Origin of the sequence: Haladaptatus sp. DYF46 (assembly GCF_021083305.1) — an archaeon.
Classification (GTDB): domain Archaea; phylum Halobacteriota; class Halobacteria; order Halobacteriales; family Haladaptataceae; genus Haladaptatus.
Map to the genome: position 1 here is coordinate 773,948 of NZ_JAJFAY010000002.1, position 110,297 is coordinate 884,244.

General features: G+C 61.6%; 121 protein-coding genes and 2 tRNA genes (2 of these 123 running past the window's edge). 63 read left to right on the forward strand and 60 right to left on the reverse strand.

The window, feature by feature from the left end:
- Positions 1-1,023: the 5' portion of an AAA family ATPase gene (locus LJF34_RS15215; protein ID WP_231186084.1), read on the reverse strand. Its footprint begins 516 nt before the window's first position; the window shows 1,023 of its 1,539 coding nt (coding positions 1-1,023); the start codon lies at positions 1,021-1,023; its stop codon lies beyond the left edge, outside the window.
- Positions 1,024-1,265: 242 nt separating this feature from the next.
- On the opposite strand from LJF34_RS15215, the gene LJF34_RS15220 reads away from it, so the two are divergent.
- From LJF34_RS15220 to prf1, 3 genes are all read left to right on the forward strand, one after another.
- Positions 1,266-2,060, forward strand: a complete 795-nt coding sequence (locus tag LJF34_RS15220) for a YqcI/YcgG family protein (protein WP_231186086.1) — start codon at positions 1,266-1,268, stop codon at positions 2,058-2,060.
- A complete protein-coding gene (locus LJF34_RS15225) occupies positions 2,057-2,629 on the forward strand; it encodes a cysteine hydrolase family protein (RefSeq protein ID WP_231186088.1) in 573 nt (190 codons plus the stop codon). The genes LJF34_RS15220 and LJF34_RS15225 overlap by 4 nt, the downstream gene beginning before the upstream one ends.
- 80 nt (positions 2,630-2,709) lie before the next feature.
- On the forward strand, positions 2,710-3,951 hold the full coding sequence (gene prf1 / locus LJF34_RS15230) for a peptide chain release factor aRF-1 (RefSeq protein ID WP_231186090.1): 1,242 nt from the start codon (positions 2,710-2,712) through the stop codon (positions 3,949-3,951).
- A gap of 67 nt (positions 3,952-4,018) precedes the next feature.
- On the opposite strand, the gene LJF34_RS15235 is transcribed toward prf1, so the two are convergent.
- The 3 genes from LJF34_RS15235 to LJF34_RS15245 form a co-directional block, all read right to left on the reverse strand.
- Entirely contained in the window at positions 4,019-4,819 is an 801-nt protein-coding gene (locus LJF34_RS15235; protein ID WP_231186092.1) for a hypothetical protein, read from the reverse strand.
- 125 nt (positions 4,820-4,944) lie between these two features.
- On the reverse strand, positions 4,945-5,340 hold the full coding sequence (locus LJF34_RS15240; RefSeq protein WP_231186094.1) for a hypothetical protein: 396 nt from the start codon (positions 5,338-5,340) through the stop codon (positions 4,945-4,947).
- The gene (locus tag LJF34_RS15245) at positions 5,337-5,744 is read right to left on the reverse strand and encodes a hypothetical protein (RefSeq protein ID WP_231186096.1); all 408 of its coding nucleotides are present in this window, start codon (positions 5,742-5,744) and stop codon (positions 5,337-5,339) included. The genes LJF34_RS15240 and LJF34_RS15245 overlap by 4 nt, the downstream gene beginning before the upstream one ends.
- 158 nt (positions 5,745-5,902) lie before the next feature.
- Between LJF34_RS15245 and ileS the strand changes: the two genes are divergently transcribed.
- A complete protein-coding gene (gene ileS / locus LJF34_RS15250) occupies positions 5,903-9,130 on the forward strand; it encodes an isoleucine--tRNA ligase (protein ID WP_231186098.1) in 3,228 nt (1,075 codons plus the stop codon).
- Between the two features lie 165 nt (positions 9,131-9,295).
- Here ileS and LJF34_RS15255 read toward each other — a convergent pair whose 3' ends face one another.
- Positions 9,296-10,057, reverse strand: coding sequence for an aldolase/citrate lyase family protein (locus tag LJF34_RS15255; RefSeq protein WP_231186100.1), 762 nt, complete (start codon positions 10,055-10,057; stop codon positions 9,296-9,298).
- Between the two features lie 106 nt (positions 10,058-10,163).
- Entirely contained in the window at positions 10,164-11,012 is an 849-nt protein-coding gene (locus LJF34_RS15260) for a ribose-phosphate diphosphokinase (protein ID WP_231186102.1), read from the reverse strand.
- A gap of 242 nt (positions 11,013-11,254) precedes the next feature.
- On the opposite strand from LJF34_RS15260, the gene LJF34_RS15265 reads away from it, so the two are divergent.
- On the forward strand, positions 11,255-11,776 hold the full coding sequence (locus LJF34_RS15265; protein WP_231186104.1) for a hypothetical protein: 522 nt from the start codon (positions 11,255-11,257) through the stop codon (positions 11,774-11,776).
- A gap of 1 nt (position 11,777) precedes the next feature.
- Here LJF34_RS15265 and LJF34_RS15270 read toward each other — a convergent pair whose 3' ends face one another.
- The 3 genes from LJF34_RS15270 to LJF34_RS15280 form a co-directional block, all read right to left on the reverse strand.
- Positions 11,778-12,563 (reverse strand): hypothetical protein, encoded by a 786-nt coding sequence (locus LJF34_RS15270; protein ID WP_231186106.1) that lies wholly within the window; start codon positions 12,561-12,563, stop codon positions 11,778-11,780.
- Between the two features lie 46 nt (positions 12,564-12,609).
- Positions 12,610-13,290, reverse strand: coding sequence for an SOS response-associated peptidase (locus LJF34_RS15275; RefSeq protein ID WP_231186108.1), 681 nt, complete (start codon positions 13,288-13,290; stop codon positions 12,610-12,612).
- Positions 13,291-13,379: 89 nt separating this feature from the next.
- Positions 13,380-14,546, reverse strand: coding sequence for a M50 family metallopeptidase (locus LJF34_RS15280; protein WP_231186110.1), 1,167 nt, complete (start codon positions 14,544-14,546; stop codon positions 13,380-13,382).
- 90 nt (positions 14,547-14,636) lie between these two features.
- Here LJF34_RS15280 and LJF34_RS15285 point away from each other — a divergent pair, with 90 nt between their 5' ends.
- Both LJF34_RS15285 and LJF34_RS15290 read left to right on the forward strand, forming a co-directional pair.
- Positions 14,637-15,848: a transposase gene (locus LJF34_RS15285; RefSeq protein WP_231186112.1), complete on the forward strand. Its 1,212-nt coding sequence runs from the start codon at positions 14,637-14,639 to the stop codon at positions 15,846-15,848.
- A gap of 24 nt (positions 15,849-15,872) precedes the next feature.
- Positions 15,873-16,235 (forward strand): cupin domain-containing protein, encoded by a 363-nt coding sequence (locus LJF34_RS15290; protein ID WP_231186114.1) that lies wholly within the window; start codon positions 15,873-15,875, stop codon positions 16,233-16,235.
- Here the strand turns inward: LJF34_RS15290 and LJF34_RS15295 are convergent.
- Complete coding sequence (locus LJF34_RS15295) at positions 16,232-16,408, reverse strand: hypothetical protein (RefSeq protein WP_231186116.1); 177 nt, start codon at positions 16,406-16,408, stop codon at positions 16,232-16,234. The two genes, LJF34_RS15290 and LJF34_RS15295, sit on opposite strands and share 4 nt — an antisense overlap.
- A gap of 241 nt (positions 16,409-16,649) precedes the next feature.
- Here LJF34_RS15295 and LJF34_RS15300 point away from each other — a divergent pair, with 241 nt between their 5' ends.
- A complete protein-coding gene (locus LJF34_RS15300) occupies positions 16,650-18,704 on the forward strand; it encodes a DEAD/DEAH box helicase (protein WP_231186117.1) in 2,055 nt (684 codons plus the stop codon).
- Positions 18,705-18,760: 56 nt separating this feature from the next.
- Positions 18,761-18,833, forward strand: a tRNA-Pro gene (locus LJF34_RS15305).
- A gap of 501 nt (positions 18,834-19,334) precedes the next feature.
- On the opposite strand, the gene LJF34_RS15310 is transcribed toward LJF34_RS15305, so the two are convergent.
- The 3 genes from LJF34_RS15310 to LJF34_RS15320 form a co-directional block, all read right to left on the reverse strand.
- Complete coding sequence (locus tag LJF34_RS15310) at positions 19,335-19,502, reverse strand: hypothetical protein (protein WP_231186119.1); 168 nt, start codon at positions 19,500-19,502, stop codon at positions 19,335-19,337.
- Between the two features lie 12 nt (positions 19,503-19,514).
- Positions 19,515-19,919: a hypothetical protein gene (locus tag LJF34_RS15315; RefSeq protein ID WP_231186121.1), complete on the reverse strand. Its 405-nt coding sequence runs from the start codon at positions 19,917-19,919 to the stop codon at positions 19,515-19,517.
- A 449-nt stretch (positions 19,920-20,368) separates the two neighbouring features.
- The gene (locus LJF34_RS15320; protein ID WP_231186122.1) at positions 20,369-20,581 is read right to left on the reverse strand and encodes a hypothetical protein; all 213 of its coding nucleotides are present in this window, start codon (positions 20,579-20,581) and stop codon (positions 20,369-20,371) included.
- A gap of 222 nt (positions 20,582-20,803) precedes the next feature.
- On the opposite strand from LJF34_RS15320, the gene LJF34_RS15325 reads away from it, so the two are divergent.
- From LJF34_RS15325 to LJF34_RS15355, 7 genes are all read left to right on the forward strand, one after another.
- On the forward strand, positions 20,804-22,900 hold the full coding sequence (locus LJF34_RS15325) for a minichromosome maintenance protein MCM (protein ID WP_231186124.1): 2,097 nt from the start codon (positions 20,804-20,806) through the stop codon (positions 22,898-22,900).
- Between the two features lie 9 nt (positions 22,901-22,909).
- The gene (locus LJF34_RS15330; RefSeq protein WP_231186126.1) at positions 22,910-23,194 is read left to right on the forward strand and encodes a hypothetical protein; all 285 of its coding nucleotides are present in this window, start codon (positions 22,910-22,912) and stop codon (positions 23,192-23,194) included.
- A 303-nt stretch (positions 23,195-23,497) separates the two neighbouring features.
- On the forward strand, positions 23,498-24,010 hold the full coding sequence (locus LJF34_RS15335; RefSeq protein WP_231186128.1) for a hypothetical protein: 513 nt from the start codon (positions 23,498-23,500) through the stop codon (positions 24,008-24,010).
- A 36-nt stretch (positions 24,011-24,046) separates the two neighbouring features.
- Positions 24,047-24,385, forward strand: coding sequence for a hypothetical protein (locus LJF34_RS15340; RefSeq protein ID WP_231186130.1), 339 nt, complete (start codon positions 24,047-24,049; stop codon positions 24,383-24,385).
- On the forward strand, positions 24,382-25,224 hold the full coding sequence (locus tag LJF34_RS15345) for a hypothetical protein (RefSeq protein ID WP_231186132.1): 843 nt from the start codon (positions 24,382-24,384) through the stop codon (positions 25,222-25,224). The genes LJF34_RS15340 and LJF34_RS15345 overlap by 4 nt, the downstream gene beginning before the upstream one ends.
- A gap of 26 nt (positions 25,225-25,250) precedes the next feature.
- Positions 25,251-25,910, forward strand: coding sequence for a hypothetical protein (locus tag LJF34_RS15350; protein WP_231186134.1), 660 nt, complete (start codon positions 25,251-25,253; stop codon positions 25,908-25,910).
- Positions 25,907-26,569: a P-loop NTPase gene (locus LJF34_RS15355; RefSeq protein ID WP_231186136.1), complete on the forward strand. Its 663-nt coding sequence runs from the start codon at positions 25,907-25,909 to the stop codon at positions 26,567-26,569. Before LJF34_RS15350 ends, LJF34_RS15355 begins: the two co-directional genes overlap by 4 nt.
- Here the strand turns inward: LJF34_RS15355 and LJF34_RS15360 are convergent.
- Positions 26,551-27,429 (reverse strand): transcription initiation factor IIB family protein, encoded by an 879-nt coding sequence (locus LJF34_RS15360; RefSeq protein WP_231186138.1) that lies wholly within the window; start codon positions 27,427-27,429, stop codon positions 26,551-26,553. The two genes, LJF34_RS15355 and LJF34_RS15360, sit on opposite strands and share 19 nt — an antisense overlap.
- Positions 27,430-27,597: 168 nt before the next feature.
- On the opposite strand from LJF34_RS15360, the gene LJF34_RS15365 reads away from it, so the two are divergent.
- Positions 27,598-28,113 carry a hypothetical protein gene (locus tag LJF34_RS15365; protein WP_231186140.1) on the forward strand — a complete coding sequence of 172 codons (516 nt, stop codon included), beginning with the start codon at positions 27,598-27,600 and terminating at the stop codon, positions 28,111-28,113.
- Between the two features lie 26 nt (positions 28,114-28,139).
- Here the strand turns inward: LJF34_RS15365 and LJF34_RS15370 are convergent, their stop codons facing one another.
- From LJF34_RS15370 to LJF34_RS15390, 5 genes are all read right to left on the reverse strand, one after another.
- Positions 28,140-28,916 carry an AAA family ATPase gene (locus tag LJF34_RS15370; protein ID WP_231186142.1) on the reverse strand — a complete coding sequence of 259 codons (777 nt, stop codon included), beginning with the start codon at positions 28,914-28,916 and terminating at the stop codon, positions 28,140-28,142.
- Between the two features lie 44 nt (positions 28,917-28,960).
- Entirely contained in the window at positions 28,961-29,386 is a 426-nt protein-coding gene (locus LJF34_RS15375; protein ID WP_231186144.1) for an HIT family protein, read from the reverse strand.
- Between the two features lie 96 nt (positions 29,387-29,482).
- On the reverse strand, positions 29,483-29,878 hold the full coding sequence (locus LJF34_RS15380; RefSeq protein WP_231186146.1) for a DUF6276 family protein: 396 nt from the start codon (positions 29,876-29,878) through the stop codon (positions 29,483-29,485).
- A gap of 62 nt (positions 29,879-29,940) precedes the next feature.
- Positions 29,941-30,594: a DUF502 domain-containing protein gene (locus LJF34_RS15385; protein ID WP_231186148.1), complete on the reverse strand. Its 654-nt coding sequence runs from the start codon at positions 30,592-30,594 to the stop codon at positions 29,941-29,943.
- Positions 30,595-30,645: 51 nt separating this feature from the next.
- Positions 30,646-31,476 (reverse strand): proline dehydrogenase family protein, encoded by an 831-nt coding sequence (locus LJF34_RS15390; protein ID WP_231186150.1) that lies wholly within the window; start codon positions 31,474-31,476, stop codon positions 30,646-30,648.
- A gap of 116 nt (positions 31,477-31,592) precedes the next feature.
- On the opposite strand from LJF34_RS15390, the gene LJF34_RS15395 reads away from it, so the two are divergent.
- From LJF34_RS15395 to LJF34_RS15405, 3 genes are all read left to right on the forward strand, one after another.
- Positions 31,593-32,156: a CDP-2,3-bis-(O-geranylgeranyl)-sn-glycerol synthase gene (locus LJF34_RS15395; protein ID WP_231186152.1), complete on the forward strand. Its 564-nt coding sequence runs from the start codon at positions 31,593-31,595 to the stop codon at positions 32,154-32,156.
- Positions 32,157-32,219: 63 nt separating this feature from the next.
- Positions 32,220-32,753, forward strand: a complete 534-nt coding sequence (gene pyrE / locus LJF34_RS15400; protein ID WP_231186154.1) for an orotate phosphoribosyltransferase — start codon at positions 32,220-32,222, stop codon at positions 32,751-32,753.
- 86 nt (positions 32,754-32,839) lie between these two features.
- Positions 32,840-32,989, forward strand: a complete 150-nt coding sequence (locus LJF34_RS15405) for a hypothetical protein (RefSeq protein ID WP_231186157.1) — start codon at positions 32,840-32,842, stop codon at positions 32,987-32,989.
- Positions 32,990-32,998: 9 nt separating this feature from the next.
- Here LJF34_RS15405 and upp read toward each other — a convergent pair whose 3' ends face one another.
- Both upp and LJF34_RS15415 read right to left on the reverse strand, forming a co-directional pair.
- Positions 32,999-33,676, reverse strand: a complete 678-nt coding sequence (gene upp, locus LJF34_RS15410; RefSeq protein ID WP_231186159.1) for a uracil phosphoribosyltransferase — start codon at positions 33,674-33,676, stop codon at positions 32,999-33,001.
- Positions 33,677-33,768: 92 nt separating this feature from the next.
- The gene (locus tag LJF34_RS15415; RefSeq protein WP_231186161.1) at positions 33,769-34,980 is read right to left on the reverse strand and encodes a GTP-binding protein; all 1,212 of its coding nucleotides are present in this window, start codon (positions 34,978-34,980) and stop codon (positions 33,769-33,771) included.
- A gap of 98 nt (positions 34,981-35,078) precedes the next feature.
- Between LJF34_RS15415 and LJF34_RS15420 the strand changes: the two genes are divergently transcribed.
- The 3 genes from LJF34_RS15420 (at position 35,079) to LJF34_RS15430 (ending at position 38,223) form a co-directional block, all read left to right on the forward strand.
- Positions 35,079-35,375: a hypothetical protein gene (locus LJF34_RS15420; RefSeq protein WP_231186163.1), complete on the forward strand. Its 297-nt coding sequence runs from the start codon at positions 35,079-35,081 to the stop codon at positions 35,373-35,375.
- 1 nt (position 35,376) lies between these two features.
- A complete protein-coding gene (locus LJF34_RS15425) occupies positions 35,377-36,345 on the forward strand; it encodes a TRC40/GET3/ArsA family transport-energizing ATPase (RefSeq protein ID WP_231186165.1) in 969 nt (322 codons plus the stop codon).
- 129 nt (positions 36,346-36,474) lie between these two features.
- A complete protein-coding gene (locus tag LJF34_RS15430) occupies positions 36,475-38,223 on the forward strand; it encodes a carbon starvation protein A (protein WP_231186167.1) in 1,749 nt (582 codons plus the stop codon).
- Here the strand turns inward: LJF34_RS15430 and LJF34_RS15435 are convergent.
- A complete protein-coding gene (locus tag LJF34_RS15435) occupies positions 38,220-38,825 on the reverse strand; it encodes a hypothetical protein (RefSeq protein ID WP_231186169.1) in 606 nt (201 codons plus the stop codon). The genes LJF34_RS15430 and LJF34_RS15435 overlap by 4 nt on opposite strands.
- A gap of 105 nt (positions 38,826-38,930) precedes the next feature.
- Between LJF34_RS15435 and LJF34_RS15440 the strand changes: the two genes are divergently transcribed.
- From LJF34_RS15440 to LJF34_RS15455, 4 genes are all read left to right on the forward strand, one after another.
- Positions 38,931-39,650, forward strand: coding sequence for a class I SAM-dependent methyltransferase (locus LJF34_RS15440; RefSeq protein WP_231186171.1), 720 nt, complete (start codon positions 38,931-38,933; stop codon positions 39,648-39,650).
- Positions 39,651-39,758: 108 nt separating this feature from the next.
- The gene (locus LJF34_RS15445) at positions 39,759-39,983 is read left to right on the forward strand and encodes a hypothetical protein (protein WP_231186173.1); all 225 of its coding nucleotides are present in this window, start codon (positions 39,759-39,761) and stop codon (positions 39,981-39,983) included.
- 107 nt (positions 39,984-40,090) lie between these two features.
- Positions 40,091-40,780: a DUF5828 family protein gene (locus LJF34_RS15450; protein WP_231186175.1), complete on the forward strand. Its 690-nt coding sequence runs from the start codon at positions 40,091-40,093 to the stop codon at positions 40,778-40,780.
- A gap of 59 nt (positions 40,781-40,839) precedes the next feature.
- Entirely contained in the window at positions 40,840-42,027 is a 1,188-nt protein-coding gene (locus LJF34_RS15455; RefSeq protein ID WP_231186177.1) for an inorganic phosphate transporter, read from the forward strand.
- Positions 42,028-42,045: 18 nt separating this feature from the next.
- Here LJF34_RS15455 and LJF34_RS15460 read toward each other — a convergent pair whose 3' ends face one another.
- Positions 42,046-42,693 (reverse strand): YigZ family protein, encoded by a 648-nt coding sequence (locus LJF34_RS15460; RefSeq protein ID WP_231186179.1) that lies wholly within the window; start codon positions 42,691-42,693, stop codon positions 42,046-42,048.
- A gap of 66 nt (positions 42,694-42,759) precedes the next feature.
- Entirely contained in the window at positions 42,760-43,263 is a 504-nt protein-coding gene (locus LJF34_RS15465; protein ID WP_231186181.1) for an ACT domain-containing protein, read from the reverse strand.
- Positions 43,264-43,513: 250 nt separating this feature from the next.
- Between LJF34_RS15465 and LJF34_RS15470 the strand changes: the two genes are divergently transcribed.
- The gene (locus LJF34_RS15470; protein WP_231186182.1) at positions 43,514-44,269 is read left to right on the forward strand and encodes a class I SAM-dependent methyltransferase; all 756 of its coding nucleotides are present in this window, start codon (positions 43,514-43,516) and stop codon (positions 44,267-44,269) included.
- A gap of 89 nt (positions 44,270-44,358) precedes the next feature.
- On the opposite strand, the gene hisB is transcribed toward LJF34_RS15470, so the two are convergent.
- Positions 44,359-44,946, reverse strand: a complete 588-nt coding sequence (gene hisB, locus LJF34_RS15475) for an imidazoleglycerol-phosphate dehydratase HisB (RefSeq protein WP_231186183.1) — start codon at positions 44,944-44,946, stop codon at positions 44,359-44,361.
- 112 nt (positions 44,947-45,058) lie between these two features.
- On the opposite strand from hisB, the gene LJF34_RS15480 reads away from it, so the two are divergent.
- Complete coding sequence (locus LJF34_RS15480) at positions 45,059-45,238, forward strand: hypothetical protein (protein WP_231186184.1); 180 nt, start codon at positions 45,059-45,061, stop codon at positions 45,236-45,238.
- Here the strand turns inward: LJF34_RS15480 and hisA are convergent.
- Positions 45,235-45,957 (reverse strand): 1-(5-phosphoribosyl)-5-[(5-phosphoribosylamino)methylideneamino]imidazole-4-carboxamide isomerase, encoded by a 723-nt coding sequence (gene hisA, locus LJF34_RS15485; protein WP_231186185.1) that lies wholly within the window; start codon positions 45,955-45,957, stop codon positions 45,235-45,237. The genes LJF34_RS15480 and hisA overlap by 4 nt on opposite strands.
- A 75-nt stretch (positions 45,958-46,032) precedes the next feature.
- Here hisA and LJF34_RS15490 point away from each other — a divergent pair, with 75 nt between their 5' ends.
- Together LJF34_RS15490 and fer are read left to right on the forward strand one after the other, a co-directional pair.
- Complete coding sequence (locus LJF34_RS15490; protein ID WP_231186186.1) at positions 46,033-47,220, forward strand: inorganic phosphate transporter; 1,188 nt, start codon at positions 46,033-46,035, stop codon at positions 47,218-47,220.
- Positions 47,221-47,320: 100 nt separating this feature from the next.
- Entirely contained in the window at positions 47,321-47,710 is a 390-nt protein-coding gene (gene fer / locus LJF34_RS15495) for a ferredoxin Fer (RefSeq protein ID WP_231186187.1), read from the forward strand.
- A gap of 79 nt (positions 47,711-47,789) precedes the next feature.
- Here the strand turns inward: fer and LJF34_RS15500 are convergent, their stop codons facing one another.
- Positions 47,790-48,380 carry a DUF3238 domain-containing protein gene (locus tag LJF34_RS15500; RefSeq protein WP_231186188.1) on the reverse strand — a complete coding sequence of 197 codons (591 nt, stop codon included), beginning with the start codon at positions 48,378-48,380 and terminating at the stop codon, positions 47,790-47,792.
- A gap of 104 nt (positions 48,381-48,484) precedes the next feature.
- Between LJF34_RS15500 and LJF34_RS15505 the strand changes: the two genes are divergently transcribed.
- Positions 48,485-49,468, forward strand: coding sequence for an A24 family peptidase (locus LJF34_RS15505; protein WP_231186189.1), 984 nt, complete (start codon positions 48,485-48,487; stop codon positions 49,466-49,468).
- A gap of 13 nt (positions 49,469-49,481) precedes the next feature.
- On the opposite strand, the gene LJF34_RS15510 is transcribed toward LJF34_RS15505, so the two are convergent.
- The 3 genes from LJF34_RS15510 to LJF34_RS15520 form a co-directional block, all read right to left on the reverse strand.
- Positions 49,482-50,336 carry a universal stress protein gene (locus tag LJF34_RS15510; RefSeq protein ID WP_231186190.1) on the reverse strand — a complete coding sequence of 285 codons (855 nt, stop codon included), beginning with the start codon at positions 50,334-50,336 and terminating at the stop codon, positions 49,482-49,484.
- Positions 50,337-50,501: 165 nt separating this feature from the next.
- Complete coding sequence (locus LJF34_RS15515; RefSeq protein ID WP_231186191.1) at positions 50,502-51,092, reverse strand: hypothetical protein; 591 nt, start codon at positions 51,090-51,092, stop codon at positions 50,502-50,504.
- A gap of 48 nt (positions 51,093-51,140) precedes the next feature.
- A complete protein-coding gene (locus LJF34_RS15520) occupies positions 51,141-51,581 on the reverse strand; it encodes a DUF2391 family protein (protein WP_231186192.1) in 441 nt (146 codons plus the stop codon).
- 78 nt (positions 51,582-51,659) lie between these two features.
- Here LJF34_RS15520 and LJF34_RS15525 point away from each other — a divergent pair, with 78 nt between their 5' ends.
- Together LJF34_RS15525 and mdh are read left to right on the forward strand one after the other, a co-directional pair.
- Positions 51,660-52,340 carry a class I SAM-dependent methyltransferase gene (locus tag LJF34_RS15525; RefSeq protein WP_231186193.1) on the forward strand — a complete coding sequence of 227 codons (681 nt, stop codon included), beginning with the start codon at positions 51,660-51,662 and terminating at the stop codon, positions 52,338-52,340.
- Positions 52,341-52,469: 129 nt separating this feature from the next.
- Positions 52,470-53,387, forward strand: coding sequence for a malate dehydrogenase (gene mdh / locus LJF34_RS15530; RefSeq protein WP_231186194.1), 918 nt, complete (start codon positions 52,470-52,472; stop codon positions 53,385-53,387).
- A gap of 105 nt (positions 53,388-53,492) precedes the next feature.
- On the opposite strand, the gene LJF34_RS15535 is transcribed toward mdh, so the two are convergent.
- Entirely contained in the window at positions 53,493-54,152 is a 660-nt protein-coding gene (locus LJF34_RS15535) for a metallophosphoesterase family protein (protein WP_231186195.1), read from the reverse strand.
- A gap of 25 nt (positions 54,153-54,177) precedes the next feature.
- Positions 54,178-54,756, reverse strand: coding sequence for an IMP cyclohydrolase (locus LJF34_RS15540; protein ID WP_231186196.1), 579 nt, complete (start codon positions 54,754-54,756; stop codon positions 54,178-54,180).
- Between the two features lie 132 nt (positions 54,757-54,888).
- Between LJF34_RS15540 and LJF34_RS15545 the strand changes: the two genes are divergently transcribed.
- The 3 genes from LJF34_RS15545 to LJF34_RS15550 all read left to right on the forward strand — a co-directional run bounded on the left by LJF34_RS15545 (position 54,889) and on the right by LJF34_RS15550 (position 55,937).
- A tRNA-Gln gene (locus LJF34_RS15545) sits at positions 54,889-54,961 on the forward strand.
- Positions 54,962-55,022: 61 nt separating this feature from the next.
- Positions 55,023-55,151 (forward strand): hypothetical protein, encoded by a 129-nt coding sequence (locus LJF34_RS28980; protein WP_255666093.1) that lies wholly within the window; start codon positions 55,023-55,025, stop codon positions 55,149-55,151.
- 99 nt (positions 55,152-55,250) lie between these two features.
- The gene (locus tag LJF34_RS15550) at positions 55,251-55,937 is read left to right on the forward strand and encodes a hypothetical protein (protein ID WP_231186197.1); all 687 of its coding nucleotides are present in this window, start codon (positions 55,251-55,253) and stop codon (positions 55,935-55,937) included.
- 218 nt (positions 55,938-56,155) lie between these two features.
- On the opposite strand, the gene LJF34_RS15555 is transcribed toward LJF34_RS15550, so the two are convergent.
- The 6 genes from LJF34_RS15555 to LJF34_RS15580 all read right to left on the reverse strand — a co-directional run bounded on the left by LJF34_RS15555 (position 56,156) and on the right by LJF34_RS15580 (position 61,031).
- Positions 56,156-56,500, reverse strand: coding sequence for a PIN domain-containing protein (locus LJF34_RS15555; RefSeq protein WP_231186330.1), 345 nt, complete (start codon positions 56,498-56,500; stop codon positions 56,156-56,158).
- A gap of 77 nt (positions 56,501-56,577) precedes the next feature.
- Positions 56,578-56,826 (reverse strand): AbrB/MazE/SpoVT family DNA-binding domain-containing protein, encoded by a 249-nt coding sequence (locus LJF34_RS15560; RefSeq protein ID WP_007982571.1) that lies wholly within the window; start codon positions 56,824-56,826, stop codon positions 56,578-56,580.
- A 49-nt stretch (positions 56,827-56,875) separates the two neighbouring features.
- The gene (locus tag LJF34_RS15565; protein WP_231186198.1) at positions 56,876-57,124 is read right to left on the reverse strand and encodes a hypothetical protein; all 249 of its coding nucleotides are present in this window, start codon (positions 57,122-57,124) and stop codon (positions 56,876-56,878) included.
- A 695-nt stretch (positions 57,125-57,819) separates the two neighbouring features.
- Complete coding sequence (locus tag LJF34_RS15570; protein WP_231186199.1) at positions 57,820-58,200, reverse strand: hypothetical protein; 381 nt, start codon at positions 58,198-58,200, stop codon at positions 57,820-57,822.
- Between the two features lie 87 nt (positions 58,201-58,287).
- The gene (gene cgi121 / locus LJF34_RS15575; RefSeq protein WP_231186200.1) at positions 58,288-58,776 is read right to left on the reverse strand and encodes a KEOPS complex subunit Cgi121; all 489 of its coding nucleotides are present in this window, start codon (positions 58,774-58,776) and stop codon (positions 58,288-58,290) included.
- Complete coding sequence (locus tag LJF34_RS15580) at positions 58,773-61,031, reverse strand: ATP-dependent DNA helicase (protein WP_231186201.1); 2,259 nt, start codon at positions 61,029-61,031, stop codon at positions 58,773-58,775. Before LJF34_RS15580 ends, cgi121 begins: the two co-directional genes overlap by 4 nt.
- Before the next feature lie 123 nt (positions 61,032-61,154).
- Here LJF34_RS15580 and LJF34_RS15585 point away from each other — a divergent pair, with 123 nt between their 5' ends.
- Both LJF34_RS15585 and LJF34_RS15590 read left to right on the forward strand, forming a co-directional pair.
- Entirely contained in the window at positions 61,155-61,907 is a 753-nt protein-coding gene (locus LJF34_RS15585) for a hypothetical protein (RefSeq protein WP_231186202.1), read from the forward strand.
- Between the two features lie 99 nt (positions 61,908-62,006).
- Positions 62,007-62,249, forward strand: coding sequence for a ferredoxin (locus tag LJF34_RS15590; protein ID WP_231186203.1), 243 nt, complete (start codon positions 62,007-62,009; stop codon positions 62,247-62,249).
- Positions 62,250-62,379: 130 nt separating this feature from the next.
- On the opposite strand, the gene LJF34_RS15595 is transcribed toward LJF34_RS15590, so the two are convergent.
- Positions 62,380-63,876, reverse strand: coding sequence for an ORC1-type DNA replication protein (locus tag LJF34_RS15595; protein WP_231186205.1), 1,497 nt, complete (start codon positions 63,874-63,876; stop codon positions 62,380-62,382).
- A 1,477-nt stretch (positions 63,877-65,353) separates the two neighbouring features.
- On the opposite strand from LJF34_RS15595, the gene LJF34_RS15600 reads away from it, so the two are divergent.
- The 5 genes from LJF34_RS15600 to LJF34_RS15620 all read left to right on the forward strand — a co-directional run bounded on the left by LJF34_RS15600 (position 65,354) and on the right by LJF34_RS15620 (position 68,762).
- Entirely contained in the window at positions 65,354-65,995 is a 642-nt protein-coding gene (locus LJF34_RS15600; RefSeq protein ID WP_231186207.1) for an Era-like GTP-binding protein, read from the forward strand.
- 5 nt (positions 65,996-66,000) lie between these two features.
- Positions 66,001-66,387, forward strand: coding sequence for a DUF2073 domain-containing protein (locus LJF34_RS15605; RefSeq protein ID WP_231186209.1), 387 nt, complete (start codon positions 66,001-66,003; stop codon positions 66,385-66,387).
- Positions 66,387-67,202, forward strand: coding sequence for a Zn-ribbon containing protein (locus LJF34_RS15610; RefSeq protein WP_231186211.1), 816 nt, complete (start codon positions 66,387-66,389; stop codon positions 67,200-67,202). Before LJF34_RS15605 ends, LJF34_RS15610 begins: the two co-directional genes overlap by 1 nt.
- A 127-nt stretch (positions 67,203-67,329) precedes the next feature.
- Positions 67,330-67,665 carry a hypothetical protein gene (locus LJF34_RS15615; RefSeq protein WP_231186213.1) on the forward strand — a complete coding sequence of 112 codons (336 nt, stop codon included), beginning with the start codon at positions 67,330-67,332 and terminating at the stop codon, positions 67,663-67,665.
- A 221-nt stretch (positions 67,666-67,886) separates the two neighbouring features.
- Positions 67,887-68,762 (forward strand): hypothetical protein, encoded by an 876-nt coding sequence (locus tag LJF34_RS15620; RefSeq protein WP_231186215.1) that lies wholly within the window; start codon positions 67,887-67,889, stop codon positions 68,760-68,762.
- 499 nt (positions 68,763-69,261) lie between these two features.
- Here LJF34_RS15620 and LJF34_RS15630 read toward each other — a convergent pair whose 3' ends face one another.
- Both LJF34_RS15630 and hemB read right to left on the reverse strand, forming a co-directional pair.
- Positions 69,262-70,941 (reverse strand): ammonium transporter, encoded by a 1,680-nt coding sequence (locus tag LJF34_RS15630; RefSeq protein ID WP_255666094.1) that lies wholly within the window; start codon positions 70,939-70,941, stop codon positions 69,262-69,264.
- Positions 70,942-71,320: 379 nt separating this feature from the next.
- Positions 71,321-72,304 carry a porphobilinogen synthase gene (gene hemB, locus LJF34_RS15635; RefSeq protein WP_231186217.1) on the reverse strand — a complete coding sequence of 328 codons (984 nt, stop codon included), beginning with the start codon at positions 72,302-72,304 and terminating at the stop codon, positions 71,321-71,323.
- Positions 72,305-72,393: 89 nt separating this feature from the next.
- Between hemB and LJF34_RS15640 the strand changes: the two genes are divergently transcribed.
- Both LJF34_RS15640 and LJF34_RS15645 read left to right on the forward strand, forming a co-directional pair.
- On the forward strand, positions 72,394-73,113 hold the full coding sequence (locus tag LJF34_RS15640) for a VTT domain-containing protein (RefSeq protein WP_342765877.1): 720 nt from the start codon (positions 72,394-72,396) through the stop codon (positions 73,111-73,113).
- A 309-nt stretch (positions 73,114-73,422) separates the two neighbouring features.
- On the forward strand, positions 73,423-75,462 hold the full coding sequence (locus LJF34_RS15645) for a S9 family peptidase (RefSeq protein ID WP_231186218.1): 2,040 nt from the start codon (positions 73,423-73,425) through the stop codon (positions 75,460-75,462).
- A 327-nt stretch (positions 75,463-75,789) separates the two neighbouring features.
- On the opposite strand, the gene LJF34_RS15650 is transcribed toward LJF34_RS15645, so the two are convergent.
- Both LJF34_RS15650 and LJF34_RS15655 read right to left on the reverse strand, forming a co-directional pair.
- Positions 75,790-76,005: a hypothetical protein gene (locus LJF34_RS15650; protein WP_231186219.1), complete on the reverse strand. Its 216-nt coding sequence runs from the start codon at positions 76,003-76,005 to the stop codon at positions 75,790-75,792.
- Positions 76,006-76,047: 42 nt separating this feature from the next.
- A complete protein-coding gene (locus LJF34_RS15655; protein WP_231186220.1) occupies positions 76,048-76,833 on the reverse strand; it encodes a S26 family signal peptidase in 786 nt (261 codons plus the stop codon).
- An 83-nt stretch (positions 76,834-76,916) separates the two neighbouring features.
- On the opposite strand from LJF34_RS15655, the gene LJF34_RS15660 reads away from it, so the two are divergent.
- On the forward strand, positions 76,917-78,428 hold the full coding sequence (locus LJF34_RS15660; RefSeq protein WP_231186221.1) for a DNA-directed DNA polymerase II small subunit: 1,512 nt from the start codon (positions 76,917-76,919) through the stop codon (positions 78,426-78,428).
- A gap of 155 nt (positions 78,429-78,583) precedes the next feature.
- Here the strand turns inward: LJF34_RS15660 and lpdA are convergent, their stop codons facing one another.
- Positions 78,584-80,008: a dihydrolipoyl dehydrogenase gene (lpdA, locus tag LJF34_RS15665; RefSeq protein ID WP_231186222.1), complete on the reverse strand. Its 1,425-nt coding sequence runs from the start codon at positions 80,006-80,008 to the stop codon at positions 78,584-78,586.
- Positions 80,009-80,150: 142 nt separating this feature from the next.
- On the opposite strand from lpdA, the gene LJF34_RS15670 reads away from it, so the two are divergent.
- Together LJF34_RS15670 and LJF34_RS15675 are read left to right on the forward strand one after the other, a co-directional pair.
- Positions 80,151-80,513, forward strand: coding sequence for a hypothetical protein (locus tag LJF34_RS15670; protein ID WP_231186223.1), 363 nt, complete (start codon positions 80,151-80,153; stop codon positions 80,511-80,513).
- Positions 80,514-80,615: 102 nt separating this feature from the next.
- On the forward strand, positions 80,616-80,846 hold the full coding sequence (locus tag LJF34_RS15675) for a hypothetical protein (protein WP_231186224.1): 231 nt from the start codon (positions 80,616-80,618) through the stop codon (positions 80,844-80,846).
- A gap of 59 nt (positions 80,847-80,905) precedes the next feature.
- On the opposite strand, the gene LJF34_RS15680 is transcribed toward LJF34_RS15675, so the two are convergent.
- The 4 genes from LJF34_RS15680 to lipA form a co-directional block, all read right to left on the reverse strand.
- Entirely contained in the window at positions 80,906-82,432 is a 1,527-nt protein-coding gene (locus tag LJF34_RS15680; RefSeq protein WP_231186225.1) for a 2-oxo acid dehydrogenase subunit E2, read from the reverse strand.
- A gap of 1 nt (position 82,433) precedes the next feature.
- Positions 82,434-83,429, reverse strand: a complete 996-nt coding sequence (locus LJF34_RS15685) for an alpha-ketoacid dehydrogenase subunit beta (protein ID WP_231186226.1) — start codon at positions 83,427-83,429, stop codon at positions 82,434-82,436.
- A 3-nt stretch (positions 83,430-83,432) separates the two neighbouring features.
- Positions 83,433-84,542, reverse strand: coding sequence for a pyruvate dehydrogenase (acetyl-transferring) E1 component subunit alpha (gene pdhA, locus LJF34_RS15690; protein WP_231186227.1), 1,110 nt, complete (start codon positions 84,540-84,542; stop codon positions 83,433-83,435).
- A 415-nt stretch (positions 84,543-84,957) separates the two neighbouring features.
- Positions 84,958-85,896 (reverse strand): lipoyl synthase, encoded by a 939-nt coding sequence (gene lipA / locus LJF34_RS15695; protein ID WP_231186228.1) that lies wholly within the window; start codon positions 85,894-85,896, stop codon positions 84,958-84,960.
- Positions 85,897-86,072: 176 nt separating this feature from the next.
- On the opposite strand from lipA, the gene LJF34_RS15700 reads away from it, so the two are divergent.
- Entirely contained in the window at positions 86,073-86,399 is a 327-nt protein-coding gene (locus LJF34_RS15700) for a DUF378 domain-containing protein (protein ID WP_231186229.1), read from the forward strand.
- Between the two features lie 87 nt (positions 86,400-86,486).
- Complete coding sequence (locus LJF34_RS15705; RefSeq protein WP_231186230.1) at positions 86,487-87,893, forward strand: MATE family efflux transporter; 1,407 nt, start codon at positions 86,487-86,489, stop codon at positions 87,891-87,893.
- Between the two features lie 222 nt (positions 87,894-88,115).
- Here LJF34_RS15705 and LJF34_RS15710 read toward each other — a convergent pair whose 3' ends face one another.
- Positions 88,116-88,523: a gamma-glutamylcyclotransferase family protein gene (locus LJF34_RS15710; RefSeq protein ID WP_231186231.1), complete on the reverse strand. Its 408-nt coding sequence runs from the start codon at positions 88,521-88,523 to the stop codon at positions 88,116-88,118.
- A 100-nt stretch (positions 88,524-88,623) separates the two neighbouring features.
- Here LJF34_RS15710 and LJF34_RS15715 point away from each other — a divergent pair, with 100 nt between their 5' ends.
- Together LJF34_RS15715 and LJF34_RS15720 are read left to right on the forward strand one after the other, a co-directional pair.
- Entirely contained in the window at positions 88,624-89,091 is a 468-nt protein-coding gene (locus LJF34_RS15715; protein ID WP_231186232.1) for a hypothetical protein, read from the forward strand.
- 92 nt (positions 89,092-89,183) lie between these two features.
- Positions 89,184-89,855: an alpha/beta hydrolase gene (locus LJF34_RS15720; RefSeq protein ID WP_231186233.1), complete on the forward strand. Its 672-nt coding sequence runs from the start codon at positions 89,184-89,186 to the stop codon at positions 89,853-89,855.
- Between the two features lie 60 nt (positions 89,856-89,915).
- Here the strand turns inward: LJF34_RS15720 and citZ are convergent, their stop codons facing one another.
- Positions 89,916-91,052 (reverse strand): citrate synthase, encoded by a 1,137-nt coding sequence (citZ, locus tag LJF34_RS15725; RefSeq protein ID WP_231186234.1) that lies wholly within the window; start codon positions 91,050-91,052, stop codon positions 89,916-89,918.
- 100 nt (positions 91,053-91,152) lie between these two features.
- On the opposite strand from citZ, the gene LJF34_RS15730 reads away from it, so the two are divergent.
- Complete coding sequence (locus tag LJF34_RS15730) at positions 91,153-92,358, forward strand: potassium channel family protein (protein ID WP_231186235.1); 1,206 nt, start codon at positions 91,153-91,155, stop codon at positions 92,356-92,358.
- A 22-nt stretch (positions 92,359-92,380) separates the two neighbouring features.
- Here LJF34_RS15730 and LJF34_RS15735 read toward each other — a convergent pair whose 3' ends face one another.
- Together LJF34_RS15735 and LJF34_RS15740 are read right to left on the reverse strand one after the other, a co-directional pair.
- A complete protein-coding gene (locus LJF34_RS15735; RefSeq protein WP_231186236.1) occupies positions 92,381-92,698 on the reverse strand; it encodes a hypothetical protein in 318 nt (105 codons plus the stop codon).
- Positions 92,695-93,084, reverse strand: coding sequence for a RidA family protein (locus LJF34_RS15740; RefSeq protein WP_231186237.1), 390 nt, complete (start codon positions 93,082-93,084; stop codon positions 92,695-92,697). The genes LJF34_RS15735 and LJF34_RS15740 overlap by 4 nt, the downstream gene beginning before the upstream one ends.
- A gap of 138 nt (positions 93,085-93,222) precedes the next feature.
- Between LJF34_RS15740 and LJF34_RS15745 the strand changes: the two genes are divergently transcribed.
- Together LJF34_RS15745 and LJF34_RS15750 are read left to right on the forward strand one after the other, a co-directional pair.
- Positions 93,223-94,179, forward strand: a complete 957-nt coding sequence (locus LJF34_RS15745; protein WP_231186238.1) for a succinylglutamate desuccinylase/aspartoacylase family protein — start codon at positions 93,223-93,225, stop codon at positions 94,177-94,179.
- A gap of 3 nt (positions 94,180-94,182) precedes the next feature.
- The gene (locus LJF34_RS15750; RefSeq protein WP_231186239.1) at positions 94,183-95,316 is read left to right on the forward strand and encodes a pyridoxal-phosphate dependent enzyme; all 1,134 of its coding nucleotides are present in this window, start codon (positions 94,183-94,185) and stop codon (positions 95,314-95,316) included.
- 758 nt (positions 95,317-96,074) lie between these two features.
- On the opposite strand, the gene LJF34_RS15755 is transcribed toward LJF34_RS15750, so the two are convergent.
- Together LJF34_RS15755 and LJF34_RS15760 are read right to left on the reverse strand one after the other, a co-directional pair.
- Positions 96,075-96,263, reverse strand: a complete 189-nt coding sequence (locus LJF34_RS15755) for a hypothetical protein (protein ID WP_231186240.1) — start codon at positions 96,261-96,263, stop codon at positions 96,075-96,077.
- A 197-nt stretch (positions 96,264-96,460) separates the two neighbouring features.
- On the reverse strand, positions 96,461-97,729 hold the full coding sequence (locus LJF34_RS15760; RefSeq protein ID WP_231186241.1) for a tRNA(Ile)(2)-agmatinylcytidine synthase: 1,269 nt from the start codon (positions 97,727-97,729) through the stop codon (positions 96,461-96,463).
- A gap of 145 nt (positions 97,730-97,874) precedes the next feature.
- On the opposite strand from LJF34_RS15760, the gene LJF34_RS15765 reads away from it, so the two are divergent.
- Positions 97,875-98,822: a transcriptional regulator gene (locus LJF34_RS15765; protein ID WP_231186242.1), complete on the forward strand. Its 948-nt coding sequence runs from the start codon at positions 97,875-97,877 to the stop codon at positions 98,820-98,822.
- Between the two features lie 199 nt (positions 98,823-99,021).
- Here the strand turns inward: LJF34_RS15765 and LJF34_RS15770 are convergent, their stop codons facing one another.
- From LJF34_RS15770 to thrS, 4 genes are all read right to left on the reverse strand, one after another.
- Positions 99,022-99,270 (reverse strand): glutathione S-transferase N-terminal domain-containing protein, encoded by a 249-nt coding sequence (locus tag LJF34_RS15770; RefSeq protein WP_231186243.1) that lies wholly within the window; start codon positions 99,268-99,270, stop codon positions 99,022-99,024.
- A gap of 87 nt (positions 99,271-99,357) precedes the next feature.
- The gene (locus LJF34_RS15775) at positions 99,358-100,779 is read right to left on the reverse strand and encodes an NCS2 family permease (protein WP_231186244.1); all 1,422 of its coding nucleotides are present in this window, start codon (positions 100,777-100,779) and stop codon (positions 99,358-99,360) included.
- Positions 100,780-100,931: 152 nt separating this feature from the next.
- On the reverse strand, positions 100,932-101,645 hold the full coding sequence (locus tag LJF34_RS15780; protein WP_231186245.1) for a phosphoribosyltransferase family protein: 714 nt from the start codon (positions 101,643-101,645) through the stop codon (positions 100,932-100,934).
- 93 nt (positions 101,646-101,738) lie between these two features.
- Positions 101,739-103,676 carry a threonine--tRNA ligase gene (gene thrS / locus LJF34_RS15785; RefSeq protein WP_231186246.1) on the reverse strand — a complete coding sequence of 646 codons (1,938 nt, stop codon included), beginning with the start codon at positions 103,674-103,676 and terminating at the stop codon, positions 101,739-101,741.
- Positions 103,677-103,687: 11 nt separating this feature from the next.
- Between thrS and LJF34_RS15790 the strand changes: the two genes are divergently transcribed.
- From LJF34_RS15790 to LJF34_RS15810, 5 genes are all read left to right on the forward strand, one after another.
- Complete coding sequence (locus tag LJF34_RS15790) at positions 103,688-103,930, forward strand: hypothetical protein (protein WP_231186247.1); 243 nt, start codon at positions 103,688-103,690, stop codon at positions 103,928-103,930.
- Positions 103,931-104,123: 193 nt separating this feature from the next.
- A complete protein-coding gene (locus LJF34_RS15795) occupies positions 104,124-104,987 on the forward strand; it encodes a polysaccharide deacetylase (protein WP_231186248.1) in 864 nt (287 codons plus the stop codon).
- Positions 104,988-105,082: 95 nt separating this feature from the next.
- Positions 105,083-105,364, forward strand: coding sequence for a GYD domain-containing protein (locus LJF34_RS15800; RefSeq protein ID WP_231186249.1), 282 nt, complete (start codon positions 105,083-105,085; stop codon positions 105,362-105,364).
- 76 nt (positions 105,365-105,440) lie between these two features.
- Positions 105,441-105,863 (forward strand): phosphoribosyl-AMP cyclohydrolase, encoded by a 423-nt coding sequence (hisI, locus tag LJF34_RS15805; RefSeq protein WP_231186250.1) that lies wholly within the window; start codon positions 105,441-105,443, stop codon positions 105,861-105,863.
- On the forward strand, positions 105,856-106,971 hold the full coding sequence (locus LJF34_RS15810) for a hypothetical protein (RefSeq protein WP_231186251.1): 1,116 nt from the start codon (positions 105,856-105,858) through the stop codon (positions 106,969-106,971). The genes hisI and LJF34_RS15810 overlap by 8 nt, the downstream gene beginning before the upstream one ends.
- A gap of 53 nt (positions 106,972-107,024) precedes the next feature.
- On the opposite strand, the gene glmM is transcribed toward LJF34_RS15810, so the two are convergent.
- Together glmM and LJF34_RS15820 are read right to left on the reverse strand one after the other, a co-directional pair.
- Positions 107,025-108,389 (reverse strand): phosphoglucosamine mutase, encoded by a 1,365-nt coding sequence (gene glmM / locus LJF34_RS15815; protein ID WP_231186252.1) that lies wholly within the window; start codon positions 108,387-108,389, stop codon positions 107,025-107,027.
- A 57-nt stretch (positions 108,390-108,446) separates the two neighbouring features.
- The gene (locus tag LJF34_RS15820; protein ID WP_231186253.1) at positions 108,447-109,658 is read right to left on the reverse strand and encodes an MFS transporter; all 1,212 of its coding nucleotides are present in this window, start codon (positions 109,656-109,658) and stop codon (positions 108,447-108,449) included.
- A 108-nt stretch (positions 109,659-109,766) separates the two neighbouring features.
- Between LJF34_RS15820 and LJF34_RS15825 the strand changes: the two genes are divergently transcribed.
- Positions 109,767-110,297, forward strand: the 5' portion of a protein-coding gene (locus LJF34_RS15825) for a hypothetical protein (protein WP_231186254.1). The gene runs 342 nt beyond the window's last position; only the first 531 of its 873 coding nucleotides appear in the window; the start codon lies at positions 109,767-109,769; the stop codon falls past the right edge of the window.

Here is a 110,297-nt window from a genome sequence, read left to right on the forward strand (position 1 = left end):
CGAGATTTCGGACGATGAAGTCTCCGATTCGGGTTCCGTTTCCGACTCCGATTCGGGTTCCTGTTCGACTTCCGGCGCTGATTCGGAGTCGAGCGGGGAATCGAACGGGGAAGATTCGGTTTCCGAATCCGAAGCGGTCGCCGCCGAGTGAGACGCCGTCGGGTCGGGGTCGGCGTTTTCGTGTTCCGCGGGTTCCGACTCCGGGGACGGATCGAAACCGGGGGACTCCTCGGGGGTACCGAGTTCGAATTCGGCGTCGGAAAGCGACGGGACGTTCGACGCCGACGTGTCGGGTTCGCCGGAGAGTTCGGGGGTGTCCGTCTCCCCGGAGAGGATGTTCGAGAGTTCGCGGTAGGCCGTCGCCGCGGGACTGTTCGGCGAAAAGAGGGCCAGCGGCCGACCGGCGTCGATTCCCATCGGAACGGTTTCGTCGTCCGGGACGACGGTGAGAACGTCCGTGTCGAGCGTTCCTTCCACGTTGTCCGCGTTGAGGATGTCGTTTCCGCGCTGGGTGAGGACGGCACCGCGAACGGTTCCCTCGACGCGGGAGGTGAGTTCCGCGGTTTTGGCGGTGTCCCGCACGGAAGCCACGTCGGGCGTGGTGACGAGGAGAACGTCGTCCGCGAGCGAGAGCGGGAGGATGGTGTCGTAGCTGATGCCGGCACCCGTATCCAGCAGGACGTACTCGTACTCCTCCCTGAGTTCGGCGACGACGCGCTGCAGTTGAGCCGTCTGTGATTGTGCGAACGTGTAGATATCGGTACTGCTCGGCAGCACGTCGATATCGCCCGGCGCGTGGTAAATCGCCTCCTCGACGGTCGCATCGTCCGAGAGCACTTCGTGGAGCGTCGCACCGTCCATTTCGAAGTCGAGGTAGCCACCGACGTTCGCCATCCCGAGGTCCGTATCCACGACGACAACCCCGTGGTCCGCCGCCGCGAGCATCGCCCCGAGGTTGATTGCGGTCGTCGTCTTCCCCACACCTCCCTTGCCGCTTGCAACCGCGAACACTGTCCCTGTCATGGTCGTTGTGTCAAACCGAACAACAGCACGTATATAAACCTAGTCCGTTAGAGGATGCAAATTATAAGACAGCCAACACGGCGCGTTCGTCCCATCGAAGCGGAGTGTACCGCCAGCGGGAGTTTTCGTGAATCGTACTCGAATCGGTTCGAACGCCCGTACATATCATCCCATCATCATTCAAATCGGTCGACTAGCCGCCGGTTCAAAAGGCATACTACCGCTCGCTCCGAAGGGCCGATATGAACGAACCGGGTATCGACGTGCTGATGGACCAAGCCGCCATCCGGCGTCGCGTTGACTCGGGGAGGGTTCCGGATTGGGGCGTCGACCACTACGAGAGCTTTCGTGACGGCCTGCTCGGGGAACGAAACGGGACGCCGTTCCCGTGTTACTTCGGCATCGAAACCGAACGGGAGGGCGACGCGCTGTACACGTTCTGTCCGTCGATGACCGACAAGGACGCGCTCCTCTCGCTCGGCGAAACCATCGTCGAATATCACGAGGTGTACGAGGACCACAGCGAACGCACGCCGCTGACCGTGTTCTTCCGACCGACGGAAGAGACGTTCACAGAAGCGGAGTATCACGAGTCGATGTGGCACGTATTGCAGTTCCTTCACGTCCACGACCCGGAACCGTGGCCCGAGGGGATTCCGACCGACCCGGACGACAACGAGTGGGAGTTCTGTTTCAACGGCGAACCGATGTTTCCCACCTGCCGCGCACCGTTTTACGAGGACCGGAAAAGCCGCTACTGTCCCGTCGGCCTCGAAATCACGTTCCAACCGCGGTCCATCTTCGAGGGCGTGACCGCGGACACGGAGCGCGGAAAGCGGGCGCGGGAAATCATTCAGGAGCGGATGGAGAGCTACGACGGCGCGTGTCCGCACGCGCAACTCGGCGACTGGGGCGTCGAAGGCGACCGGGAGTGGCCCCAGTACCTGTTTTCGCAGGACGAAGAACAAGCGCCCGACGAATGTCCGATTCGGACCACCCGCGAACACCCGAAGAGCGGGGTTCTCATCGGCGCATGACGCCCGAACTCGACCTTCCGAACGACGCCGTGCTGCTCGCCATCGACTTCCAGCGGGGCTTTTCCGACCCGGCGTGGGGCGAGCGCAACAACCCCGACGCCGAGGAGCGGGCCGAAGAACTCCTTCACGCGTGGCGGGAGGCGGAGCGGCCCATCGTTCACGTCCGGCACGATTCGACGGAGGAGAACTCGCCGCTCCGCGGCGATTCGGACGGCTTCAGGTTCATCCCCGAGATGGAACCGACCGACGACGAGACGGTCTTCGAAAAGCGCGTCAACAGCGGCTTCATCGGGACGGAACTGGAGGCGTGGCTCCGCGACGGCGGATACGAAACCGTCGTCGTCGTCGGGTTGACCACGGACCACTGCGTTTCGACCACGACGCGGATGGCGGAGAACCTCGGCTTCCGGCCGCTCCTCGTCTCGGACGCGACGGCGACGTTCGACCGGGTGGCACCAGACGGGACGGAAATTTCGGCCGAGACCAACCACCGCGTCGCGCTCGCACACCTCGACGGCGAATTCGCGGCGGTCGTGGAGACCGACGACCTGCTGTCGGCGGTGACGTGATTTTTCCCTCGAACATCGCGCTAACACCCCGCAAGCGAGGTCAAAGGTTACTTACCAGTTGGAGCGGCTAGAAGGGAGTAATGAGCCAGCAGGACGGAGAACAGTCCGACAGGAAAAAGTACGAGTTCCAGAAGGTCATCGAGGACTTGAAGGAGTACGAAGGCTCGGGGACCCAACTCGTCACCATCTATATCCCGGAGGACAAGCAGATCAGCGACGTGGTCGCACACGTCACCCAAGAGCATAGCGAAGCCAGCAACATCAAGTCAAAACAGACCCGGACCAACGTGCAGGACGCGCTCACGTCCATCAAGGACCGACTCCGGTACTACGACACCTTCCCGCCGGACCGGGGAATCGTCATCTTCAGCGGAGCCATCGACGCCGGCGGCGGTCAGACCGACATGGTCACGAAGGTGCTCGAAAGTCCGCCGGACCCGGTCGAGTCGTTCCGCTATCACTGCGACTCCCAGTTTTTGACGGAACCGCTGGAGGAGATGCTCGGCGACAAGGGCCTGTACGGCCTCGTCGTCCTCGACCGACGCGAGGCGACCGTCGGGTGGCTGAAAGGCAAGCGAATCGAGCCGGTCAAATCCGCCTCGTCGCTCGTCCCCGGCAAACAGCGCAAAGGTGGTCAGTCCGCCCAGCGTTTCCACCGACTGCGCCTCGAAGCCATCGACAACTTCTATCAGGAGGTTGCCGGAATGGCGGACGACCTGTTCGTCCCGAAACGCCACGAGATAGACGGCGTCCTCGTCGGCGGTCCCTCGCCGACGAAGGACGAGTTCCTCGACGGTGACTACCTCCACCACGAACTCGACGGGAAGGTCCTCGGCAAGTTCGATATCGCCTACACCGACGAATCCGGCCTGTACGACCTCGTCAACGCCGCCGAGGAGACGCTCGCCGACGCGGAGGTCATGAAGGACAAGCGGGAGATGGACGAGTTCTTCCGCGAACTCCACGAGGGCGACCTCGCGACCTACGGGTTCGAACCCACGCGCCGAAACCTCATCATGGGGTCAGTGGACCGCCTGCTCCTCTCCGAGGACCTTCGCAAGGACGTCGCCGTCTTCGAGTGTGGCGACAAAGACGAGTACGAGTTCATCGACCAACGGAAGGGGGACCCGAGCCACACCTGCGAGGACGGAACCGAGGCAGAGATGACCGAACGCGAGGACGCCATCGAGTTCCTCATGAACATCGCCGAGCAGCGCGGGACCGAGACGAAGTTTATCAGCACCGACTTCGAGAAGGGCGAACAACTGATGAACGCGTTCGGCGGCGTCGCCGGCATCCTCCGCTACTCGACCGGCGTGTGAACAGTCGGTCCCGCTTCTGCTGACCGCTCGTTATTCCTCTCCTTCCTTCTCTTTCTTCTCTTCTTCGCTACTCTTCGTCCCGTTTCGGCATCGTCGAGTAGTGCGGGTTGAACGCGATGTCGGGTCTGTCGTCCGGCATCGTGGAGTACGAGAACGTGACCTTCATGTCCGGGCGACCTCCCGGCCCGCCGCCGGTGCTGTCGTCCCCTCCGCCGCCGGACCCCAACTCGCTCTGGGCGATTTGGTCCTGCAACCGGTCGCGGGCGTCGCCGATTTGCTCTCGGAACTGCTCGGCGTTCTCCCCCAGTTCGGACTGGAGTTTTCCCTCCGTGGCTTTCGAGGCCATCTCGGCCGTGTCGCCGGTCATATCGCCGAGAGTCGAACCGTCTTCGTCGGAACTATCTGAATCGTCGGAGTCGTTACCCGTGAGGGAACCGATGGCGTCCGACAGTTCCGTTCCCTCCTCCCACAGGTCCTGCATCCCTTCGGAACTCCAGAACTCGCGGAAGTTGATGGCCTTCACGAGTTCCTTCGAGTCGAGCGCGTCCCGCGGGTTCCCGCTCTCGACCGCGTCAGGGACGTTCTCGAACTCGATCGCGTTCGGTAACTGCCCGACGTCGACGGTCTTCAGGAACGCGTCGGCGTCGAAACCGTCGAACACGTCCCCCGCTTCGTCGAGGAGGGTCCAGAGGGAGTCGGCTTCCTCCGACACTTCCTCGAACGTGTCGGCCGATTCGAAGGCGTCTTCGAGTCGCGCCAGCGTCCTCCCTATCCGCGTGAGGAGTCGCGTGCGGGAGTTTTCGTCGTCGAACGCTTCGAGGGACTGTCCCAACTGGTTCGAAAGGTCGTCGAATCTGTCTGTGGACATCGTGTATCACCTGGTGGACGGCAAGCCGTCTCGGAACGACGGACTGTTTCGGGACTACGGGTTCCGACGTGCACAGGGATAAACGCAGTCGCTAGTAGCGAACGGTCGGAGCAAGTAAGGTTCCATTACCCGTGCACCGATTCTCGGTCCGCGGCCGCACGGCGTGCCCGAAGTTCGAGATACGAGACGGACGAGGCGATGGCGAGGACGAGAACACCGGAGACAGCATGAAACGTGGTGCGGCTAGATAGTACGCTGGCTGCGAACTCGACTCCAACCCCGATCACGAGCAGTTTCGTTGGAATCGGAAGGAGCGCGACGACCACGACGAACGTGGCGACTCGACGGAGGGAGAGATGCCAGCGGAACGTGACGAAGTACGCAAAGGTTCCGGCGGCGAGGACACAGAGCGCGAGAATGCCGTTTTTCGTGACGGGTGGGATCGCGATTCCGTAGAACGCGACGGAGAACGCGATGGAGAGCAGGAGGGTCGAAACCAACCAGTGAGTTTGTCGCTTCATGCACCCTCCGGAAGTCGTCCGTATCGGCGTCGGTAAACGAGGAGATACGTGATGGGAAGGAGAATAGCGAAGTAGACCGATGTGTAGAGGACTTGCGTGAACGGGTCGGGCGGTCCGAATATAAACCCGGGAACCATCGCGCCGATGTAGCTGATGGTGAGGATTCCCGCGAGACCCTGCCACCGCGTCGGCGGATATCGTCGCTCGTTCGCCCGTCGAACGACGAGGAGGTAGTAGAGGGCGGCAGGCCAGAATATCGGTCCCAAAACTGCCCAATAGAGAGGGGATGAACTGCCGCGGGCGGTCGCATCCCACCGCATCCAGTACGAAAACGACACGATTCCAACGACGGACACCAGCAGAAAGGGGATGAAAATGAGATCGACTACCTCGAAGAGTAACATGCCGATAGGTTCGAGTTGGAGTACAAGTATTTTCTGTCGCAATTCACAGTTTCGAGCGCGCTACTGTATGGAAATTGCCCGAAACCCTGTCGGACGGGTCATACTGATTCGACTGCATAACCGAACTCACTTTATTGCCGGAAGGACTCACATCGCACATGAGCAGGTTCGCCGAAGTAGACGACCAGTACGAACCACACTCGGTGGAAGACCGGGTGTTCGACTACTGGGACGACGTGAACGCCTACGAGAAGACGAAGCAGGCGCGAGAGGGTGCAGAGCGGTTCTTCTTCGTGGACGGGCCGCCGTACACCTCCGGTGCGGCGCACATGGGCACGACGTGGAACAAGTCGCTGAAGGACACCTACATCCGCTACAAGCGAATGCAGGGCTACGACGTGACCGACCGGCCGGGCTACGACATGCACGGCCTGCCCATCGAGACGAAAGTCGAGGAGCGACTGGGCTTCGAGAACAAGAAGGACATCGAGGAGTTCGGGATGGAGAACTTCATCGAGGAGTGCAAGGAGTTCGCCAACGACCAACTCGACGCGATGGACGAGGACTTCAAGTCCTTCGGCGTCTGGATGGACTGGGACAATCCCTACAAGACGCTCAGTCCCGAGTACATGGAGGCCGCGTGGTGGGGCTTCCAGCGCGCTCACGAACGCGGACTCGTGGAGCAGGGCATGCGCTCCATCAGCCAGTGTCCGCGCTGTGAGACGGCCATCGCCAACAACGAAGTCGAGTACGAGGACGTTGACGACCCGTCCATCTACGTGAAGTTTCAGCTGCACGAGGACGAGCGAAGCGAGTCCTCGCGCGACCGTTACCTCGTCGCGTGGACGACGACGCCGTGGACGGTTCCGGCGAACACGTTCGTCGCAGTCGATGCGGACGGGACCTACGCCGAAGTTCGGGCGACCAAGGACGGCAAGAGCGAGACGCTCTACGTCGGCGAACCGAAGGTCGAGGAAGTCCTGAAGAAAGGTCGGTACGACGACTACGAAGTCGTCGACGAACTGACCGGCGAGGAGATGCTCGGGTGGGAGTACGATCACCCGCTGGACGACGAGGTTCCCGGCCACCCGAGCGGCGAAGGGACGTTGCAGGTGTACGAGGCCGACTACGTCGACGTCGAGGGAGACGGTACCGGACTCGTTCACTCCGCGCCCGGACACGGTGAGGAGGACTTCAATCGGGGCCAAGAGCTCGGCCTCGACATCTTCTGTCCCGTCGGCGGCGACGGCACGTACGGCCCGGAAGGGGGCAAGTACGAGGGGCAGTTCGTCAAGGACGCCGACGAGGAAATCATGGCCGACTTGGAGGCGGGCGGCCACCTGCTCGCGTCCGGCACCGTCCACCACAGTTACGGCCACTGTTGGCGGTGTGACACCGGCATCCTGCAGATCGTCACCGACCAGTGGTTCATCACGGTGACGGACATCAAGGAGGAACTCCTCGACAACATCGAGGACAGCGAGTGGCACCCACAGGAGGCCCGCGACGAGCGGTTCTACAACTTCGTGGAGAACTCGCCGGACTGGAACGTCTCGCGTCAGCGCTACTGGGGCGTGCCGATACCCATCTGGACTCCCGAAGATTGGTCGGGTGAGATGGACGACGTGGTCGTCGTCGGTACGCGCGAGGAACTCGCCGAGGCGGTGGACCAAGACGTGGACCCCGAGGACGTGGACCTACACCGTCCGACGGTGGACGACCTGACCATCACGAAGGACGGCACGACCTACACCCGCGTCCCGGACGTGTTCGACGTGTGGCTCGACTCCTCCGTCGCCTCGTGGGGAACGCTCGACTACCCGAGCAACCAAGAGGACTTCGAGGAACTGTGGCCCGCCGACCTCATCATGGAGGCCCACGACCAGACTCGCGGTTGGTTCTGGTCGCAACTCGGCATGGGAACCGCCGCGCTCGACGAAGTGCCGTACGACGAGGTGCTGATGCACGGGTGGGCGCTCGCCGAAGATGGCCGCAAGATGTCGAAATCCATCGGGAACATCGTTTCGCCCGAGGAGGCAATCGAACGCCACGGGGCGGACCCGATGCGCCTGTTCCTGCTCTCGCAGAACCCACAGGGCGAAGATATGCGCTTCTCGTGGGACGAGATACAGAACATGCAACGGAGCCTGAACATCCTCTGGAACGTGTTCCGGTTCCCGCTGCCGTACATGCGACTGGACGACTTCGACCCGAGCGAGGTGGACGTGAAGGACGCCGAAACCGAACTCGTGGACGAGTGGCTCCTGTCGCGGTTGCAGACCGTGACCGCCGAGATGACCGAGGATTGGGAGGACTTCCGACAGGACAAGGCGCTCCGCACGCTCCTCGACTTCGTCGTCGAGGACGTCTCCCGGTTCTACATTCAGGTCGTCCGCGAGCGCATGTGGGACGAGGGTGACAGCGCGAGCAAGCGGGCCGCCTACGCGACGTTCCACCACGTCCTGAAGGAACTGGTCGCCCTGCTCGCCCCGTTCGCGCCGTTCGTGAGCGAGGACATCTATCAGAACCTCTCCGGAGAGAGCGGCGAGGAGAGCGTCCACATGCTCGACTGGCCCGAGGTCGACGAGTTCTGGCAGGACGAGCAGTTGGAGGAGGACGTGGCCGTCCTTCGCGCTGTTGAGGAGGCGGGTGCGAACGCCCGCCAGCAGGCCGAGCGGAAACTCCGCTGGCCCGTCTCGCGAATCGTCGTGGACGCGCGGGACGAGTCGGTCGTCCACGCCGTCGAAAACTACAGCGACCTGCTGGCCGACCGCCTGAACGCCTACGAGGTCGAACTGGTTTCGCCCGACGAAGGTTGGGGCGAACTCGCCTATAGCGCGAAAGCGGACATGAGCGTCCTCGGTCCCGCGTTCGGCGGCGACGCAGGGAAGGTCATGAACGCGCTCAACGAGGCGCGCATCACGGAACCGGACCTGTCCGCGCTCGAAGATGCGGTTTCGGACGCGCTCGGTGACGAACCGCGAGCAGCGGAACTGGACGACGAGATGGTCGAGTTCGTCACGAAGACGCCCGACGACGTGTCCGGCGCGGCGTTCGACGTGGAAGGGAAGGAACTCGGCGTCGTCTACGTCGATACCGCCCTCACCGAGGACATCGAGAGCGAGGGCTACGCCCGCGAGGTCATCCGCCGCGTGCAGGAGATGCGAAAGGAGGAGGACCTCGACATCGAGGAGAACATCCACCTCGAACTCGACGTGCGCGACGAGCGCGTCGCCGAACTGGTCGAACGGCACATGGACCTCGTGAAGGAAGAGGTCCGCGCGGAGAGCGTCGGCGAAGTCGAGGACGGCTACCGCAAGACGTGGGACGTCGAGGGTGTCGAGATGGAAATTGCCATCTCGCCGTTGGCGGAAGCAGAGGCGTAGAGTGCGACCGCGAACGGCGAAGCCGTGAGCGGGCACGAGCGCGACCATTCGGGAGCGCGACGTGCTTTTGGTCCAGCTTTTACAGGGAGCCAGCAAGAGCGATGGCGTTCGCCATCGCTCTTGCCCGCGACCGTCGTAAAAGGTGGTGTAGAACGCGGAGCTTCTTTACTCGATCAGGAAGTCCTCGACGCCGTTGCGCATGAAGCTCAAATCGGCTCCGAGGAGGAAGAAGCGAAAGCCGCGTTCGGTTCGCTCGGATTTGATTTCCGGTGTCCGTCCCGCGATTCCCGGATACACGTCGTTGGCTCGCGCCGCCTCGAACACCCGCTCGACTGCCGCCGTCACGTCGGGATGGTCCTTCTCGCCCGGATGGCCGTAGGCCGCGGACAGGTCGTTCTCGCCGATGAACGCGACGTCGATGCCGTCGACTGCCAGTATCTCTTCGACACGTTCGACGGCAGACGGTGACTCGATTTGGACGGTGAGGAGCGTTTCGTGGTTCGCCGCCGTCACGTAGTCGTCGAAGTTCTCGCCGTAGGTGTTCGCCCGCGTGGTGCCGGCGACGCCGCGCTCTCCGACTGGTGGAAAGTGGGTCGCTCGGACGACGGAATCCGCGTCCTCGGGGGTCTCGACGCCGGGGACGATGACGCCTTTCGCACCGGAGTCGAGGGCGTGTTTCGCGCCGCCCGAAACGGCGGAAGCGACGGACGGAAGCCGAACGAGCGGCGTGGCGTGCGGTTCGACCGCCCGGACGAGCGCTTCGACGCGCTCGGGCGAGTGGGGTGCGTGTTCGGTGTCGATGGCGACCCAATCGACCGACGTTCGCGCGAGTACTTCGGCCGCTCGCGTGCTTCCCGAGAGAAGCCACGCGCCGACGACTGCATCTCCCCGGTCGAGTTTTCGCATCGAACGGTTCACGAGTGACATACGCGTACCTTCGCCGGATGCGTAATAAAACGAGGGCGTGGTTCAGGGGTGGAGTCGTGGTCGAAAATGGAGTCGTGGTTCGAGAGGTGGTCAGAAACGGTCGTCTTCACAGCGCGTTCGCAATCGAGGGCGCGACGGACACCTGACTCACCGCTCGCTCGATGGTGTCGGTGCCGAACACCGCTTCGACGCCCGCCTGTGCGAGTTTGGTCCTGGCGTTCCGTGCGAGCATCGGGTGGACGCAGGTGACGTACACGCGGCCCACGTCACGCCGTTGGAGGAGGGAAACGGCCTCGCTCATGGTCGAACCGGTGGCGATGATGTCGTCGGTGACGACCACGTCGCGGCCCGCGACGTCGGTGTCGCTGGGCGTGATTTCGACCTTGGTCCCGGAGATGCGTCTCTTCTCGAAGTAGTCGATGACGCCGTCGCCGTAGGTGTCCCGCACTGTTTCCGCGATGTCGAGCGCGCCGTCGTCCGGGGAGAGGAAAACGGGGTCGGTCAGGTCGTCCGGGAGGGGTTCCGCGAGGTGGCCCGCGGCGTCGACGGATTCGGCGGGAACGTCGAAGAAATCACAGATTGCCTCCTCGTGGGGATTGACGGTGAGCACGCGGTCGGTTCCGGTGCTGATGGCGCGGGCGACGGCTCGGGCCGAGACGGGATGCCCGTGGTCGAACGCCTCGTCCTGTCGGCCGTAGCCCATGTAGGGGAGGACGGTGACGACTTCCTCCGCGCCCCACTCGCGGGTCGCGTCCTGTAGTTGAAGGAGTTCGATGTGTGCGTCGCTTGAAACGGTCGACGCCACGATGACGGCACGACCCCCGTCGAACTCCGGTGCGCTTGCGAGCAGTTCTCCGTCCGGGAACGATTCGTACTCCACGAACCCGAGACGGTGATCCGATTCGTCGGCGAGAGTGGCCGCCAGAGACTGGGAGGCGGACCCACTGAGTATCATACGCGGACACTGGATATGGCGGGTTAAACCGGTTTTCACTCGTCTCGACGCGTGCCCTGTCAGCACGTACCCGTCCCCGGTTAGCCGGGGAGTTTCGGTGACGAGTTCGAGCTTTCGGCGGCGAATATGGAGTCAACCGTCGAGCACGTAGTAGAATCCAGTTATAAACTACCACACATAGTATTTGAAAATACTATATCATTGAATAATATTTTATATTCGGACACGAATATTATCGTACGATGGTTTCGGTGATCCGGTTGAGTGTCGGGAGGTCGCTTCCGGTGGACGAAAACGAGTTGACACCCGCCGAGACGGGAGTTCTGAATCTTCTCGGCGAGGGACGGTGTACGCCAGCGTACGTCGGGGACGAGCTTGCCATCGAGGCGGATACGGCCCGCACCATTCTCAACGGGTTTCGGACGGACGGCTTCGTCGTGAAACCGTATCGGGGACTCTACGAACTACGGGTCGAGGAGCAAGCGAGTGGTGAAGGGAAAGAGCGATACAGAAACACGGAGACGGTTCTCGCCGACGTGCCGTTCGAGAACGACCAGTTCAGACCTACCGAGCGCGGGATTTTGAACCTCCTCGTCGAGGGGAGGGCGATACCCGCGTATCTCGCCCGGGAACTCGACGTGACCCAGGAGTGCGCGAAAAGTCGGCTCCGCGAACTCACCCGTCTCGGCCTCGTTCGACGACGGTATCGAGGGCTGTACGAACTCGACGCGGAGAATGACAAATCGGTCGGCGATCGAGCGTAAACTAGCGGACGGCAAGCCCCGCGACGCCGGTCAAGCCGAGATTGCGACTCCGCCATCCGTCGCCGGTGGTCGCCAAAAACGTCCCCGATTCGGTCGCGGCGTAGACGCCGTCCCCGAACGCGATGTCAACGACCGAGTCGTCCACCGGAAGGGAAACGTCCACCCACTCCTCTCCCTCACGGGAAACGATTCCGCCCGCGGTTGCGGCGTACGCTTTCTCGTCCGTGGCACTCACGACGTGAAAGTCGCCGTCGACCGTTTTCATCCATCCGTTTCCGAGTCGGTAGAGGCCGTCGGCGGTCGCCGCGAGCGGCACACCGGCCGTGGAGACGTCTCGAACGTCGGCCAAACCGGCGTGTTGGACGCCGTCCGAGGAAACACGATACACGCCGTCGTCGGTGGCGACCAAGTCGCCGTCGATGGCTCGAACGGCGTCGAGCGTCGCCAGTTCGTGCCATTCGTCTCCGTCGCGGTGTGCGATCCGTCCGTCCTCTCCCGCCACGAGAAGTGTCGCGCCGTCGAACCCGACCGCGACGGTGGGACCGAACCCGAGCGGAGAAAATTCGGCATCCAGCACGTCCTCGTCCGTCGCAACCGCGAGGGTGCCGTCGGCCGGAGTGCCGCTGACCGCGGCGATATCGCGGGCGGCACAGCGGTGTGCCAGCGAGAACTCGCCGATGATGTCCCCGGAGACGTCGACGCGAGCGACGCCGAGTTCGGTGGCGACGAGGACCGTCGTCGTTCCCTCCCGGTCGCTGTAAACTCGCTTTTCGTCGATGGTGGTCATGCGCGAGTGATGAACGCAAACCGGGGAAAACGTTCGGATTCCGCCATCACGTGAAATCGCCGAACCCCGTTTGGGCGTCCTCCTCGGCGACGACTTCCTCGACGACGTCGGCGGAATCGTTATCGGGGTTGTTCACCTTCGTCGAAACCGGATAGGCCCGCATCTCGCTCGCCGGGAACGGGTCGAGAATGGACCGGCGTTCGTCCTCGTCGCCGTCGAGCCACGTCGCCTCCTCGTCGGGGTCGAGGATGACGGGCATCCGGTGGTGGATTTCGCCGACGACGTCGTTGGGTTCGGTGGTGACGACGGTGAACGACGTCTTTCGCTCCCCGTTCCGCCACGGCTCCCACAGTCCCGCCATCGCGAACGGTTCGCCGTCCGCTCTGGTCATCCGATAGGGTTGTTTGCCCGACGGGGTCTTCTTCCAGTCGTAAAAGCCGTCGGCGAGGACGAGACACCGCCGGTCACGGTAGGCGTCCCGGAAGCTCGGCTTGTCCGCGACCGTCTCGGCGCGGGCGTTGATGTGTCCGCCGCCGAACTCGTCGGCCCAGTGGGGAACGAGTCCCCACGTCGGGAAGCGGATTTCCGCGGGCGCGTCGTTTCGCACGACGGGGTGGTCCTGCCCCGGCGCGACGTTGTATCGCGGGCGGAGCGGACGGGTGGGCGTGGCGTCGAACCGGTCGGTGAGTTCGTCTTGGGATGCGAAGAGCGAGAGGCGACCACACATACTCGATACTTCGCCGCGGAGAAGAATAAGCACGATGGCAGCGATGTTCGGCGGTTCGAAGCCGGGACGTTCGACGGGTTTCAGCGAGTTTACGACGGCTGTTCGTGCGGGGCGAGTTCCTCCTCGGTGCGCCCGCTGCTGTTGATGATGTTGAACGCGGTCATCAGGTCGGTGCGGGAGATGATTCCCGCGACGTTCCCTTCGGTGTCGATGACCGGAAGCCGACCGATGTTGTGCTGTTGAATCGTCTCCAATGCGTCCATGGCGTCGCTGTCGGTGGGAATGGTCTTGACGTCGGTGGACATCACTTCGTGGACGGTGTAGGCGTCGCGTTCGACCTGCCTGACGCTTCGGGCGTCGTCGAGCGTTATCATGCCGACGAGTTCGCCGTTGTCGACCACGGGATAGCCGGTGTGGCGTTGTTGGAACATCATTTCGAGGAGGTCGGCGATGGACGTGTCCGACGAAACGGTGTGTAAGTCCTCGGCGTCCGTCATCACGTCCTGTACGCGGACGTTGCGAAACGTCGCCGCCAGGACCGACTGCTGGGCCTCGCTGGACGCGCCGATGTAGATGAAGAAGGCGATGCCGATGAGGAGGATGTTGCCGGAGAGGAGACCGAACAGTCCCAGCATGATGGCGAACACCTTCCCGACCTCGGCTGCGGTTTGGGTGGCCTGTGCGAACGGACGGGTTCGTGCGAGGAGCGCCCGGAGGACGCGGCCGCCGTCCATCGGGAAGCCGGGAAGCAGGTTGAACGCGGCGAGGACGAGGTTCATCAGCGCGAGATATCCGAGGACGAAGCGGACGGCCTGAAAGTCCGTGGGAACCGCGAAGAGCGCGACGAACGAGAGGACGCCGAGAATGATACTGACGACGGGACCGGCGATGGCGATGAGGAGTTCTTGGGACCACTCCTCGGGTTGGTCAGTGAGGCGGGCGATGCCGCCGAAAATCCACAGCGTGATGGATTCGATGGGGAAGCCGAAGTGGATGGAGACGACGGAGTGACCGAGTTCGTGGAGGATGACGCCGGCGAACAGACCGACGGCGGCGGCCGCGCCGAGGTACCACGGCATGGCTCCGGAGGAAAGCGGCCCGGCGACTAACCCGAGACCCCAGATCTGATTCATGATTCGAACCCAATCCGCGACCTGCGTCCCGATGAGCCACGCGAACACCGGCAGAATGAGCAGGAAGGTGAGGTCGAGTTTTATCGGGATGCCGAACACGCTCCCGATTTTGAAGCTTCGCATGGGCGTATGTTGCACCGGAGACAACTTAAGCTTCTTCGCGCCGAACGGCGTCCCGAAGTATTCAAGGGGGCGCTCCGGGGAGAAAAGAACGTGAGCGGTCCCGAATATTTCAGACGGACGGCGGTGACGCGCCTCGCGGTGGAGGCGGACGACCGAGAGCGGTTGCTGTCCATGGTACGCGAGTGGAAGCGCGGGTGCCAAATCGCGGTCAACGTCGCGTGGGAGGTTTGTCACACTCGGAACGAGGTACAGCAACTGGCGTACGAGAAGTTGCGCGAGCGCACTCGCCTCGGAAGTCAGCACGCCGTCCTCGCCACCCACCGCGCCGCGGAAGCGATAAAAGGCGCGCTCGAACGGGAAGGCGACGGGACGAAGCCCGAATTCACCAGTCCGACCGTTGTCTACGACAGTCGCACGCTGACGCTGTTCGACGACCGGAGCATCAGTCTGACGACGACCGGTGACCGCGTCCGCTGTCGTCTCGTGTTCCCGGACCACGGCTACCAGTCGCAGTATCTGGACGACGACAGATGGGAACCAGCAAAGAGTACGCTCCACTACCGGGACGGGGAGTTCCATCTTCATCTCGGATTCCGACGGCCTCGACCGGACGTGGAACTGCCGACCGAAGACGCCACCGTCCTCGGCGTCTCGCTCGGCATCGAAAACCTCGCCGTGACGAGTACGGCCCGCTTTTTCTCCGGCGCGGAACTCACGCACCGGCACGCCGAGTTCACCGACCTGCGCGAGGACCTCCGGGAGACGAACACGCGAAGCGCGCGGCGAACGCTCAGGCAGGCCGACGAACGCATGGGGAACTTCACCCGTAACACCTTGCACGAAATCGCGGGCGAAATCATTTCGGAGGCCGAAACACACGGCTGTTCGGTAATCGCGTTCGGAGAACTCGAAGGCGTACGGGAGATGCTCGAACGGGCGACCCCGTTCCACGGACGGACGTTCGAGCGCCTGTTCGAGTTCGTCGCCTATCGCTCCGCGGAGCGGGACATCACGGTGGTACAGGTAAATCCGGAGTACACGAGCCAGCGCTGTACGTCCTGTGGCTTCACGCATCCGCAGAACCGCGACGTGGAGGCCAATCAGTTCGAGTGCTTGAAGTGCGGCAACGAAGCCAACGACGACTACAACGCGGCGAAGAACATCGGCTTCCGGTGTATCCGGCGGGGACCGCTCTCCTCGCGCGGAGTCGGTGCGAAATACTGTGCGCTCGGGTCCGGACGGGTGACGCCCGACGGGGAGTTCATCCCGAACGAGGACCTCGAAGCAGTGCAAAAACCTTAGCCCACCGCCTTCGAATGGGCGGACATGTCCGAACCAATCGTGCGGGACGCGGATGACATCGAATACGAGGCCGTCGGGGCCGCCGACGGCATGGCGAAGGGCGTTCTCATCGGCGACGAACAGGACGCACCGAACTTTGCCATCCGCCGGTTCACGCTCGAACCGGGCGCAACGGTACCGGAACACACGAACGAGGTCGAACACGAGCAGTACGTGCTCGAAGGCGAGTACGTCGTCGGCATCGGCGACGAGGAGTACGAAGTCAGCGCGGGCGATTCACTGTTGATTCCGGCGGGAGCGGTTCACTGGTATCGAAACGAGGGAGAAAAATCGAGTGCGTTCCTCTGTGCGGTGCCGAACGGGGACGACGAGATTCAACTCGTCTAGCGGCACTCGGAGAGCGAGACCACGGAGTCGATGGAGGAGGAAACCCACGCCGCTTCCTTCCGGGTATCGGAGATTCGAACGAGCGGTCGCTCCCGGTCGGTACCGTCCTCTATTTCGAGGATAACGTCGTCGTCGAAGCGCCGTGGAAGGTCTTCTTCTTGCGTGCCTTTCATTATGCCACCGTGATGCGCGACCGTGCGCTGTCCAGCGCTAACGGGTGAACCGGCTTTGTTATGAACCGGTTGCAAAGCGGTATTGGCAGAATAACGGTCGGTCGAAGTGGTTAGGCCTGTATTTCCACCGTTCAACGGCGGCTTTCTTCGGACGATGATACGGACTGGCACGGGCGTAAAACGGTGATTCGCGGCCGTCCCCTTCGAATCGCTGAAATAGCTCCGGTGTGTAGCGTGTCCCGTGTCGAAGCAGGCCCAGCAGGTGGAGACGCTCTTCTGCCACGAAACGGACAGGGGCTATCAGGTGGCGGCCCAGCGTGGCGGTGAGCGGCTGTTCCGCTCCATCCTCGAACTGAAGGAGACGGACGCCGGACCGCGGCCCGGTCGGTTTCTGTTGAAGGACGGGTCGAGCGAGAAACCGAAGAGTCCCGACGAGTTCGTCCAGCTCGCACGGAACGCGAACCGGATTCGAATCTCGCAGCAGACCGCTCCCGATGCGCGCGAAGAGCTGAAAGAGATGCTCGACGGCTACCAACTCGACGCGAAAACGGTGCGGACGTGTCGGTTGTGCGCCAACAAAGGTCGGTACTCGCCCATCAACGGCGACACGGCCATCGATACGGGCGACGAGTACATCTGTCCCGACTGTGCAACGCGGGAGTTGGAGCGGGAACTCTCGTTCAGGGGCAACCTGACGAGCGCCGCTCAGGACCGACTCGAAGACCTCCTGCTGGAAGTACAGGATTTGGAGCGAATCACCAACCTGCTCAAAGGACGACTCGACCCTGACCTGACGAAGTTCGACGAAATCAGCGCGAACGTGGAAGACATCGAGATGGAGCGGGTCGATTCGCTCGACCTCCATCCCGGAATCCAGAACCTGCTGGAATCGCGGTTCGATACCCTGCTACCCGTCCAGAGCCTCGCGGTGCAAAACGGCCTCCTCGACGGCGACGACCAACTCGTCGTCAGCGCGACGGCGACGGGGAAGACGCTCGTCGGCGAGATGACGGGGCTGGACCGCATGCTGAACGGAAAGGGGAAGATGCTCTTTCTCGTTCCCCTCGTGGCGCTGGCGAACCAGAAACACGAGGATTTCGAGGAGGAGTACGGTGACGTGGCGAACGTTACCATCCGCGTCGGAGCGAGTCGGGTGCGCGACGACGGCAACCGGTTCGACCCGAACGCGGACATCATCGTCGGGACCTACGAAGGAATCGACCACGCGCTCCGAACGGGACGCGATTTGGGCGATATCGGAACCGTGGTCATCGACGAGGTGCACACGCTACAGGAACAGGAGCGCGGCCACCGCCTCGACGGCCTCATCTCGCGGCTGAAATACTACTGCGAGGAACGGGCCAAGCGGCGGGACAACTACGGCGGCGCGCAGTGGGTGTACCTCTCCGCGACGGTCGGGAACCCGAAGGATTTGGCCAAATCGCTGGAGGCGAACCTCGTGGAGTTCGAGGAGCGACCGGTCGCCTTGGAACGCCACGTGACCTTCGCCGAGGGGCACGAAAAGCCCGTGACGGAGAACAAACTGGTAAAGCGCGAGTTCGACCGCGAGTCCTCGAAGGGATATCACGGCCAGACCATCATCTTCACCAACTCGCGGCGGCGCTGTCACGAGATTTCCAGAAAACTGGAGTACAACTCCGCGCCGTACCACGCCGGATTGGACTACGGACGGCGAAAGAAAGTCGAGCGCATGTTCGCCGAGCAGGACCTCGCGGCGGTCGTCACGACGGCCGCGCTCGCCGCCGGTGTCGACTTCCCGGCCTCGCAGGTCATCTTCGACTCGCTGGCGATGGGCATCGAGTGGCTGACGGTACAGGAGTTCCACCAGATGCTCGGCCGCGCGGGTCGCCCGGACTACCACGACCGCGGGAAGGTGTACGTCCTCGTCGAACCCGACGGGAGCTATCACAACAGCATGGAGATGTCGGAAGACGAGGTGGCGTTCAAGCTCCTCAAAGGCGAGATGGAGGACGTTCGGACCCTCTACGACGAGAGCGCGGCCATCGAGGAGACCTTGGCGAACATCACGGTCGGCGGGAAAGCCGCAAAGCGCCTGAACGACCGGATGATAGGCGACGTGCCGACGAAACACGCGCTCGGAAAACTGCTCGAATACGACTTCATCCACGGGTTCTCGCCGACGCACCTCGGACGCGTCGTCACGAGTCACTTCCTCGCGCCGGACGAAGCCTTCCAGATTCTGGACGGCATCCGGAAGGAGAAGGAACCGTTCGAAATCGTCGCCGACCTCGAACTGTTCGGCGAGGACGAGTGACACGGGCGACGGCCAAACGAAACGTTTTACAGGGGGAGCGCGCTACTGAAAGGTACGGGATCGTGGGGTAGCTTGGTATCCTTTCGGCCTTGGGTGCCGATAACCCTGGTTCAAATCCGGGCGATCCCATAGATTTTGCGACGAACATCCTCGTGAGTCGCAAATCTGTTTTGAGCCCGATTTGAAATAGACGAGACGCAGCGCTGAACGAAGTGAAGCAACCGTCTCGGCGTGGTTCAAATCCGGGCGATCCCATTTTGGAGTATCAATCCACGAGCGACGCGTTAGCGGCGCGAGTGAACGCGATACTCCAAAACGGATTTATGAGGATTTGAACCCTGTAAGTCACAGCCCGCGCAACGAAGTGAGCAGGAATGTCTTGCTTCGGTTCAAATCCGAGCGATCCCATTCTTGGACGACTACACCGTGAGCGGCGCGTCAGCGACGCGAACGACAACCGTCGTCCAAGATGGATTTACGAGGATTTGAATCAGACGAGTCGCAGCGCTGAGCGAAGTGAAGCGACCGTCTCGGCGTGGTTCACAATCCGGGCGATCCCATTTAGAGTGTCAATCCACGGGTGTGAACAGAGATTGAAATAGGCAGTCGAAAAGAGAAATTCGAGAAACGCTACCGGTGGATGAGTTTTGTGACGAGTTTGCTGAAGGCCGACGAGTCCGTCATTTCTTCGATATCACTCTCGGTGACACGGTAGAGATCCTGTTTTTCCTCCAACGAATATTCAACCGTGGTACAGCCGTTATCTTTAGTATTGGAGTTTTGTTGTATATTGCTCATGTTGTGGCCACCTCAGCTGATTACGTCGCCAATGATACCCGCGTACTTCATTGCAAATGTTTGTGCTTGTCCCGTATCAAACTTTGTATTACTTATATTTTTTGGGCTGTCCAAATTTAGCACGCCAATAGGGGGTCTTGACTGGTCATTATCCGGGTAAATCGGGACACTTAATATGGAATTGACGTGGTCGGTTACCTCTCTTTGTGTTGAGCTGAGACTGTGGTCAGGCTTCTTCCTTTTCTCCGAATCATAGTATGTCGGATTGTTCTCTTTTAATGCTTGACCTGCACATCCAGTACTGGAAGCATATCTCTGCTCTAATTCGGCTTCAAAGTAATCTCCACACTGGCTCGCGAATGAAAGATATTTCTCCCTTGGAGGCAGATTTTTCACCCATCTTTTATCTGCGATCATCACGTTTGCTCGAAGTTCACAATCGGTGACTTCGTCGGGATAATTAGCTACAATTTGCTCAAGTACAATCTCAAGAATTGAATTCTGAGTATCCTTTCGCAATCGTATTGTCTCTTGATATTGAGTTGTATAAGAAACGAAGGAGCTAGCTATAAACGCAACGACAATAGTGATTGCGCCAAAGATTAGAGTTGGATTTCTCATATATAAGGATACTAGGACAGCGAACGCTGTGACGCCTCCATCTAATATGACAGCCCATTTAGGAGGGATATAAGGAATCCAACGTGACACGCTACTCTATAGACTAGATTTTGGCATGAAAGACTTTCCGATAGTATCTCATTAGTCAGTAAATATTGAGATATCGTCAAATGAGTCTCCGAGGATTTGAACCTTGCAACGTCACAGCCCGCGAGCGTGTGCGAGAAAAAATCGAGGGAGAGGATTTATGCCGTACTTTCGCCGTTCGCAGCACCGTCATCCGACGAACCGGTATCGTCGGTGTCTCCCTTCATCATCGACTTTACTTTCCTTTTGACGACGAGATAGCCGCCGATGGCACCGATACCGAAGACGACGGCGCCGAGTTTGCCGAAGCGTCGGTAGCCGAACTTCGCGGCCTTTTTTCCGACGGTGAGTGGTCCGAGTGGTCCGAACATGCCTGTAGATGTTACGTTCACGGGGATGTGCGGAATGTGGTTGCATGTGCAAGGAGTATATTTTAGCGAACGAAAGAGTTGAGTGACAAGAGGAGAGGTCGCTGGCGATAGTTCGTCTCGCGCTCGAATCGGTCATACGGGGAAGTTCCCCCACACAAAATGACAGCTTTCTCACGATACTTTGCGAAACTTCTTACCTAATCGGGACCCAATGACCGATGAATGGCTCGCGCGGAAAACACGGAACTGATAGACAGGTTCGAACAGTTCTATCGGAACTACTACCGAGACGAAATCGGGGAACTCGCCCAGAACTACCCGAACGAAAAGCGGTCGCTGTACATCAATTGGAACGACCTGTATCAGTACGACGCGGACATCGCGGACGACTACCTCGCGCAACCGCAGCAGCTACAGGAGTACGCCGAAGAGGCACTCCGCTTGTACGACCTCCCCGTGGACGTGAGCCTCGGGCAGGCACACGTCCGCCTACAGAACCTGCCGGAACACACGGATATCCGCGCGATTCGTGCCCGGCACGTCAACACGCTGGTGAGCGTACAGGGTATCGTCCGCAAGGCGACCGGAGTGCGGCCGAAGATTCAGGAGGCGGCGTTCGAATGCCAGCGCTGTGGAACGCTGACGTACATCCCGCAGACAGGTGGGGACTTTCAGGAACCTCACGAGTGCCAAGGTTGTGAGCGACAGGGACCGTTCCGCATCAACTTCGACCAGTCCGAGTTCATCGACTCGCAGAAGCTCCGCATACAGGAGAGTCCCGAGGGGCTTCGCGGCGGCGAGACGCCAGAGAGTATCGACGTACACATCGAGGACGACATCACCGGCCACGTCTCGCCCGGCGACCACGTGACCGTGACGGGCGTTCTCCACCTCGAACAGCAGGGAAGCGGACAGGAGAAATCCGCGGTCTTCGACGTATACATGGACGGGGTGTCCGTGGAAATCGAGGACGAGGAGTTCGAGGACATGGACATCACCGACGAGGACAAACAGGAAATCATCGAACTCTCGAACGAGGGGGACATCTACGAGCAGATGGTCGAATCCATCGCGCCGGCCATCTACGGCTACGAGCAGGAGAAGCTGGCGATGATACTCCAGTTGTTCTCCGGTGTGACCAAACACCTCCCCGACGGGTCGCGGATTCGTGGCGACCTTCACATGCTCCTCATCGGTGATCCGGGGACGGGAAAAAGTCAAATGTTGTCATATATCCAACATATTGCGCCGCGTTCCGTCTACACCTCCGGAAAGGGTTCCAGTTCGGCGGGTCTGACGGCCGCGGCGGTCCGCGACGACTTCGGTGACGGTCAGCAGTGGACGCTGGAGGCGGGGGCGTTGGTGCTCGCGGACAAAGGCATCGCGGCGGTGGACGAACTGGACAAGATGAGTCCGGAGGACCGTTCGGCCATGCACGAGGGACTGGAACAGCAGAAGATCAGCGTGAGTAAAGCGGGGATCAACGCGACGCTAAAGTCCCGCTGTTCGCTCCTCGGCGCGGCGAACCCGAAGTACGGCCGGTTCGACCAGTACGAATCTATCGCCGAGCAGATCAACCTCGAACCCGCGCTCATCTCCCGGTTCGACCTCATCTTCACGGTGACGGACAAACCGGACCCCGATCACGACTCGCGACTGGCAGAGCACATCCTCCAGACCAACTTCGCGGGTGAGTTGAACACACAGCGAACCGAAATCAACGCGCCGAACATCACGGAGGACCAGGTCAACAGTCAGACCGAAGAGGTGGCACCGGCAATCGACGCGGAACTCCTGCGGAAGTACATCGCCTACGCGAAATCGAACGTCTATCCGACGATGACGTCGGAAGCCCGCCAGGAGATTCGTGATTTCTACGTCAATTTGCGTTCGAAGGGAATGGACGAAGACGCACCGGTTCCGGTGACCGCCCGTAAGTTGGAGGCGCTCGTCCGCCTCGCCGAAGCGAGCGCTCGCGTTCGGCTTTCGGACACGGTCGAACAGGAGGATGCCGACCGCGTCATCGAAATCGCACGGTCCTGCATGCAGGACATCGGTGTGGACCCCGAAACGGGACAGTTCGACGCGGACGTAGTGGAGACGGGAACCTCCAGAACGCAGCGAGAACGTATCAAGGGTATCAAGCAACTCATCGGGGAAATCGAAGAGGAGTACGACGAGGGTGCCCCGGTCGATGTCGTCCTGGAACGAGCGGAGGAGACGGGGACGGACCCCTCGAAAGCCGAACACGAGATAGACAAGCTAAAACAGAAAGGAGAGGTGTACGAACCCTCGACCAACCACCTCAGAACGACCTAACGACCGGACATGGATCGTATTTCAGCGCTCAGGAACATCGAGGATGCACTCTCCGATTTCGAGTCGGGAGAGGAGGAGTTACGGGAGACACAGCGTCGGGTGGTGACCGTGTTACAGACATACGCGACCGATTTCGAAGCGGACGGGGAGGTAACAGCGTACAGAGCGACGGGGGACGAACGAGCGACGGGGATCGTCGTCGTCGCGGAGTCGGCGGCGGCGGCACGCCGGCGGGTCGTGAAGTTACTGGACGATGACACGGTAGAATTTCAAGTGGAGACCGCCAGTAAATGACTGTATTCGGGATATGGAAAACTAGATAAACGTGCCCTGAATATGGTAGAAGTGTAAAGCTTGCGTGTGCAGGTGTATCAAATGCGAGAGAACGGACAGGATCTTCGAGACTTATCGAGCCCATAATAATGCAGATGGCAGGATGATACACGAGAAATGGTACGGGATGGACGACGCATGGAGCATGCACGACGCCGAGGAACATCGGATATGAGCGGTTTTTCTGCGACTCTTGGCGATGAATCTAGTGTTCTCGTTCTCGCTCCTTCGATGAGTTCGGAAACCGATGAGGCATGCGTGGATATGTTGACAACGTCGCCACCATCCGAGGAAAACGTCCTCTGGGTGACGTTCACCCGTTCGCCGGACGCGTGTATCCAAGATTGGCTCGCACACGCAGGCGAACGACCAGCAAACTTGCGATTTATCAGTGTCGGGGAGACGCTTCGGTCGGTGGCAACGTCCGCACCGATGCAGGAGACGCCGACGAACGCCGTCATGGACACGCTCTCGAATCCCGGAGATTTGACCGGCATCGGAATCAAGATCAGCGAAGTGCTCCAGCAGTGGCATGGGAACGGCAACCGGACCGTCGCGTGTTTTCACTCGCTGACGGCACTTCTCCAGTATTCGGACGTACAGACCGTTTACAAGTTCCTTCACGTCCTCACCGGTCGCTTTACGACCGCCGATGTGACCGCTCACTTCCATCTCGACCCCGATGCACACGACTCACAGACCGTCAACACCCTCAAGACGTTGTTCGATGCCGTCGCCGAGTTCGATGGCGACGAGTGGAACGTTCGAACGCGGTAGTTAATTTTAAGATATATCAAATTCGAACCAACTGTAGTGCTGCTGATAATCACCTATTCCAGCGAGGCCCGGCAGACGCTTCGAAACATCTGCTCGGCACACGAGGAGTGCGTCGTACGGCGGTTCGGGCGGGCCGCCTTGTTGAAGTCGACCGAACTGGGTGCGTTTCTCGCGCTTCGTCTCTACGAGAAACACGGAGCGGACGTACAACTGGAACGGACGAAGCCGTTGAACGAGTTCCGTGACGTCCCGGAACGGATTCGAACGGCCGCGAAAGCGTACGAGAACCGCGAACAACCGAGTACACCCTATGACAAGTTCGCCGTCGGGACGGACCATCCGGCGCCGAATGCGATGCGAAACGCGGAATTATGAAGATCGAAATCGGAGGGCGAACGGTTCGAGGACGTGCAATCGACTTACGCGATGAGTCGATTTCCCTATCGAACGCGGTCACGGCGGTTCGCTCGGATACCGAATCGAACGCACTCATCGTCGACTGCCCCGAACCGGGCCCAGCACACGCGTACGTGGGATGCATCGAATCGGGAATGTCGATTCGTTTCCGTCCGGCAATGGCCGCCGCTGCTCGGTCGGTTGGGATGAACGCACCGCAAGACGAGGAGGTCGCCGAAATCGAGGCGACGTTGCGGTCGCTCGACGTCGGAGGGAGTTCGCTTCGCGCCGAACGCCGGCGCATCGCGGAAGTAGGTGGCTCGAAAGCCGAACATCGGGAACGCGTCGCGACGTTGCGTGGCCGAGTGCAGGCCCTTCGGGATTCGGATGGGAATCTCGAGGAGGCGGAGTCGAAGTTTCGGAACGCGACGCGGAAGTTGGCGGAGATAGAGACGGAACGAATTGCGGCGGAGCAGGCCCTCGAAGACGCACGAGAACGCCAGCGGTCGGTGAGGGACGACCGAGAGAGACGATTGCGTCTCCGGGACCGGAAATCGAATCTCGAACGTGCCGCCCGGGAGTATCTGGCCCGGCACGTTCACGCGGATTTCGTGTCGGCGATGGAAGCGATACCCGGAGGGAAACGAGAGCCGTGTCGAACGACGAAACGAAAGTCGTTCGAGGGGGAACCGGTGACCGCGGCGCTGGCAATCGCTCGCATCGCGCGGATTCGAGCGCCGGTCGTACTCGCGTGCGAGCGATTCGAATCGACACGAGCGGCCGCCGATTGCCTAAACGCGCCCGTACTACAGGTTTAAGGCCGAAAACGAATCCAATTCGGGGCATGGTGACACTACATTGGACGACGGAGGAGCGGGCGGGTAGCGTCGAAACCGTCGCGCTGGTCGCGCTGGTGGTCGAGAACTCCACGTCGACTCCCGTGAGGGTCCGTGTCGGAAATCGTCTCGACGGCGAACTCCGGCCACCGCGCGGGGGCGGCGTCCCAGAAGCCGGGTGGGACGAAGGCGTGATCGGCGGGGGCGAACGTCGGTCGCTCGGCTACGCGGTAGCGACAGACGGGAACCCGCGTTCGCCGCCCGCCGAAATCGTGTGGACGGAACGGGCACCGGAAACGGAGACGTCGACGACCGACGGGGGGCATTCGAGCGACGAATTCGGCATCGAACCGACGGCGTCGGATGTCGTTCGAACGTTGGGGGATGCCCGGCCGCCCGCGGATGCGATACCGACATCGATCCGGACGAACCTTCCCGACGCGGTCGAATCGTGGTTCTCCGCCGTCGAAGCACGAATCGAACGATACGAAGCGAGAGACGACGAAATGGGGAAACGAACGATAGCCGAACAAACCGAAGAACAGGAGCTACGGCGACAAATCGCGACGGACGAATGCACTCTCGATTCGGTTTCGAGGCGGGCGGGCGTGCTAGGTGATCGGATCGAGGCGATATCGGGGCCGGAGTCGGTCGGAGGAGCGAGATGAACGTCGCGGTTACCGGCGGAAAAGGGGGCGTCGGAAAATCGACCGTGGCGCTCAACCTCGGGGCTGAACTCGGCGGCGTCGTGGTGGACGCCGACCTCGCGATGGCGGATCTGCCGACGGCACGCGGCCCGGATTTACACGACGTGCTGGCGGGGCGCGCGGACCCGCTCGAAGCCGTGTCGAACGTCGGCGACGTTCTGCTGCTTCCGTGTGGTCGAACGTTGGCGGGGGCACGTTCGTGTGACGTCACCGAGTTCGTCGATGCGATAGCACGGGTGGCCTCGGAGTACGACCACGTCATCATCGACTGCCCGGCGGGGATGTCGGCGGACGCGGGACTGCCGCTGGTCGCGGCGGATGGCTACGTTCTCGTGACGATTCCACGGCCGTTCGCGCTCGCCGACGCGGTTCGGACGAAAGCGCTCGCACGGCGACTCGACGCCGGATTGTGTCGCGTCGTGCTGAACCGGGTGCGCGAAGACCCACCAATCGAAACCGTCGAGAAACGGCTCGGTGCCCCGGTGACGACGGTGCCCGAATCGAGAACGGTTGCGGAGGCACAGCGAAACGGACGTCCAGTAGCGACTGCGGCGCCGGAGAGCGAGGCGAGAGAACGGTTTTCGGAACTCGGACGGGCGGTTTACTCCTGCAGGTCGTGATACGTCGAGCGGAGCGTCACAGGGGTCACGTCGGCGACGTCGGCGGCAGCGCGTTGGGTGATACGCTCGTCACAATCGCGGGCGGCGGCGTACAAGCAGGCGGCGGCGATTCCGCTCGGATTGCGTCCGCTGATGATGTTTCGCTCCTCCGCACGTGCGACGAACGACCGGGCACGTCGTTCGGCCTCCATCGAGAGGTCGAGCCTGCTGGCGAATCGCGGAAGGTACTCGCGCGGGTCGATGGGGCCGACAGGAAGACCGAGTTCGCGGTTCATCGCGTCGTAGGCGGCCGTGAGTTCGGCCCGTTCGGCGCGGGCGCGCTCGACGATTTCGTCGAGCGTTCGGGAGACGGCGGACGTTCGACAGGTTGCATACACCGCTGCCGAGGCGAACCCCTCTATCGAACGCCCGCGAAGCAGGTCCTCCGACTGTGCTGATTCGAAGAGCACGCAGGCGCGGTCACGGACGTTTTCGGGCAACTGGAGCGCACCGACGAGACGGCGTATTTCGGTGAAGCCGTACACGCGATTTCGTTCCGCTTTGGACGAGATGCGGGCGCGGTTGTGCTGGCGGCGCATCCGCATCACGCGGCGACGTTTCCGACCGGTGAGTCGAACGGTGCTGTTCTTGTAGCCGATTTCGGTCGTCAGTCCGCGGTCGTGGCGCGAGCGAGTCAACGGGGCACCGGTCCGTTTGCGTTCCGTTTCGTCGTCGCGAAACGACCGCCACTCCGGACCGCGGTCCAAACCGTCCTCGGCGATGACGAGGCCACATTCGGTACACACCGCTTCCGCACCGTCCGTACGGACGCGGCTCTGACATTCGGGGCACGTTTCGGGTAGGGGTTGTGTCGTACTCATCACAGTTGAAACTTCGTCCGATATGGTATTTAAACGAGCGTAGAAATCGGGAAATCAACCGGAGTTCCGGGGAGAGAACGTACCGGTAATCGGTACGTTCCGGGAGCTGATTACCAATTCTGATACTTGTCAGCAAGTTTAAAGTCGGCGGGAGAAGGAGGAGTATACATGGCGTTGTCGGATATTGCTGCCGGGTTGGAGGTGACAGTCGAGCAGAAGAACTACGGTGTCGCGACCGTGGACGACACCGGAGGAGACCTTCACGAACGGCTCGCACCGTTCGAGGGGGCGTTGCCGTGCGAGTCGGACGCCGCGGTGACGATAGTCGAGTCACACGCATCCGGGGTGGCGGTCGATGAAACCGCCCGACGAGCGGGTGTCGCACCAATGACTGCCGCGAAGACGCTCCACCTGCTCGGTGCGAGCGGTATTTCTCCACTTTCTGCCATCGGCCACGAACTCATCGAGGACTGGCTTTCCGCGAACATCTCGCGATCCGAAGCGTTCGCGCTGTCCGGCGCGAGCGAGACCGAATTCGCGCTGGCGACGTTTATCGAAACCCACGACCCGCTGGACGGCGCGGCCGAAGTGCTGGAAGGCGCGTTGGCTTTGGACGGGGACGCCGCCGTCCAAAAGCGGAATGCGTTGGCGGAGACGATGAGCGGTGTCGGCGATCTCCTGTAGCCAACAGGTACACACGGCGGGAGGAACTAGTTACGAAGCGACTTCGGTAGATAGTTTTGGGGAAGATACTCGTTCGGATCGATGTCCGCGAACCGTCCTTCGGGGAATTCGACGTCGAGGGAAACGTCGAAGGTGGCTTCGACGGCGGCGACGATTGCGGGTGAGAACGACGTGTCGAGTTCGGGGACGCTTGCTGGTACGCTCTCGGCAGCGGTTTCGCCGCTCGTCGGAATCCCTATCGCCTCCCCCAACGGGTGTCCCTCGTCGGCGCGATTGGCGAGGACGACGTCCACGTTCGTTCCGAGGTCGGCGAGACGACCACGCATTCCCTGCACGGCATCGGTTCCGTGTCGAGAGGCGGGTGCCACCACCGCCACCGACTCGACGGCGGTGACGGCCGCGACGGCTTGATTCGCCGCGACCGGCGGCGTGTCGACGACGACGTGGTCGAATTCGGTCGCTGCGCGTTCGACGAGCGATTCGAACGCTTCGGCGGCACCCGCGGTCTTCGCACGTGCGAACCGTTCGAAGGGTGCGTATGCGGGACAGAGAGCGAGTCGTCCGGCGGTTTCGACCGAATGGTGGAAGAGCGCGTCGTCGAAGTCGCCGTCCTCGGTGAGCAGTGCTGTGATGTCGGTGTCGATGCGGCCCGAAACGTGACGCGCTAGCCCCTGCGTGGCGAAGGCGGCGTCCAAAATCACCACGTCGCGTCCGACGTGAGAGAGCATGGCGGCGGTTTCGACGCAGAGGCGCGTCGTTCCGGCCCTGCCGGTCGCAGCGACGAATGCGGTAGTTCGGTTCACGTGTATGGATAAAAATAGATTCGTCCTGATATAAAAATATACAGTTACTGCCCCTCTCGAATCGCGTCCGCGATCGCGTCGAGTTCCTCGTCCGAGAGGTCGGGGCGAGTCCCAGCGATGGCGTGGATCGGGTTGCCGCCGTCCCCGTCGAAGCGGGGAATGATGTGGCCGTGAACGTGCGGGACTTCCTGTCCCGCCGCCTCGCCGTTGTTGAACGCGACGTTGCTGGCGTCCGCGTCCACCGCGGCCTCGACGGCGGGCGTGAGGTCGTGCAGGACGGAGAACAGGTCGTTGGCCGTGTCCTTCGGTACGTCCCCGAGCGTCTCGTGGTGGTCCTTCGAGATCACCAACGTGTGACCCGGCGCGAGCGGATTCACGTCGAGGAATGCGAGGACGCTCTCGTCCTCGTAGACGGTCTTGCTCGGGATCTCTCCGGCGACGATCTGACAGAAGATGCAGTCGTTCGGCATGGTCGTGTAATCGTGGGTCACCCAGATGAAAGTTGAGGGTCCCGCGGGAGTCTCCGGATTGCGTGGTCGTTTCGGACTCCTCCGTCCACCGATCGGTCAGTCGCGCAGTTGGAGGAGTTGCTGTCGGCGCGACTCGATGTCGAAGTCCGGGTGAATTTCGGGGTCGTCCGCCAACCGGTCAAGGACGAGGAGGGGGTCGGCACCGGCCGCTTCGACGCGGTCGAACAGCGCGTCGATGTGCTGACGGTTGAGCGCGAGCGAGGAGAGGAGGGCGGTGGCGAGGACCATCGCGGCGGCGGAGTCGCCGTGGTCCGGGAGCGCGTCGCTTATCGTGTCGAAGTTCGACGGTTCGGTGTCCGGGTTCGCCACCGGTTCGAAGGCCAGACAACGCGTGCAGAGGAGAACGAATGGGGGTTCGTTCGGCAGGTCCACACGGAGTTCGGACGGGACGGCGAACGGCGACCGTTCGCCGCCACATTCGGGACATTCCATACGTAATAGAGCGGCGCAAACCTCAAAAGAATGGTAGACTTTCGTCGCGGTGGCGACGGGAATCAGGTCGGTGGTGGCGTCTCCGCCGGGTCGTCCGCCTCGTCGGTGACGTTGATGGGAATCCCTTCCTGATTGCTTTCCCCGAACCCGGCGCTGAGGATGCGAGTCAGGGCGTCTTCGACGCTCTCGTCCGTTTCGGTTATGTCGTCGGGTTCGACCTCGATGACGAACCCGGTGGTGATGTTCGGTGCGGTCGGTAAAAAGAGGAGTTCGCGGCCGTCGTCCGCCTGCTTCCCGGTTTTGAACGCGGTCATTCTGAGGCCGTTCCACGTCTCGATTTTGACGGGTTTCTGAAGTTGATTGGTGTCGGAGAGTGCGGTTTCCGCGGCCATTTTCGATGCGTTGTAGATGATTCGAAGACCGGGAAGTCGATTCATCGTTCCGTCGATCGCGTTTTCGACGACGCTCCCGAGCGTCGTTCGCATGAGGTAACCGATGCTGAAGACGAGCGCCGTGAAGACGGCGAGGACGATGCCGACGCGGATGAGGTCGCCGGGAATCGTGATCAATCCGCCCAACAGCTTCAAGGGCTGTAGTTTCTCCAAGAAGGGTAAGCCGGCTATCTTGAGAAACAACCACGCGATGATGTACGCAGTAACCAACAGGGGGGCTAAAACGATGAGACCGCTTCCGGCATCGCGTTTCCACGAAGACATTTAGGTGTAGCGTCTGGTTGCAGGAATATAAACTAGTTGCAACGTTTTCGGTTATCTGCCGAGAACCGCGCGGGCCGCGAACAGAAGATTCTCCTTGCGCTCCATTACGCGACGGTAGAAATACGACATCCATTTGCCACCGTAGGGGACGTACTGCCAGACTTCGTACTCTTTCGCCAGTTCGACCTGTGCGTCCTCGCGCACGCCCATCAGCATCTGGATTTCGAAGTCCGTACCGTACTCGTCGTGGAGTTCCCGTGCGTACTCTATCATCGCCGGGTCGTGGCTCCCCACCGCGATACCGCCGTCGAACTCCTGAAACATGAATTCGAGATAATCGCGGTAGGCCGCGTTGACGCGGTCTTTTTCCTTGTACGCGAGTTCGGCGGGTTCGTCGTAGGCCCCCTTTACCAGTCGGACCTTCCCGGGAAGGTCGGCGAGTCGTTCGAGGTCGTCCTCGGTGCGCTTGAGGTTCGCTTGGATACAGACACCGACGTTGCCGTCGTGTTCGACGGCCAGTTGTTCGAACACGTCGAGAGTCGCGTCGGTCGTCGTGTGGTCCTCCATGTCGATCCAGACGAAGGTGTCGTCGGTCGCGTCCGCGATTCGCTCCATGTTCTCGCGGAAGACGTTCGTCCCCACGTCCAAGCCGACCTGCGAGGGTTTAACCGAGACGCACGCCGAGAGGTCGGAGCGCTCTATGTCTTCGAGCAGGCGCAGGTACACCTCCGCGTCCTCGTCCGCCGGTCCCCGCTCGTGGTAGTGTTCGCCGAGGAGGTTGAGAATGACGTTGACGTTTCGTTGGTTCAGGTCCCGCGTGTATTCGAGCGCCTCCGCCGGGGTTTCGCCCGCGACGAACCGACCGGCAATCGGGGGTATCATGCGTCTTCTTTCACACCGCTTCGTCTTATGATTGTATATTACACCCGTGAGGGCCATCGGCATATATTCGGGGCCATACCGCTGGGTCTTAAGACCAGGAGGGTATCTGTGTCGATATGGATCTTCTCGGCGCGGACGTGTTCGAAACCGTGGCCGTCGCGGTGTGGGCGATGTTGCCCGCGTACGTCCCGAACAATTTCGCGGTGCTCGCGGGGGGCGGTGCGCCGATAGACGGCGGGCGGACGTGGAACGGCAAGCGACTCCTCGGCGACGGAAAGACGTGGCGCGGGACGGCCGCCGGAATACTTGCCGGGGCGGTGCTGGCGCTGATACTGAACGCGATTCGTCCGTCAGCGGCCGCGTTTCTGGGCGTCATGCTCCCCGACCCGTTCCCGGCGGTCGTGATATTCACGCTCCCCGCGGGCGCGATGCTCGGCGATATGACCGCTTCCTTCCTGAAGCGGCGGACGGGCAGGGAGCGCGGCGCGGCGTTTCCGGGCATCGACCAACTCGATTTCGTCGTGATGTCGCTCCTGCTCACCCTGCTCGCCGCGCCGACGTGGACGCTCAAAACGTTCGACCCGCCCGTCATCGTCGTCGTTCTCGTGGCGACACCGCTCCTGCACATCGTGACGAACGTCATCGCGTACGCCGTCGGACTCAAGAACGAACCGTGGTGACGCCGACTGCGGTGACGCCGCCAAAGAACTACTTTTAACCCGCCTCGCCGCACGGACTCGCACATGGCGAATCAGGAACTCATCGAGGCCTTGCGCGCGGCGGACGCCGTCCAGTACGGCGAGTTCGAACTCTCCCACGGCGGGACGAGCGACTACTACGTCGACAAGTATCTGTTCGAAACGGACCCGCACTGTCTGTCGCTCATCGCCGAAGCGTTCGCGGAGCGACTCGACGGGACGAAGTTGGCGGGCGTGGCCCTCGGTGCGGTTCCGCTCGTCGCGGTGACGAGCGTCGAGACGGAGACGCCCTACGTCATCGCGCGGAAGAAACAGAAGGAGTACGGCACGGCGAACCTCATCGAGGGGCGACTCGACGACGGCGAGGAAGTGGTCGTCCTCGAAGACATCGTGACGACGGGGCAGAGCGCGGTCGACGCGGTGGAAGCCCTCCGCGACGCGGGCGCGGAAGTGAACGAAATCCTCGTCGTCGTGGACCGGGAGGAAGGCGGCCGCGAGAACCTGGCCGACGCCGACGTCGAGATGGAGGCGCTGCTTTCGGCTACCGACCTCCTCGCCGAAAACGACGCCGACGAATGATTGTTGCAGGGTTCGTTCGGGGCCCTATTTGAACTGCTTTCGTGTTGTGCCAGCCGATTTTTTAGGACGATGGCCGATGAAATACCATGTCACTGCGAAGCCACGCGAGCGTCTCGCTCATCATCTCGGGAATCGTCTCGTTTCTCATCGGCGTCGCGCCCGGAAGTTCGACCCTCTGGGGTGTGGGCCTCGTCGGAGCGGGTCTCGTCGTCGGACTGCTTCGAATCCTTATCTAACGGGAGTCGTCAGGCCGTTCGGAACGCCCGGTCGCCGGCGTCGCCCAGTCCGGGGACGATGAAGCCGTCGTCGTTCAGGTGGTCGTCGATGCTGACCGTCAGCAGGTCGGCTTCGGGGAACTGCTCGTGGACGTGAAGCAGGCCGTCGGGGGCGCTGACGGCCGAGAGGACGAAGAAGTTCTCCGGGTTCGGTTGCTCGTTGAGCACTTCGTCGAGGACCGCACACATCGTGCTCCCCGTTGCGAGCATCGGATCCGCGACGATGACGGTGTCATCCTCCTTGATTTCGGGGAGTTTGACGTAGTCGATGGTGATGGGGAACTCGCCGTTCTCGTTCATTCCGGCTTCCTCGTCGCGGCCGGCGCTGATGACGCCCTGTTTGGCGCGGGGGAACGCCTTCAGCAGGCCTTCGACGAACGGCGTCGCGGCGCGGAGGACGTTGATAATGACCACGTCGTCCAGTCCTTTGACGCGCTCACCGGTCGTCTCGGTCAGCGGCGTGTCGATGGAGACGTACTCGGTGTCCATCGCGCCGTCGATGATTTCGTAGCCGCAGATGCGGCCGAGTTTCACGAGGCCCTTGCGGAAACCGACTTGCTCCGTGTTCTCGTCCCGAATCTTCGAGAGGGTATCCTTCGCCATCGCGTGCGTGATGAGGTGGGCGTCACCTCGTTTCTCGATAGTCATATGCGACTCGTGCGTGGGAAAGGGCTATAAGCTAACGATACGAGCGAAGCCGCGGGACCGGGTGACAACCGTGGCGTGGTAGCGGAAGAGGGCTACTCACCGACGGTCAACAGCCCCGTTTCGTCCTCGGGAAATGGGTTCTCGAACGCGTTCCACTCTTCTTCCATCTCCGCGTCCGTCAGCACGCAGTCGTCGAGGGAGGCGGTGATGGCCTCCTCGTCCACGTGGATTCCGATGAAGACGAGTCGCGTCCGTCGGTCGCCCCACTCCTCGTCCCAGTAGGACTCGGAGCGGTTGCTCCGATAGAGATCTTGGTCGATTTCGGGAAGGCTGGCGATCCACGGCCCCGCGACGTCCACGCGGGCGGCCGCCCCGGCCTGTCCGTACTCCAGTTTCACGTCATCCCGCCCGGCGACCCAGAACGTCCCCTTGGCGCGGACGATGCCGCTCGGGAGCGACTCGAAGAAGTCGTGGAGTCGGCCGGGGTGAAGGGGCCGCGTGGCGCGATACGAGACGGAAGAAATCCCGTAGGCCTCCTGCGGGTGACGGTGGTCGGATTCGTCGTGGTGATGCGGTTCGTCGTGGTCGTGGTCCATCGCCCGTTTCCATCCGGCGGAGTCGCTCACGTCGCCGAGATCGAACAGTCCGCGGTCGAGGATGTGGTCGGGGGAGATCCGTCCGTGTTCGGTTCGAATCAGTTCGGCACGTGGTTGCAGTGCGCGCAGGGTGGCCTCGATTTCGTCCAGTCGGTCCGCGTCCACGACGTCGCACTTGTTGAGCAACAGAACATCGCAGAACTCGATCTGTTCGATGACGAGGTCCGAGAGGGGGCGCGTGTCGCCGTCCTCGGTTTCCGTGCGCTCGACCGGCGCGCCGTCCGCGAAGAACTCGTCGAACTGCCGCGCGCTGACGACGGTGACGGTCGTATCGACGTCGTATCGCGCGGCGACGCGGGATTCGGTCGTGAACAGGCGGGCGATGGGCGCGGGTTCGCTGATGCCCGAGGACTCCACGACGAGCGTGTCGAAGTCCCACTCGCGCGCGAGGCGGGTGACTTCGGTTCGCAAGTCGTCCTGCAGTTCACAGCAGATGCACCCGTTCGAGAGTTCCGCGACGCCCTCGTCGGCGACGAGTTCCGTCCCGCCCTGTAGCAGTTCGGCGTCGATGTTTATCTCGCCCATGTCGTTGACGAGTATCGCGATATCCCTGTCGTCGCTCTCACGAAGGAGGTGGTTGAGCGTCGTCGTCTTGCCCGCGCCGAGGTTGCCGCTCAGAATCGTGACCGGAATGGACCCCTGATTCATTCGTTATCGTGGCGCACGCGTCGCAGGATGTTAAGTGGCCGCAATCGCCGCACGAATGTACCGGCCTGCTTAAATAGCGAGAAGCGCACTGTGAGGGTATGTCTCTCGCGGACCGAATCGAGACGTTCCGCCGCTCCGTCGAGGAGTGGCTTCGCGGCCTCTATCACGGGATGATTTCGCATCCGGCGTACGAACTGATAGAGAAGGAAGCCGAGGATTTGGAGGACGAGTTCATGCTCGCGTGCTTCCCCGACGTGTTCGGGGTGCCGAGTCCCGTTTCGTACTACACCGCCGAACTGCTCCCGTACCTGACAGACGAGTTCGAGGCGTGGGAGCGTCGGATGTGGGACCGCGAATCACTCGTCGAACGGAAGGGCCAACAGTATCACTTCTAACATGCGAAAGTTCGTGTTCTTCGGCGGGAAAGGCGGCGTGGGAAAGACGACGATTTCGAGCGCGTACAGCCTGAAATGTGCACGCGCCGGATTGAAAACGCTCGTCGTCTCGACCGACCCGGCACACAGCACGTCGGACGTGTTCGACCAGCAGTTCGACGACGACCCGCGTTCCGTGGACGGCATCGAGAACCTCTGGGCGATGGAAATCGACCCCGAGACGGAGGTCGAAAACCACCTGATGGAGATAAAACGCTCGTTGGGCGACCACGTCAGCGCGGGATTGGTGAACGCCATCGATCGACAGGTGGAGATGGCACACCAGACCCCCGGCGCGCACGAATCGGCGCTGTTCGACCGGTTCATCGACGTGATGCGGAGCTCGGACGAGTACGACCGGGTGGTCTTCGACACCTCTCCGACGGGCGGAACGCTCCGCCTCCTCTCGCTTCCCGAGTTCCTCGAAGGGTGGATAGACCGCTTGCTTCACAAGCGCAGGAAGAGCATCGATCTGTTCGAGAAGGCCGCAATCGGCGACCGGGAACCGCGTCGGGTGAGCGAGGGAGACCCCATCATCGCTCGACTGCAGGAGCGAAAGGAGATGTTCGAGTTCGCGGGCGAAGTCCTGCGAAACGACGCGGCGTTCTTCCTCGTTCTCAATCCCGACGAGTTGTCGATTCGGGAAACCGGCAGAGCGGTGGAGGAACTCACGGAATCCGGGTTGCCGGTGTCGGGACTCGTCATCAACAAAGTGACGCCGGAACCGGACGAAGAGGAGACCGGACGCGGAGCGACGTATCTCCGCGACCGCTGTCGAACCGAGCGCGACCGCATCGACCACATCCGCGAATCGTTCGACGAACCCGTGGTTGCCGTTATCGAATCACGCGTATCAGAAGTGAAAGGAACGCTGTTGGGGGAGGTTGCAGACGAGTTGAACATCGAAGTGAACCCAATGACACCAGAATAAGATATATTAATATTATCAAAGGTAATCGACTATTGTTTCGAAATCGTCGTTTTTAAGCATCCAATACCGACGAGAGTAAAGGAACACTTATTGTACACCATCGATGTATTTGCTACGAGGCATAATACCATGGCGACTGCAATCATATGGCTAGTGCTCGGGGTACTGGTACTTTTCAGCATAGGTTATTTGACCTACTCACGATACCTCGCACAGTTCGTAGAATTGGACGATAGCAACGAGACACCCGCTCATAAGTACGAGGACGGGCAGGAGTACGTTCCTGCGAAGAAGCCCGTTTTGCTTGGGCATCACTATTCCAGTATTGCAGGAGGTGCACCGATCGTCGGACCGATAACTGCGGGGGTGATTTGGGGATGGATTCCCGCGTTGTTGTGGATCGCAATCGGGAACCCGCTCCTCGGCGCGACGCACGACTTCATCGCGTTGTCGAGCAGTCTTCGCCACGAGGGGAAGTCCATCGGGTACATCATCGGGGAGTACGTCGGCGAGCGCGGCAAGAACATGTTGTTGTGGTTCGCGTTCCTGACCATCATCCTCGTCGTCGCCGTGTTCGCGTTCGTCGTCGGCGTCGTGTTCGAGGCGTACCCGAGCGCCGCGACGGCGAGCATCCTATACATCGCACTGGCCGTCGTGTTCGGGGTGTACCTGTATCAACTCAACCTGCCCTTTGGACCGGGAACCGTCGTCTTCGTCGGCGGCGTGTTCGCCAGCGTCTTCGTCGGACAGGCCTATCCGCTCGAACTCTCGGCGGAAATGTGGGTTCCCATCATTTTGGTCTACGCATTCATCGCGAGCGTGCTCCCCGTGTGGACGCTCCTGCAACCGCGTGACTACCTGTCGTCATTCCTGCTGTACGCGGGCGTCGGCGGCGCGCTGTTGGCGGTCATCGTCGGAACCATCGGTGGCTGGCTTAACATCGCGGCGATCACGCCGAGCCAACCGCTCACCGTCAATATCGACGGATATCACGGCTTCATGGGCATCACCGGCCAGCCCCTCTTTCCGCTGCTGTTTATCACCATTGCGTGCGGGACCATCAGCGGGTTCCACTCGCTCGTCTCCTCGGGGACGACGTCGAAACAGCTCAATCAGGAATCGGACGCACGAGTCATCGGCTACGGTGGCATGCTCGGTGAGGGACTGCTCGCGACACTCGCGCTCGCGACGGTCGCGCTCGTCGGAAAGGTCGTGGAGGGTGGCGGTGTCGGACAGGCGCTCCCCAACTTCGCGACCGGCGGCGGCATCATGCTCACGAGCTTCGGAATTCCGGCCGACTTCGGCGCGCCGTTCATGGCGCTCGTCATGGTGAGTTTCCTGCTCACCTCGACAGACACGGCGCTTCGTCTCGGTCGCTACATGTTCGAGGAAATCGTCGGCACACCGGAAACGGAAGTCGAAAGCGTGGCTTCGAACCGGTACTTCAACGCAGGACTGCAATGCGTCATCGCGTACGCGCTCGTCGCGTCCGGCACGTGGTCGGACCTCTGGCCGCTGTTCGGCGGCGCGAACCAACTGCTCGCGGCGCTGGCGCTGCTGACCGCGACGGTCTGGCTGGCGAACTGGAACAAGAGCAAACAACTCATCAGCACGGGCGTCCCGATGGCGCTGATGACGTTCGTCACAATACTCGGGTTGCTGTACCTCGCGCTCTACCAGAACGTGTGGGAGAAGTTCGTCAAGGGTGGAGATATGGCGCTCGGCAGCGCGCTGTCCGCGGGGGTACAGACGATAATCGCCTTGGTGCTCATCGGGCTCGCGCTCTCGCTGGTCCGCATCGGCTATGAAAACATCACGTCGGCACGAAACAAACCGGGCGGGCAGGCGGTTACGGACGGTGGCGAGTCGGACGACTAAGGCTTGAGTCGCCGCACGAACCGCCGAAGAAGTCCGGATTTTTCGGGAGTCAACGGATTCCAGAGAGCGAACGCTTTTCCGACGTCGGCGTTCGGACTGGCGACGAGCGTCTCCCGTTCGGGGGCGACGACGGCGAGGTTGATCTCGTACTGTCCGTTGAGACCGTATTTCAGAAGCGTCCGGTCGGTGAACTCGGAGACGAACGCCTCGACATCAGGGGAGACGTCGGGGGCGATGACGACGAAGGTGAACGTCGTTCCGAAGTGTTCCTCGTCGGCCTCTATCCAGTCGTCGGCGAGTTCGTGGCCGAGGTCGACGAGCGATTCGAGGTCGCTGACGCGGACCGAATCCGCGCGCCGGACGAACAGGTGTTCCTCGGCGCTGTGGTTGGCGTAGTTGATGGACCGGTGGAGGAACTGCTTTTGTGTCTCTATCAGCAGTCGTCCGTGGAGCGTGAACGCCTCGCCGTTGGTGGCGTACTCCTTTTCGAGGTCGTAGTTGACGAACAGGCGGTCGCTCACTCGGTCCACGTACTCGTCGTCCCAGTCCGGGACGGCGTCCGACGGGTCGTCCGAGTCCTGTGACTCGATACCGCTATCCATACTGGTTCGGTTGCGAGGGAGCGATAAATATCCGTTGTTGATACGTGAGTCGGTACCGAGACACATCATGATTTTATTACAAATGGTAGTGTGTGACATGTTGTGATGGATGCGGATCCACTCGGTCGAGCGATACTCGACTACCGACGAGGCGGACTGCGCGGCGACTGTCTGTACCGGGACGGGGTGGAAACGTGGGATGGACACATCTACGAGAACTATTTCAGACCGCGGGAGGAGTGGAGCGATAGCTGGAAATCGCTGCTCGATTCGCTCGACCACCCGGTCGCGGATATCGGCTGTGGGTCGGGACAGCACGCCGAATTCCTCCAAGAACGAGGCGAGGTGGTCGCAATCGACGTGAGTCCGGCGGCCGTCGAAGCCACCCGCGACCGGGGCGTCGAGGACGCTCGCGTGATGGACATGTTCGAGATGTCGTTTCCACCGAATCGATTCCGCTCCGTGCTCCTCAACGGAACCCAACTCGGTCTTTCCGGGTCGCTCGCCGGTGCACGACAGTTCCTCTCGGATCTCGCGCGGATTACCGACGAGCACGGCGTCGCAGTCGTGGACAACTACGACCCGACGAACCGCGGACCGGACGACATCTTCGGTTACCGTCCCGACCCTCGCACGGGAGTCGCCCACCGAACGTTCCATTTCGAATACGAACGGGATGGCGACCGAGAAGTCGGACGAACCCTTCACTTCGTCCTCTTTTCGCCCGAACGACTGCGCGACGTGACCGTCGGAACGCCGTGGCACGTCGCCGAGGTTCGACCGGGAGAGGGCTACTACAAAGCCGTTCTCGAAAAAGGGCAGTAGAAATCGGGAGAAGGGACCCGACTCCCGTGGGCGAGGTGAAGGTCCGCGGACCGAACGTCCGGAATATCAGGGGTAACACATAACACGGAGGGTTCCGTAGGCCGAACCATGGGTGGCAAACGAACGGAAGCGTGTGGTCGATGCGGTCTCTCGACCGTCGTCGACGCGACCGACGACGGTGAGGGACGCGACATCTACGGCGACGACCGAATCGAGGTTGACGAAGCGGAGATGAAAGCCGTGAGCGGGCACGTCGCACTCCTCGGTCAGGCGAAAGATCGCCTGAATGCCTTCGCGGAGCGTGTAACGTACGGAAACGTTCGAAGCGAATAATTCTATACTGGAGAACAGTGAACCCGGAGAAATGGCGCATGAGAGCCGCTATCACGCCGTTAGCGACAAAAGATAAAACCCTGTAGAACTTACAAGCGAGCAATCGAATGGAAGAGAGCATCTCTGGCTTCAAACTCCGAGGTAGCTGGGGGGATATCGTCGAACACGGCGAGCGAATCACGCAAGCCCTCCGCGAGGCGGACGCGTCGGGCGATGCGTTCACCGAATGGAACGAGTGGCGGCCGAAGGCCCACGAACGACTCGGCGAGGACGTGGCCGAGAAGACGGCCGAACAGGCCCACGTCAGCGAAGGGAAAGGCGAGCAAGCGGGCGAATCCCCCGACGACGACCTCCGAACGGCGGGAGAAAAACTGACCGAATCGTACGAGAAATTGGAAGATGACGACACCGAAGGTGCCGTAGACAGGTGGCAGGACTCGGTGAACTACGTCGCTCGGGCCGCCGATTCGGCGGGGAGAAAAGCCATCCGAAGGGTCGAGGACACGGTGTACCAGAAGGTAATGACGCAACTCGCGCCGTACTACTTCGACAACGAACTCGTCAGCGCGAACATCCAGCAGACGAGTCGGATGGAGGACGGAGAAGAGGGATTCATCTTCGAAGTAAACGTCAACGACGACGACCTGAAGGACTCGGTATCGGAATCGCTGACGTCCTACGAGGACGAAATCGACCGCTGGCACGTCGAAACCGAGAAGGAAACCGAGACGGTCGAAGCGGCGGAGGGCGTCGAACCGCCGAAGAAAAGCGGCGGACCGCGAGCCGACAGAACGTGATTGTTTGTTTGGATTTCGAGTCGGTACACTATTAGCGTGAGACGGTATAGCGGATAGATATGGCTGGAGGGTTACTGACGGTGGTTATCGCCGGGGTCGCGAGTCTGTTCATGGCGTGGGCCATCGGCGCGGGGTCGAGCGGTTCGACGCCGTTCGCCCCGGCGGTCGGTGCGAACGCACTTTCAGTGATGCGTGCGGGGTTTCTCGTTGGTATTCTCGGCTTCTTGGGGGCCACACTTCAGGGGGCGAACGTCTCGGAAGCGGTGGGTCGGGAGTTGATTCACGGCGTCCAACTATCGCCACTCGCCGCGACGACGGGGCTGCTCACGGCCGCGCTACTGGTCGCGATCGGCGTGTTCACCGGGTATCCCATCGCCACCGCGTTCACCGTGACGGGTGCAATCGTCGGCGTCGGGTTGGCACTCGGCGGAACTCCCGCGTGGCCGAAATACCAGCAGATCGTCAGCCTCTGGATACTCACCCCCTTCGTCGGGGGCGGAATCGCATACGCGACGGCACGGATACTCCGCCGAGAGGACGTGTCGGAGCAATCGTCGATTCCACTCCTCGGCGCGCTCGTCGGCATCATCATCGCCAACGTTGGCTTCGTCTTCCTCGGACCGCCCGGCGAAAGCGCGTCCATCGCACAGAGCGTCGCAAGTCACCTGTCACTCCCCGCCGTCGCCGGATTCGACCTCGGCGTCGTTCTCGCGTCGCTCGTCCTCGCCGGACTGGTCGGCTTCGCGCTCAGGCGCGAACTCGACGCGAACATGAATCGCGGTCAGCGTCGATTCCTGCTCGCGCTCGGCGGCCTCGTGGCGTTCTCCGCCGGCGGCAGTCAGGTCGGACTGGCGATCGGGCCGCTTCTCCCGCTGTTGGACCCGTACTCCATTCCCGTGGTGCCGGTCCTCGTCGGCGGCGGACTCGGCCTCCTCGCCGGGTCGTGGACGGGCGCACCGCGGATGATAAAGGCGCTCGCACAGGACTACTCCGCGCTCGGGCCGCGCCGGTCCATCGCCGCGCTCATCCCGGCGTTCGCCATCGCACAGAGCGCCGTCTTCTTCGGCATTCCCGTCTCGTTCAACGAGATCATCGTGAGCACGATTATCGGCAGCGGCTACGCCGCGAGCGGCGGCGGCGTCAGCGGGAAGAAAATGCTCTACACCGTCCTCGCGTGGATACTCTCGCTGGCGCTCGCGCTCGGCGTGGCCTACGGCGCGTTCAGCGCCGTCGAAGCCGTCTTCTGAGACACGCCGGAATCGGAATCACGCCACGACTTCGATGTCGGCCCGGCCGCTCGTCGCGCTTCGAAGTCGGTCACACAGCGCGTCGCTCTCCTCGACCGGAACGCGAACCGAAAAGTCGACGCGTTCCCCGTACTCGGCGTCGAACTCGACGCCTTCGCTCTCCAAAATCCCGCGGACGGTCCCTGAATCGTCGTACTCGACGGCGATGGCGAGGCGCTGATGTGGTCGTTCCTCGACGACACCGGCCTCGTCCACGGCTTCCGTAACCGCACGGGAGTACGCTCGAACCAGGCCGCCGACGCCGAGATTGGTTCCGCCGTAGTAGCGCGTGACGACGGCGATGACGTTCTCGACGTCGCGCTGCTGGAGGACGTTCAAGGCGGGTTTTCCCGCGCTGCTCGTCGGTTCGCCGTCGTCGCTCGACCACTCGCGGACGAAGCCAGCGACTTCGGCGCCCTCCTCGGTGGCGGCAGTTCGTCCATCTTGAACGCGGTAGGCGGGCACGTTGTGGGTCGCATCCGCGTGCAGATCCCGGACTTCTTCGATGAACGATTCGGCCGCTTCGACGCCGTCCACGGGCGCGACATAGCCGATGAACTCCGAACCGCGAACTTCGAACGCCGACTTCCCCCGACCGGCCACGGTTCGATACGTCGTGCCACCCATTGGTCGGGATTCGATGGGCAGCACCGAAAAGGCGTGGATTCGCCGCGACGGGAGAACGGGGAAAGCTCAGCTGATTTGGATGCGGTGGACGAACTCCAAGTTCTTCAGTTCGTTGAGGATGTCGCCCGGAATGTCCTCATCCGTAACGAGATAGAGGACCGGGTCGTCGGTGAATTCCGGGTCCTCACTGATGGTCTGTCGGATGGAGATGTCGTTGTCGGCGAGTAGCGACGTGACGGTCGCCACGATGCCCGGAACGTCGGCGTCGCGCACTTCGACGGTCAGGACGGACAGATCGAGAACGGGAGCCAAGTCCATCAGGCTCGGAATCGAGGAGATGTTCTGGAAGATGCGGCGCAACTCCTCGTCCTTCAGGATCGCGTCGGTGGTCGAATCGACTACCCGTCGGTCCACGCCGATTTCGCGTGCGATCTGCGTGTTGGGAATCTCGATACCGCCCGAAACAACGCGCCCCTCGTCGCTGACCGAAAACCCGCGTTCGAGCAGGAGTCTGATGACCTGTTGTTGGCTCGGACTACCCTCGAACTTCTGCATGATTCTGTCGAACATCCTTGTCGGATAGACGCACCCGACGGTTTAGTCCTGTTGGGGTTCGTCTCGGGACGAGAGGGTTCATCACGCCATTCGGCAACGCAAAACCATGGAACGACACGTCGTTTGGAAGCTGGTGTCGTCGAGACGGAACACCTTACGGTCGAGTTCGGAGAGGAACTCGACGCCGACGGAACGGTGGTCGGGACCGCTCGGTGCTAGGGAATACATCCGGAGTATTTTTGACACGAACGGAGTGACAACGGATATGAACGATGCCAATCGGTTTTCGGACGAGGTAGCGGCCTTTTACGACGCGTCTCACGAGTACGGTGATATCGGCGACGAATCGTTCTATCTCGAAGCGGCGATGGGTGCGGACGGGCCAGTGCTGGAAGGCGCGTGTGGCGCAGGACGGCTTTACCTCGAACTCCTCCGTCGAGGTGTCGATGCTGACGGATTCGACGTCTCACCCGCGATGCTGGACATTCTCCGCAAAAAGGCCGCTACCGAGGACATGGAACCGACGGTTTGGGAAGCCGACCTTCGGTCAATCGGCGCTGAGAGGATCTACTCGCTGGCAATAGTCCCCTACAACTCGTTCTGTAATCTTCGCGGAGTCGACGACCAACTCGCGGCGCTTGAAGCCCTTTACGGCGTCCTCAATTCCGGCGGCCGCCTCCTGTTCGACGTGTACGTTCCGCGGTACGACACTATCGCCGAATCGTTCGGCGAGTGGCAATCGGTCCGAGAAGTGGAGTACGAAGGGAGACAACTGAGAGGACGGTCCCGAGCAACCATCGAGGACCAAGTGAAGCAGACCTACCGTGCAGAACAGGAACTCGTAGACTCGGACGGTGACGTCCTGACCCGCGACGAGTTCGTCCTCTCACATCTCCCTCCACAACAGGTCGAGTTGCTCGCACGCCACTCCCCGTTCGACCGATGGTCGGTTTCGGGCGGGTTCGACGGGGAGTCGCTCACGGACGGGGACGGGGTTCAGGTCTGGGAACTGGTGAAATAGACCGAACGGGATTCGACGGGGGAGAACCGCTTTCGAGGGAGCGTAAATCGCGGGAACGACGGCGACATCGGTTCGATTCCCCGTCGAAGTTATAAACTCTCTTTCGTACTCGCCACGTCGCTCCGCCGCTCGTCGATCTGTGTCGCGTCGTCCATCGCTCGCGCCGTGGCCTTGAACAGCGCCTCGATTTCGTGGTGGGCGTTCTCGCCGACGACGCCCGCGTGAAGCGTCAACCCTGCGTTCATCGCCAGCGAGCGGAGGAAGTGTTTCGCCATGTGGCTGGTCATGTCGCCGACGCGCTCCTGTGAGAACTCGCCGTCGAACCGGAAGAGCGGACGGCCGCTCACGTCGACGACGATGTCGCCGACGGCCTCGTCCAGCGGGACCTTTCGGTCGGCGAATCGGTGAATTGCCCGGCGGTCGCCGAGGGCCTCGTCGAACGCCTCGCCGAGGGTGATGGCGACATCCTCGACGGTGTGATGGTCGTCGATGTGCAGGTCGCCGTCGGCGCGGACCGTCAGGTCGAACAGGCCGTGACGGGCGAAGCTGTCCAGCATGTGGTCGAAGAAGCCGATACCCGTCTCGACGGTGGACTCGCCGTCGCCGTCCACGTCGAGCGTCACCTCGATGGTCGTCTCCGCCGTCTCGCGAGTCACGGCGGCGGTTCGGTCGCTCATACCCAGTAGTTCGGGCGGAGATACAAGGTGGTTCCGTTCAAAGGGGATTTGTTCGAGATTCTCGACATATGTCTGACGCAGTTATATTTATCCCCCGCCCCAAAGAGAACATGTGTTGAAACGAGATATGCTCAGCGTCCTGCTGGTCGCCATCGGGGCTCTCCTCTGTGGGACGGTTCCGGGCTTGTTCATCGGTGCACCGATGGCTGCCTTCGGGGCCTACGTCATGGTGGAGCCACGACTCGGCGATTCGCCGGACGTCCTCAATCACATCGCCGGACAGACCCGCTAGTCGAGCGCGTCCGCCGCTTCGGCCAGAGTGAATGCGCCCTGATACAGCGCGCTGCCGATAACCACGGCGCTCGCACCCGCGTCACGGAGCGTTCGAACGTCCTCTACGGATGCGACCCCACCGCTCGCCACGACCGGAATTCCGACCGCCTCGGCGACCCGCCGAACGGGACCCGTCTGAACGCCCTCCATCCGACCTTCGACGTCAACATCGGTGAACAGGATAGCGCCAGCGCCGAGCTTCTCGTATCGCGTCGCGGCCTCCGCCGGATCGAGTCCCGTCGATTTCGTCCATCCCGAAACGAGGACTTCGCCGTCTTTTGCGTCAAGACTCACGATGACCGAACCGGGGTGCTCCTCGCTGATTTCCGCGACGATTTCCGGGTTCTCTATCGCGGCAGTGCCGAGTATGACGCGGTCCACCCCCAGCGAGAGGAGGTCGATTGCATCGTCAGCGGTTCGAATTCCGCCGCCGAGTTGGACATCGACATCGACCGCATCCAAAATCGCTTCGACGGTCGCGGCGTTTTTACGCTCGCCCTCGAACGCGCCGTCCAAATCGACGAGATGGAGCGTTTCCGCGCCGCCTTTGACCCACTTTTCCGCGGCATCGACCGGGTTGCCGTATGTCGTTTCCGTGCCTTTCTCGCCCTGAACGAGTTGGACGACTTCGCCGTCTTGCATATCCACCGCCGGGACGACTTCGAACGTCGGGAACATACCCTGCTTTAGACGGGGGAGTGTCTAAACCCAACGAGTCGGTACCGTTTAAGACGTTCAGACGAATGTATCCGTATGGTCGAAATTTTGCTCCTCGTCGGACTGGCGGTTGCAGCATTTGTTGGTTTCAATATCGGCGGTTCTTCGACCGGTGTCGCGTTCGGCCCCGCGGTGGGAAGTAAAACAGTCTCGAAGGGCGGTGCGGCCGGGTTGATGACGGCCTTCGCGCTCCTCGGCGGCTGGACGGTCGGTCGGAACGTCATCAAGACGATGGGCGGGGAGATCGTCCCCAGTTCGCAGTTCACGCTCGCCGCCAGCGTCGGCGTCCTCTTCTTCGTCGGGTTGGCACTCCTCATCTCGAACCTCTTCGGCGTGCCCGCGTCCACCTCGATGACCGCCGTCGGGGCGATCGCGGGACTGGGCGCAGCGACCGGAACGCTCGACGAAGGCGTCATGTTCGAAATCGTATCCGCGTGGCTTCTCGCACCCATCACCGCGTTCTGGATTTGTGCCGTCGTCGGACGCTACCTCTACCCGTATCTCGACGTGTGGTTCCACCTCGAACAGTCGAAGGGACCGCTGTTCGAATTTAATCGCGTCGGCTCGGTACCGTATCCGACCGTCTCCGCGAACGCGACGGCGAAGGAAGTCACGGTGACGTTCCTCGTCGTCGGAATCGGCTGTTACATGGCCTTCTCCGCGGGTGCGAGCAACGTCGCGAACGCGGTGGCGCCCCTCGTCGGGAGCGGCGATATCAGCGGGAGTCAAGGCGTTCTATTGGCGGGAGGGGCGATCGCGGTCGGTGCGTTCACTATCGCTCGTCGGACGCTCGATACCGTCGGGAACGACCTGACCGACTTGCCGCTACTGGCGGCACTCATCGTGGAAGTCGTCAGCGCGAGCCTCATCACGTTCCTCTCCCTGCTCGGTATCCCTGCCAGTCTCGCGGTGAGCGCGACGATGTGCATCGTCGGACTCGGATGGGGACGGGCGACGAGGACGGTTCGAATCTCCGATGCGGCCGCGGCCGCCGTTCGCGGCGACGATGGGGAAAAGCGCTCGGAGATGGCGGTCAACGTCCTCCCCGAGGAGCAAGACGAGGTGGCGAAAATCGGCGAGGAGGAACCCAAGACGCTCAAAGCGCGGGACCTGTTCGACCCCTCGACCACGGGTCGCGTCATCGTTCTCTGGATTCTGACACCCTCGATCTCCGCCCTTGCGTCGTATCTCCTCTTCGCGTTCGTCCCACTTTCTCCAGCCTGATTGCGTGGAGTTCGAGAAATCGGTCTAATCATTCCTGATTTATCACTACGGACGGACGAAACAACAACTACTAACCATCCTGCGGACGAACCCTCGATTGATGCCTACCGTAGAATACCTCAATTACGAAGTGCTGGACGACCAGGGCTGGGATATTAACGACGACGACCTGTTCGAGAAGGCCGAGGACGCCGGTTTCGACAGCGAAGATTACGGCTCGCTCGACGTCAACGAAGGCGAGTACATCCTCGAAGCCGCCGAGGCACAGGGCTACGACTGGCCCTTCTCGTGCCGTGCCGGTGCCTGTGCGAACTGCGCAGCCATCGTCAAGGAAGGCGAAATCGACATGGACATGCAGCAGATTCTCAGCGACGAGGAAGTGGACGACAAGAACGTCCGACTCACCTGCATCGGTAGCGCGGCGACGGACGAGGTCAAAATAGTCTACAACGCCAAGCACCTCGACTACCTGCAGAACCGCGTCATATAAACAGAATCGGGGGACTTTTTCGGGGTTTTCGACACGTCGAGGAGCGAAGCGTTCTCGGAGTGTTCCCGTAGCCGGAAACTCAGCGGCTTCGTTCGAACTCGTACTCCATCGGTCCAGCCAGCGCGAGCGGTTCATCCCCGGTTTCGCGGAAATCGTGGCGATACAGCGGGCGGAACTCCCCGAAATCCGTCTGCGTGTAGAACTCGAAGCACGGAAACCCGTCGTGTCGTCCGTGGACGCACACCGCTCCGTCACGCCAAACGGCGACTTCGAGGTGGAAGTCTACGGGGTCCGCGTGCGGCGATAGCGGGTTGCTCGCGCTCGCGTGCATGTCGAATTCGACGTACTCGTCGTGCCAGAGCGGTTCGGTACAGGTGATTCCGTCGGTCGAAGCTTTCCCGCTACGGAGTTCTCGGGTCCCGTCCGAGTGTGTGATTCGTTCGACCGACGTGCCGGTGTCGGCGTACGAGCGGAGGCTTTCGTCGGTAAAATCGACGACGGCTTCCTGCTCGACGCGACTGCGACCCGTGTTGACCGCGTGGGGCGTAAAGCCTCGGTCGTCACCTCTGTATTCGAGCGTTTCGTCGCCGTCGCTCGGACGTGAAAGCCACGTCGAGGGGATAAACGTGGCCGCACGTATCTTCACGAGGGCGACTTCCTGTGCGCTCATCGCCGGTTCGAACACATCGGATGAAAATAAAATTGATGGGAAACGTCCAAATTCTATCACTTATATCGCAACAGCTAAAACATCTCACCGAGGCCTACCGTTTGGTGCACACTTCGATTCCCGACCTCCTCCGACTGCTCGCCCTGCCCGTGTTTGGATGGGCCGCGTGGCGTGACGTGAAGACTCGGCGAGTACCCAACGAGACGTGGTATCCGCTGACCGCACTGGCCATCGTGTTGCTGGTGTGGGACGGCGTGACCGCGATGGGGGCACCGCCGCTTCAACGCAAGTTGTTCCTCTTTCACGTCGCTGTGAGTCTCGGGTTCGTCGCACCGCTCGTCGTCGCCTTCTGGTGGTTCCGGGCGTTCGGCGGCGCGGATGCGAAGGCGTTTCTCGTCATCGCCCTCCTGTTCCCGACCTATCCGACGTACCACTGGGGTGATGTGATGTTTCCCGCACAGGGAACGGTTTTAGGTGTGTTTTCGCTGACCGTCCTGACCAACACCGTGCTGCTCGGAGCGCTTTACCCCGCGGCACTGCTGGTGCGGAATCTCATCGACGGTCGGATTTCGTCGGTGATGTTCGTCGGGCGAGTCGTGGACTGGAAGGAAGTGGCGACGGCACACGGCCGACTGCTCGAAACGCCCGACCGGGTGACGCGCAACGGCGTGGATTTGGACGCGCTTCGAATGTACCTGAGGTGGCGTGGCACGACGATGACCGAGATTCGGGAGCGGGCCAACGAGCTGCGCGACCCGGCAAGCCTGCCCGCGACGCCGAACCCGCCGACGGACGGAATGGTCACGGACGGCGGAACGGTCGTCGAACGGAAACCGGGTGCCGAGGTGGCGGGCTACGAGGACCCGTGGGGTGCCGCCGAGTTCCTCGACAGTATCGACCACGGAGCCTACGGGACGACGCCGACGCAACTCCGCGAGGGATTGGAGGTGCTGGCGACGAAGAACGAAGTGTGGGTGTCGCCCGGAATTCCGTTCATCGTCCCGATGTTCCTCGGGATGGTCATCGCGCTCGGCTACGGCGACCTGCTCTCGGGAGCGCTCGCCGCGCTCGGACTGGCGACCATCTGATTTTCGTCCGCGTTCACAGCGTCTCTCGGACCAACCGCGTGAGTCGCGGTCGGATGCCGACTTCCCGGCGAGTGATGATGACCGTCGTGTCAGCACGCCGTCCGACCGCCTGTGGAACCGACCCGACGAGTTGCCGTCGCAACATTCCCTGCCGAGTCGAACCGAGGACGGTGATGTCGTGTTCCGACGCTCGTTCGACGACGGTTTCGGTGACGGACCCGCTTCGAATCTCCCGTTCGGCGGGAATGGGAGCGACTCGGGCCGCGATGCTGGCGAGCAAGCGGTCGGACGGAGGGTCGTCCTCACCGACACGAAGGAGGTTGATTTCCGCGTCGTTCTGGAGCGCGATTGCACGGGCGACGTCCGCCGCGAGTTCGGCGTGCGGTCCCTCGGCGACCGGCACGAGAATTGAGTCCACGGCGTCGGCCGGACCGATTTTCTCCACGAGAACGTCGCACGGCGCGCGGGCCACGATTCGGTCGATGTTGCTCCCGAGGACGATTTCGCTTGGCCGTTCCCGTGCCTGCCACCCCACGACGAGTGCGTCACAGTCGAACTCCACGACAGCGTTGGTGAGGGCGCTGGCAACGTCGTGGGAGACGAGCAACTGGCCGCTCACGGGAACCGCCCCCTGTGCGGTTTCGACCACCCGGTCGAGGATTTCCTGATGTTCCCCGCCGAACTCACGGATGATGACCTCGTCGGTGTACAGTGCGAACGGCGACTGGCGCTCGGTCACGAGAACCCGCAGGACGAGGACGTCGCCGTCCCGTTCGCGTGCGACATCGACCGCGGTTCGGGTCAACTGCGCGGCGTTCGCGGGGTCGGCCACCGCGACGGCGATACGATATTCACTCGTTCCCCCCATTTTCGAGAGATACGGGTGCCGTCAGCAAAAGCGTTAGCTCTCCGTGAGGTTTTCGTCCAGTCAGCAGTCGAGGAGTAAGGATCGTCTCACGCGGTGGCCGTCGAGAAGGGTATCGTTTCGGGTGGAGATAGGATGCCATCCGCAGGCGTCGCTGAACGCAACGAACTACGCTAGCTTCGAGAAATCGGTATCGACGTTGCCGTCGCGGTCCAAATCGACGACGGCGTCGAACAGACCGAGGAAGCGTTCTATCTGTACCTCGTCGTGGACGCCCTTGGAGAGGTGGAACAGTCCGACCGCATCGTGTTTTTCGAGGAGGTCGAGAACTTCCTCGACCGTCCGGTAAACTCGCTGTTCGTCGGCGTAGTAGGCCATCTCGGTGATGGAGTCGAAACTGATGCGGCGTTTGCCCTCGGTCGTGCTCAGGAACTTCTCGGTGACGGAAAGGATCCCTTCGAGGTCGTCGGGAGCGGAGACGTAGTGGACATCGTTCGTGCTTCGTCGGGAGTAGCCGCGTTCGATGCTCAGCGTGTCGAGGATGTCGGCTTTTCCCTCGTCAACGTCGTAGTGGTCGAGTTTCTGTTTTACCTCGCGGGCCGTGGTTCGCGTCGAAATGACGAGGAAGCGGTCAGTGTCAGTCTTCAAAAAGTCGGTGTCGATTCGGTCGGTTTCTCCGGTGCTCGGGTGTAAAAGGAGGACACCGGTGCCGCCCGGTATCGAGTTCGGTGTGCCCTCTATATCGAGTTGGTAATCCATATCATCCGGTAACTAGCGGAAGCGACTTAAAATATGCGGGAACGCGGGTCAGAACACCGAGTCGGCGGTCGCCGCGCCGACGACGCTGAAAACCGACCCGACGCAGACGGCCTTCGCCGTCGTGAACAGCGCCTGCGTCGACGTGTGGCCGTCGAACAGACCGTCGTGAAGGAACGTCTCGGGCGCGGCGAACACCACGGCGAGGATGGCGACCGACCCGAACGAGACAAGCATGAGCGAAATGAAGCGCGTCGGGACCCCGGCCACGTCCGCCTCGCGGTCGGGGTTGCGGTCGTGGTCCGCCTTGTAGAGCGCGCCGTATCCGATTCCGAAGACGAGACAGACCGTCGCGAGCACGTGAACCGCGGACATCGTTCCCGCGACCGTCCAAACCTCCTCCGTGACGACGAACGGGCCAGCGAGGAGGAACCCCCCGAGGATCTGTTGGGCCGTATCGGCGACGGCGAATCGTTTTCTCGAACCGACCATGTCCACCGAAAAGGAGTCGAGAAATAAAGCCCTGTGCGTTCCGAACGCGTTTTGTCGGGGACGGTCGTTTCCTCGTGCATGAGCGTTCGCGAGGAGTTCGACGATTGGGCGGCGGACGGCCGCGACAAGGGAATGGAAGACCGACACTGGCACACGGCAAAACACGTCCTCGCCCGGATACCGGTGGAAGCGGGCGACACGGTACTCGATTTGGGATGCGGAAGCGGATACGCCGGACGGGCACTGCGCGATACGAAGAACGCGGGACGCGTGTACGGACTCGACGGGTCGCCCGAGATGGCACGCAACGCGCAGGGATACACCGACGATTCGAGCGTCTCGTATCTCGTCGGCGATTTCGACCACCTGCCGTTCGCGGACGACAGCGTGGACCACGTGTTCACGATGGAGGCGTTTTACTACGCGAACGACCCGCACGAGACGCTTCGGGAGGTCCGGCGGATTCTCCGACCCGGCGGCACGTTCTTCTGTGCGGTGAACTACTACGAGGAGAACGTCCACTCCCACGCGTGGCAGGACTCGATTTCCGTCGAGATGACGCGCTGGAGCGGCGAGGAGTATCGTGCGGCGTTCCGTGAAGCGGGATTGTACGTCGCAGAGCAGGACAACGTTCCCGACAGGGAAATCGAGATTCCCGATGAAAGGGAGTTTCCGACCGAAAGCTGGGAGACGCGCGAGGCGATGGTCGAACGATACCGCGAGTTCGGCACGCTATTGACCGTCGGGGTCGCGCCGTAACCCCTTCGTTTCGGGTGGAGCAGGACGACAAACTGTCGGTTTCGAGGGAGACAGCCGATGAGACCCAGCCGGGCAATAGCACGCGCTACCGGAGGATTTAACCAAACAGCAGGGCGTTTTGTAGGTGACATGGTGAAAGTAAGCGTAGTCGGCGCGGCAGGCACTGTCGGGGCCGCCGCAGGCTACAACATCGCACTGCGTGATGTCGCGGACGAACTCGTTCTCGTTGACATACCGGACATGGAAGACAAGACCGTCGGTCAGGCCGCGGACGTGAACCACGGGGCCGCCTACGACTCCAACACGGTCGTTCGACAAGGGACCTACGAGGACACCGCCGGGTCCGACGTCGTCGTCATCACCGCCGGAATCCCGCGTCAACCGGGACAGACGCGTATCGACCTCGCGGGCGACAACGCGCCCATCATGGAGGACATCGGCTCCTCCATCGCCGAGCACAACGACGATGACTTCGTCACCATCACGACGTCGAACCCCGTGGACCTCCTCAACCGCCACCTGTACGAAACGGGTGATCGAGCGCGGAAGAAAGTCATCGGCTTCGGTGGCCGTCTCGATAGCGCGCGATTCCGCTACGTCCTGAGCCAGCGCTTCGACGCGCCGGTCCAGAACGTCGAAGCGACCATCATGGGCGAACACGGCGACGCGCAGGTTCCCGTCTTCTCCAAGGTTCGCATCGACGGTGCGGACCCCGAGTTCTCGGACGACGAGAAGGAAGAAATCCTCGGCGAACTCAAAGAGAGCGCGATGAACGTCATCGAGAAGAAGGGCGCGACCCAGTGGGGCCCGGCGACGGGCGTCGGCCACATGGTCGAAGCCGTCATCCGCGACACGGGCGAAGTGCTCCCCGGTTCCATCAAACTCGAAGGCGAGTACGGTCACGAAGGCGTCGCGCTCGGCGTCCCCATCAAACTCGGCGCGAACGGCGTCGAGGAAGTCGTCGAGTGGAACCTCACCGAGTTCGAACGCGAACAACTCGGCGGGGCGGCGGACAAACTCGCAGAGCAGTACGAGAAAATCGAGTAAGCGGGTTCCCGAGCGATTTCGAGTTTTCCTATTTTTCGAATCGATGCCCGTGGTGAGCCATAGTTATCGTCGGCGTACAGCTTTCTCCCCAAACGTCCGACCACCTCACCGCCCTTTCGCCAACCGCATACCGGTCTTGTCCGGCAATCCGGCTTCCCGAACCGCTTCCTGTACCGCCTCGATATCGTACTCGACACGACGTTCCTCGACGCGCAACTCGTCGAGGTCGAGAATCGCATACGCAGCACGCGGGTCGCCGTCACGCGGTTGGCCGACGCTACCGGGGTTCAGTACGATGCCGTCGTCGTACCTTTCGTGGTGTTGAACGTGCGTATGGCCCATGATGAGGGCTTCCTCGTCGCCGAGCAGGTCAGCGTCGAACTCCGCTGGGTAGGTGTAGTGGTCGGGGTCGTCGGGATGGCCGTGGACGATTCTGACCCGGCGGTCACAGACGCGCCGCGAGTCGGAGTGGTGAGAAAGCCAGTCCATCTGGAGGTCGTTGAGTTCGTCGCGGGCGTATTCGACGCCCGCTTTGGCCATGCCGTTGAAACGAAACGCGGTTCCGGTGACGACCGCTCGGTCGTGGTTGCCCATCACGCTCGCCGAAACGCGGTCGCGGAGGGTGTCGATGCATTCGCCCGGCCATGGATTGTATCCGACCACATCGCCCGCACAGAGCAGCGTCTCGACGGGCGGCATGTCGTCGAGAACGGCATCGAGTGCGACCCGATTCGAGTGAACGTCCGAAATCACGCCGACTTTCATGGTCGGCGATACGTTCGGAAAAGACTTAGTTCCCGTTCTCGACCGCGAGGGAGAAACCGCCGTTTTCGTCGTTTCGTGCGACGCCGACTCCGCAGACGGGGTGTTCGAAGTCGAGTTCGTAGGCCGCGCTCGCCGCAGTTTCGGCGTCCGCGGCGTCGAAGTCGAAGGCTTCCGGCGTGTCCTTCTCGTAGGTCGCCACGAGCGTCGGTTCCGTGATCTCTTTCACCAGCAAAGCGTCCCGACGGACGATGCCGATGTACGACTCCTCGCCAACGGTACCGGCGATTCGCGGCGTGTCGTAGTCGTCCTTCTCGTAATCGAGCGCGAGGAGGCTTTCAGCGAGGGCGTCGCGCGCCGGGTAGCCGAGTTCGATCTTCTCGGCGATGGGGTCCACCTGCGACCCGTTGCCGATGACCGCCGTCTCGCCGACGACGCGGGCACAGTTGTACGCGATGTAGGGGTTGTCGGTCGCCGGTGCGTCCTCGGTGGGGCCGACGGTCACGGTATCGCCGTGAGCCACCGCTTTTCGGTTCGGGAACGACCGCGAGGAGACTCGATAGGCACCGACTTCGGGACCGACGACGATGAAACGTCCGATGTACATACACGAACATGCGTAAGTAGGACGGAAATAGGTGCTGGTTTGTGCATGCACACGTGATGTGAGTCGGTATCACACGCGGAGCAAACGCGCAACGCTTACAAGTAAGGGGGAAATACGATATCTTGCAGTTCGAGTCCCATGGGGTAGTGGCCAATCCTGTTGCCTTCTGGGGGCAACGACCGCGGTTCGAATCCGTGTGGGACTATCAGAAATTTTACATTAATCCTCCCGAAACATAGTGACTTCTCTCGTGGAGGTGGTGCTGCATGAGTCGCACCTGCCCGCGGTGCGGCGAGAAGATAGGATGGACGATAGTGAGCGGTCCGAGTACCGCCAGCGTCCATCCGTGCGGCTGTACCATTGCTCCGGACCAACTACAGGGAGGTGAGGAGTGATGTCCGGAACACTCTGTTCTACCTGCGGAGAGCTATCCTCGTGCTGCTATCGCTGTTCGGAGTGTGGTGCGGATCTCGCTGGAAAGGGAGGTGACGGCAATGGGTGGTGAGGAATTGCTCGAACGGCTCGCGAAACGTGTGGCCGACCTCGAAGCGAAGGTCGAAGCGCAGGAAGAACGAGGCGACCATCTCGAAGCGCGCGTCGAGGAACTCGAAGAGGAGAACGAGCAGCTTCGCACGAAATTCGACGAACAGGAGGAACAGAACCAACGTGTGCGTGCGTCTGTTTCACGTATCATCAACGACGTTCGCGAGTATTCCTCGGAGGACGGGAGTAGCGTTGACGCAACATCACCGAACCTCGTCGCGGAGGCGGCAAACGTCGGCAGAGAGCTGTACGACTGCATCGAGCGGTCGAAGGAGAACGCCGGGCTGCTGAACTTCAAAACGAAGCGCCCCGAGTCAGTCACAGTCCAGGAGAAGTATCTGAACGTCCTCGGACGAGCGGAGGAGAAGGCACAGGAGTCCGGTGCGGACGTCGTCTTTCTGAACTACCGAGAAGTGGCGACGCACTACGGCTGTGCATACAACACGGACGGGTATCGCGTAATGGATGAGATGGAGGAACGAGTTCCGGGCGTTCACTACGTCGACGGCCACCTCGCCAACCCGGAGATTGACCCGACGACGAAGATCAAGGAGAAGAGCATCCGCGTCGAGTGGAACCACCCTGACCTCCGTGGTTGGGTCCGCGCTCATCGGGAGGGGGAGACTAGGATATCATAATACGGGGGGTCCCGGCGGACCCCCCGTGAGCCACATCACACCAACCATAGGTCACAACATTCACGCTAGCCACCCTCTGTAAGCATCCCTCGACTACTGCTGAGTGCGGTTGTTTCTGCGGTGTTTCTGCGGTGTGAACGAGAGATAACTGGACGTTTCTCGTGTTCTTACAACGTTATAATCGCTCGACGAATTTCAACAGTTCCCGAGTAGTATCTTCAAAACGGGTCGCTCGCGGTATTGAGTCGTCGAATGTCTTCGACCACATCGAAGTCGTCGTCGAAACTGTAGACGTACTCGATACCCTCGCGTTGCATATAGGCCGTCGTCAGAGCATCGACGAACGTGAGTGACGGATACTGTCGGTAGAGCGCTTGGCCGCTCGTGAAATCTGCTTTTGGCGAGCGAACGATTTCGAATCCCGCGCTCTCAATGAGAGTGTCGAGCGTAGCGATAGCGGCATCGTGTCCTGCACGCCGTCCGAGAATGTTCAAGACTTCACCGAGAACGTAGTCCGTGACGTGAGCCACCGGAAGGTCGCCGTGGTCGATGGCCCGGACAATTTCGTTTGCTCAGTCGTGGTATTGGTCACGGGCTAATCGCTGTCCGATGAGAATATTCGAATCGACGACAACTGGCATTAGAACGCCCCGAACTCCTTCTCCAATTCGACTGCATTCGTCTCTTCGCCGATGTCTACCGGTTCGAGGTCATCGAACGCTCCAAATCGCTGCTTTACCACTTCGACAGTCAGGTTTTCCTCGTCGTCGAGTCGCCATCGAAGCTTATCGCCGGGTTCGATGTCCAGTGCGTCCCGAATCTGGGACGGCACGGTCACCGAATGACCGTCATTAACCGTGGTCTCGTCGGTGACTTGGTTGCTTGCCATAACAGAAGATTATCTTTCGTAGTCAAAAAGTCTATTGCAGACCGTAGACTCACTCGTTGACTTGTACCCTCGATTCGACCCGGTATTCGAGCGTTACCCGTGGTGTGCTCAGAACCTCCACTAGTTCTGCCGTCATATCTGGGTGGTCGGCAGCACGTTCGAGGTTCTTCATCATTCGTCGGGTGAACTCCGCACTCGCATCGAGGCCTTTGCTCCTCGTCGATTCGCCGAGTAATTCACCAGCTTGGTCGTAGAGATCCTTCCGGTACTCGTACTTTCCATCCGACTTGATTCGCATAGGTGATATTGCACATCGGGGTGACAAAGGCGTTCTGCTGGGGGTACTGAAACCGCGTCAGTATATATGGAGAAGTAGATTCGGGAATTCTCACGGACACAATCAACGACTCACTCTACTCTCCCGGATTCGATTTACGGACGGAGAAACGGACTGGTGGACGTTCTTTTCAGAATTCCTTCCCACCATACATGTCAATATATTCGTAATAATATATGAATGTTCGTGTATAAACAATATTTCCATCGGTCAATACGGTACGGTGGTTTATATTTTAATATTATTACGCCTATTGTATTATAATGACAAATACTTATGGGAGATCGTACTGACATACTACCCGCAGATGTCGGCACGAGGTTGGCATCTGTCATCCCGGGCTAGTATCCCGATATCACTACTTTCAGCCGGAATGTTGCCGTTTCAGCACTGCTGATTGACGGAGTAGCAGCTTTGATGCAGAGATGTTCTGAAATAGACATATTCCGGACAGTGCTACCGTCCGGCGGAGGTTCAGCAAACGAATCGTTGGGATTTCGAAGACCCATGGGGAAGTGGCCAATTCTATCGCCTTCCGAGAGGCACCGACCACAGCTCAAATACGTGTAAAACGGCTCAGAATCGGGATAACAGTGGTGATTCAGCTCCTCGATACCAGAAGCAACCCCCTCCATTTCCACTGGAAAAGACGCCGATTACTGCCAATTAGTCTCCGACTCGGAGTCGGTCTCTTCTTCGTCCAACTCACTCAACTCCCGCTCCTCGTTGTACTCCGCCATGCCGCCGGCTTCGCCGGAGATTTCGTTGTACACGGCTTCGCGCGCTTCTTCAGGGGATTCGAAGCGTTCGTCCACGATGCGGTCGAAGACGCTTCCGAGCGTCTCCGTCTCGTTCGGCAAATCGAGCGGTTGGTCGCCGTATTCGGTCGCCAACTCCTCGCTCGTCGTCGGATACTTGTGTTCGCCGAGCATCCGACCCGCGTCGCCGAGCACGTCTTCGACTCGCTCCGCTCGTTCGTGTTGCCGCTCGCGGGCACTATCCTGTACGCGTTCGGCGTCGTGGTTCTCGTCGGACATTGCTCTGGACCGAACTACGCCACACCGTTTGAAATTCATACTGGCCAGCAAGAGCACGGCCGCCGACATCGTGTCCCGTCACCACACCTACTTTTCGACTTCCAACAGAGCGACGCGCTCACGGACGATATCGGTGAGGCTGGCCGTCGTCGCCGCCAATTCCCGTTCCGAGATCGAAAAGAACTCGAAAATCGGTTCGCGATCGGAGGCGTCGAGCGTGTCCTCGGGCGTCAATAACTCGGAAACGGCCGCCGAGGCGGCCGTTTCGCCCTCGCCGTCTACGGCCACGACGACGTCCTGTTCGCCCTCCGAGACGCCCATTTCGAGCGCCTGATTGATCTGGCGACGACCTGCCGCATAGAGGAGAATTTCGACGGCGGGGTCGCGAGCGACGTTCTCACCGCGTTCGAACGCACGATTCGCGTGTTCCACCGCCGATTCGAGATGCGCCCGTCCGGCCACGTAACCCGCGTCGAACGCCTGTATCGCACAGTCGAACTCGTCGCCGATGTCGCCGAGACGTGCCACGAACTCGTTCACGTCGGCGACGGAAGCGCTCCCCTCGACCAATCTCATTCGAAATCACCGAGGCTCTGCTGTCCGCCGTCGTTCGTCGCGCGCGCGCTCGTCGCCGCCGTCTCGGCATCCGCCTCGACGCCGTCGAGCGACGGGTCCTGTCGTCCGACGTTTTCGAGGATGTTTTCGGCCGTCTTCTTCCGACCGCGGAGCGCACCGAGAACGACCGATTTGTCCGCCTCTCGGAGGTCGGTCCGTGACTCGATGCCGGCCTCGTACAACCGGCGGGCGCGTTTTCGCCCGACGTTGCGGACGCCGGCGAGGTCGAGGAGTTCCTCCTCGACGCCGTATTCGACCCGTTTGCGTGCCTCCCTAATGGCCGTGGTCGTCGTGGACGGCAACCGCTCACCCTCGTCGCGCTGGAGTTCCGCGGCGAGGCGTTCGGCCGCGTTGAGCAACCATTCGGCCGTCTCGACCTTCCCACGGATGTCGCCGGGTCCGATGGCGTAGCGCTCCGTGATTTGGTCCTCGTCGAGTTCGCTCGCCCAGTCTTCGAGCAGACGTGCGGTCTTCAACGCCGAAAGCCAGTCTTCGAACGCGTTGTCCTCGAACTCCGAGGGCATGTGACCGAGGAACTCCTCCTCACGCTCATACGCGATTTCGGTGTATCGCTCGCGGTCACCCGAACGAAGGTAGAGTTGATACATGTCCGGAGTGCGCGAGACGAGGTGATACAGTCCGAGCGCGGTCGGTTTTCCGTCCGCATCGCGCAGTCCGTCGATGATTTCGGCGGCGCTCATCGGGTCGAGGTAGAGTTGCGAGACGCGGTGGCCGAGGCCGGTAGCGCGCAACCTGTCGTCCCGTTCGAGGAAGCCGTTCCGTTCGAGGTAGTCGAGAACGCGCTGGGTGACGGATTCGAGTCGCCCCGTTTCGTCCGTCTGGGTCGCGTACAGGGTTCGTTCGAGGAAATCAAGGAGTTCCTCCTCCGTCCCGGCGAACCCGGACGCGACGGTGGCGAGGATGTGGGTCCGAAGCGCGGGTTCCACCGCGAGTTTCGAGTGGACGGGTTCCGGGTCGGCCCAGACGTACTGGTCGAACAGTTCCTGCAGTTCGTCGTGGCTCTTGGCGATGAGGACCGCCTCCCCGTGCGGGTCGAGTCCCGGTCGACCCGCTCGGCCGAACATCTGGTGGACTTCGAGGACGTCCAGCGGTTGCATGCCGCCGATGTCGCCGTCGTAGCGCCGCCAGTCGCGGACGATGACCCGCCGACTCGGCGTGTTTACGCCCGCTGCGAGCGTCGGCGTCGCGCTGATGACTTTGATACACTTGTCGCGAAAGGCGTCCTCGACGAGCGAGCGGTGGTCGCTGGCGAGCCCCGCGTGGTGAAACGCGGCCCCCTTTTCAACGGCGTTCGCGAGGTCGTCGCTCGTTTCGGTGTCGCTCACCTCTCGAATTTGGTCGGCGATGTCGAGCAACTCCCGGCGCTCCTCGTCGGTCAGATGTGCCTTCGTCACGTCCGCGAGTCGCTTCGCTGCCGCCTCGGCGTTGCGACGGGAGTTGACGAACACGAGCGACGACCCCCCGTCTTCGAGCGTATCGCGGACGAGCGCGGCGGTTTCCTTCTCGTTTCCGCGTACGAGTTCCTGTTGTGTGCCGTCGTCGAAGTGCAGCGCCTGCCCGTAGAGAACACCTTTCCTGAGGTCGATGGGACGCCACGTCGAATCGACGAGGGTGGCATCGAGCCACTCCGCCATCTCCTCCGCGTTGCCGACGGTCGCCGACAGCGCGACGGTCTGGAGGTTCGGGTTGACCCGGCGGAGTTTGGCGAGCGTGACTTCGAGCGTGGGACCGCGATGGGAGTCGTTGACGAGGTGCACTTCGTCGGCGACGACACAGGAGAGGTCATCGACCCACTTCGCGCCGTTTCTGACGAGCGAGTCCACCTTTTCGCTCGTGGCGACGATGATGTCTTTCGAGGCGAGCCAATCGCCGTCGCTCTCGTAGTTCCCCGTGGAGACGCCGATGGAGACGCCGTACTGTTCGAACTCCTCGAACTCCTCCTTCTTCTCGCTGGCGAGCGCCCGGAGTGGGACGATGTAGAGGGCTTTGCCACCACGGGCGACGCTCGACAGCATGGCGAGTTCCGCGATGAACGTCTTCCCGCTGGCGGTCGGGATGCTGGCGACGATGCTCTCGCCGTCGGTGATACCTGCTTCGACCGCTTCAGCCTGCGGCGGGTAGAGTTCCTCAATTCCCTGCGCGTGGAAGTGTTCGGGAACGCCGTCCGGCAACCCCGTCAAGTCGGTGACGTTCACGCACGTTCACCTTGCGTGCGCGGTGCGAGTCCGGTCATTACCCTCGTTTGGCGCGTCTTCCCGTTTAAACTGTCGGGTGGACTCTGAAGAAAGATATTTTTCAAGCTGTTTCGACATGTGAGTATGCCGATTCCAAACTACGGTGACAAATACGACGCCCCAGCGTTGTTCTCGGCGGAAGAGGCCGTGGACGCTCACGGTGGAGCGCTTCCCGACATGCCGAAGGCGGTCATCCTCGGCTTCGAAGACGAGTTGTTCGACGCGGTAGACGACCGGGCGACGAAGAGCGTGAACTACGTTCGGAGTCAGGAGGTGCAACTGCTTTCCGAGGAAGTCGGTTTTATCGGTGATTTCGGCATCGGTCCGACCGTCACCGCCATCGTCGCGGAAAACGCGATTGCGGCGGGGGCAGAGGTGGTGTGTCTCCTCTGTGGTTGTGCTGGATTGCAGACAGACGTTCCGCTCTCGGATGCCATTCTTCCGACGCGAGCCATCCGTGACGACGGGATTTCACAGCACTATCTCCCAGCGGAGGAGACGGTGACATCGACGCCAGCGGTGGTGAGCCATCTGAACTCGGCGCTCTCTGCCGCCGAAATCGACACGCACCACGGCCCGACGTGGACGATGGGAGCGATGTACCGCGAGACGGTTCCCGAAATCGAACACTACGCGAACGAAGGTGTCCTCTCACTCGGGATGGCGGAGGCGGCGCTGCTTGCGGTCGCAGCGTACCGCGACGTCGATGCAGGTATCGTCCACCAAATCGGAGACTACCTCACCGCGGAGGAGTGGGTGCCGAATTCGGACGAGACCTGTCCGCTTTCGTCGATGCTGGACCCGACTGTCGAGGCGCTTCGAGCGTACGTTTCGTGACGTTCGTCGTCGAGTTCGTCCGTCGTTTCTCTCGTCGTCAGGTTCCCTCCATCGTTTCGCTCCGTCATCCATTTGAGGGCACACGCCAGAGAGAAACGTATGAAGGTAGAATACGACCGGAACACCTGTACCGGGATGTATCAGTGTACCGCGGAGTGGGAGGAGTTCGTCGAGAACCGCGAGGAAGGCAAGGCCGACCTGCTGGAAAGCGAGGAGGTCGAAGAGGGTATTTTCGTCCGCGAAGTGCCCGACGGAGCCGAGTTCGATGCCGAGATGGCCGCCCGCGTCTGCCCCGTGGACGCCATCAAGGTGTACGACGACGACGGCGAACAAATAGTCTGAAACGGGAACAGTGGGACTCACTGGTCACGGAAAACGACACGATCGAAGGCCATTGTTTCGGGTGGAAACCGATAGGTTGCGATGAAGAATTTCTGCAGTGGAAATTAATCCGGCAGACGATGCTACCGTTTCAGCTGTCGAACCGAGCCTGCTGCATGAACGGCTGAATGTCGTCGATGTCGCCGAGCCGTGAATCGGACTGGAGGACTGCCTCGGTTTCCTCGATGGGGACGGAGAGGCTGATCTCCTTGGTACGCCCGTAGCGACCCTTCGAGACGACAACGGCGTTGACGATGCCGAGCATGTCGAGTTCGCTGATGAGGTCGGTGACGCGTCGCTGGGTGAGGATGTCCGCGTCTATCTCCTCACACAGGTGTTTATAGACGTTGTACACCTCGCCCGTGTTGATGTTGTGAACGCCGTTCTTCTCCAGCGAGATGGTCGAAAAGAGGACGAGTTTCGATTGGGTCGGGAGCGTTCGAACCACTTCGACCACGCGGTCTAGTTCGATCTTGTCCTGCGCCTTCCGAACGTGCCCTTCCTCCACGCGTTCGGCTTGGTCGCGTTCGGCGAGTTCGCCCGCCGTTCGAAGCAGGTCGAGCGCCCGTCGCGCGTCACCGTGTTCCTGCGCGGCGAAGGCGGCACAGAGCGGAATCACGTCGTCCGAGAGGGCGTCTTCCTTGAACGCCACCTCGGCACGGTGCTGGAGGATGTCCCGGAGTTGATTCGCGTCGTAGGGGGGGAAGACGATTTCCTCTTCCCCCAGACTGGATTTGACGCGGGGGTCGAGAAAGTCGGTGAACTTCAGGTCGTTGCTGATACCCATGATGGACACCCGCGAGTTGTCGAGTTCCGAGTTCATCCGAGAGAGGTTATAGAGCGTGTCGTCGCCGGATTTCTCGACCAGTTTGTCGATTTCGTCCAGCATGATGACGACGACGCGCTCCTGATAATCGACGGCCTCGAAGAAGGTGTTGTACACGCGGTCCGTCGGCCACCCGGTCATGGGAACCGGTTCTATCTCCTCCGAATCCGCTTCGAGTTCCTCGATACGGTCGTCGATTTCCTGTACGGACGAGAAGTCGGTGTTCGCTAACTGCTCGGATTCGGCGGCGACGCCGTCGCGAATGTCGTTCAGTTCTTCGATTTGGCTTTCGATGTCGGCCAAATTGTTCTCGATGAACTTGTTGGCGAGTTGCGCGAGTACGCGATACTGGGTATCCGTTATTTCGCAGTTTATGTATTCGACCTCACACGGGACTTCGTACTTCAGCGAGGTTCGTTCGAGTTCCTGACTCACGAACTTGGCACTCGCCGTCTTTCCGGTCCCCGTCTTTCCGTAGATGAGGATGTTCGACGGCGTTTCGCCGCGCAGTGCGGCGACGAGAATGGTCGCCATGCGGTTGATCTGCTCTTTGCGGTGTGGGAGTTCGTGTGGCGTGTACGAGGGCCGGAGCACCTCCTTGTTCTCGAAGATCGGCTCGCCGCTGAGCAGATCGTCGAACAAACCTTGGTTGCTCTCGTCGTCCGAGTCGTCCAACACGACATCGTCCAAGTCGATACCCTCGAATCCACGGTTCGCCTGGCCGCTTCGTTCGTCCGCCGGGTCTGTGTTCTCGTCTGACATACGTCGTCTTTGTACCCCTTCGTTTCGACTGGAGTTGACGCGCCGTGCGGAGAGAGAAGGGAGGAAACCGGGAATAGCGTCCCTATTTCCGTCCCAGAGAAGCGACAGCGCGTCCAGTTGATGCAGATGAAAAAGAGGTACAGCACAGTACTAAAATCTTTCTCATCGATGGAGTGATGAACGAAAAAGGTGTTTTTGGAGGTTTCACCCTGAATCAGCATCGTTTCGGGTCGAACGAAAGGTGAGAAGAAGTGGTAACCAAGTGGAAGGTGTGAGAAACGGACGGTGATTTTTCGAATGGATTTGGGAGCAGTCGATGTGTCTGATTTTCGAGTGTTTGTTCACGGCTTCGGATTCGATGGGTCGGAAAGTGGCGTTCGATTCGTCTTCGGATTCGATTCGTTCGACCTATCCGACTCGTCCAAGCGGGTCGTTTCGGGTCGAGTCGAAATAGAGAGATGGGTAACAGAGTGGAGACGTCGGAGTGGAGGCGTCGGAGTGGAGGAATCGGAAGGAGCGTAGCAGGATAGAGAGGCAGGAGGAGAGAAGAGGAGGTGATGAGTAATGTGGCATGGAGGGACGGTGGAACGTGATAGAACGGTGGAACGGGAGGTGCAGTGACGGATGGCGATTCAGTAAACGGTGGGAGTGTATCCGTCCGTTGCCCCCTCATTTCGGGTGGAACGCGTGGAGCCGTGACGGAGATGTCAAGGAATGGAAACGTGAGATGATGTTCGCGGAGGTGGTATCGACGATTGGATATGGATCGGAAAGTGGTCGAGAGAACGGTTATGTCTTGTGATAACACGTGTCTATGAACCCCCCCACCCCTTCGTTTCGGGTGGAACGCGGAGAAGGAGGGGTGGGGGGAGGGGAAATCTAGGACGGGAACCTTTATTACACAGTCTAGCTAACAATATCCGCAAACTAGAGTTAAAACTTTTCTAGAGGGGAGTGTAGTCTGTAAGTTACCTACTGCTGACACCCCATCCCCCATCGTTCGACGCTTCCACCCGAAACGAAGGGGTGGGGGTGTCCCGAAATGGTTGTAGAAACGACATGGAACGCGCATTCGGTAACACCAACACATCGAGATATGTGTTACCACCCGACACTACTCGGTACGCGATGAGACGACCTCTCGCTTTTCATCCTGCCGAGACAAAACCGCTTGATTCGTTTTGGTCCGGGTACACCGGTAAACCCCTCCGTTTCCAGTGGAAACGTCTTCCCCTTCCAACGACCCTTTCCGTCTGTTCGAAATCAGTCATGACTTCGAGAACGGTTCCGTCGAGTCATTTCCCTCGCGTGATATTCCTTTCCCGCTCCTGTCCGGGAATTGTGTCACGAGTTGTCTGACATAGGTTTAAGTGAGTGGCGTAAATTTGTACGCGCAACAGCCCCGCACGTCCGGCTCAATCTCGACAACCCGTTGTCTAGAGTGACTATCCGACACTGGGGTCTGGGAGGAAAAAGGATGGGATTGTTTACTGGTCTCAGGCAAAGTATTGCACGTGTGACCGACAAGCTCTTCACGTCGGAAGAGCCGAAACGTATCGGTATCTATGGGCCCCCAAATGCTGGGAAGACGACGCTTGCCAATCGCATCGCCCGTGATTGGACGGGCGACGCTGTCGGTCCCGAGAGCCACGTTCCACACGAAACACGCCGCGCGCGTAGGAAGGAAAACGTCGAAATCGAACGTGACGGACGGAAAGTCACGATCGATATCGTGGACACGCCCGGTGTCACGACGAAAGTCGATTACGAGGAGTTCCTCGACCACGATATGGACAAGGAGGACGCGGTACGTCGCTCCCGCGAGGCCACCGAAGGTGTCGCGGAAGCGATGCACTGGCTTCGAGAGGACGTCGATGGCGTCATCTATGTTCTCGACAGTTCGACCGACCCGTTCACGCAAGTGAACACGATGCTCATCGGCATCATCGAGAGTCAGGATCTGCCGGTACTTATTCTCGCTAACAAAACCGACCTCGACGATTCGAGCGTCCAGCGGATTCGCAACGCGTATCCGCAACACGAGACGATTCCACTCTCCGCATTGGAGGGTGATAACATGGACGAAGTGTACACGAAGATAGCGGAGTACTTCGGGTGATCACAATGCCGGAAGTGAAAAATTCAGACGACGGCGTTCAAGTCGACCTCATCGGTGGTGAACGGATGGCTGGGAAGACCAGCATGGAGAAGATTCGGATGATACTCGATGGTGTCCGTGACGGCAACATCGTCATCCTCGAAGAGGGATTGTCCCCCGACGAGGAGAGCAAACTCATCGAAGTGACGATGACCGAAATCAGCCCCGACGAGTTCAGCGGTATCGAAATCGAGACCTACCCGCGCTCGAAGACGTCCGACAGCGGCCTTCTCGGTCGGTTGATGGGCCGTGAGTCGTCCAGTTCGAAGCTCACTGTCATCGGTCCGGCGAACCAAATCGAGACGCTCCACAAGGACGAAAACCTCATCAGCGCACTCATCTCCCACAAATAATGCCCCACAAGTGTACGAACTGTGGACGGACGTTCGCCGACGGGTCGAAGGAGATGCTTTCGGGGTGTCCCGACTGTGGCGGTAACAAGTTCCAATTCCGTCCGTCCGGGTCATCTCCAGACGAAACAACGCCCCCCGAGTCCGCAGGAGCGAACGAGAACCCGTCGGCGACTGCCGACAGTCCGGTCGGACCGGGAACGGTTGGCCGTGCCGCGAACACCGTCAAAGGATGGGTGGGCTCGCGCGGCGGTTCGGACACAGCGGAATCGGACCGCGGTGAACCTGTGCGGAAGCGAAAGGAATCCACACAACCGGAATCCACACAACCGCAAGCAAAACCGGCCACGGCTCCGGAGCAGACGGTGGAAAGGCAGACGACAGAGAGGGAGACAGAAGAGAGGCAAACGACAGAGAGGGGGACAGAAGAGGGGCAGTCGGCGGAGAAACGGAAACAGAACGCACGGACCGAAACACCCCAACGATCGGCAGAAGAACCCGCCGCCAATTCGAACGAAGACAGCGCACAGGCAAATGCCCGCTCCGAAATCGTCCCGGAAGACGAACTCCCGGAACGGTCGGACGATGACGGTACTGGGACGGTCATCAAACCACCCGAAGACGACCAACCGAGCCTCGACGAACTCCGCGAGGAGCTAAACAGCCAGTTCGAGAGCATCAAAGTGGTCGAACCCGGTCAGTACGAACTCAACCTGATGGAACTCTACGAACGCGACGAGTACATCATCGCTATGCGGGAGAACGGTCGATACGTCATTCAAGTCCCCGACTCGTGGACCGGCGCTATCGATAGCTGATTCGCTTTCGTTCGATTAACTGCCAATTCATCACCTTGGATTCTCATCAATTCATCATCTTTATTCGCCAAATCATCGCCTTCAACCCTCGTCGTATCAATCCCGCGCACTAGCAGGGGTTGAGGCTTTGCTCGGATATGGCGGAGACAATCGTATAAATCCGACCGAGCAACTCGCTCGAAGCCTTCTCTCCGAGTCGAAAGCGTACGGCTACACGTTGACCATCTGGGGTGGCGGTGCGATTCTGATGAATCAGTACGGCTCACCCCGAATTGTGGAGATTTTTCTCTACATCCTCGGCTACGGTATCTTGGCGGCGCTCAACCCCGGATTCCCGGCGAACTGGGGATTCTTGCTCATCGGATTCTGGGGTACCCTTTCGTACAACCTCCTGCTCCTGCTCGAATCGGGATTCGCCCGTTTCGTCACCTCGACGTTCGATACCGTCGAAGTCGGGTCGTAATCGAATGAAACGGACCCACGGCGGACACCGCACCGTCGATTCGACGATCAAACGACTATCTGGAGTGGAAACGAAGGGGTTTCGACCCGAGTAGGCAGATTTTAAGTAATCGAGCGGGAACGAACGGGTATGAGTACTCCGACGAAAATCGTCATCGGTACCGTCGTACTGACGATGTTGGCCGCACTTGCAGTCGTTCTCAACGCCTGGCTCGTCGCCTGATGTTCCGCGAACGGACTGTTCCGGAAGACGTGGCGGCGGTTCGAAACGAGCGCGCGCCGAACGCGCTCGTCTTGGACTGCGAACGCGATTTCGAGACGCTTCCAATTCCGGCACGCGACGACCTCGCACTTCTGACGGACGAACTGCGTCCGTTCTCGGCACCCGACGAGTGGCTACCCGACGACGCACCGGAACTCCTCCGGCGATTCGCCGGGTCCGACCTGGTCGTCGGAATGCCCGGCGACGGAAGCGTGGCGTGGACCCATCAAACCGTCCCGCCCGTCCTCTTCGTGAAAGCGCGCGTTCAAGGGTCGCCCGAGGAGTTCGTCGACTTCCTGATCGCGGAAGCGCTCGTCGAAATCGATCTCTACCTCCCCGAACATTTCCTCGAATTCTTCGGCGAACGGTACCCGGAGTTTTCCGACACCGTTCCGCTCGGTCCCGCGGGCACGTATCAACTCGCGGTCGCCCTCTGTGATGCGTACAAAGGGCTACACACGCGCGATGAGTTCGTCGAGTGGCGTGAGTCACATCCGCGGCTGTTCGACGCGTGGCAGGACGCAGGACAACGAATCGAACCACGGGTGGACGGCATCTCGCGGGAAGTCGTCACCGGACGAACCGATTTCCCGGATGCCACCGAGTTGGCCTGTAGCGCCATCAAACACGGTATCGAACCGCCAGCGCCGTTCGCCGCACTCGATACGCAGGCCTACCGCGACCACGGCGTCGGCTACGCCATCAAATGGGCCGAAAAGACGCTCGGGGCGCTCGATGTGGATTCGGATTCCGATTCGGCGTCGGACGCTTCCAATTCGAACCCTGAGTCGGACACCTCGGATTCGAATTCGGAGTCGGACGCGGACTCGGAATAACGGTTTTCGTTTCGATCGTTGTCCTCTTTTCTTATTTACCGTCCTTCTTCGATGGGACGATTACGAGGTCGTCGGGGTAACTGTCCAGGAATACCGAGTACTCCTCCGTGCCGGTGTCTTGTGCCATGGTAATCCAGAACAGTACCGTCGTATATAATGTTGCTTGACAACATATTCCATTTATCGCACGAACAACTGTACGAACACTCGGTTTATTATCGGATACTATCCGTTTAAGGTTGTAAAACGGGCAGAAACGAACCCCTTCTCGGCTTGTTTTTGGACGAACGTCTTATCAATTCACAAACACACGCTACTCCGTGGCGGAGTCGGCGCGCGTGATAGCGGCGTGAATACGGCGGTAGATGACTTTCACTGCCGTTTCATCGGCACCGACGACCGCCCCCCACAAGAGTTCGTTGGCGATATCGCGATTCGTTCGGTCAGGTGCGGACCCGATGCTTCATCGCCACTCGATAGCGAGCCCCTCTCTTTGGATTTACACCGCGTCCGCTCCTCGCTTTCCTGTCCGAACTTGATACGCGTCCTCGACGGGGATGATGAATATTTTCCCGTCCCCGGGTTCGCCGGTGTTTGCAGCGTCGCGAATCGCGTCGACGACGTCCTCGGCGGGAATATCCGCCACGACGCATTCGATTTTCACCTTCTGATGGAGGTCGACGACGTACTCCTCACCGCGCCACTGTCCCATCTTTGCGGGTTGGCTACCTCGACCGCTGACGTTCGTGACGGTGAGACTCGGTGCATTGACGCTCGCCAACGACCGCTTCACGTCGCCCAACTTATCGGGCCTGACGATGGCCGTAACGAGCTTTATCTTTCCATCGTTCGGTCGTCCACCGTCCGTTTGGAGACGTTCGGGAACGACGCCGTGCGCGGCGTCGCTGCCGAATTCGGGGTACGTCTCGACGCCGTGTTCACTCGCGTCCAGCCCTTCCCTTTCGTGGCGAGGGGTGACGCGTGCTTGATCGAGTGCGCGCGCACCGCCGAAGACGAGTACGGTCGCGCACACGGTCCAGAGTCCGATCACCGCGACGCCGGTCGCCTGCACCGCGAGTCCCGAGAACACGGCTCCGACGCTGAAACTCTGCCACGTTCCGACCGCGACGAGCGGATAAGCCAACGTCCCGAGGATACCGGCGGAGCCGTGAACGGGGAACACCGCACACACGTCGTCGATTTTGAGGCGCTTTTCGACGAACTCGAACACGAACGGGAGCTGTGCACCCGCCAGCAGTCCGACGGCGATAGCGCCCGGCCAGACGATGTCGTCGGCGATTCCCGTAATGCCGACGAGTCCGGCGAGCAGGCCGTTCGCGACGAACAGGGTATCCACCTTTCCAGTGCGTATCAGCGAAACCGTCCCCGCACCGAGGGACCCCGCAGTCATCCCGAGCGTCGTGACGATGGCGACCCGACCGACCGTTTCGAACGCGGCCAGCGAAATCGTCCCGTTGTCGACGGCAAACACCGTTGCGGCGGTTCCGACGTTGAAGCCGTACCAGCCGAACGCGAGAATGAGCGTTCCGAGGGCCGCGAACGTCACCGAGTGACCCGGGATTACGTTCGCCGTCCCGTCTTCCTCGAAGCGCCCGATACGCGGGCCGATTATCCACGCCGCGGTCAGTCCGGCGAGGCCACCCATCCCGTGAACGACCATCCCGCCCGCGAAATCGTGAAATCCGAGCGCCGAGAGGAAGCCACCTGCCCACGTGAATCCGACCACGACGGGATAGATAACCGCCGCGAGAAGGACGGTGTAGGTCACGTACGTGCGGAGTTTACACCGCCCCGCGACCGCCCCGCTGACGATGGTCGCGGCGGTCATGGCGAACACCGCGCCGAACAACCAATCGACCCACGCGTTGACGTCACTTGGTGCGAGGGTGGCGGCGAACTCACCCATCACGGACCACGTTCCGCTCGCCCCGGTCAAGTGACCGACGACGTTCGAGAGCCCCGCGCCCACGAGGAAAAAGGTAAGGACGCCGACGCTCCACGTGAGGAGGTTTTTCGTCAATTGATTGGCGACGTTTTTCGACCGGACTTGACCGGCTTCCAGCATGGCGAATCCGGCGTGCATGAAGAAGATGAGGAACGTCGCCACGAGCACCCAGAGGAGATTCACTCCCTGCGCGATGACTTCGAGATTACTCATCCGTCGTTTCTCCTGTCGGAACGATGACGACGTCGTCCGGAAGGCTGTCCAAGAATATCGAATATTCCTCTCCGTTTGTACTCTGTGTCACGGTACAACACAACCCGATTGGTTCATATAACTCTGGTTATCAAACATTTCAAATTATATCGGGGAAAATTGGCCAAACGCGGCTGTTATTATCGTGTACTATCGATATAAGGTTGTAAACCGGTCAGTAATCGGGCGAACGTTGTCCGAGTTTTGGACGAACGTCTCGCCTGGTAGCCGGGCTCGACGAACGTCCCGTCTCGTTCCCACTCGTTCCCACTCGTTCGGCGCGCGTGAGACGGTTAGAGAATTCGAACGAAGACGCAATCGCGATTGCGATATTGAACCTTCACGCGAGTTCGTCGGCGATATCCTCGGCGAAGTAGGTCAGAATCAGATCCGCGCCCGCCCGTTTGATGGACAACAGGGATTCGAGCGCCGTCTCCCGCAGGTCGAGCCATCCGTTCTCGCTCGCGGCGTGCAACATCGCGTACTCGCCGGAGACGTTGTAGGCGGCGACCGGGTGGTCGTACTCCTCCCGGATGTCCCGAACGATGTCCAGGTACGGCAGTGCGGGTTTGACCATCAGTACGTCCGCTCCCTGCTCCACGTCGAGTTCGACTTCGCGCATGGCCTCGCGCACGTTGGCCGGGTCCATCTGGTAGTGCCGTCTGTCGCCGAACGCGGGTGCGCCGTCCGCCGCGTCGCGGAACGGACCGTAGAACGCGGATTCGTACTTCGCGGCGTAGCTCATGATGGGTACGTCGGAAAAGCCCGCCTCGTCCAGTCCGGTGCGAATCGCTTCCACCATCCCGTCCGTCATGCTGCTGGGTGCGACCATCTCCGCGCCCGCTTCCGCGTGCGAGACGGAAACCTTCCGCAAGAGTTCGAGCGTCTCGTCGTTTTTCACCGTGAGTCGCGGGTCGTCCGCGGCGCGGTCCTCGACGATTCCGCAGTGACCGTGGTCGGTGTACTCACAGAGACAAACGTCGGTGATGACGGTGGCGTCCGTCTCGGCCGTGATCCGACGCGTCGCCTCCTGCACGACGCCGTCTTCGGCCCACGCGCGACTGCCGCGTTCGTCCTTCGATTCGGGGATACCGAACAGCATCACGGCTTCGACGCCCGTTTCCAGCACTTCCTCCACGCGAGCGACGCTTTCCGCTATCGGTACCCGCTCGTGGCCGGGCATGGACTCGATTTCGACCCGTTCGTCCGTCGTCGCATCGACGAACACCGGAGCGATGAGGTCGTTCGCTCGAAGCGTCGTCTCGCTGACCAACTCTCGGATTCCGTCGCGACGAAGCCGACGCGGCCGGTCGGTGAAGTTCATACCATTGCTACCCACGGAATCCCCAAAACCGCGTCGCTCCGGGAACGGGTCACAACGCATTTAGCCCGTCCCATCAATATTCGAATCTGATGCATATCGCCTCGCTCGTTGCTGTCGAGACGACCACCCCTGCCCTCCTCGCCCTCTTCGCTTTCGGTGCAATCCTGTCATTTGCCCCGGATTCGCGCTCGATTAAAACGTTCATCGCGGACTACGGCGTTTTCGTCCTCGCGGGCGGGGTTGCGCTCGCGGCGGTCGCCGGTATCCTCCTCTTCCTGTTCGGCGACGAAACGCTCGCAAAACAGTGGTTGGACCAGTACGGACTGTTCGCCCTGTTTTTCATCTTCATTCTGGAAGGGGCGATGATGTTGTACTTCGCGCCGAGCGAAACCGTTGTTCCGGTCGGCGTCACCGTCCTGGCGAAATCGCCGACCGATTATCGGACGATAGCAGTCATCGTCGCCGTCGCCGTCATCGCTTCGACCGCCGGGCAGTACGCCCTGTTTTTGTTGGCGAAGCGTGGCGGCCGCGAGTACCTCCTCGAAAAGCCGTGGTTCCGTATCGACGACTCCTCGCTCGACCGGTTCGACCATTGGCTCGAACGCTGGGGTCCCATCGCTATCCCGCTTAGCAACACGCTGCCGTTCACTCGCGGCATGCTGACCGTTCCCGCCGGGTTCGGCGAGATGAAAGACCGGAACTTCATCCTCCTCTCCGCGCTGGGGTCGCTCTCGTTCGAAACGCTGCTCGCGATTTTCGGCCCGAGGGCGTTCGCAATCATCGTGGATGCGATTTCCAAGTTCGTGTGAGTTTTCACCACTCCGTTTGCTCACACAACCGACACCTATCCGCCACTCCGAAACTACCCGAGTGAACGGAGGACCCGATTGAAACCAGCGTCGTTCTACCATAGCGATAGACCTAACAGTATCGAAGGCGTATTTGCACTCGCGCCCGCGTACCGTTTGTCGCGTGCCATGCTACGAACACTGCGTGGGCGCACTTTCATTCCTCGAATGATTCGTCGAGAGGCATCGAACGGCGAACCCGGGACTGTCGCATAGAGACCGGTATTTCGAATCGAAAATATATTTGGCTCGCGTTCCGAGTGAAGGGATATGAAGACGATACGTGCCAACGACTATCACGACCTCGTCAGCGTGAACGACCCACAGATTTCGCCGGACGGCGAGCGGGTGGCGTTCGTCCGCTCCGCTGCGGATGGGGACGAGGAATACGAATCGACGGTGTACGTCGTTCCCTTGGGTGGCGACGAACCGCGCCAGTTCACGATCAGCGAAGGCGTGGACAGTTCCCCGCGGTGGAGTCCGAGCGGCGACCGACTCGCGTTCGTGAGCACGCGCGGAGCGGACGACGACCGACCGCAACTGTGGGTCATGCCGACGGCGGGCGGCGAGGCCCGACAGGTGACGGACGTCGCGGGCGGCGTCTCGCAGTTGGTGTGGTCCCCCGACGGGACGAAAATCGCGTTCGTCCAGTCGAGCACCGAGGAGGACCGGGAGGAAGAGCGCGACATCTCGCTCGACGGCGAGGAGTACGAACCGGAAACGCCGGACCCGCGCGTTATCGACCGGAAAATCTACCGCGCGGGAACGAGCTATTTCGACGGGAAACGGAGCCACGTCTACCTCGCCGATTTGAACGACGATTCCGTGGAACGACTGACGGATGGCGACTTCGACTTCGCGGGTCCCGACTGGGGCGACGAGACGACGCTCTATTTCGGTGCCAAACGGGAGGGCGACCCGGACGACAACATCATCGTGGACGTCATTGCCTACGATATCGACGCCGACGAGGAGGAAACCCTCTTCCAGACGAGCGCGTGGGGCGCGTCGATAGCGGCGACGGAGGACGGGCGAATCGCCTACATCTACTCGCCCGAGGAGAATGCCACGCTTCGACAGACCGACCTCAAGGTGTTCGACCGGACCACGGGCGAGACGGTGACGCTCACCGAAACGCTCGACAGAACGCTCGCGATCGAACCGCAGTGGGACCCGGACGAGGAGCGGGTGTACTTCGGAACTCCCGACGAGGGCGACCAAGTCATCTGGCGCGTTTCGGGCGACGGGAGCGAGGAACCACAGCGGGTCGTCGGCGACGGACACATCACCGACGTTTCGGTCGGCTCCGACGCTCTCGCCTACGCGAAGTCCGAGTGGGACCACCCGGGCGACCTGTTCGTCTCGACGCCCGGCGGAGCCGAAACGCACCAACTCGCCCGCGCCAACGCGGCGTACCTGAACGACCGCGCGGTCGGTCAACCCGAGGAACTCCGCTTCGAGTCCGACGAGGGCGTCGAGATACAGGGCTGGCTCCTCACGCCGCCGGACTTCGACGAGGACGAGCAGTACCCGCTCGTCGTCGAAATCCACGGCGGCCCACACGCGATGTGGTCCACGAGCGGCACGATGTGGCACGAGTTCCAGACGCTCGCCGCGGAGGGCTACGTCGTCTTCTGGTCGAACCCGCGCGGCTCGACCGGCTACGGCGAGGAACACATGGCCGCCATCGAACGCGATTGGGGCGATACGACCATGACCGACGTGATGGCCGGGGTTGACCTCGTCGCGGAGCGTGAGTACGTCGACGAGGAGAACATGTTCGTCACCGGCGGAAGCTTCGGCGGGTACATGACCGCGTGGATAGTCGGCCACACGGACCGGTTCAAGGGCGCGGTCAGCCAGCGCGGCGTGTACGAACTGAGTAGCTTCTACGGTTCGACGGACGCCTTCAAACTCGTCGAGTGGGACTTCGACACGACGCCGTGGGAGGAACCGGAGTTCCTCTGGGAACGCTCGCCCACCGCGTACGTCGAGAACGTGACGACGCCGACGCTGCTCATTCACAGCGACAACGACTTCCGCGTCCCGGTGAACAACGCCGAGATGCTGTACCTCCTCCTCAAGAAGAACGACGTGGAGACGCGCTTGGTGCGTTATCCTCGTGAAGGTCACGAGCTCTCTCGAAGCGGCGAACCCGGGCACGTCGTGGACCGACTGGAGCGGATCGTCCGCTGGTTCGACGGCTATTCGGACTACGACGATGCGCCGAAAGCGTTGGAACGCGGCGACGACGGACTGTCCGCCGCCGAAAGCGAGGACGACGAGGAAGGCGAGGAAAACGGTACGTAGAGTACAACGGTCCGCGGAGACCACCGAGCGTGAGGAACGGTGGACGAACAACGACAACTATTGACGTGGGGAGGTACGTTTCGTCCGGGGGTAATTGTCCGGCAATTCCAGCGCCGGTCGTCGGTTTTTCACTGGAAACGAAGGGGTTGACGAGCGGGATATTGACGCATTGAAATAATTTTTCACCTCGAAATTCGGACGTTTTAGAACTGCTATCTCGATGGGGATACTGACGACTCAATATCGCTTCGGTGGTCCGTTTCGGTAGTTGCTTCGACGGACACGTTCCCGATTCCGTGTTCCGCTTTCTACCCGAAAGAGGGGGGTTCAGTCGACGATGATTTCCGACTCGTCGTTCGCCGAGTCGTCCGTCGGTTTCATCTCGATTTCGTAGCGGTCTATCCAATCGGCGAAACATTCCGGGCAGAGCCGCTGTCTGTCGATCTGTGAGCGGTCCACGGTCAGCCGAACCGTCCGCGCCAGCGCGTCTTGCAGCGGCTCTCGACAGTCATTGCAGGGATCGGGTTCGCTCTCGTCACTCATGAAGGCTCAATGTGACGCAAAACACATAAAACGTCGCGGAAATCAGGTGGCTGCCGCGGCGTGCGAAGCGTTAGCCGTGGGTTGGATTTCTCCCACCGTCGAATAGCTGGTTCCGCCCTGTTGTGTGACGGTCGGGTCCGGGACCGCCGCTTTGGAGAAGAACAGGCGGACGTAGCCCAGCCACGGTATCCTCAACTCGGCGGTGCCGCGAATCCACTCGGGTTTCACCGGGTCGCTGATACGGACCACTTGGTCGTATGCCCCGTTGTTGTCGCCTTTCGTGATGAACCCGGCGTGCGGCGCGGGACAGTTGGGCAGTTCCCTGCAGTTGTCCGCGCCGAGGATGTAGTTCGGGTTGGCCTTGTCGTACCAGTTTTCTCCCTCGTTCACCCAGAACCGCGATCGATGGATGACGGGTGTGTCGTCGGTTCGCCCGTAGCGCAGGTAGATTATCACATCTCCGTAGTCGTGGAACTTCTTGTATCCCGTGTCCTTTCCCTCCTGATACGTGACGATACCGGTGTTCCCGTAGGCGGCGTCGGGAGTGAAACGGTGCTGGTCCATGATGAAGATGAGGTCCCCTTTCTGCATGTGCGGTTCCATGCTTCCGCTTTCGACGGCCACCATCGGCGGCCACACGCCGCTGACGGCGAAGAGGATGAGACCGATCGCGACGACGACGGCGGCACTTTCCAGCATTTCGCGGACGAACACGACCGTCCCGTTGTCGGTATGTCGGAACCAACGAATCCACGCGACCGGACCGGAGCCATCCGGTCCCGTGTCCCGTATACCGTCCGATGACGACGACCCGTCTGGGGGACTCATTACGGTTTCCTACTGTTCCCCACGTTGTCAACCTTCTGGGTTGGTTCGCTAGCCTTTTTGCCCATCCCCGCCTCTGCTGAAATGTGCCATTGGAAACCCCGGCTCGAATCGTCAGCGAACTCACGAGTCGCGGGTACAACGCCGACCGGGAAGCCGTAACGCTTCTCGCGTCCGCCCCCGACCCCGGAGCGGCGCTCGAACGTGCAGTCGAATCCGCCCCCGAGGACGCCCTGAAACTCTCCGTGGAACACGTGCGAACCGTTCTCAATGGGTCGGACACGGGGTCGGTCCACCCCTCCGCTTCAGGTGGAGTTTCCGCCGCGAAATCGACGGCAAGCGCGGAACCGTCTCCAGTTGAAACGAAGGGGTCCGTGTCACGGGACCTCACCGAGCAGTCGGTGGATATCCTCAACGACATGACCGGTGCGAGCACCGGAACCGGCGAATACGACGACTTCGTCACGGTGTTTCGCGACCGGTTCCAGCGCCTCTCCGGAAAGCTCCGAGGGCGGGTGAACGCTCGCCCGACGAACACCGTCGCCGGCATGGCCGGCGGAAACGACGCCGCCATCGTGGGCATGATAAGCGACATCCGTTCCACGGCGAGCGGTCATTGGCTCGTCGAACTCGAAGACACGAACGGGACGTTCCCCTGTCTCATCATGAAAGATCGGGAGTTCGCGAGTCTCGTGGACGAACTCCTGTTGGACGAAACCATCGCCGTCGAGGGAACGTTATCGGACGATGCGGGCATCCTGTTCGTGGACTCCCTCCACTTTCCGGACGTGCCGCGGACCTACCGGCCATCGACCGCCGACCGTCACGTCCAAGCCGCGCTCATCAGCGACGTCCACGTCGGCAGTCAGGAGTTCATGGCCGACGCGTGGCATCGGTTCGCCAACTGGCTTCACACCGAGGAAGCAGAGCACGTCGAATATCTGCTCATCTGCGGCGACATGGTCGAAGGCGTGGGTATCTATCCGAATCAGGACGAGGAACTCGACATCATCGACATCTTCGAGCAGTACGAGGAGTTCTCGGAGTACCTGAAGGAGGTGCCGGGCGACTTGGAGATCGTCATGATTCCCGGCAACCACGACGCGGTTCGTCTCGCGGAACCGCAACCGGGCTTCGACGACGAACTCCGCTCCATCATGGACGTCCACGACGCGAAAATCACGAGCAACCCGTCCACGGTGACGATAGAGGGCGTCTCGGTGCTGATGTACCACGGCGTCTCCTTGGACGAGGTCATCGCCGAACTCCCCGCCGAGAAGGCGAGTTACGAGGAACCCCACAAGGCGATGTACCAACTCCTGAAAAAGCGCCACGTCGCGCCGCAGTACGGGGGCCACACCCGCGTCGCGCCGGAGGAAAAGGATTACCTCGTCATCGACGAGGTGCCCGACATCTTCCACACCGGCCACGTTCACAAACTCGGCTTCGGCAAGTACCACAACGTCCTCGCCATGAATTCCGGATGTTGGCAGGCCCAGACCGATTTTCAGAAGAGCGTAAATATCGACCCCGACTCCGGATTCGCCCCCATCGTCGATTTGGACACGCTCGACGTGACGGTCCGGAAGTTCGCCTGATTCGTCCCGCCTTCCGCTCCGTTTCTGCCTGATTTTCCGTTCGTTTTCCACCCAAAATCGAGGGGTTGATTCCGCCGTATCGAGCTGAAAAACTTGAAATAGGGATGAGAGTGTCAAAAATTCGTTCTGCTATCGACCGAAAAAGTGAACGCCGCTTATCGGTTCAGCGTGTGAATCGCGTGCCCGAGCGCGTTCTCGGCACACTCCATCACGGCCTCCGAGAGCGTCGGGTGGGTGTGAACCGTCGCGGCCACGTCTTCGAGCGTCGCGCCCATCTCGATGGCCAGTCCGAGTTCGGCGATGAGTTCCGAGGCTTCGGGGCCGACGATCTGTGCGCCGAGGACGAATCCGCTCGGTTCGTCGGCGACGATGCGGACGAAGCCCTCGGCGTGGCCCGTCGTGAGCGCACGGCCGCTCGCTTGGAAGGGGAACTTGCCGACGACGGGTTCGAAGCCCTGTTCCTCTGCCTCGTCCTCCGTCAGGCCGACCGTTCCGATTTCGGGGTCGGTGAAGACGGCGGCGGGCATGGCCTGATAGTCGAGCGCGGCGGGTTCTCCGGCGATGACTTCCGCGGCGACCTGTCCTTCCTTGCTCGCCGCGTGTGCCAGCATCGGTTCGCCGGCCACGTCGCCGATGGCGTAGATGTGGTCCTTCTCGGTCCGTGCGCGGTCGTCCGTCTCGATGAAGCCCATCTCGTCCGTCTCGATGCCCGCGCTTTCGAGGTCGAGCGTGTCCGTGACGGGTCGCCGACCGACCGCCACGAGGGCCTTCTCGGCACCGAACTCCGAGACGTCGCCGTCCTCGTTTTCGGTCACGACGGTGATGCCGTCGCCGGATTCCTCCCACTCCTTTGCCGCCTCTCCGAAGTGGAAGTCGATACCCAACTCGTCGGCCTTCTTCTTGACCGGTCGCGCGAGGTCGTCCTCGTACGTCGGAAGCACCGAATCGAGCATCTCGACGACGGTCACGTCGGAGCCGAGTTTGGCGAAGACACCTGCCAACTCCATGCCGATGTAGCCCGCGCCGACGATGACGATGCTTTCGGGCACGTCGTCCATCGCGAGCGCCTGTCGGGAGTCGAGGATATGTTCGCCGTCGAACTCGAAGCCGGGGATCTCGATGGGTCGGCTTCCGGTCGAAACGATCGCGTGTTCGAACTCCACCGTCTCGGAGCCCTGTCCTTCGCCCTCGTGGACGACGCGAACCGATTTGTCGTCCGCGAACTCCGCACGGCCCTCCATCAGGGAGACGCCGTTGGCCTTACAGAGCTTTTCGACGCCGCCGGTGAGTTGGGACACCACGCCGTCCTTCCACTCGACCATCTCGCCGTAGTTCACGTCGAGTTTCGTGTAGATGCCCATGTCCTCGGCGTGATTGGCGTCGTAGGCCAAATCGGACGCCGTAATCATCGCCTTCGACGGGATACAGCCGTAGTTCAGGCAGGTGCCGCCGTAGGCGTCTTTTTCCACGAGCGTTACGTCGAGCCCGAGTTGCCCCGCGCGGATGGCGGCGACGTAACCGCCCGGTCCCGCGCCGATAACCAGCACCTCTGTTCCAGTCGAGATATCTCCGACGACCATTGAATGACTAGAGTAGCTACCGGGTAAAAAATCAGGTGGATTACGTTCCGAGGAGTAGACGAACGTCAGCAACTGTCACGATTTCGAACCGAGTCCGGCACTCCGGAGAAAAAATTATATTTCAGCCACTAAACATTCCAGCATGAACCGACTTCTCCGCTACGCCATCGCCCTCCTCGTCGGAGCGACAGTGACCGGCGGCGTCGCGTTTTTCCAACCACACTCGGCCGAATCGACGATTTTACTCGCCGGAATCGCGGTAGTGTTCCCCGTCGAAGTGGCAATCGCTCTCCCGTACTGGTCGGTACTTCGAGGGACAACCACAGAGAGGCCGAACTGGGTCAACGGTGCGTTTACCGGCGCTTCGACGTTCGGTTGCCTGATGCTACTGAACGGCACGAAACCGACGCCGAATTTCGCCACCATGGTCCTCGGTTTCGGACTTGCGTGGCTCGGCTTCGTCGCCGGAATCGCGTTCGGCGTTGAGCGCAAACCGTCGGTGTAGGCGTAGCGTTCTCCGGTGACCGAACGGTCATGACCGTCCATTAAACGCACATGCGTTGGCAGGCGGCACACTTTCGCGTTTCACGCGTCTACCACGAACTGTATGGTGGGGGAAACTGATCACAGAACGACCCGTACCGATAGAACCGACGACGACAACAACAGCAGTTCGACGTTCAAGAACTTCGTTCAGAAGTACTCGGAGGAAGAGCTGTCTATCCTCCTGATAGCGTTCGGCGCGGTGTTGTTGTTCGTTCCCGGTGTGAACATCATCGGGTTCCTGTTGGTCCTCATCGGTGCCGCGACGTGGTTCACCGACTGGTTGTGGGGATAGACTCCTTACCGTACACGATATTTTTTGACGCGAAAAAATTCGACCAGCGACGCGTCCGATTACTCCAACAGGAGCAGTCGCGGGTTGTGCAGGTATTCGAGCAGTTGGTTTGCGAACGATGCGACGACCGCACCGTCGATGATGCGGTGGTCGATGGACATCGAAATCGGGAGCGTGTAGCGCGCTTCGACGTCATCACCGACTACGACGGGACGCTTCTTCAACTCGCCAAGACCGAGGATACCGACCTCGGGGTGGTTGATGATGGGCGTCGCGTACTCGCCGCCGATGGCCCCGAAGTTCGTGATGGTGAACGTGCCGCCCTGCATCTCGTCGCGGGTGATGGTGCGGTCGCGGGCCTTTTCGACCAACTCGTTCATCTCCGAGGAGAGCTGGAGCATGTCCTTTTCGTCCACGTTCTTCAGGACGGGAACCATCAGGCCGTCGTCGGTCGCCACCGCGATACCGATGTTGTAGTAGTTCTTGACGACGATCTCCTCGTTCTCCTCGTCCAACGCGCTGTTGAGGTACGGGTACTCTTTCAGCGCGGCCACGATGGCCTTCAGGACGAACGGCATGTAGGTCAGTTTGATGCCGCGCTCCTCGGCGATCTCCTTGAGTTCGGCGCGCGTCTCGACCAGTTCCGTCACGTCGATGGAGTCGTGGTGGGTGACGTGGGGCGCGGTGAACTTCGACTTTTGCATCTGCTTGCCGATGCTGCGGCGAATACCGCGGTACGGAATCCGTTCCTCTCGCGGGCCGGTTTCGCCGCTCGCAATCGCGGCGGTGTCGGCGGCCTGTGCGTGCTGCTGTGCCTCGGCGTACTCCCGAACCGCTTCGGGCGTGACGAACGCCTGTCCGTCGCGCTCTTCGGTGGACGGTACGGCGTTGATGTCGATACCCTGTTCGTCGGCGAGACGGCGCGTTGCCGGCGCGGCCAGCGTGCGTTTGCGCTCGGCCGCTTCGACCTGTGTCGGGGCGGCCGTGGTGGCGGCGGCAGCGCCGCCGGCAGTTTCCGTTTCGGTCGCCGGTTCGGGTTCCGATTCCGTCTCGCTCTCGGGTTCGGCCCCTTTCTCGGGTTCGGACTCCGTCGCGCTCTCGGCCGCCGTCCGAACGTCGTGTTCGCTCACGCGACCGCTCGGACCGGTCCCATCGACCGACGCGATATCGACGCCGAGTTCACGTGCGAGTCGGCGGGCACTCGGTGCCGCGAAGACGCGGCCCTCGGGCGTTTCGGTCTCCTCCGCGTCCGCGGATGCGTCCGCTTCGCCGACCTGCTCCTGCGAGTCGGTCCCTTCCTCGGAATCGGCGCTCTCGGTCGTCGGCTCCGCCGGTTCCTCCTCTTCGCCCTCCACGTTGAACGTGAGGAGTACGTTGCCGACCGGAACGACCTCGCCCTCCTCGGCGAGGAGTTCGCGGACGGTTCCATTGACCGGCGAGGGAATCTCCACGATCGCCTTGTCCGTCTCGACTTCGGCGACCGCTTGGTCCTCGGTGACGGTATCGCCCTCTTCGACCTGCCAACTGACGAGTTCGCCCTCGGCGACGCCTTCGCCGACGTCGGGTAGTTTGAATTCGTGTACCATTTCAGAAGCTCACCGCGTCGCGGATGCCCTCTTTGATGCGGGTGGGTTCGGGAAGGTAGTAGTCTTCGAGACTGTACAGCGGGAACGGCGTGTCGAAACCGGTGATGCGCTCGACGGGTGCCTCCTGATAGAGGAGCGCTTCCTCCTGAATCGTCGCCGCGATTTCCCCGGCGAGGCCGCCCGTCTTGGGTGCCTCGTGGACGACCGCCGCGCGGCCGGTCTTCTTGAACGATTCGATGATTGTGTCCGTATCGAGCGGCGAGACGGTGCGGAGGTCGACGACTTCCACGTCGATTTCGTCCGCCAACTCCTCGGCGGCCTCCATCGTCGGGCGGGTCATCGCACCCCACGTGAACACCGAGATGTCCGTCCCTTCGCGGCGCACCGCGGCCTCACCGAGCGGAACCTCGTAGGATTCCGCCGGGACCTCGTCGCGGAACGCGCGATAGATGAGTTTCGGTTCGAGGAAGATTACCGGGTCCGGGTCGCGAATGGCCGAGGTGAGCAGGCCCTTCGTATCGTAGGGCGTACTCGGCATGACGACTTTGAGACCGGGTTGGTGGGTGTAGAACGCCTCCATCGACTCGGAGTGGTGTTCCGGTGCCCGGATGCCGCCGCCGTACGGCGCACGGACGACCATCGGACAGGTGAAGCGGCCGCGCGACCGGGTTCGGAGACGTGCGGCGTGCGACACGATCTGGTCGAACGCCGGGTACATGAAGCCGGAGAACTGCATCTCTGGGACGGGTTTCAGTCCGTAGGCGGCCATCCCGATGGCCGTTCCGATGATGCCCGATTCCGCGAGCGGGGTGTCGATGACGCGGTCGTCGCCGAACTCCTCGTAGAGCCCTTCCGTGGCGCGGAACACGCCACCGTTTTTACCGACGTCCTCGCCCATCACGATGACGTCTTCGTCCTGCTTCATTTCGGTGTACAGTCCGTCGCGGACTGCCTGTACGAGCGTGAGATTCTCGGATTCGGTAGTTGCCTGACTCATATCTTAGTCCTCCAGGATGGTTTCGTCACCGTACTGTTCGCGGAGGCGTTCGAACGATTCCATCTGTCCGCGAAGTCGCGGCGGCATCTCCGCGTACACGTTGTTGAAGATTTCCTCGGCGTCCGGACGCTCGACCGCTTCGGCCTCGTCGATGGCGTCGGCGACGGCCTGCTTGACCTCTTCGCCGATTTCCTCGACGTCTTCTTGGTCCAAGCGCCCCGTCTTCAGCAGGAACTTCTCCATGCGCGGGATGGGGTCCTTTCGCTTCCACTCCGCGACCTTGTCGTCGTCCCGATAGACGGTCGGGTCGTCGGCGGTGGTGTGTGCGCCGAAGCGGTACTGGACTGCCTCGATGAGCGTCGGGCGTTGTTCATCGTCTTCCGGGTCCTTCGCTTTGTCGACGGCTTCCTTCGTCACCTTGTACACGGCGAGGGGGTCCATCCCATCGACCTGTACGCCTTCGAAGCCGTAGGCCTGTGCCTTCTGTGCGATGGTGGCACTCGCGGTCTGACGTTCGCGGGGCACCGAAATCGCCCACTGGTTGTTGTTACAGAAGAACACCGACGGCGTGTTGAACACGCCCGCGAAGTTCAGACCTTCGTGGAAGTCCCCCTCGCTCGTCGCGCCGTCGCCGAAGTAACAGAGGAACGCCTTCTCCTCGCCCTTGAGTTTCGACGCCCACGCCGCACCAGTCGCGTGGGGAATCTGCGTCGCGATTGGCACCGCGACGGTGAAGATGTTCGAGCCGTCCGGGATGTCGTTCCCGACCTCGTGGCCCATCCAGTAGAGCATGGTCTGTTTGAGCGAGAGGCCGCGAACGAGCGACGCGCCGTGTTCACGGTAGCTCGGGAACATCCAGTCGTCGTCCGAGAGCGCGTAGACGCTCCCGATTTGCGCCCCTTCCTGCCCCGAAAGCGGTGGGTAGGTTCCCATCCGACCCTGTCGATTGAGACTCACCGCTCGTTCGTCGAAGTGGCGGGCGAGACGCATGTAGCGGTACATCTCCACCAGTTCCTCGTCGGAGAGGTCCGGCACTTCCATCCCGTCCAGCACCGTCCCGTCTTCGTCCAGTATCTGTACTCGGTCCTGGGGGTCTCGGTGTACGATGCTCACGATCGAACCCATCCTGACATACTCAAAAGAACTCTGGCGCGCATTATAGGGTTTTCGTAATTAACTTCCCATAGGAATTCTCTGTCACACTATTTCTACTCATTTGTGCTTCAATACTCGGTAATATCTCCCGATTTCAAATTTATTGGCGAATAGAACTCGAACAGTGGACAAATCGACTACTGGCAGAAATCACCGGATGAACAACAGAATACATCTTTGGACATAATTATTCGCAACCTCAGTCAAACAACTCATGTGTTTGTATATTTTCACACCACGGCCGACTTCCTTCCCGTGGATCGTTCCTCCCCCGCTCACTACACGGAGGCCCTTCGGGCCTCGCGGCTCACGGCTTCGCCGTTCGCTTAGACCGAGGCGCGTCGCGCCTCGCGTCTCACGGCTTCGCCGCTCACTACACGGAGGCTCTTCGAGCCTCCCTCCTCGCTTGCTCCACCGACTTCCCGTCCCTGAGGATGGCGTCCACGAACAGTTCGCCCGCTTTATACGACGATCGAACCATCGGCCCGCTCGCACAGTAGAGGAACTCCAGTTCCTCCTCGGCGACTTCCTGCCACGTCCGGTATTTCGCCGGATGCACGTACTCCTCGACGTCGAGATGCGTCCGCGACGGTTGGAGATACTGGCCGAGCGTGACGATATCGACGTCCGTCTCCCGGAGGTCCGACAGCGCCTGGTACACTTCGTGATCGTACTCGCCGAGGCCCAACATCAGGCTCGTCTTCGTGTAGATGTCGGATTCGCGCTTGACCTGTTCGAGGACGCCGAGACTCTGTTCGTAGCCTGCCCGTGCGTCCCGAACGTATCCCTGTAGGCGTTCCACCGTTTCGACGTTGTGCGCGATGACGTCGGGGTCCGCGTCGATTATCTTTCGAACGAGCTCCTCGTCGCCTTGGAAATCGGGAATCAACACTTCCACGAGAATTCCGGGATGGCGCTTTTTGATCTCCCGGATCGTTTGCGCGAAGTGTTCGGCACCTTGCCCTTCGAGGTCGTCACGGTCCACCGAGGTGAGGACGACGTAATCCAACCCGATTTCGGCGATGGCGCTCGCCACGTTCTCCGGTTCATCGGGGTCGAGCGGTTCACCACCGCCGGTGTCCACGTCACAAAAGCCACAACTGCGCGTACACTTGTGGCCCATCAGCATGAACGTCGCCGTTCCGCCGCCGTCGGAACCCTTCCCGCTCCAACATTCTCCGAGATTCGGACAGTTGGCCTCCTCGCAGACCGTGTGCAAATCGTGCTCTCGGAGCGTCTGCTTGATTCCCGTGAACTCCTGTCCCGACGGTGGTCGCATCTTCAGCCAGTCGGGTTTGCGCCGCCCACTCATTACCGACGCTTTCGGTCCGCCACGACAAAAGGATAGGGTATCCTCGTGAGAACCGCCCCATTTCGCTTCACGGTAGTCCATATGGTCCGTTTCTCGATGGAAACGGTGGAATACTCTCGGCTGTCCGTGTGCAACTGGCAAATAACAATAACCGCTCTTTCCCTAGTTCTTCTGCTATGTCCACGAATCGCAGCACGAAATCGAACGATGGCATGCGAACCAACGGGTTGGACTGGTTCAGTATGCTCCTCATCATCATCGGCGCGCTCAACTGGGGGATTCTCGGCGTCACCGACCTGACGGGTGGACAAATCAACGTCGTGCGGCAGGTGTTGGGACTGCTGTTCCTGCCGAACGTCGCACAGGTCGTTACGGACCTCATCTACGTCCTCGTCGGGTTGGCCGGACTCTACTTCATCTACACCAGCTACAAAATCCGTCGTGCGAGCCGCCGCACACGGGAACAGACGGCTCAGCAGACGGAACCCAGACAGACCGAGTAGCCGTTTCCTGTCCGTTTTGAATTTCGTTCCTTCTGCCATATCTATAAATACTACCACGATTTTATACTCGATATAGCGAAAAAAACCATGCTCGATGTATCACGGGATGAAATCACCGAAGGGTCCATCGTTCGGGCGCTCGCCCTCCTCGCTGCCCCTCTCATCCTCCAAAATCTCGTCCAAGTCGCTCAACAGATAGTCGACATCTTTTGGCTCGGGCGACTCGGCGAAACGGCGGTCGCCGCAGTCGGTGTCAACATTCCCCTAACGTCGCTTATCTTTTCGGTTTTCATGATTACTACTGTCGGGACACAGGTCCTCGTCTCTCAACGCGTCGGTGCCGACGAACCGTCACGCGCGCGCCGGGCGGTGTTCCACGGGATGTCGCTCGCGTTCGCTTTCGGCATCGCCACCACCGGGCTCATCCTCGTCTTCGGCCGGGATATCATCGCGCAGTTCGGGGCCGAACCCGCCGTCGCGTCGGCGGCCGTCACGTATCTCACCACGTATTCCCTCGGGTTTTCGATCATGGGTACGGGAGACGCCATCGAGATGGGCTTCGTCGGATGGGGCGACTCGCGCGCCGCACTCTACATCAACGTGATGGCGGTCGGCATCAACATCGTCCTCGACCCGATTCTCATCTTCGGACTGGGCGTTCCGGGCTTCGATGGATACCGCATCGCCGGTGCCGCTCTCGCCACGATACTCGGCTACGGTTGCTCGTCCCTTTTCGCCCTGGGAATGATGCTCCGCGGTCGGGGTGGTTTCACCCTCACCACGGAGTCGATGACGGTTCGGTTGAACGACTACCGGGAGCTATTGGATATCGGTCTCCCCATGTTCGGCCAGCACGCCGCCGGACAGTCCGTTCGCGTCCTCATCATCGCGGTCGTAACGGCCGCAGGGGGTCCGGCCGGCGTCTCCGCATACACCATCGGCGCGAGCATCGCCAGTATCGCATTCATCCCGGCAAGCGGTCTTCAACGCGCTGCACAGAGCGTCATCGGACAGAACATCGGCGCTGAGAACCCGATGCGGGCAAGCAGGACGACGTGGGTTGGCGTCGCTATCGCCGCGATTAGCTTGTCCGTCATCGGTGCCGTCCAGTGGTTCATCCCCGGCGTCCTCACGAACGCGTTCGTACCCGACGTTTCACAGGCCACCTACGACCTCACCGTCGATTACCTTCGAATCCTCGCCTACGGCTACTGGGGAATCGGCGTGATGTACCTCATCAGCGCCGGATTCAACGGCGCAAGCCGGACCAAAACGACCATGGTTGCAGATATGATGAAATACTGGGTGATTCGACTACCCATCGCCGCCATCGGCGTGTTCTGGTTGGGATATAACGTTCACGCCGTCTTTTGGGCGGTCACCATCTCCAACTGCGTCGCCGCCGTTGGATTCAGCGCCTACTACTACTATCAAGTGAACGATGGGATGACCCTGCGCGCATCGAGAAGTATCGGCAGTTCCGTGGACGACTGACCCCCGCGGTTGGGTGGCCGTTCGTCCACTCACGGATGCCTCTCGGTTGACAAAAGGGGAGAAAATGGGAGCGCGGAGCGTGTGACCGCGTCTTGAGAGAGCGCGTGGGTGAAGTTAAACGCGAGGGGTGCGGAGTGAAAGTGAAATCGGTAGCAAGCGACGGGGAGATACTCGTGTCTGACGGAAGGCAGACGCCGGAGTCAGACGAGCGTCATACATAAATCACTCGGACGTTCGAACGCGTACCTCGGTATTCTCAATAAATCGACGAATACGCGTTTCGAGCGACCCGTCTCCGGGCCACGAAATCGCCTCCGGCACGCCGAGTTTGGCCGGATCGCCGACGTAAATGGCGACTCGCTCCCCCGACTCGCGCTCACTGGGAACGGTAATTCGACTGTAGAGCCCGCGTCCGACGCCTTCGTACGAATCGAGGGCGTCCATATCGCTCGTTTCGAGCAACCTCCCGTCCGTCCGACCACCCGGTGCAAGCGTCGGATAGCGACCATCGACACGATGTAATCCGAGAAGGGTCGCGTCACCGACGAACTCGAACGTTTCGACGACGGATGCGACGCGCTCGGGGTCGGTCAGGGTTCCGTAGACGAACACCAGCATGTGGTCCGTCACATGCACGACGACTAATTAGCCCTGTCGGGAGCGTTCGGCCCCGTTCGCGTCGGTTGCCCGTTCCGGTACAGCCAACCCCCGTGAAAAACGATTCCGCCGCGTGACAGAACGTTCGCGACTCGTCGGGATCTGGCGACGGATTCTCGGGCTTTCGTGGCCCGTGATGGCCGAACAGGTACTCCGAACGATGATGCGAACGACGGACATCATCGTCACCGGGTTGTTCTCCCCCGCCGCCGACTTCGCTCGCGTGTACGGTCTCGCCGCGCCGTTCCTCGTCTCCCTCGTCGTTCTCGGCGGCGCACTGCAGGGAGGCAGCGACACGAAAACCCCGTTCATCGCCCGAACGTCGGGCATGTTCCTGTTCATGGTCGGCTTTTCGTGGGTCGTCGGCGTTCGCGTCGAATACGGCGTCGTCGGCGTCTATGCCGGAACCCTCCTCTATTACGTCTGGGCAGTGGGAGTCGTCGGAGTCGGCTTCTATCGCGGGACGTGGGCGACCCGCGCGGTGGCGATGATGGAGGAGCGCGGAACCGCTGGCGGTCGGAGTCGAGAGGGAGGGACGTAGGTGTCGACGGATGGGGCCATCCGACGGGTTAGTGACCCGAGTCCCCTCTGTAAGGGAAAACGGTAGGGAACGTCGGAACGATAGATCAGTATATGACAGACTCGAACTTCGACACGGACGACATCGACGGTCCACACGCTGGACAGGAGGTGGTCACGTCCGGCGTGCCACTCGACGACGCGAGGGCGGCGATGATTCTGGTCCACGGACGCGGTGCGACGGCGCGGAGCATCCTCGAACTCGGACAGGAGTTCCGACACGAAGGAATCTCCTTCCTCGCGCCACAGGCGGCCGGAAACACGTGGTATCCCCAGTCGTTTCTCGCGCCACTCGACGCGAACCAACCGCACCTCTCGTCCGCGCTCTCGCTCCTCGAAACGCTCGTCTCAGACCTCGAAGCGGCCGGTATTCCGCCGGAACGGACCTTCCTGCTCGGCTTCTCCCAGGGCGCGTGCCTGACGACCGAGTTCGTCGCGCGGAACGCACGGAAATACGGCGGCGTCGCGGCGTTCAGCGGCGGCCTCATCGGTCCCGAGGGAATGCCCCGCGAGTATGACGGCTCGCTCGACGAAACGTCCGTCTATCTCGGCTGTGGCGACAACGACCAGCACATTCCGGTCGAACGCGTTCACGAGACCGAGGCGGTTCTCACGGCGTTGGACGGGTCCGTCACCGAACGCATCTTCGAGGGAATGGGGCACGGCGTCGTTCAGGAGGAAGTCGCACACGTCGAACGGATGGTGGCACGACTCCTCGCGGAGTGAGTCTTCGAAAACGGAAAGGGACGGTCGGAATTGGCGGTCGCAGTCGAACTCGAATCGCAACTATCGCTCGTCGATGGGGACGAACTCGACGTCCTCGTCGCCGACGTACTTGGCGCGCGGACGGATGAGGCGGTTGTCCTCGTACTGTTCGAGCACGTGTGCGATCCAGCCACCGGCGCGCGAGAGCGCGAAAATGGGCGTGTAGATGTCGATGGGGATGCCCATCTGGTAGTAGGTCGAGGCGGAGTAGAAGTCGACGTTGGGCGCGAGGCCCTTCTCCTCTTTCATGTACTCCTCGATGGCGACGGACATCTCGTACCACTTCGTGTCGCCGGCGGCCTCGCCGAGTTCCTCGCTCTGCTCGCTGAGGATTTTTGCGCGCGGATCCTTCACGTTATAAACGCGGTGGCCGAAGCCAGCGACGCGCCGTCCCTCGTCGAGCGCGGTGTCCACCCAATCGACGGGGTCTCGGTCGCTGTCGTCGACTTCCTTCAACATCCGCATGACGTTGGCGTTCGCGCCGCCGTGCAGGGACCCGGAGAGCGTTCCGATGGCGCTCGTCACGGCGCTGTGCAGGTCCGCGAGCGTACTCGACGTGACCATCGCCGAGAACGTCGAGGCGTTCAGGCCGTGGTCGGCGTGGAGGACGAGCGCTTGGTCGAACACGTCCGCGAGCACGTCGTCCGGTTCCTCGTCGTTGAGCATGTAGAGGAAGTTGGCGGCGTGTCCGAGGTCGGTTCGGGGTTCGACGGGTTCGTCGCCGTTCCGGATGCGCGTGAACGCCGCGAGAATGGTCGGAATCTTCGCGGTGATGCGGCGGCCTTTTCGGAGGTTCGCCTCGCGGTCCGCGGGGTCGCTGTCGTCGTCGGGGTCGTACGTCGCGAGCATGGAGACGGCGGTTCGGAGCGCTCCCATCGGCTCCGAATCGGATTCGGCGAGTTCGCGCACGGTGTTCATGACCCCGTCGTCCACTTCACGCTCCTCCGACATGGATTCGCTGAAGGAGTCGAGTTCGTCACGGTTCGGCAGCTCGCCGTGCCAAAGGAGGTACAACACTTCCTCGTAACTCGCGCCACGAGCGAGGTCCTCTATCGTATACCCGCGATAGATGAGTTTCCCCTCGTCGCCATCGATGTGGCTCAGTGCTGACTCCGCGACCACAACACCCTCTAAGCCTTTTTTAACCTCGTCTGCCATGTCCCGATGATTCACGGGGTAGCCGCAAAAGGATTATCTTTCGTGGTCGTTTCCCAACGACCCGCGAACGTTTTTACGGGAGAGTGACCAAGGTCGGCGTATGGAACCCGCGAGCGGCGATGTCGAGTACGAACCCCGGAGCGTGAAGGAGGTCTTGGCGGAGATGAAGGACACGGCGGAACTCCTCATCGACCTCTCGTTCTCGGCCGTCCTCCACGGCAGCGACGACATCGCCGAGGAGGTGCTCGCGCTTGAGGGGAAGATGGACGTCCTCCAGTTGCAGGCTCGAATGAGCCTGCTCATGGCGGCGCGGAGTCCGGAAGACGCGGAGGAACTCGCCCCCGTCCTCGGCGTCGTCGGTGCGGCGGAGAAGATCGCCGACGCGGCGGGTGACATCGCCAAGGTCGTCTTGGAGGACATCGGCCTGCCGCAGGCGATGCGCGCGACGCTCCCAGAGGCGATAGAGTCGCTCGTTCACGCCAGAATTTCCGACTCGTCGTCGCTCGCCGGACGGACCCTCGGCGCGTTGAACCTCGAAACGGAAACGGGGGTGCGCGTCATCGCCATCCATCGCGGCGGCGACTGGATTCTGAATCCCGACAGGGCGACCGACCTTCGCGTCGACGACCGACTCCTCCTCCGCGGGTCGGAGGACGGCGTCGCCGAAGTGTACGAGCAGGCAACCGGCCGGAAGTACCGGCCGCCCGACCCGCCGGAGGCGGGGGATACCGACCTCGAACGCGCGGTCGATTCCATCGTCTTGATGAAGAACATGAGCGAACTCGCGGTCGATTTGGCCTACGGGAGCATTCTGTTCGACAGCACGGATGTGGCCGAAGAAGTGGTCGAACTCGAAGCGGAAGTGGACGCGCTTCAGTCGCGGTTCGAAGCGTGGACGCTGCAAGCGGCGGCGCACGTGGACGACCCCGTCTCCTTGCGCGGTCTCATGCACCTCGCCAACAGCGCCGAGGTCATCAGCGACGCCGCGGTGGAAATCAGCGAAGGCGTCCTGCGCGGACTCGGAACCCATCCGGTCGTCGAGTACGCGGTTCAGGAGAGCGACGAGGTCATCGTCCGAATTACGGTCACGCACGGAAGCAGGTTCGACGACACGACGCTCGGCGAGGAACGGGTCGAGACGGAGACGGGAATGCGTATCATCGCGGTTCGGCGGCCGCCGGACGACTGGGTCATCTCCCCCGGTCCGGAAACGGACGTCCACGCCGGTGACGTGCTGTTGGCGAAGGGAACGCGGGCGGGTGCCGAACGGCTTCAGGAACTGTCGGGCGAGGAGCGGATGGACTGACGGGCCGGGGAGGCGACGGGGGTCAGTCGAGGTCGTTTGCGAGTCGCCGCGCCGAAACGAGCGTGAACACCGCCGTCAACAGCGCGCCGAGCGAAAACGCCAACACGACCCCGAGCGCGAGATACGCCACCGGGGTTCCCACCTGCCCTCTGACGTGCCCGACGAGGACGACTCGGTAGACGTAGACGAGCGCGGTGAACACGATGCTCATCGAGAAGCCGAACGCCGCGTTTCGACGGACGTTCAGCGCCTCGATGAGGTTCGACCCCGGCGGGCGTTCGGGAATCTCTTCTTGCACGCTCGCTGGTTGGTACGGCCGAATAAAAGGTGCGTCGGTCACGCCGTGATGACGGCATCGGCTTCGATTTCGACGACCATCTCGGGGTCGATGAGGCCGCTGACTTCGACCATACTCGTGGCGGGGCGTACGTCGCCGAAGAACTCGGCGTGTGCCTCTCCAACCGGCTCCCAGTTCTCGATGTCGGTAACGAACATGCGCGTTCGAACGACGTCGTCGATGCTGGCACCCGCCTCCACGAGCGCCGATTCGACGTTTTCGAGCACCCGTTTCGTCTGCCGGTAGGCGTCTCCCTCGCCGATGACGTTTCCCTCCTCGTCGGTAGCGGTGGTCCCGGAGACGCGGACGTCGTTTCCGACTCGGACTGCACGCGAGTAGCCGACACGCTCCTCCCATTCCGTTCCGCTCGTGACCGTCTTTCGCTTCATGGAGAGTACAGGAGCTACCCATCGAAAAACGGTTCGCACCTCTCTGCGGTGGATTTTCCGTCGGAATCGACGTGTCACTTTTCGCTCGGCAAGCGGAATACCGAACTGCTAAGGGTTTTCGGCGACGGTGTATCGATAATGACAACGCTCGGAACGGCGAGCGCGGCCCCCGGGGAGATGGACACGGGCCGCCTCCCGGTCGGTGAAACCCGTGACGGGGGCCAGTTCGGCCTCCCCGTTGCCGTTATCAACGGTGCGGACGACGGAAAGACGCTCTATATTCAGGCCGTCAGCGACGGCGACGAACTCAACGGACTCGGCGTCGTCAACCGGGTCGTCCCGCAACTCGACCCGGAGGATATCTCGGGAACGATTCTCGTCACCGGTCTCGTCAACTATCACGGCTTTCAGGTGGCAGAACACAGGAATCCCATCGACGACACGAAGATGAACCGGACGTATCCCGGCAACGAATCGGGAACGTCCAGCGAGCGAATCGCGGCGGCGACCTTCGAGGCCGCCTCGCGCGCCGACCTCATCCTCGACCTGCATCAGGGTTCGACCAGCCGGATGATAAACGAGGCTCGCGTCCGCTGTGGGCCGCGTCACCGCCTGCACGACGAGTGTCTGGAACTCGCCAAGGTGTTCGACTGTGGCTACATTCTCGACCAGAAGGGTCCCGAGGGACAGCTCGCCCGCGCCGCACCCGACGAGGGGATTCCGACCATCGACCCGGAACTCGGCGGCTGTGTCGGCTGGGACGAAGAGAGCATCCGGTACGGCGTGGACGGCGTGTTCAACGTCCTCCGGTACTACGGTTTCCTCGACGAGGACGTGACGGTAAACACGCAGACGCGAGCGACCGGATTCGACCGCTACGGCGCGCCGAGCGGTGGTATCGTCACCTTCGAAAAGGACCTCGGGGACGAGGTGTCGCCGGGCGAGACGCTGTTCACCGTCACCGACGTGTTCGGCAAACTGAAGGCCGAGGTCACCGCCGACCGAACCGGCATCTTCTGGCGCTCCCGTCGCCTGCCGCAGGTCGCCACGGGCGAGTACGTCTGCTCGATCGGCATCGACATCAACCGCTACTGACGCATGTACACCACCCTCTCCTGTCCCGCTTGCGGGAACGAGTACGCCCCCGGGGCGGACGAGCCATGGCGGTGTGACTGCGGCCATCCGCTGGATTTCACCGAGCAACCCATTCCCGACGCCCCCGCCCCCGATTTCACCGATATCGACACGCGGGACGGCCTGTGGGCATTCGATGAGTTCCTCCCCGTCCGTCGCGTCGCCAGCCTCGGCGAGGGGTTCACGCCGCTCGTCGATGCGAACGGTTGGGACGCGCAGTTCAAACTGGACTGCGTCTTCCCGTCGGGAAGCTTCAAGGACCGCGGCGCGACCACGACCCTGTCCCGCGCCGCCGAACTCGGCGTCGAGACGGTTCTCGAAGACTCCTCGGGCAACGCGGGTGCGGCGATCGCCCAGTACGCCGCTCGGGCGGGTATCGACGCCGAAATCTACGTCCCGGCGGACGCGAAGGCGTCGAAGCTGAAGGCCATCGAGTGCGCCGGTGCGACCCCCGTCCGCGTCGAGGGGAGCAGACAGGACGTGACCGACGCCTGCATCGAGGCGGTGGAAAACGGCGACGGCTGGTACGCCAGCCACGCGTGGAACCCGGCCTTCTTCGCGGGAACGATGACGTTCGCGCTGGAACTCGCCGCCCAACGCGATTGGAACGTCCCGGACGCCGTCGTGACGCCGTTGGGCCACGGAACGCTGTTCCTCGGCGCGTACCGCGGCTTCCGCGCCCTCCTCGACGCGGGGTGGACCGATTCGATGCCGCGCCTCCTCGGCGTGCAGGCCGAGGGCGTCTCCCCCATCGCGGACGGCATTCACGCCGATAGCGGGGGCGAAGATGGCGCTGACGAGTGGTCCGACGACGACCACGCCGCCGAGCGCAACGACGTCGCCGACGGGATTCAGATAACGCATCCCGCCCGCCGTGACGGGATTTTGGACGCCATCGAAGCCACCGACGGCGACGCCATCGCGCTGGACGCCGGTACGACGGAAGCGGCGCTCGAAAAACTCCACCGAACCGGTTTCTACGTCGAACCGACGAGCGCGGTGGCCGTGGCCGGTCTGACGGCGTACCGCGACCGGGGGATTTTGGCCGACGACGCGGACGTGGTGGTTCCGCTCACGGGGAGCGGACTGAAATCGTAATCGTAATCGGCGTCCGGCCGCCGGTTTCGATGACGTCGTAACTCCCGACGTGCAGTTCTAGTCCTCCTGTCACGCTCGCTCCGAACCACAGTTGGTTGTTCTATGATTGCAGTTACCGAAAAGTAGGCCTCGGAAGCCCCCGCTCGCTCGTTACGCTGTGATTTTGGCTTCACTGTGACTGCAACTACTGAATCGACGTCCCAGAAAGCCCCCGCCCGCTCGCGCTTGCGTGGTTGCTTCAGCGGCCCCTTTCAGTCCCACCCAGCACCGCCTCAGCCACACCCTCCCCAACCGATTCGCTTCGCTCATCCCTCGCGCGACTGCACCGAGACGACGCGGCCGATCATGGCCGCGTCGTCTCGCCAGCGCACGCCACGATGGAACGCCGAGTTCCGTGAAGCTGAATCGACTCGCCCGGCGCGTGCACCAACAACCCCGAGGACGCTCCGTCCGAGGGGTTGTTTTGGTTATCACGTGAGGGATGAGCACTGGAGCGGAGCGAAGCGCGCAATCGGTTGGGGAGGGTGTGGCGTGCGCGGTTTCTTCGAAACCTCGAATGCGAGCGGCAACGCCGCGAGCACGCAGTGCAGTGGCGGTTTCAGTGACGTCTGTAGTTGCAGTCATAGAAAAACCAACGACACCCCGACGCGAACAGGGAGGCTTTCAAGGTCTACTTCTCGGTGGTTGTAATTCACTCGTTCAGAACGACACCCCGTCGGAGCGAATCCGCTCAAAAATTCCCGAATTCCCCTAGCCAGCTAGCAGACGTAGCCGGTGCGCCAGCGTTCGACCGAAACGCTGTGCATGGGGATGCCGTGCTCCTCGAACAGGTCGTGGATATCGACCAACAACTCCTCGCTCACGTCCTCGGGTGAAACCGCGCCGAGGCGGAGGAGCGTCTGTTCGGTGGCGATACGTTTTTCCGGAGAAGGTTCGTTGTCGGACATGCTTCGATAGCCTCGAAGCAACCGAGGTCAGTGCCTTGAACACTGGCCTTTCGGCGGATACCCCGATTTGCTTCACTCGACATATCAGATTCCGGCGAGTTAATTCTATTGGTTGGGGGAGGTTGTGGAACCGACCGCTTCACCGGACGAATCGCGGGAACTTCCCGCTCAACGCCGGATTTCCCGTCCAGAATCGGTCATCGTTCCGGATGCGTCGGCGCGTCGAACCCGCCCCTGACGAGCGGTTTCGCGATGTGGCGGCGGGCCTCCGGCGGCACCTCGTACCAACCCCGTTCGAGTTCGCGGTCGATTTCCCGTTCGACCTTTCCCTCCGCTCGCGTCTTGCAGCGCCGACAGCGGTATCCCTGTCCGGCCCCCGCGCTCTTCATCGAGCGACCGCAGTCGGGGCAGTTCGGCGTCACGAGTTCCGTCGCGTCGAGCGACCGAACGGCGAACTTCTCCAGTTTCAGGGTTCCTCTCGTCACCTCGCCGCAGGCCGTGATTCGGTCGCCGGGGCGGAGGTTCCGAACGTGGTCGCGGAAGCGCTTCGTCGGTTCGAATGCCGCACACGGGAGTTCGGTCCCGTCGTCCGTCATGGTGAAAAAGACGTGCCCGCCCCGTCGGGTTTCGGGGTCGGAGGCGACGGTTCCAGTCACTCGGTACGCGCTATCGTTTTCGACCGCGCGAAGATGGGCGTCTCGAAGGTGGGCGTCCGTCCCCTGATTCGTCACGAAGAGCGCGGTTCGGGCGACGGGTTCGCCGCGGATTTCCGTGCCGACGCGTCGAACGGCGTCCGGGTCGTCGCCGCGAATCCCGTGGAGGATGGGACACGGCGTGTGCGGAACGCAGACCGCCTCGCCTGTTCCACGGTCGACCGTGTCCCACACGTCGGGATAGCCCTCGTCCGCGGCCGCGAAGGCCGAATCGAAATCCACGTCGCGGGGCGTCCCCCACCGCTCGGGTTCGCGGTAGGAGATGTGTTCGTAGGTCCAGTCCGAAAAGGCGGCGTGTGCGCCGATTGCCGCCAGCGCGCCGATTTTTCCCCGCCCGTTCTTCCATCCGGCGTGGCGATAGCCCGCGGCCTCGATTCGCGTTTCGGCCTCCTCGCGGGAGAGGAGTTCCCGAACGGCGCGTCCCGCGAAGTCGTCCACCTCCTCGGGAATCCCGTCGGGGCCGTGCGGCGCGACGACGAGGCCGGGGTTCGTTCTCGGGTCGTCGGTCTCGGCGGCGGCAGACAACTCCTCGCGTGCGACCTCGAACGCCCGCTTCGGGGCGAAATCCGTGTGAATCGCCAGCGCGGCGTTGCCGCGGGTCTTGTGCTTCACGGCGGGGTTGAGCCGGACGAGGAGCAGTCGCTCCACGGACCCCCCGGCGTCTCGAATCCGCGTCGCGAGTCGCGCCGTGAGGTAGGTCGTACACATCCCCCGGGTTCGGGAGTCGGTGTCGTCGAGACCGATGACGGTCACGTCCGGTGGTTACGGCGTGGCGAACTAACCGCTTTCGAAGAAACCCAGCGTATATGAATCTATCGCCGGCGATTTTTCCAATCGCAAGAGGGCGTCGGTGTGCATCGCCAAAACGCCTTTATACTGGAATCACTTACCCGTCACCATGTCCCGGTCTGCACTGGTCGGAAACGTGACTGCGATGCTAGAGGACGCAGGATTCGTGGTCAGCGACCGGTGTGCCATCCGACCAAAGAGCTTCGACGTGGCAGCGCGGCGAGGACCAGACCTCCTGCTGTTGAAAATCCTCGGCAACATCGACGCGTTCGACGCCCAGACGGGCATCGAGATGCGGCGACTCGGCACGTTCCTCGAGGCCACACCGTTGGTGCTCGGGCTCCGGACGCGAAATCAGGACCTCGAACCCGGCGTGGTGTACTTCCGCCACGGCGTCCCGGTGTTCAGTCCCGATACGGCGGTGGACCTGTTCGTCGAGGGCGTCCCGCCGCTCGTGTACGCAGCGCCCGGCGGCCTGTACGTCAACATCGACGGCGACGTCATCCGCGACGAGCGCCAAGACAGGGGGTGGAGTCTCGGACAGTTGGCGTCCGAACTCGGCGTCTCCCGTCGCACCGTCTCGAAGTACGAGGGCGGCATGAACGCCAGCGTCGAGGTGGCCGTCGAACTGGAAGCGCTCTTCGACCGCGAACTGACGAGTCCGGTCGAGGTGTTCGACGGTGCCGACGAGGTGACGGAAGAGGACGAACCGGACGAACCGAACGCCCAACCGGATGACAAGGACATGTTCTCCACGCTCACCCGGGTCGGCCTCACGGTCCATCCCACGCAACGCGCGCCGTTCAGGACGGTCAGCGAGGACGACAGCGACGACCGGATGTTGACGAGTCACTCGGCGTTCACCCGAACCGCCGAGAAACGCGCACGAATCATGAGTTCCATCAGCCGCGTCGCTCACACCCGCTCCGTCTACTTCGTGGACGAAGCGCGGCGGGAGACGGTCGATGGAACCGCGTTGGTCGAACGCGAGGAGATAGAGGGAATCGACGACGCGGACGAGCTCCGAAAGCTGATTCGAGAGCGCGCGGAAGCGTAAGTCGTTGACAGCGATTTTCCCGTTCGTTTTTTCGACAGCGACGGCTCTCCCCGTATACTCCCGAAAGACGTCTCGTGCGTGAGAGTGCACCCCGTCGCGTTCAGTACGAAATCGAACGTCGGAACTCCCCACCGCTTCACTCCGAGCGCTCCCCACCGCTTTTCCTTTCGAGCGGTTGGTACCCGCTCGCTTCGCTCGTCTACGCGCCGTACGTCTTCTCTAGATACTCGTTGATGTCGTCGCTCTCCGGCATTCCCTCGATGCCGTGCTCCGCATCGACCAACACCGGCACCCCGGTCTGGCCGCTGATTTCCTTCACTTCGGTCCGCTCCGAGTGGCCTCGGGGGACGTAGTGTGATTCGTACTCCAGTCCGAGTTCGTCGAGCTTGGATTTGACTTTCGCGCAGAACGGGCAGCCCTTGAGTTCGTACAGTTCGAGGTTCGACATACCCGCACGTAGGGACGAGAGAAATAAGAGTGTGCTGTTCGCGAGGAAATCCGCCGGGTTTCGAAACGCGAAGCGACCGGTAGAGACTCAGACGTTCCCTTGCAGGATACCGCTCGTCCGAACGAAGAAGTAAACCACGAACGCGGCGGCGAGCGCCCAGTGTCCGGGGCGAATCTCCTCGCGCTTCCCAGCGGCGAGTTTGACGATGGGATAGGAGACGATGCCCGCGGCGATGCCGTACGCGATGGAGTAGGCGAACGGCATGACGAGGATGGTCATCCCGGCCGGAACGACGTTCGTCACGTCGCTCCAGTCGATGTCCACCACGTTCTGGAGCATCACGACGCCGATGACGACCAACGCGATGTGGGAGGCGTACTGCGGAATCGCGGCGGCGATGGGGACGAAGGCGAGCGAGAGGAGGAACAGGACGCCGATGACGAGCGCCGTCATGCCTGTTCGACCGCCCTCTTCGACGCCGGAGGCGGACTCGATGTAGGTCGTCACCGTCGAGGTGCCGAGCATGCCGCCGACCGTCGTGCCGATGGCGTCGGCCATGAGGGGCTTGTCGATGTCGGGGAGGTCACCGTCCTCGTCGAGGAAGCCGCCGATTTGCCCGACGCCGACGAGCGTTCCGGCGGTGTCGAAGAAGTCCACGAAGAAGAAGGTGAACACGATGAGCGCGAACGTGAACGCCTCGACTTCCTGCAGACCGGAAACGAACGCGCCGGCGACCGGCATGATGTTGTACGTGACGGAGGTCGAACCCGGCGTGAGCGTTCCGTCGCTCACCAGTCCCAACCACTCGGCACCGTACCCCATCGCGGCCGTTGCGAGAACCCCGAGGATGATGGACCCGGGGAAACCGCGGGCGTAGAATGCGAACGTGAGAAAGAGACCGATTATCGAGACGATTGCGACCGGACTTTGGCCGACCTGCGCGAGCGCAATGATGGTGCCACCGTCGCCGGTAATCACACCCATCGCTTCCAAGCCGATGATCGCGAGGAACAGGCCGATACCGGTGCCGACCGCGAACTTCACGGGCTCCGGGAACAACCGAATGATGTACTCACGAGCGCCGACTGCGGTGAGTGCGATGAATATGAGACCTTCGACCACGACCGCCGCGAGCGCGGTTTGCCACGGTACGCCGAGGACGCCGACGACGGTAAACGCAAAGAAGGCGTTCAGCCCGAGGCCGGGGGCCTGTGCGAACGGTCGATTCGCGTACAAGCCCATTATGAGCGTCGCCACCGCGGCCGCGATGATGGTGACGACGGCGAGCATGGACTGCGTTTGACTTGCTGAATACCCCGACAGTTTGATCGCTTGCGCGAGGATCGACGGGTTCACGACGACGATGTAACTCATCGTCAGGAACGTCGTTATCCCCGCGATGATCTCCGTTCCGAGGTCGGTGTCGTGTTCCTCGAAGCCGAAGTAATCGGCCAACGACCCCGTCGAACCGGATGTCCCTCGATCACTGGTGATGTCTTTGAGCCCCATGAGTCACGAATGAGCATAAACGCGAATACCTACTTAACAGTTCTCATCGAATCTAGCCATCTATACGTAACTCTGTATATGTCGGAGAGTAGTTCGATGGTTTTGGACCAAAATTCACACGACGATGACTACTGCCGTGTGTTAACGAACGGTTATTCGAACGATGCCAACGCGCCGACGGGTGCGTCGGTTCGTCCCTGCGCTCGTTCGATTCCCTCGTTTCCGGCCGCGATGAGCGCGAAGACGCCGCCGACGTTCGCGTCCGCGTCCTCGGCGATGTCGAGGAGGAGTTCCTGGGTCTCGCCCGAGCGGATGAGGTCGTCCACGACGAGGACGGTTTCGCCCGACGCGATGGCCGAGGCGGGCAGGTAGTAGGTGAGTTCGATGCCCGAGGCGAGTCGCTGGCGGGCCTCGATGAACTCCTCGACGGCGGTCTCCTTCGACTTCTTCGCGTAGGCACAGCGCGCGCCGAAGTAACTCGCCATCGCGGCGGCGAGGGTGATGCCGTCCGTCGCCGCGGTCAACACGACGTCGGGCAGGTCGAAGTCGAACGTCTCGACGGCGACGGGGGCCACGAGGTCGAGGAACGACTGATCGAATACGACGCCGGAGTTGTCCACGTACCCTTCCGGGTCGAGACGGGTCCGGGCCTGCAACTCTTCGGCGAGTTGCTCGCGACCGACCCCTTCCACGACCGCTTCCGCACGGTCGGGACTGGGGAGGACGTGTCCGTTCACGTAGCGGTTCAGGTCGCCCGCGGGGAGTTCGGTCACCTCGGCGAGTTCGTCGTACGTTCGAGTCTCCTTGAGCATTCGAAGGACGGAGACGGCCTGTAGTTGGAGATTGGCCTTCTCTGCTCGGTTCATACCCATCTACTCATCATCGTGCAACCTTGAACACTTCGATGATGGACTCTCCGCGTTTAGGCACACCTATGTAGATTCGACTCGTACGGCGGGTCAGTCGAGGAGGTCCGGTCGGAGTCGCTTTTCGTCCCGTTCGTCCTCCAGATGACGACGGAACGCGGCGATTTCGATGCCGGCCTGCTGTCGCTCCTCTCGGTCACGCACCGACACCGCCCCCGACTCCGCCTCGTCGCTGCCGACGATGACCATGTACGGAATGCGGTCGTCGTGACCCGTGCGAATCTTCTTTCCGAGCGTCCAGTCCCGGTCGTCCACTTCGACGCGGAACGACCCGAGCTCGTCGGCGATTGCCGCCGCGTACTCCGCTTCGTCGTCCGTGATGGGGAGGATTCGCACCTGCTCGGGTGCCAACCAGAGCGGGAACTTCCCGGCGACGTGTTCGATGAACACGCCCATGAACCGCTCCAGCGACCCGAGGAGGGCGCGGTGAATCATCACCGGGCGGTGTTCCTCGTTGTCCTCGCCGACGTACGCGATGCCGAGGAGTTCGGGTTGGACGAAGTCCAGTTGGACCGTTCCGATCGTCCACTCGCGCCCGATGGCGTCCTCGACGTCGATGGCGATTTTCGGCCCGTAGAACGCGCCTTCCCCCTCGGCCACGTCGTACTCCAACCCCTCGTCGTCCAGCGCGCTCCGAAGCGCCTCGTGTGCTTTCTCCCATAGTTCGTCGTCGCCGACGGCGTCGTCGGGTTTCGTCTCCAGCACGAGGTGGGCGTCCAAGCCGAAGACCTCGTACATGCCGTCGATGACCGACAGCGTGCCGGCGATTTCCTCGCGGATTCCGTCGCGGCGGACGAAGGCGTGTCCGTCGTCCTGCGTGAACCCGCGCACCCGCAACATCCCTGAGAGTTCGCCGGACTGTTCGTTTCGATAGCACATACCGAACTCCGAGAAGCGAAGCGGGAGGTCGCGATAGGACCGGCGCTGATCGCCGTAGATGCTCGCGTGATTCGCACAGTTCATCGGCTTCAGACCGTACTCGTGCCCGTTTTGTTCCCACGCGAACATCTCGCCCTGCTCCTTGAAGTGGTCGTAGTGTCCCGACTTCTTCCAGAGTTCCGTGTGGTTGAGTTCGGGCGTCTTCACCTCCTCGTAGCCCAGTTCGTCGTTCTTCTCGCGGACGTACTCCTCCAGTTCGCGCCGAATCGCCATTCCGTTCGGATGGAAGTTGACGCACCCCGGCGAGTGGTCGGGCACCGAGAACAGGTCCATCTCGCGCCCGATTTTCCGATGGTCGCGCTTCTGGGCTTCCTCCCGCCGTTCGAGGAACGCTTCCAGTTCGGAATCGCGCTCGAACGCCGTGCCGTACATCCGCGTGAGCATCGCCTCGTCCTCGTCGCCGCGCCAGTAGGCACCCGCGATTTCGAGGAGCGAGAGCGCGCCGACTTCCCCCGTGGAATCGACGTGTGGTCCGGCACAGAGGTCCTCGAACTCCCCTTGGCGGTAGAACGTGACCGGTTCGTCGTCGGGGATGTCGGCGAGCAGTTCGAGTTTGTAAGGCTGGTCGGCGAGTCGCTCGCGTGCCTCCTCCCGCGAAACCTCCTCGCGGACGATGTCGTAGTCCTCCGCGACGATGTCCCGTATCTCGGCTTCGATATCCGCAAGGTCCGCCTCCTCGATGTCGAGGTTATCGAAGTCGTAGTAAAACCCCTCGTCCGTCGGCGGGCCGATGGCGAGTTGTGCGTCCGGGAACAGCCGTAAGACGGCCTGCGCGAGGACGTGTGCGGCGGAGTGTCGGAGAACGCGGACGTAATCGTCGCCGTCAGGCGTGACGATTCGGAGGTTCGCGTTCGACTCGATTCGATACTCCGGGGCGACGAGTTCGCCGTCCACGATTCCGGCGAGACAGTCCGCGCCGAGTCCCGGCCCGATGTCGGAGGCGACATCGGAGACCGAAATCGGACGGTCGAATTCCCGTTTCGACCCGTCTGGAAGCGATACGACTACCGCGTCGTGTGATTGTCGGTTCATGGTTGTGACTGGTGATTTTCGATTTGGATGGAGCGCCGTCCCGTCCCGACCGGTCGGCACCACCGACGGCACGAACGCGCGTTCGCGCCGTCGCTCGCGTTCGGATGTGGGCTCTCGCTCGGATATGCGCGGTTCTCCGCGCGAGCGTGGACGTGACCGTTCACGCTCGGATACGCGCGGCTCTCCGGGTCGGAAACGGGCGGGAAAACGACGATGGTGGTGACTGGATTAGCGGGCGGGAACCCGGCGTGTAAAGCAGTCACCCAGCATCGTGTTGCTCGCCCGAAGATACTCGCGGGACGGTATATATCTCTTGTGCGGGTGTGGGACGAACCGTGATTGTGGGACGGGCCGCGATGGGTTCCGGTTCGGTACCCGTAATCCAACAGCAGACCGAACAGTACCAATGAGCTACAGGTAAGCCGATACCCGTCGTCACGTTCTCCGATGACCAACGCGACCGTCTGTCTGACCTACGACTTTGACGCGGTATCGGTGTGGATTCACACCTTCGGGGCCGGTGACGCGCCGACCCAACTGTCCCGCGGGGTGTACGGCGCGTGGGTCGGTGCCCCGCGCCTCCTCGACCTGCACGACGAGCACGGAATCCCGGCGACGTGGTTCGTCCCCGGACACACGATAGAGAGCTTCCCCGACCGCGTCGGCGAGGTTCACGACCGGGGCTACGACGTTCAGTGTCACGGCTGGCGGCACGTCAACCCGAGTACGTTCGACAGCAAGGAGCAGGAGAAGGACGAGTACCGACGCGCGATGACGAACATCGAGGACATCACGGGCAGTCCGCCGGTCGGTTTCCGGTCGCCCGCGTGGGAGTTCTCGGCGAACACGCTCGACATTTTGGACGAACTGGGGTTCGAGTGGGATTCGAGCCAGATGGGCAACGACTTCCGGCCGTACTACCTCCGGAAAAACTGGAGCGCACCGCAGGACAAACCGTACGAAATCGGGGAGAAGAGCGACATCGTGGAGGTTCCGATTTCGTGGAAACGGGCGGACTTCCCGGCGCTGATGTTCGTCTGGGAGCAGTCGATTCTGTGGGGGTTCGCCGACGAGCGCTCGGTGTTCGACCTCTGGCGGGCGCAGTTCGACTGGATGTACGAGAACATGGATAACGGGATTTTCACGCTAGCGATGCACCCGCAGGTGGTCGGGCAACCGCCCCGGACGACCCGATTGGAGGAGCTGATAGGCCACATGCGGGCGAAATCGGGCGTCGAGTTCGCCGACGTGAGTACGGTTGCCGCCGAGGTACGGAACGGCGACCGGGAACCGATGGCGATGCTCGGGTAGTGGCCCGAACCCATGGTTTTCGGGAACCGTGCGGAACGGTTTGTTTTGAGAGGTTGGCTATAACCGTTTTTCCGACGGAAACCGACCGTTCATCCATGGCGAAGTACGTTGCACTCGTCGACATCCGAGCGAGCGTCCAAAACGCCCAAGAACTCGTCTCGACGTGGGGCGATATCCGCCTCGAATTCGAGGAGTTCGGCGTCGAACTCGACGGGAGCTTTGCCGTCCTCGGCGAGTACGACTTCCTCCTCATCTTCGAGGCCCCGGACCGCGACACCGCGTTCAAAGCGGGCCTCGCAGTCGAAAGCCACGGGATGAACATGCAGACGATGGAAATCATCCCGATGGACGACTTCGCGGAATTGGTCGAAGACTGACCGCTAAAATGACAAATACGACCCATTTTATTCCCGAGCGGAAAAGCCTATTCTTCACCGATTCGTTCGTTCAACCATGAACGAGTCGTCCGAAGTCACCTTCGCGTTCGACGACGCCGAACTGCTCCCCGCAATCGCACAGGACGCCGACACGGGGGACGTACTCATGCTAGCCTACGTCTCGCCGGAAGCGGTCGAAAAGACCATCGAAACCGGGTTCGCCCACTACTACTCCCGGAGTCGGGACGAACTCTGGAAGAAGGGCGGAACCAGCGGCCACGTCCAACGAATCGAGGAGGTTCGCGTCGATTGCGACGCCGACACCCTCCTCTACCGCGTCGAACAGGAAGGCGGTGCCTGCCACGTGGGCTACGAGTCGTGTTTCTACCGAACCGTCGAATCAGTACGGCGTGACGAAGAGTCGCCCGAAACCGCCGTCACCGCCGAGACGGAAATCGTCAGCGAACCCGTGTTTGACCCCGATGAAACCTATGAGTGACCCGCTTTCCGAACTCGGCGATGCCGACGAGGAGTGTCGAGAGGCGAACGCCGCGGTCGCCGAGTACGGCGAGGAGTCCATCCGCGCCGTCTCCGACGCGTACGACCGCGCGACCCGTCTGTTCGACCGTTACGAACATCGCGCGACGGGGACCGGCGACTTCGAGGCGTTCGTCCAGTTCCAAGGGCAGTTCGCCGACCTCGTGGAGAACCTGCCCGACGACCTGCCCGCACGCGAGGCGTTCGAACGGGCGGAGACGGCCATCGACAAACGCCGGTTGAGCGAGCGCGATTTCGAGAAGGGTCGAAGCGCCCTCTCGCCCGCCGAGGAGATCGTTTCCCTCTCCGGCGAGCGCAACGAGGCCCGAAAGCGCTACCGGAACGCTCGGCACTCCGTCTCACAGCGGGTGACGGAACTGGAGGAGCGAATCGCCCACCTCGAACGACTGCGGGAACTCGGCGACGCGGATTTGGACGCCCCGACGGAACTGCTTCGGGAACCCATCGACGCCGCCAACGACGCCATCACGGACGCCTTCGAGTCGTTCACTCACGACGCGAACGCCCGCGAACTGATGGAATTTCTCGCCGCGACCGAACATTACCCGCTCATCGAGTTTCAGTCACCGCCCGACGAACTCCGCACCTACCTCCGCGACAGCGACGCCGGTGACCTCACCCTTCCCGAACTGCTCGAATACGCCCACTACTCCCGGTCGAAACTCGACCACTACGTCGCCGACCCGGCGGCGCTGAAGCGGGCCGTCGCCACGAACGAGACGTACCTCGACCGTCTCGGTCCCGAACCGCTCACCATCGACTGGCCGCCCGCCGCCGCGAACGAACTCCGCTGGTGGTGCGAGGAGGCGATACGCGTCGCCGACCGGTTCGCCCCGCCGGAGGCCATCGCCCAACTCCGCGAGGTGGAACAACGCACCCGCGACGACGAGTTCGAACGCCTCCGAACCGCCGCGGAGGCGCGTTCCGAACTCACCGACGACGAACGCGAGCGACTTGCTCGCGGCGACGTGACCGACGAACTCGAACGGGTGCGGGAGCGAAAGGACACGCTGACCGACGCGCTCGATACGTACCCACGGCGCAGGTAAACGAAACAGCCCGGGTCGAAAATAGAAAGTTTCTCGGGCGAATCGAACGCCGGTCAGACGTTCGCTTTGGCCGCCCGAAGCGCGTCTTCCATCTCCTCCGCGAGCTCCTCGGCGCGGTGGCGTTCCCGCGCCTCGGAGTAGATTCGAACCATGGGTTCCGTCCCGCTCGGACGGGCGAGGACCCACGCGTCGCCGTAGTCCAATCGGTAGCCGTCTCGGGTGTTGAGTTCGGCGTTCGACGCCACCGCCGCCCGCTCGGCGGCGGCGAGGAGCGCGTCCTGTTCCGCGTCCGTCGTGTAGGTGATGTTCGTCCGAACGTTCTGATAGCCGTTGTACGGTTCGACGATGGCGCTGGCACGTTCGTCGACCAGCAGTTCGAGGAACTTGGCGGCGGTGTACGCGCCGTCTCGGCTCAACCGGTAGTTCGGGAAGAAGACGCCGCCGTTGCCCTCCCCCGCGACGGGGACGGACACGTCTTGGTCGGCCAGTTCTCGGATTCGCGTGATGATGTTGGTGCTGCCGATGGGCGTGAGCTCGAGCTGTGCGCCCGTCTCGTGGGCGACATCGACGAGGCGCTGGGAGACGTTGACGGCGGAGACGACGGCGTCGCCGGGTTCGAGTTGTGCGGCCGCGAGCGCGGCGAGCGTGGCGTCGCCCTCGATGTACTCGCCGGTTTCGTCGTAGAAGATGGCGCGGTCGGCGTCGCCGTCGTGGGCGATACCCACGTCAGCGTCGCTGGCTTCGACCAATCGGCCGAGGTCGCGGAGGTTTCCGGGGACGGGTTCGGGGTCACGACCGGGGAAGTGGCCGTCGGGTTGGCTGTTCGTCGTGACGACGGTACAGCCGAGTTTGCGGAAGAATTCGGGTGAGGTGAGCGACCCGGCACCGTGTCCGGGGTCGAGCGCGACGGTGAGGTTCGCGTCGGCGATTCGGTCCGCGTCGACGTTGTCGAGCAGCTGTGAGACGTACCGCTCGCGGGAGTCCTCGATGACGTGGCTGTGGCCCGTCTCGCTCCACCGCACTTCCTCGAACTTCTCGGTGAGGAACTTCTCCTCGACTCGTTCGAGGCTGCCGACGGACAGTTCGATGCCGTCGTCGCCGATGAGTTTCACGCCGTTGTACTCCGGCGGGTTGTGCGAGGCGGTTATCATCAGCGCGGGGACGCCCTCGATTTCGGCGTACGCCTGCACACCGGGGGTCGGAACGACGCCCAGACGGTCCACGTTCGCGCCGACGCTGGCCAATCCGCTGGCGGCCGCATCCGCGAGCATGTCCCCCGTGGCTCGTGTATCCCGTGCCAGCGCGACCCGGTCGGTTCGCCAAACCGTCCCCGCCGCTTTCGCGATTTTGAGCACGAACTCCGGGGTCAGCTCGTCGTTGGCGACCCCTCTCGTTCCGCTCGACCCGAACACCTTCATGTGGGGGCGTGGGGTTTCTGCATTCAAAGAGATTCCGAATACGGGTGCTACTCCGTCTCAGCACGCTCCGGTGGCGGATTTTATCGGTGACTCCCATCCGAGAACGGCGACTGACCCGACGACGAGAACTCCGCCCGCAACCGTCAGCGCGGTGAGCGGCGAGGTGGCGTCCGAAAGCAGGCCGCTCGCGAGTTGGAAGGGAATGACCGTCAGGGAACCGACCATCGCGAGTGCGGACAGAACGGTGGCCCGCCCGAGCGTGTCGATGCGGTCGTTGACGTACTGCGACGCCAACGAGCGGGACGTCTCCGCGATACCGCGCGCGAACAGGAACGCCGGAATCGCCAACATCGGGACGAAACGGAGCGTGACGAGACCGAATCCGACGACGAACGGAATCACGAGGAACCACGTCTTGAGACCGATTCGCTCTCGAATCGCACCGGTGTAGTAGCTCAGCCCCGCTGAGAGGAGGCTGATGGCGGCGTAAAACCAACCGAGGAGCGGTTCGACGCTTCCCTTCGGAACGCCGACTCCCGGGAGGACCGTCTCCAACACCGGTTGGACGTACATGAAGACGAGGTAGGACACGGCCGAGAAGAGGACGAAGTAGTAGACGACGAACGCCCTCAGTCGCGGGTGCGAAAGCGTCTCCCGAATCACACCGACCGCTTCTCGCACGCCGAGTTCGTCGGACTCGCTCTCCTCGTAACTCGCCGGTTCGTCCATCCCGAGGAGAACCGGAATGCCGACCCCAGTTACTCCCGCGGCGACCAGAAACGGGTACGCGAGGTCGATATCTCCGAGATAGCCGCCGAGGACGGACCCGACGACGCCGACGAGCAGGGCGACGGCCTGCCCGCGTCCACGGACGTAGGCGAACCTGTTCTCCGACAAATCGTCGGTGAGGGTGTCATAGAGCCACGCGTCGCTGCTCCCCGAGCGGAACGTGTAGCCGAACGACCAGCAGGCGTACAGCGTCGCGAGTTGCGCGAAGTCCTCCGCCAAGCCGATGCCCACGAGCGTCAGCGTGATGATGGTCGTCCCGATGAGCAGGCTGTTCCGGCGGCCGACCCGGTCGCCGATGTATCCGGTCGGAATCTCCGAGACGAGGGTCGTCACGTTGTAAATCCCTTCGAGGATGGCGATTCCGGTGTAATCCAACCCGAGCGAGAGGAAGTAGAGGTACATTATCGGCCGGTAGAACTCCACCGCTTTCGTGGACTTGTAGGCGTAGTAGAGGCCGATGTTCCGGTTCGACTGCCACATACGTACTCGACCGTGCGACAGCACCGAGTTCCTTCTGCGCACTCGATTGCACATGGATCTCTGACACCTTTCGCGGGGGTTTTACCGACCGTCGCCGAACGCTCCGGCATGGAGGACGAGCGACCCGACCCGGCCGACGCGCTCGCCGCAATCGGCAACGAACGGCGCGTCTCGATTCTCTACGAACTCCAGCAGGCGTTCCGCGACGGCCACTCCTCGCTTTCCTACGCCGACCTCAAACGGCGGGTCGGACTCCGTGACAGCGGCAACTTCAACTACCACCTCCAGCGCCTCGTCGGGCAGTTCGTCAGGAAATCGAACGATGGGTACTCACTCACCTACGCGGGCCGCAAAGTCGCGAGCGCGCTGACGGCGGGCGTGTTCACCGAGCAGGCCGACGGGACGACCCTCGATGCGCCCGGAACGTGTTACCAGTGCGGCGACACGGCGCTTTTCGCCCGCTACGAGGAGGAACGAGTTCACATCACCTGTGGGTCCTGCGGCGAGGAACTCCTGCACAACCCCTTCCCGCCAGCGCCGACGACCCGCCGCGATGACCTCCTCGACGCCTTCGAGGCGTGGACCCGACGGTGGAACGCTCTCGCGACCGCCGGCACCTGCCCGGAATGCGGTTCTCGA

Excerpts from the sequence above, each read along its gene's own strand:
- LJF34_RS15220 (WP_231186086.1), top strand. The coding sequence starts at position 1,266 with ATGAACGAACCGGGTATCGACGTGCTGATGGACCAAGCCGCCATCCGG.
- LJF34_RS15225 (WP_231186088.1), top strand. The coding sequence starts at position 2,057 with ATGACGCCCGAACTCGACCTTCCGAACGACGCCGTGCTGCTCGCCATC.
- prf1 (WP_231186090.1), top strand. The coding sequence starts at position 2,710 with ATGAGCCAGCAGGACGGAGAACAGTCCGACAGGAAAAAGTACGAGTTC.
- LJF34_RS15235 (WP_231186092.1), bottom strand. The coding sequence starts at position 4,819 with ATGTCCACAGACAGATTCGACGACCTTTCGAACCAGTTGGGACAGTCC.
- LJF34_RS15240 (WP_231186094.1), bottom strand. The coding sequence starts at position 5,340 with ATGAAGCGACAAACTCACTGGTTGGTTTCGACCCTCCTGCTCTCCATC.
- LJF34_RS15245 (WP_231186096.1), bottom strand. The coding sequence starts at position 5,744 with ATGTTACTCTTCGAGGTAGTCGATCTCATTTTCATCCCCTTTCTGCTG.
- ileS (WP_231186098.1), top strand. The coding sequence starts at position 5,903 with ATGAGCAGGTTCGCCGAAGTAGACGACCAGTACGAACCACACTCGGTG.
- LJF34_RS15255 (WP_231186100.1), bottom strand. The coding sequence starts at position 10,057 with ATGTCACTCGTGAACCGTTCGATGCGAAAACTCGACCGGGGAGATGCA.
- LJF34_RS15260 (WP_231186102.1), bottom strand. The coding sequence starts at position 11,012 with ATGATACTCAGTGGGTCCGCCTCCCAGTCTCTGGCGGCCACTCTCGCC.
- LJF34_RS15265 (WP_231186104.1), top strand. The coding sequence starts at position 11,255 with ATGGTTTCGGTGATCCGGTTGAGTGTCGGGAGGTCGCTTCCGGTGGAC.
- LJF34_RS15270 (WP_231186106.1), bottom strand. The coding sequence starts at position 12,563 with ATGACCACCATCGACGAAAAGCGAGTTTACAGCGACCGGGAGGGAACG.
- LJF34_RS15275 (WP_231186108.1), bottom strand. The coding sequence starts at position 13,290 with ATGTGTGGTCGCCTCTCGCTCTTCGCATCCCAAGACGAACTCACCGAC.
- LJF34_RS15280 (WP_231186110.1), bottom strand. The coding sequence starts at position 14,546 with ATGCGAAGCTTCAAAATCGGGAGCGTGTTCGGCATCCCGATAAAACTC.
- LJF34_RS15290 (WP_231186114.1), top strand. The coding sequence starts at position 15,873 with ATGTCCGAACCAATCGTGCGGGACGCGGATGACATCGAATACGAGGCC.
- LJF34_RS15295 (WP_231186116.1), bottom strand. The coding sequence starts at position 16,408 with ATGAAAGGCACGCAAGAAGAAGACCTTCCACGGCGCTTCGACGACGAC.
- LJF34_RS15310 (WP_231186119.1), bottom strand. The coding sequence starts at position 19,502 with ATGAGCAATATACAACAAAACTCCAATACTAAAGATAACGGCTGTACC.
- LJF34_RS15315 (WP_231186121.1), bottom strand. The coding sequence starts at position 19,919 with ATGATCGCAGATAAAAGATGGGTGAAAAATCTGCCTCCAAGGGAGAAA.
- LJF34_RS15320 (WP_231186122.1), bottom strand. The coding sequence starts at position 20,581 with ATGTTCGGACCACTCGGACCACTCACCGTCGGAAAAAAGGCCGCGAAG.
- LJF34_RS15325 (WP_231186124.1), top strand. The coding sequence starts at position 20,804 with ATGGCTCGCGCGGAAAACACGGAACTGATAGACAGGTTCGAACAGTTC.
- LJF34_RS15330 (WP_231186126.1), top strand. The coding sequence starts at position 22,910 with ATGGATCGTATTTCAGCGCTCAGGAACATCGAGGATGCACTCTCCGAT.
- LJF34_RS15335 (WP_231186128.1), top strand. The coding sequence starts at position 23,498 with ATGTTGACAACGTCGCCACCATCCGAGGAAAACGTCCTCTGGGTGACG.
- LJF34_RS15345 (WP_231186132.1), top strand. The coding sequence starts at position 24,382 with ATGAAGATCGAAATCGGAGGGCGAACGGTTCGAGGACGTGCAATCGAC.
- LJF34_RS15350 (WP_231186134.1), top strand. The coding sequence starts at position 25,251 with ATGGTGACACTACATTGGACGACGGAGGAGCGGGCGGGTAGCGTCGAA.
- LJF34_RS15355 (WP_231186136.1), top strand. The coding sequence starts at position 25,907 with ATGAACGTCGCGGTTACCGGCGGAAAAGGGGGCGTCGGAAAATCGACC.
- LJF34_RS15360 (WP_231186138.1), bottom strand. The coding sequence starts at position 27,429 with ATGAGTACGACACAACCCCTACCCGAAACGTGCCCCGAATGTCAGAGC.
- LJF34_RS15365 (WP_231186140.1), top strand. The coding sequence starts at position 27,598 with ATGGCGTTGTCGGATATTGCTGCCGGGTTGGAGGTGACAGTCGAGCAG.
- LJF34_RS15375 (WP_231186144.1), bottom strand. The coding sequence starts at position 29,386 with ATGCCGAACGACTGCATCTTCTGTCAGATCGTCGCCGGAGAGATCCCG.
- LJF34_RS15380 (WP_231186146.1), bottom strand. The coding sequence starts at position 29,878 with ATGGAATGTCCCGAATGTGGCGGCGAACGGTCGCCGTTCGCCGTCCCG.
- LJF34_RS15385 (WP_231186148.1), bottom strand. The coding sequence starts at position 30,594 with ATGTCTTCGTGGAAACGCGATGCCGGAAGCGGTCTCATCGTTTTAGCC.
- LJF34_RS15390 (WP_231186150.1), bottom strand. The coding sequence starts at position 31,476 with ATGATACCCCCGATTGCCGGTCGGTTCGTCGCGGGCGAAACCCCGGCG.
- LJF34_RS15395 (WP_231186152.1), top strand. The coding sequence starts at position 31,593 with ATGGATCTTCTCGGCGCGGACGTGTTCGAAACCGTGGCCGTCGCGGTG.
- pyrE (WP_231186154.1), top strand. The coding sequence starts at position 32,220 with ATGGCGAATCAGGAACTCATCGAGGCCTTGCGCGCGGCGGACGCCGTC.
- LJF34_RS15405 (WP_231186157.1), top strand. The coding sequence starts at position 32,840 with ATGTCACTGCGAAGCCACGCGAGCGTCTCGCTCATCATCTCGGGAATC.
- upp (WP_231186159.1), bottom strand. The coding sequence starts at position 33,676 with ATGACTATCGAGAAACGAGGTGACGCCCACCTCATCACGCACGCGATG.
- LJF34_RS15415 (WP_231186161.1), bottom strand. The coding sequence starts at position 34,980 with ATGAATCAGGGGTCCATTCCGGTCACGATTCTGAGCGGCAACCTCGGC.
- LJF34_RS15420 (WP_231186163.1), top strand. The coding sequence starts at position 35,079 with ATGTCTCTCGCGGACCGAATCGAGACGTTCCGCCGCTCCGTCGAGGAG.
- LJF34_RS15425 (WP_231186165.1), top strand. The coding sequence starts at position 35,377 with ATGCGAAAGTTCGTGTTCTTCGGCGGGAAAGGCGGCGTGGGAAAGACG.
- LJF34_RS15430 (WP_231186167.1), top strand. The coding sequence starts at position 36,475 with ATGGCGACTGCAATCATATGGCTAGTGCTCGGGGTACTGGTACTTTTC.
- LJF34_RS15435 (WP_231186169.1), bottom strand. The coding sequence starts at position 38,825 with ATGGATAGCGGTATCGAGTCACAGGACTCGGACGACCCGTCGGACGCC.
- LJF34_RS15440 (WP_231186171.1), top strand. The coding sequence starts at position 38,931 with ATGGATGCGGATCCACTCGGTCGAGCGATACTCGACTACCGACGAGGC.
- LJF34_RS15445 (WP_231186173.1), top strand. The coding sequence starts at position 39,759 with ATGGGTGGCAAACGAACGGAAGCGTGTGGTCGATGCGGTCTCTCGACC.
- LJF34_RS15450 (WP_231186175.1), top strand. The coding sequence starts at position 40,091 with ATGGAAGAGAGCATCTCTGGCTTCAAACTCCGAGGTAGCTGGGGGGAT.
- LJF34_RS15455 (WP_231186177.1), top strand. The coding sequence starts at position 40,840 with ATGGCTGGAGGGTTACTGACGGTGGTTATCGCCGGGGTCGCGAGTCTG.
- LJF34_RS15460 (WP_231186179.1), bottom strand. The coding sequence starts at position 42,693 with ATGGGTGGCACGACGTATCGAACCGTGGCCGGTCGGGGGAAGTCGGCG.
- LJF34_RS15465 (WP_231186181.1), bottom strand. The coding sequence starts at position 43,263 with ATGTTCGACAGAATCATGCAGAAGTTCGAGGGTAGTCCGAGCCAACAA.
- LJF34_RS15470 (WP_231186182.1), top strand. The coding sequence starts at position 43,514 with ATGAACGATGCCAATCGGTTTTCGGACGAGGTAGCGGCCTTTTACGAC.
- hisB (WP_231186183.1), bottom strand. The coding sequence starts at position 44,946 with ATGAGCGACCGAACCGCCGCCGTGACTCGCGAGACGGCGGAGACGACC.
- hisA (WP_231186185.1), bottom strand. The coding sequence starts at position 45,957 with ATGTTCCCGACGTTCGAAGTCGTCCCGGCGGTGGATATGCAAGACGGC.
- LJF34_RS15490 (WP_231186186.1), top strand. The coding sequence starts at position 46,033 with ATGGTCGAAATTTTGCTCCTCGTCGGACTGGCGGTTGCAGCATTTGTT.
- fer (WP_231186187.1), top strand. The coding sequence starts at position 47,321 with ATGCCTACCGTAGAATACCTCAATTACGAAGTGCTGGACGACCAGGGC.
- LJF34_RS15500 (WP_231186188.1), bottom strand. The coding sequence starts at position 48,380 with ATGAGCGCACAGGAAGTCGCCCTCGTGAAGATACGTGCGGCCACGTTT.
- LJF34_RS15510 (WP_231186190.1), bottom strand. The coding sequence starts at position 50,336 with ATGGGGGGAACGAGTGAATATCGTATCGCCGTCGCGGTGGCCGACCCC.
- LJF34_RS15515 (WP_231186191.1), bottom strand. The coding sequence starts at position 51,092 with ATGGATTACCAACTCGATATAGAGGGCACACCGAACTCGATACCGGGC.
- LJF34_RS15520 (WP_231186192.1), bottom strand. The coding sequence starts at position 51,581 with ATGGTCGGTTCGAGAAAACGATTCGCCGTCGCCGATACGGCCCAACAG.
- LJF34_RS15525 (WP_231186193.1), top strand. The coding sequence starts at position 51,660 with ATGAGCGTTCGCGAGGAGTTCGACGATTGGGCGGCGGACGGCCGCGAC.
- mdh (WP_231186194.1), top strand. The coding sequence starts at position 52,470 with ATGGTGAAAGTAAGCGTAGTCGGCGCGGCAGGCACTGTCGGGGCCGCC.
- LJF34_RS15535 (WP_231186195.1), bottom strand. The coding sequence starts at position 54,152 with ATGAAAGTCGGCGTGATTTCGGACGTTCACTCGAATCGGGTCGCACTC.
- LJF34_RS15540 (WP_231186196.1), bottom strand. The coding sequence starts at position 54,756 with ATGTACATCGGACGTTTCATCGTCGTCGGTCCCGAAGTCGGTGCCTAT.
- LJF34_RS28980 (WP_255666093.1), top strand. The coding sequence starts at position 55,023 with ATGAGTCGCACCTGCCCGCGGTGCGGCGAGAAGATAGGATGGACGATA.
- LJF34_RS15550 (WP_231186197.1), top strand. The coding sequence starts at position 55,251 with ATGGGTGGTGAGGAATTGCTCGAACGGCTCGCGAAACGTGTGGCCGAC.
- LJF34_RS15560 (WP_007982571.1), bottom strand. The coding sequence starts at position 56,826 with ATGGCAAGCAACCAAGTCACCGACGAGACCACGGTTAATGACGGTCAT.
- LJF34_RS15565 (WP_231186198.1), bottom strand. The coding sequence starts at position 57,124 with ATGCGAATCAAGTCGGATGGAAAGTACGAGTACCGGAAGGATCTCTAC.
- LJF34_RS15570 (WP_231186199.1), bottom strand. The coding sequence starts at position 58,200 with ATGTCCGACGAGAACCACGACGCCGAACGCGTACAGGATAGTGCCCGC.
- cgi121 (WP_231186200.1), bottom strand. The coding sequence starts at position 58,776 with ATGAGATTGGTCGAGGGGAGCGCTTCCGTCGCCGACGTGAACGAGTTC.
- LJF34_RS15585 (WP_231186202.1), top strand. The coding sequence starts at position 61,155 with ATGCCGATTCCAAACTACGGTGACAAATACGACGCCCCAGCGTTGTTC.
- LJF34_RS15590 (WP_231186203.1), top strand. The coding sequence starts at position 62,007 with ATGAAGGTAGAATACGACCGGAACACCTGTACCGGGATGTATCAGTGT.
- LJF34_RS15595 (WP_231186205.1), bottom strand. The coding sequence starts at position 63,876 with ATGTCAGACGAGAACACAGACCCGGCGGACGAACGAAGCGGCCAGGCG.
- LJF34_RS15600 (WP_231186207.1), top strand. The coding sequence starts at position 65,354 with ATGGGATTGTTTACTGGTCTCAGGCAAAGTATTGCACGTGTGACCGAC.
- LJF34_RS15605 (WP_231186209.1), top strand. The coding sequence starts at position 66,001 with ATGCCGGAAGTGAAAAATTCAGACGACGGCGTTCAAGTCGACCTCATC.
- LJF34_RS15610 (WP_231186211.1), top strand. The coding sequence starts at position 66,387 with ATGCCCCACAAGTGTACGAACTGTGGACGGACGTTCGCCGACGGGTCG.
- LJF34_RS15620 (WP_231186215.1), top strand. The coding sequence starts at position 67,887 with ATGTTCCGCGAACGGACTGTTCCGGAAGACGTGGCGGCGGTTCGAAAC.
- LJF34_RS15630 (WP_255666094.1), bottom strand. The coding sequence starts at position 70,941 with ATGAGTAATCTCGAAGTCATCGCGCAGGGAGTGAATCTCCTCTGGGTG.
- hemB (WP_231186217.1), bottom strand. The coding sequence starts at position 72,304 with ATGAACTTCACCGACCGGCCGCGTCGGCTTCGTCGCGACGGAATCCGA.
- LJF34_RS15640 (WP_342765877.1), top strand. The coding sequence starts at position 72,394 with ATGCATATCGCCTCGCTCGTTGCTGTCGAGACGACCACCCCTGCCCTC.
- LJF34_RS15645 (WP_231186218.1), top strand. The coding sequence starts at position 73,423 with ATGAAGACGATACGTGCCAACGACTATCACGACCTCGTCAGCGTGAAC.
- LJF34_RS15650 (WP_231186219.1), bottom strand. The coding sequence starts at position 76,005 with ATGAGTGACGAGAGCGAACCCGATCCCTGCAATGACTGTCGAGAGCCG.
- LJF34_RS15655 (WP_231186220.1), bottom strand. The coding sequence starts at position 76,833 with ATGAGTCCCCCAGACGGGTCGTCGTCATCGGACGGTATACGGGACACG.
- lpdA (WP_231186222.1), bottom strand. The coding sequence starts at position 80,008 with ATGGTCGTCGGAGATATCTCGACTGGAACAGAGGTGCTGGTTATCGGC.
- LJF34_RS15670 (WP_231186223.1), top strand. The coding sequence starts at position 80,151 with ATGAACCGACTTCTCCGCTACGCCATCGCCCTCCTCGTCGGAGCGACA.
- LJF34_RS15675 (WP_231186224.1), top strand. The coding sequence starts at position 80,616 with ATGGTGGGGGAAACTGATCACAGAACGACCCGTACCGATAGAACCGAC.
- LJF34_RS15680 (WP_231186225.1), bottom strand. The coding sequence starts at position 82,432 with ATGGTACACGAATTCAAACTACCCGACGTCGGCGAAGGCGTCGCCGAG.
- LJF34_RS15685 (WP_231186226.1), bottom strand. The coding sequence starts at position 83,429 with ATGAGTCAGGCAACTACCGAATCCGAGAATCTCACGCTCGTACAGGCA.
- lipA (WP_231186228.1), bottom strand. The coding sequence starts at position 85,896 with ATGAGTGGGCGGCGCAAACCCGACTGGCTGAAGATGCGACCACCGTCG.
- LJF34_RS15700 (WP_231186229.1), top strand. The coding sequence starts at position 86,073 with ATGTCCACGAATCGCAGCACGAAATCGAACGATGGCATGCGAACCAAC.
- LJF34_RS15705 (WP_231186230.1), top strand. The coding sequence starts at position 86,487 with ATGCTCGATGTATCACGGGATGAAATCACCGAAGGGTCCATCGTTCGG.
- LJF34_RS15720 (WP_231186233.1), top strand. The coding sequence starts at position 89,184 with ATGACAGACTCGAACTTCGACACGGACGACATCGACGGTCCACACGCT.
- citZ (WP_231186234.1), bottom strand. The coding sequence starts at position 91,052 with ATGGCAGACGAGGTTAAAAAAGGCTTAGAGGGTGTTGTGGTCGCGGAG.
- LJF34_RS15730 (WP_231186235.1), top strand. The coding sequence starts at position 91,153 with ATGGAACCCGCGAGCGGCGATGTCGAGTACGAACCCCGGAGCGTGAAG.
- LJF34_RS15740 (WP_231186237.1), bottom strand. The coding sequence starts at position 93,084 with ATGAAGCGAAAGACGGTCACGAGCGGAACGGAATGGGAGGAGCGTGTC.
- LJF34_RS15745 (WP_231186238.1), top strand. The coding sequence starts at position 93,223 with ATGACAACGCTCGGAACGGCGAGCGCGGCCCCCGGGGAGATGGACACG.
- LJF34_RS15750 (WP_231186239.1), top strand. The coding sequence starts at position 94,183 with ATGTACACCACCCTCTCCTGTCCCGCTTGCGGGAACGAGTACGCCCCC.
- LJF34_RS15755 (WP_231186240.1), bottom strand. The coding sequence starts at position 96,263 with ATGTCCGACAACGAACCTTCTCCGGAAAAACGTATCGCCACCGAACAG.
- LJF34_RS15765 (WP_231186242.1), top strand. The coding sequence starts at position 97,875 with ATGTCCCGGTCTGCACTGGTCGGAAACGTGACTGCGATGCTAGAGGAC.
- LJF34_RS15770 (WP_231186243.1), bottom strand. The coding sequence starts at position 99,270 with ATGTCGAACCTCGAACTGTACGAACTCAAGGGCTGCCCGTTCTGCGCG.
- LJF34_RS15775 (WP_231186244.1), bottom strand. The coding sequence starts at position 100,779 with ATGGGGCTCAAAGACATCACCAGTGATCGAGGGACATCCGGTTCGACG.
- LJF34_RS15780 (WP_231186245.1), bottom strand. The coding sequence starts at position 101,645 with ATGAACCGAGCAGAGAAGGCCAATCTCCAACTACAGGCCGTCTCCGTC.
- thrS (WP_231186246.1), bottom strand. The coding sequence starts at position 103,676 with ATGAACCGACAATCACACGACGCGGTAGTCGTATCGCTTCCAGACGGG.
- LJF34_RS15795 (WP_231186248.1), top strand. The coding sequence starts at position 104,124 with ATGACCAACGCGACCGTCTGTCTGACCTACGACTTTGACGCGGTATCG.
- LJF34_RS15800 (WP_231186249.1), top strand. The coding sequence starts at position 105,083 with ATGGCGAAGTACGTTGCACTCGTCGACATCCGAGCGAGCGTCCAAAAC.
- hisI (WP_231186250.1), top strand. The coding sequence starts at position 105,441 with ATGAACGAGTCGTCCGAAGTCACCTTCGCGTTCGACGACGCCGAACTG.
- LJF34_RS15810 (WP_231186251.1), top strand. The coding sequence starts at position 105,856 with ATGAGTGACCCGCTTTCCGAACTCGGCGATGCCGACGAGGAGTGTCGA.
- glmM (WP_231186252.1), bottom strand. The coding sequence starts at position 108,389 with ATGAAGGTGTTCGGGTCGAGCGGAACGAGAGGGGTCGCCAACGACGAG.
- LJF34_RS15820 (WP_231186253.1), bottom strand. The coding sequence starts at position 109,658 with ATGTGGCAGTCGAACCGGAACATCGGCCTCTACTACGCCTACAAGTCC.